Raw genomic sequence first — 115,343 nt, 5'->3', positions numbered from 1 at the left:
ATAGTGCCATGCACGTTAATATTGCGCGACAAGGTCGCCGTTGTTTCAAATTCACGTCCGGTATATTGGGTAATCCTAATCCCCATTGTTTCGGAAATCGGAATTTCACTATGCCAAGTGGTTTCAAGTTCTTGGCACCAATCCGGGCGATAAATAATACGGTTAAACTCGGTCAACGTCTTTCTCAGCTGATGTTCCGCCTGCGGATTTTTTACCGTATCGCCTTCTTCAACCACCTCATAACCACACTTAATATAGAACCCCAGTGTGTTATCACGCGAATTAATCACAATGTGTTTGGCACCCTCTGCACGGGCTACTTTCTCGAGCTCATAAACAATCGCAACGCCATGGCCCTCGCCACGATGCTCAGGCGCTGACGCCATAAAGCGAATCTGACCTTCATCTGGGCTATTAAAATGAAGACGCCCGACCGCAACTGCTTGTCCAGCGCTATTAACCACCATGCGGTGATAGCCGACTTGATCGTATTCATCCTGTTCAGAACCACGTGGTCGTTGAAACGGTTCGCGTAATACTCGCCATCGCAAGTCGTAATACGAAGCGAGCTGTTCCGGCGTTTCCGGCGCGATAACACGGTACATAGTTAACCCTTGTTGTTGGAATGCAGCATGAAGGTTACCGGTCCATCGTTCACCAACGCAACTTTCATATCGGCGCCAAACTCTCCAGTGGCTGTTTCGAGTCCAATTTTTTGGAGCGCATCGACAAATGCCAAATAGAGTGGCTCTGCGTGACTCGGCGGCGCTGCCGACGAAAAGCTTGGACGCCGTCCCGATTGGGTATCAGCGGCTAAAGTAAATTGAGAAACGACTAACACGCCGCCGTTAATATCGTGCACACTCAAATTCATCTTGTCGTCGGCATCGGCAAATATGCGATAGCCGGCAACTTTGCTCGCGAGTTTGGCAACATCATCATGGGTGTCGTCTTTATCAATGCCAAGCAACACTAACAGGCCTTGTCCAATTGCGCCAATACACTCACCAGCAACGGTGACCGAAGCCTCACTGACACGTTGAATTAATGCTTTCATTCACTTCCTTCGGGTTTATCTTCAGAATCTGTTTCGGGTGGTTGAAAGAACTCTTCAATACTGGCAGTGAGTTCAGCCCCCACCAGCACGATATTCCACGAGACAAATATCCAAAGTAGTAAGATAGGTATCGCGGCAAGCGCGCCATAAATCGCCTGATAACTCGGAAATGCCGTGATATAGGCAGCGAATCCGCTTTTACTGAGTTCGAATAGAATAGCGGCCAACAAAGCCCCCCAAAACGCATGACGGGCGCGCACTATACGGTTTGGCATCATAATGTACAACAGCATGAAGGCGACTAACGACGTGACAATGGGCACCAAGCTTAGCAAGGTGGTGCGCACACCAGACACGTAAACTTCCGCGGCGGCGGTCAACGAAATCACATACGATGTGACGGCCATACCCGAGCCCATTAAAATGGGGCCGAGGGTTAATATCATCCAGTACACGGCGAGTGCCACGACCATGCGTCGACGTTTATGATTGCGCCAAATACGGTTCATCGTGGCGTCAATGGTGCTGATCAAGTTCACCGCCACCACAATCACAAAGATGACGCCAACCGTGGTCATTTTCGACACGTTGCTGACAAACTGATTTAAATATTCGCTAATCACTTCGCCGGATGTCGGCAATAAATTGGCAAATAATAATTTTTCCAATTCTTCTTTAAGTTGTTCGAACATTGGGAATGCAGAGAACACCGAGAACATCACCACTAATAACGGCACCAGTGCCAGCATGCTGACAAAGGTTAAATGTCCCGCAACAATAGTCACGCGATCATCCAGACAGCGCTTACTAAAATATTTCAAGAACCGCCATGCCTTGCGGCCGCGTTCTTGCCACTGTTCTAATGCGGTTTGCTCAGGTGTTGTCTCGCTCATTCGACTCTCTTTTTCTGCAACTTTTGGCATCACTATAATCCCAAACCGTGCGGATCACGTAAATAACATACCTTGTTCTTGGCCAATCGCCAATCAGGCAGGTGATTGCATGGTTCGATGAGGAGTATGTTTATGCAGGTATTAATTATCGGTGCAGGTGGTGGTGTGGGTCGCGCACTGGTGCAGTATTACCATGATCAAGGCGCAACCGTGCAAGCGTTGAGCCGCCAGCAACCGCCGCAATTACCGGGGCATTGGCTACAAGTGACCGACTACACCGAAACCAGCTTGCAACGCATTTTGCCACAACTGAAGCAGCCCGATATTGTGATTAGCACGTTAGGCATTTTGCATACCGATGATTTTATGCCGGAAAAACGCCTGGCGGACGTGAACTGGCAACAACTGCAACAAACGTTTTATGTCAATGCCGCGCTACCGATCTTATTGTTACAACAACTGTTGCCGATTTTGCCGAAAAAACAGGCTTGCGTGTGGGCACAACTCAGTGCCAAAGTCGGTAGTATTACCGATAACTATTTAGGCGGTTGGTATAGCTACCGAAGCAGTAAAGCGGCGTTAAATATGTTACTGAAAACCGCGTCGGTTGAATTGAAGCGAACACACAAACAATTGTGCCTTGCAGCGATTCACCCAGGCACTACTGACACAGCACTGTCGGCGCCGTTTCAACAACGGTTGCCGGCCGATAAGTTGTATACCCCAGCACAATCAGCAGAGCGTATTGCGGCGGTTATAAACCAATTAACTGCTGAAGATTCAGGCGGTTTTTGGCATTGGGATGGTTCGCCGTTACCGTATTAAGCTATACTGACCGCACAACAGCCAGCTAAGGAGTGGTTATGCGTTACTTGATGAATTGGATAGGAATTGTCTTCGCCGTTGTGGTTTTGGCCGGTTGCCAAAGTGCTTACTACGGGGCTATGGAAAAAGTCGGGATTCACAAACGTGACATTTTAGTCGACCGAGTGGATGACGCACGTGATGCGCAAACCGATGCCCAAGAAGAATTCAAATCTGCGCTACAACGCCTCGATGAATTATTAAAGTTTGATGGTGGTGAACTCGAAGCGCGCTATAACGCCCTCAATGATGATTACGAAAGCAGTAAAGCTGCCGCAGAGCGGGTTTATGATCGTATTGAAGCGATTGATGATGTCGCGCAAGCACTCTTTGATGAGTGGCAAGAAGAGCTCGGTATGTACAGTAACGACGCAATGCGTCGTGAGAGTGAGCGGTCACTTCGTGAAACCGAGCGACGTTACACCAGTTTACTGCAAAGCATGGAGCGTGCGGCCGATACCATGGAGCCGGTGCTCGAGAAACTGCAAGATAACGTGCTGTACTTGAAGCATAACCTCAACGCCAAAGCGGTGGATGCGATTCGTGGGGAATATCGAAGCTTACGCACCGATGTTGACGTGCTAATTCGGGAAATGGAAACCGCGATACAAGAATCGAACGCATTTATTGAAGCCATGAAGGAGGGATCGTAATGAGCTTATTGATTTTAGCGGGTAGCAGTCGTCAGGCGTCACTGAACGGCAAATTACAAAAGCGGATTGCCGAAGTTGCCGAAAGTGATGGACGTGCCTGCTACGTGTATCCGGCGGCAGAGCTCGATGCGCCAATTTATAATGGCGACTACGAAGATGAAAACGGCGTGCCGTCGAATATTCAAAAGTTAGCCACAGCGATTTCTGAAGCGACCAAAATTGTTATCGTGACTCCAGAGTACAATAGCTCCGTTCCACCGTTATTAAAAAATGCGATTGATTGGACAACCCGATTGGAGCAAAACCCGTGGGTTGGTAAAAGCGTGTTATTGGCTGGCGCCTCACCGGGCCGTATCGGTGCGATGCGTGCGATGACGCATTTAATGGTGGTTATGGCGGCAATTAAAAGCTATGTCGCGCCCATGTTCTTAAGTTGCGCGCAAGCTAGTGACGACACCATTGCGAACTTCGATGCAGAGCAAATTAAAGGATTTTTGAAGCAGGGCGATTAACGGTCGGCGCACTGCCGGCGTATTAAGCACCGCGCGGTTTTAAACCAGCCAGATACGTATCAATGGCTTGATTGGCTGCTTGCATCAAATCGAAATAGGTTTGATCAAGTAGCCAGTTATACATAATCCCATCGACCAGACTAAACAAGCCAATAACAGTGGCTTTGGAATCATACTTCTCGTCAATCAAACCTTGCTCTTTGCCTTTATCTGCGAGTAATACGCACTCGGTGATGCAGGCATTGCGACCACCTAAATGGCGCAAGTGAATGGGCAGTGCATCGTCGACGTATTCGCACTTATGCAAAAGAATATTAACCAGCGCCTGCGTGTGCGGATCGTCATGGACTTGTCCGACAATATGCAAACAGCGTGCGCGCAGATGCGAGACTGGGTCGCCTTGGTAGGTTTGCGCCAGTTCATCACGCATTTCGTCAACTGGAAGACGCACGCGCTCCATCAGAGCATCAATCAAGTCGAGCTTATTTTGAAAGTGATGGTAGATAGCACCACGGGTTACCCCAGCCGCCTCTGCCACCTGATTCATGGAGGTATTTGAGACGCCGCGCTCGCTGAATAAACGCTCTGCAGCGTCTAATAGCGCTGACCGTGTCGTTAAAGCATCTTCTTTCGTACGTCGAACCACATTACACCTCTTTACTCAATCTCGGTGACATTATAATCGATATCAAACAAACATGCATGTATGTATGTAAAAAGTGTAATCAACTCCGTGTCAAACGGTGCTATGCTGTTCATGACACTTAAATTTGTTGGAGGTTGACCATGAAAAATGATATTGACCAACGCCTCGTACTCGACGCGTTTGAGACCATTATTGAATATGGCAAACCGGATGATGAAGGCCGTAAAACCCTCGAAGGCATTACCGCGTATACCGATTTTGATGGCTATACCGTGTTCCTTGAAGGCCAAGGCGTGAATATGCGTTTAGAGTTTCATAATAAATATCACTTGGATTATGAACACGAGCGCCAATTTGAAAATTTTATGAAGGCCATTGAAAACATCAGTAAAGGCCACTATACCCCAGAACGTGGTGAATAAATTTAGAGGCGCTGACAGTGAGTAAACATAAAGCCTATAGTGTGGCGGAAGAAATAGCGCATGCCCTAACGCATGGCGTGGGCGCAATTGCAGCCATCGTTGGGCTGGTGTTCATGCTCGTTTGGGCGGTGTCATACGGTGACACCTTCCACGTCGTCAGCGCCGGTATTTATGGCGCTAGCTTAATTCTACTTTATCTTGCCTCGACGCTTTATCATGCGTTTCCTTGGCCGCGCGTAAAAGCTTTCTTTCAGCAGATGGACCACGCGGCTATTTACGTATTAATTGCCGGCACCTACACGCCATTCGCATTGGTTAACTTGCGCGGTGCGTGGGGCTGGACATTGTTAGCCGTGGTATGGAGCATTGCTCTGATTGGCGTCATCATGGAAGTGGCCATGAAAGAGCGCAAGAAATGGCTGTCTTTAAGCCTATACCTAGGCCTAGGTTGGATGGCCTTAGTGGTGATCAAACCCATGTTGGAAACCGTTGAAGCTGGCGGCTTGTGGTTATTGCTAGCCGGCGGCCTTGCCTATACGTTCGGGGTGATCTTCTACGTGTGGAAATCGTTGCGTTTTCACCACGCCATTTGGCATGTATTTGTGCTCGCCGGCAGTGTTCTGCACTTCTTCTCAGTGTTTTATTTCGTACTGCCGCACCCTGAAATAATTTAACGAGATGAGCAAAATTAGTCTTCATTATTGGGATTTATGATTTCTCGTTAAATGTTTCTTCTATCGCCTCAAAAAGTTGGTTACGGCGAATAGGTTTAGACAAATGACGGTGAATACCACATTCCTTCGAGTAATTAATTTCAAGCATTGAGGCTGCAGCTGATAAAGCGATAATGGGTAGTTGGGGCTTAGTTGACTTAATCCGTTTACTCGCCTCAAAACCATCAAGAATAGGCATCTGAAGATCCATGATTATCAAGTCATAGTGATTTTGATTAGCGAGGTCGACCGCTTCTTGACCATTTTCTGCAAAATCGACTTTGCAATGTGTCGCTCGAAGTAGATGCTTCATCAGGTCACGATTTAGTTGAACATCTTCGGCCACAAGAATTGTGCGATTTGAAAAGTCATAATTCGCGATGAAGCTTGTCTTTCTTGTATCATTTTTTTTCTTATCTCTATGAGAGGCCTTTTTCAAGGTCAACGAGAAAAAGAATTTGGAGCCGTTTCCAGGGGCGGATTCAACACAAATTTTACTGCCGAAGGCATTAACAAGTCGTTGACTGATGGCCAACCCCAAACCTGTACCTGTCTGCTTATGTTGAGGCGTTTGTCCTCCTTGTTCAAACGGCTTGAATAAACGCTCGACAAGCTCGCTCTCCATTCCTATGCCTGTATCCTCAACTGAGATGTAAAGATCAGTAAAGCGACTATGCTGTTGAATTTCCTTGATTGTAACGGTGACATTACCGTGGTACGTAAATTTAATCGCGTTGCTTATTAAATTCATGAGCACTTGAGAGAATCGTAATGAGTCTGTGAGCAAAATCGTTTCAGAACTGAATTCACGATTAATCAGAAAGTTAACATTACGCTTTTTCGCTTGAGGGACGAATAATTTCGATAGGCTATTGCAAACTTCATTCAAGGAAAGAGGCTCTGCACTCAAACTGAGCTTACCAGCCTCAATTTTCGAGAAATCTAAAATATCATTAACGATACCGTGAAGTAATTCTGAGGAATATTTGATCGTATTCACGAAATCGAGTTGAGACTTAGAAAGCTTTGTATCGCCAAGTATTTCACAATAGCCAACTATCGCATTTAATGGCGTTCGAATTTCATGGCTCATATTGGCAAGAAAATCGGATTTTGCTCGGTTAGCAACCTCGGCTCTTTCGCGCTCTTTTATGAGGTTTTTAAAAGTCTCTTCGCGTTCGTACATATTGACGAGCATCTCGGCATATAACCACAATAGCTTACGTTCTTTTTCTGAATACACGTGGTGCTTCTTGACGCTATCAAAACCAATGAAACCAAGTAATTTTTTTGGGCTCAACATAGGAATGGTCATCAGGCTCTTGATACCTTGCGGTTCGAGAATTTTTCGCACGCCATCTTCTGGTGAGAGCGCATAGGTATCGGCTACATGCATTTCTTCGCCACTTCGATGAGCACTTACCCACTCTCTAAGCTCGCTTAAATCGACATCTTGCAAGTTGTCAATTTCGGCTGTGATTCCTGGCGCGCACCATTCATAAGTGTTTGAACAGTGCGTCGCTTGTTCGTTATAAGAAAATATATATGCGCGGTCTGCGTTTACAAACTTCGCCATCTCCTCTAGCGAGGACTGGATTGCTTCGTCAGATCTTTCGAGTGGTAGATTTAAATACTCACGAGCTATTTTAATTAATAGAGCTTCTGTGGGAGTGGTTGAGTTTGTCATTAATAGTATTCTTCGATGATAATATTTAGAATTTATTGCGCTTTATTATAAGGTTAGTTACGGGCTACAGATTGCATAGCTGTATCAAGAGATCGGTTAATCTTTGATAAGTCGCACACATTAACCGTGTCTGACACCACACTACCCGAAAAATATTCAGCACCGCAGGCTCGGAAAAAGTTAATCATCTCTAAGTCACTAACCCCATCAACATATACGCTTTTATTCAAATTACGGATGGTTGCAATCATTCCTTTTAAATATTGCGAAATCTGTTTATTGGATTTGTAATTTAGAACTAATTCTCGTGATAGTTCAATAAAGTTAACTTGAGCTTTAGTCATTAAATCAACACGAGGTGGATTATTTTCACTATGCGTTACTGATATTTTGACATTCAACCCTTTCAGTTCATTCAAATGATACAATTGTGCGAGGTAATCTTTGTTAGGATAATTTTCTTTCAAACACAAAGTTAAATTCGAAAGATCGAATTCAATATCATCGGCTAAATCGGTAATTAACCGCACAAGTGTGTCAGTTGTGAATGAAGTGATACATACAGAGACGTACAGCTGAATCGGGTGCTCAAATACTGATTTAAAGTTCTTAAGATATCTAAACAAAAGTCGAATTGATGGCTCGTCTACCGCTAGCGACATGCCAAATCGCTCAGCTTCTTTAAAAATTGAAGTGACTTGATTGCGAGATTCCAAAGGCCAATCAACAACACTACGTAGTCCGTGAAGTTTCAACTGATCTGCTTCAAGCTGAAAAACCGGGTCGAATTTTAATGAAACTTCATCTGCTTCAAAGGCGGCTAGTAGTTGATAGAGATAATCGACAGGTGTTGTCATGCATCAATTTCCATTAATAGTTTATTAGCTACTGTGTGAATTTCTTGAACCAATGTCGACAGGTCATCAACATTGCTATTAATGTGCGACACACTCATAAGTTCAGACTCAAATTGAGATTCAATTTTTTCAAGCTGATTACCAACTTCAAATAGACCTATAGTGTTGGCGGTTGATTTCATAAGGTGAGCGATGCGACGTAATTCATTTGCCGAAATTTTATCGCCATATGATCTGAGATGATTAATTCGTTCCAAATATTGTTTGGATTCATTTCGAACTGTAAATAGTAGTTCAGAAATGAAATCGAAATCACCATCAAACTCTTGTTCTAAAAATAGCAATGACATACCTAACCTTTTTAAACTTCACTGAGTCGAGCTTGTTGCTTCAGACGCATGATTAAATCTTTTAATGGTAGAGAGCGCCCGATAGCCGAGCCTTGAAAGAGTATGTTGGGTAAGCTTTTTAAGCCGCCAAGTTGCTTATTGGTTTCAATATCTTTAATGACAAGTTTAAATCCTTCGGAGTTAGCGGCTGATGCAATAGAGTTGATGAGACGTATACCTCTATGTTCAAAGTACTCTGGATTAAGAAATACGTTAGCCAGCTTAATTTTCGTTATCGGAAGTGACAATAGTAGATTGAAGTTGTTGCATCCAAAGCCAAAGTCATCCAAAACGATTGAGAAACCGAAGTTTTTCAATCTGAAAATATTTACTAACTTACGATTATCAATATTCATTACACTAGATTGTAGCAACTCTATCTCTACTCGGCTTTTCTCAATGTTATATGTTCGAGCTAATTGATTTAGATTAGAAATAAATTGATCAGAGCCCAATAATTGCTCCGGCAATTGCATTGCAACGTTAATTCGTTTTGGTATGTCTCTTAGGTCGCCGAACAAACGTTCGAATAGGTGTAGACCAATATCATCGGTATAACTTTTTGATGCATAAACTTGGGTCAACTCATCGAATGGTATCTGGCCGATAATAGGCGTTCGCAATCGGATCGATGCCGAAAGAACCATAGTCTGGCTATCTGAAGCGCGCACTTGTGGTTGATATACCAAACGAAGCATGCTTTTCAGATCGTCATAACTATGTTTGTGTTGAATACTTTCTAGTCTTTTGAGTTTGTGGCCAATCAGATGGCTAAAGTATTCAACCTCAAACTTATCTTTTTTTCGTGCGAGCAGCAGGGCAAACATGGCATTTGCGATGCTCTCATTGATTGTCCATTTCCCAAGGTTAGTTGCTACACCGCATGCTAACATCGCAACCGCTTTCGAAATCTTCCCGCTTATGTTTTTTTTATATGGCGCGTTAAGTCGAGAGAGCAGCGGAGCTAGGTCGTTAGCATTAACGACAGCGCTTATAACTGCTATTTGAGATAAGCTAATTCGGCTCATGAAAACGTGATTTGGTGCCAACAGCAGATTAAGGGTATGAGCGAGTTCATTCATCGATTGGTGTGCTACATTCATTCCTTGATGATGGGCAATTTCATCGAAATTTTTTTGTTCCACAATGATGACGCTGTAGGAATTCGGTAAATCAGATGGATTAATTTCCAATGGATTTATCGTTGGCAACCAGCCATGGTGCTTATAGCTTTGTAATTGCTTTTCAGCCGAAGTAAGAGCAACTCGTTCTACGAACTTCGAAGTTGTAAGCGGTTTTGTAATAAAATCGGCGACACCATGTGCAAGTGCTGTTCGTTCACTTTCGTTCGAGCGCTTTGCTGTTATGACTATCTTAGGAATTTCATTAAACCCCTGAATAGCATTAAGTTTCTCTATGAAGTCAATCGCTGAGCAATCTTGAAGCAAATAATCAATAATGATCACATCGGGCTTGCGCGGCGCCATTGATGAGATTGATTCAATATCTTGACTAACGCCTTTGAAGCTAGATACCTGGTAGCCTTGACGGTGCAACAACCATTGGGCAACTAAGCGCGATGTCGGATCGTCATCTATGACAAGTGCTGTTCGTGATTTAACTGAATCACCTGAATGGCTGATATGTGCTGATGTAGAGTGCATTCTTTATCCTCGATAATCTAGCGAGGATAGATTATAAGCCAAAACGAAATAAATCAACAAAAATGATAAAAATGTCAAAAATATTTTATTTCGCTCGGTGGGTATCAATAGCCCCCTGTAAATAGCCTCGGAAAAAGGCTTTGTTTATCGGCTTTTCAATTATTGTTAGACCTTCATTATCAATATTTGAAGGTTTGATTGATGTTCCAGTGACAATAAGGATGTTCAAAGAACTTTGGTGAGCATCTGCCGAAATTCTTCTCAGCATTTCATAGCCATCCACATATGGAATGTCGATGTCCAAAATTAATAAGTTAAACCGCTGTTGCCCCAGCTTCAAAAGCGCTTCAATACCATCACTGGCATACTCGACGCGAACATTTTCTGAATTTGCCTCTAGCAAATGTTCATAAAGTTTTACTGCGACAGGATCGTCTTCAACAATAAGAATAGCTAATTCATTTGTTCGATAGGATTTGACTTGTGGTGTTTTATTAACTTCTGTTACAACTGAATTATTTTGCTGCATGCCCTGCATTTCAACCACAGACTCTTTAAGAATTCGGCGATGACCCCCAGCGGTTTTCCATGCTTTGAGTTCGCCGCTCTCCACCATTTGCTGCACTGTCCCTACCGACACACCGAGCAACCTTGCTACTTCTGATGTACTCAAGTAAGTGGTTTTGGAGCTCTTGCTTTGCATTAGAATATCGCCTGTGAATAGAAGTGCTTGATGTTGAATTAGTTGTATTTTGCAATTTTCAGAAGTTTATACAGAAACTAGCAATAGTGTAAACCGTTATTATCAGCGCAAATTTTCGTTAATATCCTAGCGAAATACTGATTGTTAAAAATATCGAATTTATCATTTTTGTGGTGTATATTAACTTGAACGAATCACCAATGCTTTGTGAGCAATTCATGCCTAAATCAGCAAATATCAGAACATTCAACGAGTGCTGCTCCGTTCTCGTTGCAGAAGACAACAAAACCAGTCAACTGATCGTTGATTTTTATCTAAAGGAATTTGGCGCATCAACTAAAATTGTATTTGACGGCGATGCATTGCTTGCTGCATTAGAAGCAGACAGTTTTGATGTGGTTATCGTTGACGCAATGATGCTTATACTTGATGGGGTTAATGCTATAGAGATAATTCGTAAGAAAAAACTTCACGATAACAAACCAATCATTTTATTGACTGCCGATGCAGTGGGCGTTGCGCGTGGCAAATATCGCAAATTGCCGATTCAAGCTGTGCTGACGAAGCCATACACAAAAAATGAGTTGTTTGAAACAATCTCAAGTGTCGTATTATAAGTCGTCAGAACAAACGGTGAACTCAAAGGTTGTACCGACTCCAACTTCACTCTGGCAGTCTAATTTCGCTCCCATCAGTTTGGCCAACTGCATACATATTGCAAGGCCTAAACCAGTTCCTTCAAAGCGTTTGGATGCGCTTGATTCTAACTGCTGGAATGGTAAGTAAATCTGTTCGATATCATTTGGGCTAATTCCAATCCCCGTATCGATGACTTTTATGTGCAAGCAGGCTTGCTCATAAAAAACATCAACGTTCACAGACCCGGTGTTCGTGAACTTTATGGCGTTGCTGATTAAGTTGCTCAGTATCTGCTTGACGCGTATCGCATCTAAATTTAGATAGTCTGGTACAGACTTGTGTATCTCAAGTTTGAAGCGAAGGTTTTTCTTTTCAGCAATAGGTTTAAATGTGTTTGCTATGCCACTTAAACATTCTCTTACATCAACGCGAGTATTATGAATGCTAAGTGTACCTGATTCGATTTTTGAGAAATCTAAAATATCGTTGAGCAAATCAAGTAAATGTTTCCCATTTTCTTGAATGAGTAGCAGCTGCTGATGAACTTCTTCACTGTGTTCTTGATGCAACAATATTTCAGTGATTCCGATAACACCATGGAGTGGAGTACGTATCTCATGGCTCATATTTGCCATGAAGATGGATTTCATATCATTTGCGGCAGAGACTGAACTCAATGCAAGTTCGAGCTGTTCGGTTCGCTCATAAACATGCCGCTCTAGGTTTTCGTTAATTTCAATTAGATGTTGATTTAGAGTTTTATTTTCTTCAGTGCTTTGAGTTAAGTTCGCAAGTGTTTTCGCTAAATCCTTTGTGAATCGATGATAGCCAGTACGCAAGCTTTCTAGTTCGGCTACATAATAATGGCTACTCGATTCAAGAGGTACAACACCTTTAGAAGTGTTTGCCAACTCAATATTTTCAACTAATTTACTGATTGGCTTGGTTAAAGCGCCGGCGATAAAATATAGCGGGATGCCAAATAGAAAAGACATCGTCAGTAATAATAAAAACGAACGAAGCATATATCCGCTGAGTACAGATTCATACGTACCGATTGGTATAAAGCTAATTGTTGACCAGCCAGAACTTCTATTTAATGTTCTATAGCCAATGTACTCCTCTCCATTTGATGTTACGGTAACTCGCGTAGGTGATGAGATATCAGAGTCGCTCGATAGAAAGTCTGGGGCTTTGGTCAGTGGTGCAATTTTAAGTTCAGGCGAAGCAAATACAACGCTGTTCTGTTTGTCTGAAATGATATAAACATCATTTCGGTCAATTTTTGGAATCCAGTGACTATAGAGGCTTTTGAGATTTAGTGAGCCTTCTATTATCCCAGAGAAACTATTATTTAGGTAATATGGCACAGCTAATGCAAGAATAGGGTCAGTACCAAAGCCTTGGCCTTGAAAGCTATCAGAAATATAGGCTCTTGATGTTTCCTTGGATACGATAAAATAATCTCGTGCTGAGACATTGGTTGAATTGTTAATTTTTGCTATCTTGAGCATTTCGGCAGGCCACGTAGCTATAATGTTGCCTTCTGTATCAGTCGCGAGCATCGTTAAGTAAGACGGATATAAATCTCCTGTAATATCAAGAAGGTCGCTTATATTTTTGTTGCTATTTTGTTGCGTTACTATCTCACTAATAAATTGAATGGCTGAAAGGTGCGTAGAAAGATGATTATTAACCGAGTCATCCACGACTTCATTTAAAATGACGGTGTCTCTTTTTATTTCATCAGTCAGTTCTTTGTTCATTGCTTGTAACCAAAAGTAAACTGTGACTGAAGAAATAGAGAATGCAATGAAAAATCCGGTGTTCAAAATCACCTGAGCGGTTGAAGTTCGAAATTGTATATTTGGTTCAAATTTTAAATATCTCAGTGCATGGAAAATTAAATACCCTAGAAGGATATTAAATAGTCCATTAAGGCTATATTTCAGTGAGATGCTATAGGTTTCGATTGTGGAAAAATCACTGAAGTAAAAGTAATTCGCAAAGATAACAACTGGGCCTAGCGTTAGCCAAAAGAGGAGACCGGTTAATAGAACGCTTTTCCCATATCGAACTGCAAGAAAGACCAAAATAATTTCTATGGTAAAAGGGAGAATACCAAGGTAGTGTCCCCAAAAGTAGCTCGTTAATAGACCCGAAGCTATAGAAATAGGCAGGCCAACTCGCAATCCGTACAAAATTGTTAGAGCAATAGCAATCGAATTACCTAAAAATATTTGGTCGCTATAAATAAATGGTATCGGAAAGCAGTTGATGAGAAGAGCTAAAATAGCTCCCAGAATAAACAGAGAAGTTTTTAACCTTGGTAAACCGTTGATTATTCTTTTCATTCACTGAATCCAGCCAAGTATTAAAGCCAATTAATTAACTCAATAGACGCAGTCAAGCTATAGAACGCTGTTGAGTAACTGTTCTGCCCACCAATCCTTTAATTTACTACTTGGAAACGGTCGCGTCAGAAAATAGCCTTGCGCAGCATGCACACCCAGATTTTGTACGGTGGCTAATTCTTTTTGATTTTCGATACCTTCAACGACCGTGGAAATATTAAGCTTTTCTGCCAGCTCCACGACGTGTTTCACAATCATTTGATTGATCTCATTGGTGTCAATTGAAGTGACAAAAGAGCGATCGATCTTTACCTCGTTGATTGGTAGCATCAATAAGTGCGTTAACGAAGCGAAGCCTGTACCAAAGTCATCAAGTGATAGAGTAACACCAAACTGTTTTAGGTTTTCGAGATGGGATTTAAAAACATCTAAATTTTTAAAAGTATCACTTTCAAGAATCTCCAGTCGCAAATGTTCCATCAGAATGGGATACTTGGTGTAATAAAGCTCTACTTGCGCTGCAAACCAAGGGCTCATTAGCTGAGCTGGGCTGACATTGATGCTCAAGCTAAGGGTGCGGTTTAGTTTATGCAAACCCTTCAGTATTGTCAGCGCCTCTTCAAGTACAAATTCATCGATAAGTCGCTCGGCTTCGGTTCCAGCAATTGCGTCGAGCAAAATAGCAGGGCTAATTATTCCGCGTTCAGGGTCAATCCATCGAATGAGAGCTTCAAAACCAATGACAACCAAGTTCTTAAGGTCGTATTTAGGCTGTAAATAAAGCTCGAACTGATGGTTTTCGAGCCCAAAGATTACTTGATCGACTATTTCTCTCTTTTTTCGGCGAAGTAAGACTGCTTCGTCATCGTATATGTGTAAATTATTACCGCCTTCGTGCTTAACGTGAATGCAGGCTTCTATAGCATTTCGTAATACATGGTCCGGCGATTTATCCTGCTCTTTAAGGATGTGCACGCCAATTGATGCAGTTATGCTTATAAGATAATCCGATATTTTGATAGGAGCGCTAATAAATTCGCAAAGCTGCGCTAGGTTTGAGTCAAGATTCTCTAACGCAATGAAAACAAAAAACTGATCACTCGCACTTTGCGACAAAAAGTCATCTGGACTTAAGATACTGGCTACCCGTTCGTGTATTGAGCGCAAAGCTATTTCACTCACTTCGCAACCAAAGTCCTGCTGAATCTCGAAAAAGTGATCAAGATCGATGTAGCACACGGCAAATAATTTCTCTGCTGTCACTCCAGAAGTAATTTTCGCGTTTAGTTGGTTGTAGAAATGCCCAAACATCTTAATTTATACCTTTAAGTTCCAACGCTCGATTTTTCGATATAACGTTGATGGATCAATTTCTAAAAGCTTTGCTGCCTTCCTGACACGTCCATCACAGTGCTTTAGAGCCATCAAAATAACCTCTTGTTCGACTTTCCACATTGGTTGTAGTGGATTTACCGTCGCCTGATCTGAATCTTCGGCAGGGCTCTGAGTTATTTGTTGTCTCGGCTCAATGAGATTTGAAGGAATCATTCCAGGAGTAATAACATCGCCATCATTTAATACAATAATTTTGCGGATAGTGTTGGATAACTCGCGTATATTACCCGGCCATTTATAAACTCGAAAAACAGACTCTACGGCGTTGGAATACCGTTGGAAGCTTTTGTTCTCTTCCAATGAAATTGCCTTGAGAAGCTCTCGCGCAATAAGAACGACATCATCACCCCGCTCCCGTAGAGGTGGCAGATGGATTGGCAATACGTTAAGGCGATAGTAGAGATCTTCTCGCAATATACCTGCTGCAATTGCTTCATGAGGATCCCGATTCGTTGCACAAACGAATCTTACATCGACCGCTACAAGCTCATTACTTCCTAGCGGCTGAAATTTTCTAGTTTGAATGAAGCGAAGTAGCTTGCTTTGAAGATCGACTGGAAGCTCCCCAATTTCATCGAGAAACAATGTACCGCCGTCAGCGCGTTTGGCAGCTCCCACCCTCTCGGTATTCGCTCCGGTAAATGCACCGCGAACGTGACCAAAGAGCTCCGACTCGAGTAACTCGCGAGGAATAGCGGCGCAGTTCAGGGCAATAAACGGACGATTGCGCCGGTCACTTTCTAAATGAATGGCTTCTGCGCATAGCTCTTTACCTGTCCCACTCTCGCCGGTGATAAATATAGATGCGCTACTTTTCGCTGCACTTTTAATAATTTCAAATATCGTTGTTATCGCAGGCGACCGACCAACCATGCCATGAAAAATATATGGTTTCGAGGAGCTGTTTAGGTGACTAATCCGCTTGGTCAATCGAACATCGCGAAAGGCATTGGCGATCGTTACATTGAGACGACCTCGGTCAATCGGCTTAGTGAGATAGTCTGTGGCTTTTAAGTGAAGAGCTTTACTGACCTGCTCATAAGAGCTATCACCCGTTACGATAATTATTGGAATATGCTTATCGATTTCGCGAAAACTTTGTAGGAGTTGAATGCCGTCGATATCTGGTAGATTTAAATCGAGTAGGACTAAATCTGCCATATGTTGCTGAAAACTTTCCAAAGCTTCCGCCCCATTATCGACAACGGTAACTTCAAATTCTTTGCCTAAATAATTTCTGTAAATTAAAGACGTCGTTTGGTTATCTTCAATGATAAGAATTTTTCTTCTTGTTATATTTTCAGACATCTCTTTAATTAGCCTTTTCATAAAAAAACCGACCAGCTCGTAAAAAAGGGAAAACGAGCTGCTCGGCAAAGCGTTTAGATGGGAGATCTTTCACGCAATTTATTATCAAGCAAAACTCGTGCCAAAATTTTATTAACCTGAATTCGAGTAAAAGCAGGTTACGCTATTGTCTAGCTTTGAGTGTAGTTGCGCTTTGCGACATTAATATATTGCATAATGCGACATACATTGCAATATGCAATACTCCTCTGTGAGTAGATTCGTATGTATTTGGCTTTAAGCTTGCCTTTCTCAGCGGGAAGGGCTATGGTCTGTTCCGCTTAGAGAGGACACCATGTTTAAAGCCGATTTTTCAATTCAAAGTACCGCACTTACCTTTCCAATTTAAGCCGATTGCGCAACCGCAGTCGGCGTCCGTAGTTATTCCCAAAACCTAATTTTTTGTGTTTCAGTTCGGTAGGAGAAAATGCCGTGCTTGCGCGTGTTATGAGTTATTGCAACTCAACCTCGTGTATTAATCACCACCTGTTTCAGTGCCAGCAGCATCGTGTGCTCCAGCACCCGTTATTGCTCAATGATTTGTTGCATCGCCTTGAGCTGTTGCAACAACCACAATCGCGTATTCACCCGTGTGTCGAAATCGGATCAGAAGTGACGATTCGGCAGCTTTTCCAGCATGGGTGTGCTGGCGAGGTAGTCACTTTTCAACTTGTCGAGCCAAGTCGTGCCAACCCGAATCAGGGCCTTGTTTCATACCTGTCTCCGATTGGGTTGGCACTACTTGCATTGCCGTTAGGCGCAGAGTTTCCGGTTGTTTCAGGGGCTAGCGAGAGTCGCTGGCGATTAATGGCACTCAATCGCAAAGGAGCGAGCAATGAGTAAAGAAAAGGCGAAAAAGAAGCCACAGAAAACACTGAAAGAAAAACGTCGTGAGAAGAAGAATAAAAGCGACGACTAAGAAAAGGGCGCCTCCTGAGGCGCCCTTTTTGCTTGCAAACAGTGCTTAGTCGTCTTTGCTACGGCTAGCGCGTTTACGTTCGTTTTCAGTGAGCATACGCTTACGAATACGAATTGATTTTGGTGTGATTTCGACCAATTCGTCGTCATCGATAAACTCAAGCGCTTGCTCAAGCGACATACGAATTGGCGGGGTCAACAATAATGCGTCATCGGTACCAGCGGCACGGATGTTGGTGAGCTGCTTACCTTTCAAACAGTTTACAGTCAGGTCGTTTGAACGGCTGTGAATACCAATCACCATACCTTCGTATACTTCTTCAGCGTGGCCAATCATCAGGCGACCGCGCTCTTGCAAGTTAAACAATGCGTAGGCCAAAGCTTTACCTTGGGCATTTGAAATCAATACGCCGTTGATACGCTGACCAATGTTACCGCCTTTAAATGGGCCGTAGTGGTCAAAGCTGTGGTACATCAAACCGGTACCTGACGACAACGTCATGAATTCAGTTTGGAAGCCAATCAAACCACGGCTTGGTACGATAAAGTCGATACGGATACGGCCTTTACCATCTGGAGTCATGTTGGTCATCTCAGCTTTACGCAAGCCAAGTTTTTCCATGACTGAACCTTGATGCTGCTCTTCGATGTCCACGGTTAAGTTTTCAAACGGCTCTTCTTTCACGCCGTTCACTTCACGCATGATAACTTCAGGGCGTGATACCGCTAATTCGAAACCTTCACGACGCATGTTTTCAATCAATACGCCTAAGTGCAATTCACCACGACCAGACACACGGAAACGGTCAGGGTTGTCGGTTTCTTCAACGCGCAATGCAACGTTGTGTTTCAATTCTTGCTGCAAACGCTCAAGAATCTGACGAGAAGTTACGAACTTACCTTCTTTACCCGCGAACGGTGAGGTGTTGACCTGGAAGGTCATCGTTACCGTTGGCTCATCAACAGTCAGTGCTGGCAACGCTTCAACGGTACCTGCCGCGCACACGGTGTCAGAAATCTTCAATTCGCCCAAACCGGTTACCGCGACGATATCGCCAGCGCTTGCTTGGTCCGTTTCGATACGGTCAAGGCCCAAGTAACCAAAAATTTGACCCACTTTGCCGTTACGCTTGGTGCCGTCAGCACCAACAATGGTAACCTGCTGGTTCAGTTTCAAGGTACCACGCTTGATTCGGCCGATACCGATAATGCCCACGTAGCTTGAGTAATCAAGCTGTGAAATTTGCATTTGCAACGCACCGTCGCGGTCTGCATCAGGTGGTGATACTTTCTCGAGAATGGTTTCGAACAACGCCGTCATGTTGTCGGTTTGTTCGTTGTAATCCAAAGTTGCCCAACCGTTTAATGCAGAAGCATAAACCACTGGGAAATCTAATTGTTCGTCGGTTGCGCCTAAGTTATCGAACAAGTCGAATACTTGGTCCATAACCCAATCAGGACGTGCGCCTGGGCGGTCAATCTTGTTGATAACGACAATGGGCTTCAAGCCGTGCGCGAACGCTTTTTGGGTCACGAAACGGGTTTGTGGCATTGGGCCGTCAACGGCGTCAACAACCAACAATACTGAGTCTGCCATTGACAATACGCGCTCTACTTCACCACCGAAATCGGCGTGTCCTGGCGTGTCGAGAATGTTGATGCGGTAGTCTTTGTAATTTACCGCGGTGTTCTTCGCCAAAATGGTGATGCCACGTTCTTTCTCAAGATCGTTGGAGTCCATGATGCGTTCTTCTACGCCACCGCGGCTCTCTAAAGTGCCCGATTGCTGAAGAAGTTTATCAACCAAGGTTGTTTTGCCATGGTCAACGTGCGCAATAATTGCAATATTACGCAGCTTGGAAAGTTCAGTCGCTTGAATTGTCATTGATAAAGCCTGTAAAAACACGAGGAGACGGGATGAGCCGCCATTGGTTAAAATAGCGGCGTATTATACGCGCGCGCAGTTATACAAGCTAGTTTTTTTCGTTGGTGGCGTGATTCTCATCCGCCGCTGATTGCTTCAAACGTTTGTCCCAACGTTGCTGCGCATAGCGGCGTAGGCTCGGGATGGTATCGGTTTCATCCATGATCGGTTGGCCGAGAATCGTCTCAATAATATCCTCTAAAGTGACGACACCCATCCACGTACCATGTTCGTCAAATACCAAGGCCATATGCTGGCGTTGGTCCAGTAGCATGCGCATCACTTGCTCGACATTGACGGTTTCGGCCACAACTTCGACATCACGCGCTAGTTCATTAATGGTCTTGTCACTGTCAGACTCTAATGCTTCGTTACGCAAGATAATGCCGTGTGGTACTTCATCAGCATCAATCACTGGGAAGCGTGAATACGGCATCGATTTGGCGCGATATAAAAATTCGCTGATAGTTTCGTCAGGACGCACCGACTCACATACGGTGCGCGGCGTCATCACATCGCGGACGCGAATGGTATGTAAATCAAGCATGTTCCCAATGACTCGACGCTCATCAGCATCAATCAATTTTTGTTCATGACCTAAAGTCGCTAACGCCTTTATTTCTGAACGCACATCCACATGTTCTTCGCCGCCAATGCGTTTGGTGATTTGATCCGACATCCAAATAAACGGGCGTAGAATCATAATCAAGAAATTTAGGATACCAGGCAGCATCGGCGCGAGTTGACGCCAGAATTTCGCGCCGATAGTTTTCGGTAAGATTTCGGAAAGCACCAAAATCAACACCGTCATGACGGCTGAGGCAATCGCTAAATAACCATCACCGAAGACCACGCCAACTTGAGCACCAACACCTGCCGCACCGGCGGTATGCGCCACTGTATTGAGCGTTAAAATGGCTGCTAACGGGCGGTCAATATTGGTTTTTAAGTCTTGTAACTTCGCGTGCAGCTTGGGCCGTTGCTCTTTTAATTGCGCCACATAACTAGGGGTAATCGAGAGAAGTGCCGCCTCTAAAATAGAGCATAAAAATGAAATACCAACGGCAATAAAGGCAAAAACAATTAAAAGAAACATGTGCTCGCTTCGTTAACAAAGAAAGCGATATTCTGGCAGAGCCTTGGTTCTCACACAATAGATCTTGTTGGATCAGCCTCATGTAATTGGCTTTAAGCCTTATATAATATAGCTTTCAGGTTATTTTAGATAAACACGAAATAAATCATCCACACTTGCCGTTTTTTGCTCTATACTTAGGTTAATTTTAGCTATTTACGAAATTTGACTGAGCAAAATTCGGCAAGGAGATGAATATGTCATTGCGTGCGTGGGCAGCCGCCCTGTTTGTTGTCAGTACCGCCAGTGTGGCGACCTCAGCTAGTGCGGCTGAGTACCAAATTCAGCCAACCACTATTGCTGAGTACCTGCGTTTGCAAGGGCTTGTAGAGTCAACCAACAGTGCAACTGTATCGGCCCAAGTGTCTGGCCGAGTTGAAAAAGTTTTGGTTGATGTGGGCGACAACGTGCCGGCTGGCGCAACGATTCTGACCATCACCTCAGTTGAACAATATCAAATGCTCACCCAAGCTCAAGCTCAGGTGGCTGCGGCACAAGCGACATTGGTTGCGGAACAGCAAGAGTTTGACCGCATTACCAGCTTAGTTGAACGTGAATTGGTGCCAGTTGCCGAGCGCGACCGTGCCAAGGCGCGTTTAGATAATGCCAAAGCACAGCTTCGCTCAGCCCGTGCCGCAGTTGAGCGCGCGCAAGAGCAGTTAAGTTATACCGAAGTGAAAGCGCCATACGGCGGTATTGTCAGCGAACGTTTGGTCGAGCCGGGTGAACTCGTGCAACCGGGCACCCCGTTACTCTCTGGTTTTGACCCGAGCGAATTGCGCTTGCACGTGGATCTGCCAGCCCGTTATGCCCAAGCGGCAACCACCTATCAGTGGGCTCGTGTGAATGGCTTAGAGCCAACCTCGCAACAAGTATTCCCAACGGTGCATAGTCAATCAAGTACTGTGCGCATGCGCCTTGTATTACCACAAGACAGCGGCTTGATGCCGGGTCAATGGCAGCCGGTAATCGTAAAGGTTGGCGAGCACCAAGGGGTGCAAGTGCCAACTGCAGCGATTTATCACCAAGGCGAACTCACCATGGTGCGCATGCAAGACAAAAGCTGGCGCGCTGTGCGTTTAGGTTTAAGTCAAAACGGCCAAGTTGAGGTGGTCAGCGGCTTAAAAGCTGGCGAGGTGATTAGCTATGAGTAATAAACCCCTTGGTATCGCAGGTAAATTTGCGGCATGGGGTGAACGCTCGCAGCTCACACCACTGTTAGCAATTTTTGGCCTCGTATTAGGCATCATGGCGGCACTGATCACGCCGCGTGAAGAAGAACCACAAATTGACGTGACCATGGCTGATGTCATGGTCGCTTTTCCGGGTGCCGCAGTTAGTCAGGTCGAAGACCAACTAGCAACGCCACTGGAACAACATTTCGCACGCATGCAGGGTATTGAGCACATCTATTCAGTGTCACAACCCGGCCAAGCCTTGGTTACTGTGCAATTTGAAGTGGGCGTGGCGCGAGACAAAGCGTTAGTTGAGTTGTTTGATAGCTTGGCTAGCTGGCAAGTGCGTCATCCAAATTTCTCACAACCGTTAGTCAAAGCGCGTGGTATCGATGACGTACCGATTTTGGGTTTGACGATCACCGCTGATGGATTGGATTTAAAATCGGTCGCCGACACGTTAGTTGAACCTTTGCAGAACGTGAATGGCGTGCGCGAAGTGAGTGTTATTGGCGCGGAGCCTGAGCAAATCAACGTGACCCTCGATAACACCGCATTGAGCCGCATTGGTCTGGATTTCAATGCAGTGAGTCAAGCGCTGGCTGGTCAAAACCAAAGTGCTCAAGCCGGTTACCGTTTGGCACAAGGTCAGCAGATTCCAGTGCAAGCGAGTAGCTTCATTGATAGCGTGCATACGTTGCGGCATCTGATTGTTGCCAACGTTGACGGTAAGCCGGTGCGCCTTGAGCAAGTCGCCGAAATTAGTAGCGCTGCAGTGGTGCCATCACGCTATGTTTGGTCGCGCCCAACTGGCGGTGAAGCGCAGCCAGCGGTAACGCTGACAGTCACCAAAAAGGCTGGCGAGAATGCCGTGGTGGTGGCGCAAGAAGTTCTCGCGCGCCTCGACACCTTAAAGCAGCAATGGTTGCCGCCAGAGTTGACAATTGATGTGACGCGTAACTATGGCCAAACCGCAGATGACAAAGCCTCAAAGCTGATTCAAAAACTGATTTTCGCAACGATTTCAGTCGTCGCATTGGTATTGCTGACGCTGGGTAAACGCGAAGCTGTGGTCGTCGGCAGTGCGGTGGTATTAACCCTTGCGATGACCTTGTTCGCCTCCTGGGCGTGGGGCTTTACCCTAAACCGCGTGTCGCTGTTCGCGCTGATTTTCTCCATCGGTATTTTGGTGGACGATGCCATTGTGGTGGTGGAAAACATCCACCGTCATTTAGGCCTGGGTAAATCCCTCAAAACAGCAATTCCTTCGGCTGTTGATGAAGTTGGCGGCCCAACCATTTTAGCTACCTTCACCGTTATCGCGGCGTTGTTACCTATGGCTTTTGTCAGCGGCCTGATGGGCCCGTACATGAGCCCTATCCCGATTAATGCTTCATTGGGTATGTTGCTGTCGTTAATCATTGCTTTAACAGTAACGCCCTGGTTAGCACGTCATTTGCTCAAAGACGAACACCATGAAGGGGAAGCGCAAAACAGTAAGCTTCATAACTTCTTTAATCGCATCATGCAGCCGCTACTGACGCATCGGAAGCGTCGCTACTTCATGGGCTTTGGCTTAATTGCACTGATTGTGCTGATGATGGGCCTTACGGTGGTGCAAGCGGTGGTGATGAAAATGTTGCCGTTTGATAACAAGAGCGAAATCAAACTGGTGCTCGATATGCCAGAGGGCAGTAGCTTAGAAGACACCAACGCGGTACTGATGCAACTTGCACAAAAGCTCGATGACGTGGAAGAAGTTGTGGGCACGCAGATCTATGCCGGAACCGCATCGCCGATCGGCTTCAATGGTCTCGTGCGCCAATATTATCTGCGTCAAGCGGCCAACATGGGTGATATTCAAGTGACGCTGGCAGAATTGGGTGAGCGCGCTCGCGCCAGTCATGAAATCGCCTTAGCTATTCGCCCAATGCTGACTCCGATTGCGGAAGCCGTTGGCGCATCGCTAAAAATTGTTGAAGTGCCGCCTGGCCCACCGGTGTTGGCACCTATTGTGGCAGAAATTTACGGGCCATCGGCAGCGGCACGTGAACTCGGTGCCCGCGACGTATTGGCGCAAATGCGCACCACTGAAGGTGTGGTCGATATCGACAGTACCTTAGTAGCTGAAGCAACTGAAGAAGTCTGGGAAGTGAACCGTGAACGCGCAGCCCAACTTGGCGTGAGCGCTGGACAGGTGGTGCAGGTGTTACAAACTGCTCTTGGCGGCATGAATGTCACCTACTTAGCACTCGAAGGGCAAACCCAACCAGTACCGGTGAAGTTGCGTTTGCCAGCTGATTGGCAAGGTCAGCTCGCTCAACTCGAAAGCTTAACCGTAACCAGTCAAACCAGCGGCCAAGCCATTCCCATTGCGGAGTTAATCGAGCGTGAGCAACGCCCTTATGCACAGCCGGTGTACCACAAAGATTTGCGCCCTGTGGTTTACGTGACAGCAGATATGGCAGGCGACTTAGATAGTCCGCTTTATGGCCTATTCGACGCCGCAGGCGATATTGCGTTGCCGCAAACCTTTATTGCGCAGCCGGACATTTGGAACGAAACTGCCCTGAAATGGGACGGCGAATGGCAAATCACCTACGAAACATTCCGCGACATGGGCTTAGCCTACGCCGTTGGCTTGTTGCTGATTTACGTGCTCGTTGTCGGCCACTTTGGTAGCTACATGACGCCGTTGGTGATCATGGCGCCAATCCCGCTGACGCTGATTGGCATCATGCCAGGCCATGCTCTTTTGGGTGCGCAATTTACCGCCACCTCCATGATTGGCATGATTGCCTTGGCCGGTATCATTGTGCGGAACTCGATCTTGCTGGTTGATTTTATCCGCGAGGAAGTTGCCGCCGGCAAAGATCTCAACACCGCCGTGATTGAAGCCGCCGTCGTGCGCGCCAAACCAATCACCTTGACCGCCATTGCCGCCATGATGGGTGCGTTCTTCATCCTCGATGACCCGATTTTCAACGGCCTCGCCGTGAGTTTGATTTTCGGCATCGCGGTGTCAACGGCGTTAACACTCGTCGTTATCCCGCTGTTGTATGCGTCGCTCCTCCGGCGCCGACAGCTTAAAGAACGTTAATCGTTAGTCGTTATTGGTTATTCGGAAAAACGAAACCCTAAACAGCGTAGTTCGTGCTTCGTGCGCTACGCTGTTCGTCCGGGCTACGCCCTGTTCGCTAACCCCAAACCCCAAAGCCCAAAGCCAAAAGCCCAAACCAGAATCAGAAGCAGAACTTCAATTCTCCAGATCTCAATTCCAAACAATACGTTGTCGAGAGGCCATTTAATTTGGGTAGGTCATCGATGTAGTCTCTTATAAAAAATAGCGTTCAGTTGCAGCTTTACTGTTACAAATAAGAGGGGTGTTTTTGAAGCAGAAAAGCTGCAACTGAACACAAAAAATAAAAAGGGATACACCTCTATATCAAGAGTACTTTGAATACGAGGTCCGCTTTGTAACCGTGTCGACTCAAAAGTATCTGATAATATGTCGATTATAGACACTATCTCTTTCTCTTTGGTCTTTGGTCTTTCCGAATAACGAATAACCAATAACGAATAACCAATAACGAACAATGCTTTTAATCTTTTGCACTTCCGTGGTGCATCGATTTGCACTACAATGGTGCATAATTAGCCATTAGCCAGCACCACAACCGTATATAAACAACTGTAACCTATTGAAAAATGAGCCAAATCCAATCTTGGCATCGTTTTTGCTTTAATTTGGTGCAAAGGCGCAAGCAAGAACATCAAAGCTTGCTATACTCATTTTTGAAACAAGTACATGCACGATCGCGGAGGATCACATGACAACACCACAAGACGTTATGGCTTACATTGAAGAACACGATGTCAAATTCGTGGATTTACGCTTTACCGATACCAAAGGTAAAGAACAGCATGTGACCATCCCGGTTTCGCAAATTAACGAAGAGTTCTTTGAAGAAGGCAAAATGTTTGACGGTTCGTCAATTGGTGGCTGGAAAGGCATCAATGAGTCGGACATGGTGTTAATGCCTGACTGCAGCTCAATTGTACTGGACCCGTTCACTGACGAAGTAACCATGAACGTCGTGTGTGACATCTTAGAACCAGACACCATGCAAGGTTATGACCGTGACCCGCGTTCAATTGCGCGTCGTGCAGAAGAATATTTGCAAAGCATGGGAATTGGTGACACCGCATTGTTTGGTCCAGAGCCAGAATTCTTCTTGTTCAACGACGTGCGTTTCCACACCGATATGAGCGGTAGCTTCTACAAAATTGAAGCAGAAGAAGCGAAGTGGAACTCAGGTAAAGAATACAAAGACGGTAACTTGGCGCACCGTCCGGGTGTGAAAGGCGGTTACTTCCCAGTACCACCAGTTGATTCAGCGCACGACATTCGTAGCACTATGAGCACCGTGATGGAAGACATGGGCTTAGTGGTTGAAGCGCACCACCATGAAGTGGCAACTGCTGGTCAGAACGAAGTGGCAACTCGCTTCAACACCTTGGTGAAAAAAGCTGACGAAATTCAAATCTACAAGTATGTGGTGCACAACGTGGCACACTCATACGGTATGACAGCAACCTTTATGCCGAAGCCATTAGTTGGCGATAACGGTTCTGGTATGCACGTTCACATGTCAATCAGCAAAGATGGCAAGAACTTGTTCGCGGGCGACCAGTACGGCGGTTTGAGCGAAATGGCGTTGTATTACATTGGCGGTATTATCAAGCACGCACGTGCCTTGAACGCTTTCTGTAACCCAACCACCAACTCGTACAAGCGTTTGGTCCCAGGTTTCGAAGCACCAGTAATGTTGGCTTACTCAGCACGTAACCGTTCTGCGTCAATTCGTATTCCGGTTGTAGCGAGCGCAAAAGCACGTCGTATCGAAGTACGTTTCCCTGACCCAGCGGCTAACCCGTACTTGTGCTTTGCAGCATTGTTGATGGCTGGTCTTGACGGTATCAAAAACAAGATCCACCCTGGCGATGCGATGGATAAAGACTTATACGACTTGCCAGCAGAAGAAGCGAAAGAAATTCCAACCGTATGTCATTCATTAGAAATGGCGTTGGAAGCGTTGGATAAAGATCGCGAATTCTTAACTGCCGGCGGCGTATTCACTGACGACATGATTGATGCGTACATTAAGTTACGTCACCACGAAGTGATGAAACTGAAAATGACCACGCACCCAATTGAGTTTGACCTGTACTACAGCGTCTAACGAAATAGCGTTTAAGGAGCGCGTGAACAATGAAACCACTGGCACTTGCAGCCATTCTGTTAACTTTTTTAATTGGCTTGGCGCTGCACGTTGATCCAACAACGGCGCAGGTTTACAAAAAACGTAATGCAGATGGTACCGTGACCTATACCGATCAGCCCGTTCAAGGTGCTGAGAAAGTTGAGGTGGAAGCGGCGCCAGTGACAGAGTTCGCGAAACTAACTGTGGCTACTCCAACCGAGCAGCCACAAGCTTTACAAGCGCAATCAGGGCCGGCATCAGCCGATGCCGTGCCAACTGAATTCTCGGTGACTATCACCTCGCCTGAATATCAGGCGCCGATTCGTGCGAACAACGGGCAGTTCGATGTGCTTTGGCAATCGGAGCCAGAACGTCTGCCAGAAGGCTATCAGTATGAACTATTCGTTGATGGCGTGAAGTCGTGGACAGGTGCCGATAGTAATCAGGCAACGCTCATGGATGTGGCGCGCGGTGAACGTCGTATTCATCTGCAAATTGTTGACGCAAATGGTCAGGCTGTCGCTCGCTCAGACACCTTGGTGGTGTATGTGTTGCGCGTGGCGATATCCGGTGCAGGTCAAAGTGGCGGCGGAGCTTGAGCGTGACAGCACGCCTGTTAGCGATTGCACCACGGTGGTGCAACCGCAGTTAAATCAATTGCTCACAGCGGTTATCTTGCTGGATGAGCACCTCCATATTGAATACATGAATGCTGCCGCCGAAGCGATTTTGGATGGCAGTTTGCGGCGTTTTCAGCAACAACCCTTTTTCAGCTTATTTCATTTCAGCAGTCTTGAGCCTGCTGTGGTGCAACACGCGTTACAAGATGAACAGTCTGTTTCCGACAGCGACGTGTCGCTAGTGCTCCATGACGGTCAGCGCATCACCATTGAGTTTATCGCCCAGCCGTTACGGCAACCCGACGGTCGCCTGACGATTTTGCTTGAGTTGCGGCAAATTGATCAAATACGCCGCATCAATCAAGAAACGCGTCAGCAACAACAGCTGCAAGCTGCGCAAAGTATGGTGCGCGGGCTTGCGCATGAAATTAAAAACCCACTGGGCGGCTTGCGTGGTGCAGCGCAACTGCTTGCCGGCGAGCTTGATGACCCTGAATTGCGTGAGTACACCGATTTAATTATTCGTCAGGCCGATCGTTTAAGCACGTTGGTGGACCGCATGCTGGGCTCAAATCAAATTCAGTCGCACGAGCCGGCCAATATTCATGAACTGTTAGAGCACGTGGTTCAAATTTCGCGGCTTGACGTCGGCCAGCGCATTCGATGGGTGAAAGACTATGACCCTAGCTTGCCCGACTTAACCATGGCGGCGGAACAACTCGAGCAAGTGTTCCTTAATCTGGTTATGAATGCTTGTGATGCGTTGCAGGAAAGCCAGACTCCAGCGCCGACAATTAGTTTACGCACCCGCATTGTGCATCAACAAACCATTCACGGTACCCGTTATCGGCAATGCGCAGTGGTGGTGGTGCAAGACAATGGCCCCGGCATTTCACCCGCGCTGCGCGATACCCTGTTTTACCCGATGGTGAGTGGGCGCGCTGGCGGCACTGGCCTTGGCCTGTCGATTGCGCAAAACCTCGTGCACCAACACGTCGGTAAAATCGAAGTCAGCTCTGAACCCGGGCACACCGAATTTAGCGTGTATTTACCCTATATCGAAACCCGCGTTGAGACGCCGGTAGCCGATAAACACAACCCAACCAGCCAAAAAGGTAGCGGCCGTGAGTGAGATATGGATATTAGATGACGACAGCTCGATTCGCTGGGTACTAGAACGTGCTTTGGCGCGCGCTGGTTTAGCGACGGAAAGTTTCGCCGATGCTCAAAGCCTGTACGACGCGCTGCGGCAAGACGTGCCAAAAGTATTACTCACCGATATCCGCATGCCCGGTGCTGACGGCTTGCAAGTATTGCGCAAAGTATCCACCGAGTTTCCGCAAGTGGCGGTGATTGTGATGACGGCCCACTCAGACCTTGATTCAGCGGTTAGTGCCTTTCAAGGCGGTGCCTTTGAGTATTTGGCCAAGCCATTTGATTTAGACGAAGTGGTGCATACGGTTAGCCGCGCGTTAACTCGGGAATCGTCCGCACAAACGCCAGCAGATGACGCGAACAACAGCACAGAAGTACGCGAAATGATTGGCAACGCGCCAGCCATGCAAGACGTATTCCGGGCAATTGGTCGTTTGTCCCATTCCAGCGTCACGGTGCTGATTACCGGTGCTTCCGGTAGCGGAAAAGAGTTGGTTGCCCGCGCTTTGCATCAGCATAGCCCACGCGCCAACAAGCCGTTTATTGCCTTGAATATGGCGGCGATTCCCGCTGATCTGATTGAGTCGGAGTTATTCGGCCACGAAAAAGGTGCCTTCACCGGTGCCACGCAAAAACGCCAAGGGCGCTTTGAACAAGCGCACGGCGGCACCCTGTTTCTCGATGAAATTGGCGATATGCCGCTGGCCGTGCAAACGCGCTTACTGCGGGTATTGGCCGAAGGGCAGTTTTATCCGGTGGGTAGCTATCAACCGGTTAAAGTTGATGTGCGCATTATTGCCGCAACGCATCAACACTTAGAACAACGGGTGACTGAAGGCGCATTTCGTGAAGATCTGTTTCATCGCTTAAATGTGATTCGCCTGCAACTACCAAGCTTGGCTGAGCGCCGCGAAGATATTCCACAATTAGCCCAACACTTTTTGCAAAATGCCGCTAAAGAACTCGGCGGCGCCCCGAAGCGCTTAACTGCGGAGGCAGAGCAGGTGTTGCAACAAGCGCCGTGGCCGGGAAACGTCCGACAACTAGAAAATACCTGCCGCTGGCTGACGGTGATGGCACCGGGGCACACTATCGATGTGCCTGATTTACCTGAAGATTTATTTCCTGAAAGCGGCAAAATGCCGCAGGAAAATTCCGCCCAATGGTATACACTGTTGCGTAGCGAGTTAGAAACTCGGTGTGCAGCAGGTGAAACCCATATCTTAGATGACCTGCTACCTAGTATTGAACGGTTAGCGCTTGATGTTGCCTTAGAACACACGGAAGGGCACAAGCAACGAGCCGCCGAATTGTTGGGTTGGGGCCGCAATACAGTTGCGCGCAAACTCAACGAAATCAAATAACAGCACCGGTAAAAGTTCTGTAAACACGGTATCAAGCGACGCCGAATCTTTACATAATTAAGAACACCGATTATAAGCTGTAGACAAATACGCAGGACGACATCCCATGACTAAGTTATTACTTGTAGATGATGATGCAGAATTAAGCAGTATGTTGGAACAAATTCTCACCAAGGAGGGGTATCAATTGACGCTCGCGCCAGATGGTGAAATTGGCCTGCAACGCGCATTGAGCGGCTCTTATGACTTGATTCTACTGGATGTGATGTTGCCGGGTATCGATGGCTTTCAGTTATTACAACGCTTGCGTCAGCAGTTACGCAGCACGCCGGTACTCATGTTAACTGCGCGCGGCGATGATGACGATCGCGTACAAGGTCTCGAACTTGGCGCTGACGATTATTTGCCGAAGCCATTTAACCCGCGCGAGCTCGTCGCACGCGTGAAAGCATTGTTGCGTCGCACACCAAATACCTCAGTGCGCCCAGAGCCACTCGAGTACGCAGGTTTCCATGTGAATCCACTGCAAAACGAAGTGCGTTGCGATGAACAATTGCTGGAGTTGACGCCAACCGAGTTCGATATCCTTCGTGCCTTGGTACAAGGCAAAGGCCAAGTGGTCAGCAAGGATCAATTATCCGTTGCAGCGTTAGGTCGTCAGTTGGCACCGTTTGACCGCAGCCTCGACGTGCATATCAGTAATATCCGTAAGAAAATCGACCATAATCCAGAGCGCATTCAAACCGTTCGTGGCCGAGGCTACCGCCTACTTCAATTAGCGTGAGGCGCGCATGCAAATTCGCTGGTACCACTCGCTAACGCTTCGGCTGTTACTGCTATTCTGGGCGCTGCTATTTGCAGTGGCCAGTAGCGGTTTCTTATTAGCGATTTGGTATGCTCAACCAGAAACAGCGAAACCATTACCGCAAGAAGTTCAAGAGACACTCTCGCCACTCCTGAGCGATCAAACGACGTTTGCTTCGCTAACACCAGGCCGATTATTGGCCGGAAACTACCGCGTGGCCGCCGCAGTAACCCCTGAGGAAGGGCCCAATCGCTTGCAGCTCGAGCCCAACTTGGCGAATACCTATCGCCGTGAATTACTGCGTCAACTCGATGCGAACCGGGCCGAGCAATTGCGTTTGCCAAACGGTATGTTGGTTGGGCCATTTGTATTAGAAAATCAGCGCATTTTGTTAGTTCGGCCGCTCACCGAAGACGAACGTGTGGATCAACAGGTGAACTCAGAGCGTGCTGAACAAGCACAAACCATGGTACTGGTATTTGGCTCACTCTTGATTGCCGTGTTGCTTGGTTTTTGGTTGGTATTACCGTTAAAGCGACTAATCAGTGCAACCCGCGAAATAGCCGCCGGTGCCGACAAACTGCACCTCAAGCGTTTGCCGCGCCGTACCGATGAACTCGGCGAATTAGCTCGTGCGCTAGAAACTGCGGCCCACGATTTAAAAGTGTCGCGCGATGCCCAGCGTCGTCTTTTGAGTGACGTATCGCACGAACTACGTTCACCGCTGGCACGTATGCAAGTCGCACTCATGCTGAGCCAAGACGACGACAACCCGGATGCGAATCCACATCTCACCCAAATGAGTCGCGATGTGGATCGGCTCGGAACCATCATTGAACGAATACTGTCATTATCACGGCTGGAGAACGGCTTGGTGAAGCTTGATCCGCAACCTGTCGATACCCATGCGCTGGCAAAAACTCTCGCGGCCGATCTCGCCTATGTCGACACGAAATACGGCGAACGCGTGATTGTTCTTGATGCCGACTGGCCCGTTACGGCAACCGATGATGAATTATTGCGCTTGGTGATTGAGAACCTCGTTCGAAACGCATTGCAATATACCGCTGGCATCATCGAGCTTGATTGCGTGCGCCACAACGATGCAGCGTTTACGATTTTGGTGCGCGACCATGGCGACGGCGTGCCAGAAGCTCAGCTAGCGCAACTATTCGAACCATTTTTCCGCGGTGATCCATCGCGCCATCATAAAGCTGGCGTTGGCCTTGGAATGGCACTAAGCTTACGAGCTGCGAATGTGTTGGGCGGTTCGGTAACTGCTCGCAACCATCCAGAAGGTGGCCTCGAAGTCTCGGTAAACTTGCCAATTGTGCCGTTTGACACCGCAACCGAAGCCGAGCAAGAACAAGCTGATGCGCCAGAACAGGAGCCGCAGGAGTCGAATTAAATGTACACGGATGAAGACCCGCAATGGATACGCTTTTATTCCCAACAAATTCAGCCGTTTTGGCGCGACCACGTTGAAGTTCACCATTTAGCTCGCCCTGATGGCGTGGTGTTGCATTGGTTCTTGCATCGCCCAGTGCATCCGCAAGGGCTTGTCATTATCTGCCCTGGGCGCATTGAAGCGGCATTAAAATATCAAGAGCTGGTGTGGCAACTGGCGCAATCGAACTATGCGGTTGCTGTGGTCGATCATCGTGGGCAAGGTTTCTCGGATCGTCTCAGTAACAATCCGCATCACGGGCATATCGATCAATTTCAAGATTTTGTGGATGACTTAGATGCTGTGGTGCAAGAGGCGACGCGCTACTTTCCGCGTGTACCCCACTATTTATTAGCCCACTCGATGGGGGGTGCCATCAGCGCATTGTACTTAGCACAGCATAAGCATAGCATCCGCAAAGCCGTATTCTCTTCGCCGATGCTCGGCATACTGACGGGTGACACACCGCAGTGGTTGGCGAAAACCATTGCCGTTGGCGGTGCATTGTTGAATCGTTGGATAAGCCCCCGCAAGCCTTGGTACTTCATTGGTATGACCGATTATGTGCATGTACCATTTGATGAAAATGAGCTCACTCACAGCGAAACACGCTATCAAATGTTTCGCGATGCCTACGAGGAAAACCCTGAAGTGAAACTCGGTGGGCCAACGTTTAATTGGTTAGCGCAAGCTTTTGGCGCCATTCGGGCTGCGCATCAGCAAGCCGAGCGTATTGAAGTGCCGGTATTAATGCTGCAATCCGGCGCCGACAGCGTGGTCGATAATCGCCAGCAACTTGAATTCTTCGAAAAGCTTGGCAACAAACAAAGCCAAATGAAATGCATTGATGGTGCCAAGCATGAATTATTTATGGAGTCGGATCGTTTCCGTCAGCAGGCGCTTGATGCGGTATTGGGCTGGTTTCAGCCAAACTAACCTCGGTATCCAGTTCAACCGGAACTACCGATAACGGGTCCATATGGATAATCACGTCGGTATAGTCGAACAAGTTGGCAACAGCGAGTTCGGCTTTGTCGGCGATGTCATGCGCTTGCCGCAGATTTAAGTTGTCGTCCAGCTCAATATGGCATTGCACAAACCGGGTCGGCCCCGCTGAACGGGTCTTTAAACCATGCAAACCACGCACACCTTGAATGCCTTTAATGGTATCGATAATGAGCTGCTTCTCGACTTCTGGTAACTCACGATCCATGAGCGATTGGAAGGCATCCCAACCAATACGAACCGCACCTTGTGCCAAGAATATCGCAATAATGATAGCGAAAACGCTATCGGCCCATAGCCAGCCATAAGCACTTAAAATCAAAGCGACGATAACCGCACTATTGAGCAATAAATCTGAGGAAAAATGCAGGGCATCCGCAGCAATCGCTTGCGAGCCGGTTTTCTTAATCGCAATACGTTGTAAAATCACTAATCCAAGCGTCAACGCGATCGCAAACACTGACACATATACGCCAATTTCAGCTTGGTGTACCGGCGTACCTTGAATCCACTGCTGCGCGCTGTGTATCAGTAGCAACATAGCCGAACCGGTGATGAGTGCGGATTGCACCAACGCTGCGAGTGACTCGGCTTTGCCGTGGCCAAAGCGATGTTCGTTATCAGCTGGCTGAACTGCATAACGCACCGCAAAGAAGGTGAATAAACTAGCCAGACTATCCAATAATGAGTCGGTTAACGACGCCAACATACTGCTGGAGTCGGTCATTAACCAAGCTGCCACTTTGACCGCAATTAAAATAAAAGCGACAGATACTGACGCGCGGGTCGCAATTTTTACCCAATATGCATAGTTGTCGTGTGCTTGATTAGCAGCCATCTGTAAATCCTTGTTGTCGCCACGCTTCATAACTCACAATCGCAACCGAGTTCGATAAATTCAGCGAGCGGTTATTGGGCATCATGGGAATCCGTATCCGCTGCTCTGGAGCAATCTGCGCCATCACATCAGGTGCTAAGCCGCTGGTTTCAGAACCAAACAGCAACACATCGCCCGGCTGATACTGCACCTCAGCGTAGCCGCGGGAGCCCTTGGTGGTAATCGCATAAATGGTGCGCTCACCCATGGCTTGTTTAAATGCATTGAAATCAGGATAGCGCTCAACGCGGCTTAAGTCATGATAATCAAGCCCAGCGCGGCGTAGTTTCTTCTCTTCAAAATCAAAACCTAGCGGCTCAATTAAGTGCAACGTACAGCCGTTGTTGGCCGCAAGGCGGATAACATTGCCGGTGTTTGCAGGCATAACGGGATTAAATAAAGCAATATGAAACATTCCGAGACTCGACACTTTAGCCATTCACTATGGCGTTGAAGTTTTAGGTAAACTCGCCGCTAAACGAGCATGTTGCAGTTGGGCAGGCGTCATGATGTCCGCGATTTCGCCGCTTTTTACCAACTCACGCAAGCGTTTATCAAACCAATCACGTAGCTCACGACCGCGTGGCGTATCGTGGAACATCACGTGAATGGGCAAAGCCTCACGTAGTGGCAGCTTCACATAATCGGCCGCCGCCCAATCGGGGGCATTATCGTCAAAAGCCACGACGGCGCCAACCCGTTGCATATCCAGCATCGCGAAACAATCAAGAATGCTATTAGCCAGGTAGTACGTTAACCCCTCTTTGAAAAAGCTATGATAATCGTAGCCGGCGACAAAACAGATGGGCCGCTTTAAGCTACCAGCCTGCATCGCCTCTAAATCGGCTTGCTGCAGCGCAAATGCCGCAACAGGACTACCGTAATCAAAATGCGTGTACGACGGTACACCTTCAATGGATACCTGCGTTTGCGTACCACCAACTAAAATATCAAAGCGATTCTCATTAAAGCCCAACACCGCGCGCTGATAGCTATTGGTGTGCAGCTCAAGCGACGGCGTAATGGGCTCAAAAATCGCCTGTATCAGTCGCCAATACCTGCCCGTACCATCTACTTGGGCACGTTCCTCCATCAAACCGGCAGTCACTGATAATGCCGGGAAAGTCGGTGGTTCTGGGAATTCATTGCGCCGTTCGAACGTGACGCCGTGCTCACGATAAATTGTAGTGATACGCCCAGCAGCGTGCATTTCTTCTAGCACGGTGTTCAAGGCCGGAATCAAGTGCGCATGTTTCTCATGTAAAAAGTGATAGCCAATCAACGCGCGCATGGGCGTGATAATAAAATGAGGGTTATCGTAATAACCGAGTTGGCGCGCTTCGAAATCATTGAGCATCACGGATTTCACGCGCTTGTTGGTAAACATTAAATTGAGCTGCTGAATATCTAATGCTTGTACCGATGGGCGCTTGAATTGAAATTCTTCGAGTATGCCCATGACCGTTTGCATGCCACTAATAAAAGCGAGATTCTCAACATCATCCAATGTACATAAACCGCAGTCGCGGCGGTCAGCGACTAAAACAATTTCAAAACTGAATAACGGGAACGGCACTTGTTCGAGATTTTCAAACTGCGTATCAAGTTCCGAGAGACGCCCTAATTCGCCGGCAATACGACCGGCATTCGATTCCACCAAGCTACGGTTGCGCGGCATATCGACATAACGCAAGTGAATACCCAGTTCGGCATAAGCTTCTTCTAGAATAGTTTGCACGGCGGCAGGCACGGGGCCGTCATCGGGGGCGCGGAAGGTCAGAGTAGTTTGTTCAGCACGCGCAACGGTGCTTGCCAGCAAGGCAATCACAAGTAGCGCGATGGGCTTTACAAACCTAGCCAAAGACTCTGTCAAACAAACCTTCCTTACGGTTTCTAACGAAACGATTAAACCTTCGACAGTATATCAGGTCGAAGCTTTTATGAAACTAGACTAAAATTGACCTTTGCGTTGATTGCCGTTAGGTTGAGCGCCTGACGTTGTAGGAGTACATCATGAAAACCTTCAATTTTGCTGCTTGGTTCGTGTTTGGGGTATTAAGTAGTCTAATTTTTCCTCAACAAGCGTCAGCACAAGACGCTGAACGCGCCACGGGCCCAAATTATCAACTATTTTTGATGGGCGATGAAATGGCGCTGTGTTCCAGCATGGCCTGGACCCACTGTAACGATACCGACTGGCTCGATGGCGAGACCATGCGTACTGATCGCTACATTAACCTAAGCGAAGCCTACACCACGCCATTGCTGCGCGATGAGTTGTGGCCAGTGCATCGTCGCAAAACGCGTGATGATGTGAAAATGGCGCTGGAAATTTTGTACGAGCGCATGCGCTCTGAGGTGGTGCCTGAGCGAAGCTTCCAAGAAGAATTTACCCGCCGCGCGACACGTCATTTGTACGACAGTTTGTCGGAGCGCGAGTGGAACCTGATTATTGATTACCTCGAAATGCCGGCGCCGAAAGGCAAGCATGATACGGCGCGGATTGATTTGACGAAGATTTTAGCGAAGCGCCAAATTTTAACGGCAATGCTGGAGCAAGCGCAGAAAGTTCGTGGCGGTGATGCTGCGCCGCGTATTGCCATTGCTGCCGCTGGCGCACGTGACCCAATTACGGCGGTAGAGCCATTTATTAGTGCATTTGATAGCCTCGGCGCGGAAGTGCGTTGGCTACCCATTGATGCCGCGGTGAACGCCGCACAGCGCACCGGTAAATGTGATGATCTTGATGCGGTACGTGAACAAGAGCTCGGTACTTGGAAGCGCGCACGGGTATTCCCAGAGCAGCACAAGCAGCAAGTTGCGTTCTGCAAAGACGCATTGCAAGGGCCAAAAATTGTGGATTGGGCTGATGCGGTACTGATTGTCGGTAACGATCCGGGTTTGGTGCGTAAAGCGTTTTTAGATCCGTTAAGTCAGCCAACTGATTTGATGACCAGCATTTATTTAAAAATGCGCGCCAACAAATTAGTGGTTGGCGCAACCAGCGACGCGATGAATGCGATGACCGCACGCTCAATGGTCGCGAGCGGTACCAGTGCTGAAGCTTTACGTGCTGGCGCGATTGCCGGCGAAGCACCACCATTTGCCTGTGGCAAAGACGACTCGTGCCCACGTAACATGAACTCGGAAAGCGCAACCTACCATCCGTTGGGCGGTGTTGGATTGTTTAATTCTGCGACATTGGATGGCCAGTTCTCTGACATGGGCCGTCATGGCCGTTTACTGCGCGTTGCCGCGACCACCAACACGCCATTGGCGGTGGGTATTGATACTCGTACCGCATTAGCTGTAAACGTATTAACCGGTGCGTTTGAAGTGCTGGGTGAGCGAGGGGTGTTCTTCGGTGTGGGCGCTCAGCAAACCGACAATGCCGTGGCCGCAACCTTCCATTACTTAGTGGCTGGTGCACGTGGCCGCTTTGCCGATGATGGCATTGTCGATGTACGTTTTGCGCAGTCAGAAGAAGTGGTGCAAGAACCACCCACCACCCGCTTCTTGAGCGACCGCGGCATGGTAGATTCATTGCGCTTGCTGTGCCAAGAGCGCAATAGCTTCAACTTAATTGAGAAGGAATTCCGCTTGATGGTGGCCGGTGATGATGCCACCAAACGCGTCAAAGCCGGCGGCGAATGCCAAGTCACCGATGCCCGCATCGGCCTCTCCTGGCAACCCGACACCTGGTAGCCCGGCGTTCTACGCCGGGACATGGTAGCCCGGCGTTCTACGCCGGGACATGACGAAGTCATGGTTATTGTTCGGGGATTCAGAAATTCATAATAGTTTCAAACATTCACGGCGCTTCGCGCCACCCGGCGTGAAACGCCGGGCTACACCCCATACTGCGCCCGATACGCAGTCACCTTATCAAGGTACTGCGCTAAATCGGGCGAGTCTTTCAAATACTCAATCACGTCATTCAGTTGCACAATGCTGATCACCGTGGCGTTGTAATCACGCTCAACTTCCTGAATCGCACTCAGCTCGCCTTTGCCTTTCTCTTGGCGGTCTAATGCAATTAGAACGCCCGCTAATTCAGCGCCATTGGCTTGCACAATTTCCATTGATTCACGAATGGCAGTGCCTGCGGTAATCACATCGTCAACTAACATGACGCGACCTTGTAATGGCGAGCCCACCAAGTTGCCGCCTTCGCCGTGGTCTTTCTTTTCTTTGCGGTTAAAGCAATACGGCACGTCTTTCTGATACGAATCAAACAACGCAATCGCCGCCGCCGTGGCAATCGGAATACCCTTGTACGCCGGTCCAAACAGCACATCAAATGCCACACCACTGTCTTGCAACGCCGCCGCATAAAACCGGCCGAGACGCGCCAAATCAGAACCCTGATTAAACAACCCAGCATTAAAGAAATACGGGCTGGTGCGGCCTGATTTCAAAGTAAACTCACCAAACTTCAACACGCCACGTTCAATGGCAAATTCAATAAATTCTTTTTGATATTGTTTCATGTCGATTAACCTGTAGCCCGGCGTTCTACGCCGGGTGGCGCGAAGCGCCGTTAATGTTTACGCCAACGCCTGTTTCTGTAAATCCATCAATTCACGAATCGCGTGCTTGGCTAAATCCAGCATCGCATTCATGTCTTCGCTTGAGAACGGTTCACCCTCAGCCGTGCCCTGAATTTCAATGAACTTACCTGCTTCGGTCATTACCACATTCATGTCGGTTTCCGCTTTCGAGTCTTCTGGGTAATCCAAATCAGCCACCGGATTGCCTTCATACATGCCCACTGAAATCGCCGCCACCAAACCTTTCAACGGATTGGTTTTCACAATACCTTCTTTGCGCATCCAGTTCAGTGCGTCCACCAACGCCACACAAGCACCGGTAATCGAAGCTGTACGCGTACCACCATCAGCCTGCAATACGTCACAATCGATCGTGATGGTGTTCTCGCCCAGTGCCGCCATATCAACACACGCACGCAACGAACGACCAATTAAGCGCTGAATTTCAACGGTACGGCCACCTTGCTTGCCACGCGCCGCTTCACGGTCCATGCGCGAATGGGTTGAACGTGGCAACATGCCATATTCCGCCGTGACCCAACCTTGGCCCTTGCCCTTCAAAAAGCGCGGCACGCTCTTGTCGACACTCGCGGTGCACAACACCTTGGTATCGCCAAACTCAATCAGCACCGAACCTTCGGCATGACGCGTAAAATTCCGGGTAATCGTCACCGGACGAATCTGTTGGGCAGTACGACCACTTGGACGCATGGGTGGCTCCTATTTTGTGCAAAATAATGGTTGGCGATTATATCAGAGATGGATGTGAAATTCCGTTACTACCAACACAGGTTTTACTGCCGTGCTGTACGAGATTGCGATCGGTGATAAACTAACGGCAGATAAAGCTTACAAGGAATAGCAATGATTCAATCAATGACCGGCTACGCGCGCCATGAACTGAAAGCCGAGTGGGGCACAGCTACATGGGAAATGCGCTCGGTAAACCAACGCTTTTTAGAAACCTACTTTCGCTTGCCGGAACAAATTCGCTCGTTAGAAAACGGGCTACGCGACCGCCTACGCAAGCAATTGCAACGCGGCAAAGTAGAGTGCAACCTGCGTTTGCACATTGAGCAAAAAGCCGAGGGCGGTTTGAGCTTGAACGAAGATTTAGCGCGTAGCGTTATTTCATCAGCGAATTGGGTGGCGAACCAAAGCTCAAGCGCACAGTTGAATCCGTTGGATGTATTGCGTTGGCCGGGCGTTGTCGCACAACAAGAAGACGACATGGACACCATTCAAGCTGACGTACTGGGTGCCTTTGAAGCCTGTATTGCCGAGTTCATTGAGAACCGTGGCAGTGAAGGCAAAGCACTCGAGCGCATGATTGAAGAGCGCCTCGAAGGCATTTCAGAGCAAGTCACGTTTGTGCGCGGCCGCATGCCTGAAGTGCTGCAATGGCAACGCGAGAAGTTGCTGGGGCGCTTTGAAGAAGCGAAGGTAGAGCTCGACCCAACCCGCTTAGAAGCGGAAATGGTGATGTTGGCGCAAAAAGTGGATGTAGCCGAAGAGCTCGACCGCCTCAACGCACACGTGGTTGAAACCCGCAAAATTCTACGCAAAGGTGGCGCTTGTGGCCGCCGCTTAGACTTCATGATGCAAGAATTTAACCGCGAAGCGAATACCTTAGGCTCGAAATCGATTAATGCGGATATTACTGCTGCTGCGGTAGAGTTGAAGGTGTTGATTGAGCAGATGCGTGAGCAGATCCAAAACATCGAGTAGCCCATACCGTAGCCCGGCGTTCTTTCCGTAAGGTACGCCGGGTGGCGCAACGCGCCGTTAATTAAATCAACGGCCCCAGCGCCGCGAAGCCCAAGCAATGCCCGCGGTACCAATAACGCTCGGAAGTATCCAGGCGGCCAGCTGCCATTCGCCTAAAAAACTCAGCCAATGGCGCGCGCCGAAGGCCAGAAATGCGGTGTAAGCAGCTATACCAGAGCCAATAATCGCGCCAATGTGTTCGGTTAACCAGATCTTACGTGGTGGGTTTTTCCGAAATGCAAAATGGCCCATGCTAGTGCCAATAAACACACCCAAACCGCCGAATACGTAATGCAAAATAAGCGTTGAGCTAGAATTAACGGCTATAACAAGCAGCGTAGTGCCACCACCAACTAATATGGCTGGCATCCATAAAAAGCCAACGCGGCGAAATACCGAAGTATCGGTTTTGTGTTTAAGCACTAGCATGGCGTGGCGCACGCTAATAAAGGTTAGCGCTGACAAAAACAGCAGCAAAGTATAAAACTGATTAATCACGACAAGCGAGGCGTTTGGCTTAAAGTAGCCGGGGCTAACCAGCACCATTACCGACATGACAATACCTGAAACGGCGACAATATACATCAGCCATACGTACATTTTGCCGTAGCGAACGTGTGTGGGGCCGCCTTTTCGCGCAAGTATAGGCACCCAGAAAAGCACCAACGCCAATGCGCCAAGTACCACGTGTAAATTCAATAGTGTTTCGTGAATAAAAAGCATAGCCGCCTCCGAAAAATATCAATTCATCCTAGTCAATCTTTGGCTGCTAGCCAATATATCTTCGGTTATTTGCTTCACTTCGTTTAGATTGTTGAAGATGTAACAATCGAGTACATCATCACGATAAGTTCGGTTGAACCGCTCAATATATGCGTTTTGGTATGGGCAGCCGGGCTTGATGTAATCAATCATAATGTCATGCGCTTTTGCCCAGTTGACGAATACTTCGGAGGTGAATTTGCTGCCGTTATCAACCCGAATTTTCTCAGGGTAGTTACACAACCTAACCCGCGCATACTTCGAGTGTAGTCAATCTCGTATTTTAAGATTCAAGCCTAAAAATACCATCTCGGACATGGATAAGCATGTTAGCTTATGAAGACCTATCAGTTGAATGCTATGTCGTCATAGCGGAGGAAGGGAAGCATGCTTGCATTTAACAGAAACCAGAGTAAAATTCTCACCCCGGAGACTTTGACACTATATATGGTGTCATAATGTCTGGAAACTTATTTAAAGACACACTAAGCTTGTTTGAGAGTGGTAAAGCGTTGCGATGCAAAGATGTCATCACAGCGCTCGAAGCGCTTGGTTTCGAGGTGCGAGATGGCAAACGCGGTGGGCATAAAGTATATGTTCATGATGGCCTGGATGATTTTTACTCAAGCTCATTTAACTGCGATCACGGTAAGAATCCGCAAATAAAGCCAGGCTACATTAAGAAAATAATGAAAGTATTGAAGCAGTATGAACAAGAGCTCTTAGAGCTACTTGGTGAGAAATAACGGGAGACTTGTATGGACGCAACAAAGTACAACATAACAGTACGCAAAGGTGTATTTTCAGGTGAGGAATGCTACGAAGCGCGCGTGCTTGAACTGCCTGACGTTGCTGAATACGGCGATTCATTCGAAGAGGCTTATGCGTTGGCGATTGATACGGTCGAGACAACCGCTGAGATTTTTGCCGAAAAAGGTAAAGTGATGCCTGCTCCTTTTGAGCCAGCAGACGACTTCAGTGGTCGTGTGACGCTAAGAATGCCTAAAACGATGCACCGAGCATACTCTCGTATGGCTGATATTGAAGACGTAAGCCTTAATCAACTGTTGGTGAACTGCCTTTCGTTTGCCCTCGGTGCGTTTAACGCGAAGTATCAGGAATATACTGATACTCAGGAGAAAGTTACTCCACTCCGCAAGCAACCACCGAAAGTAATAAGTGTTAAGGCCTTTCCTATCGACAGCCCACAACCTACTGATGAACTTCTGTAACTACCCCGTAAAATAATACAGCTCACTCGTAGAATTTCTTTTAAACTAAAACAAAGGAGTTTTACGATGAGTAAACGCATGACTGAAAGCCAAATCGTAGTGATTTTGAAAGAAGCGAAAGCCGTTAGGTCGTCCAAATTCCTACATAAAAAAGTACCGACTTCTCCATTTGGCTTTCATTGATTGCGAGGAAAGGCTTTAAAACCTTGCGCGCTATGTGGCATTTGCTTCCCTTCTATCATTATTTAATGCTTCATTATTCTCAGGCGCAATCGCTGACCAATTATTTTCATAGATACCGAGTTCTTTAAGTGTGAGGATTGCTTGCTTTGAGGCTCCACCGTTGGGACGTCGATGGTTATGCTTTTGAATGAAGGCTCGAAAACGCTCAATCACCAGTTTCTGAATGTCAGACTCACGGCAGATGAAGTATCTTGCATTTTCAATCTGGCCCTTCGGAAGGTTCACCATAATCCACAACATATCAGGATGGTCGATAGAAACGGGGTTGCCGAACGAGTATTTACCGGTTGAGTCAATATGAGTCTCAATCCAACGGTCTATTTGAGAGTGAACCAAAGTGTTGCCGGTACTGCATTTAACTTGTACCGGAAATGAAGATAGGGTTTTGCTGTCAACAGCTGTGAGATCGAAGCCCGGAACGTTGCCAGCATAAGGGGATGCGTAATACCCTAATGTGCCAAGTTTGGCTGCAACCAGGTTCTCACCGATTTGCCCGATTAATTTATTGTGCACTCCGCTGCTCATAACTGTCCTTTAGGTAATGAGATGATCTACCTTGTCTGATTGCTGACAATTAATCAATAAAATACCCCTTTTCTGTATTTCCCTACAAGCCAGTGGTGGCGCTAATAGATTGATGTGGAAAAGGTAAAGTAAGTTGAGCTCAGGTTAAACTTTATAGAATTTACTGAGTATTGTGATGCCTCAGATTTAGATACTCGAGATAAGAGAGAAAGATAGTAAGCAAACTCTAGGTAGTGGTTGTTCGGCTATGAGGTTCGAGTCCCTCCCTCCACAAAGTTGTCACAAGGGATGCATCTACGTCTTGTTAACCCCCCCAAAACCTGGCAACTTAACCCAATAAGTTTTCTGCTAGGGACGTTCGGCAATGAAGAAGGGATTTTACGAGCTTTTAAAGAACGATGAGCTTGAGCAAGCTATCAAGGAATCAGGTCTTGTTGAAATAACCGAAAAACTTGATTTAGTCGCAAGTAGTCGCCACCTGGCCGAAGTCATCACCGAAGAAGTCTCTAATGCTCTCGCAGAACTACAAAATAATGGCGGCCATCAAGATCAGCGTTTGTTGCGGCAAATCGAAATTTTAAACAACCTAATAGTTTATACACGGCAGCTTGCAAACCTAGAGCCAGTTTCAAGTTATCAAAGTCCGCCAGAAGTTCTTCGTGCATTGCATGCGCCAAACGAATCAGTAAATTTACCTCAGGTCGGTATGGCACAGCCTTGGCTTTTTACGTCGGGCAAAGATTCGCCAGCGCTATTCCATGAGTTAAAAGCAGAGCTATCCAGTTGTCAGCACGTCGACATATTAATGAGCTTCATTACCATGTCGGGCGTACGAAAAATTATAAATTTACTGCGTGATATTACTGCCGTGGATGCCCTTAAGCAGTCGCGGACCAGCCTGCGGATTATTACCACAACTTATACCGGTGCCACCGACTTAAAAGCCGTTAAAATGCTCGCTGAATTGCCGAACTGTGAAGTAAAGGTGTCGCTGGATGGACGCCGCAATCGGCTTCATGCAAAAGCTTGGATTTTCGAACGTTATACGGGCTTCGGTTCTGCTTACGTGGGAAGTGCAAACTTGTCAGGTGCTGCGCTAATGGGTGGTCTTGAGTGGACAGTCAAGTTCACTGAAAAAGGACAAAATTTCTTATATCAGCGTGCTCGAGCGCATTTTGAAACACTTTGGCAAGATGAAGAGTTTCAGTCTTTTGATCCGCACAATGAAACGCATGAGCAAGAGCTTCGCAAAGCACTGTCACGCGAGCGTGGCGCAAAAGACTATGGCGATAACGTCATCACGACTTTCTTTGATATTCAGGCAAAACCGTTTCAACAAATTATCCTCGATCAATTAGCGAATGAACGCGCGCATGGGCGGTTCCGAAATTTATTAGTTGCCGCAACCGGTACCGGTAAAACAGTCATGGCGGCGCTTGATTACAAACGCATTTGTCAGCAAGAAGGTGGTCAACCGCGATTACTATTCGTTGCGCATCGACAACAAATATTGCAGCAATCACTGCAAACGTTTCGACATGTGATGCGAAGCGGGAATTTTGGTGACTACTTAAGCGGAGGTTATGAACCCGCATCGTATACCCACCTTTTTGCCACCATACAAAGTCTAAACTCACGCAATCTAGTAGAAGAGCTCGGTAGCGATTATTGGAATATGGTGATTGTTGATGAATGTCATCATATCGAGGCGGCATCGTTTCGCCGGCTGATAGAGCAAGTGAAACCCAAATATCTATTGGGACTGACGGCGACGCCAGAGCGCGGCGATGGCCTCAATATTCTGCAGCATTTTGATCTAAGACCTGACGGCACGCCATCCGCGCAGATGAGGCTTTGGCACGCGCTCGAGCAGCAGTTGCTGGCGCCGTTTGAATATTATGCGTGTGCGGATGGCATGGATTACAGCAACGTAAATTGGCGCAGTGCCAATGAAGCTGCTCAGTTAAGTAATATGTTGACGGGAGAAAATGCACGTGCGCTGGCGGTTCTTAGAGCTTGGGAAGAGCATGTAAGCTCAATCTCTGACTGTCGCGCCTTGGCGTTTTGTGTGTCTGTAGCTCATGCCGAATTTATGACGCAGTTTTTTCAAGATAAAGGCATCCAAGCAGCACTCGTAACCGGAGCGACGCCTGCGAACGAACGCCAACGATTGCCGGGCATGTTAGAGCGTCGCGAAATCAACGTGATTGTGACAGTTGATTTGTACAACGAGGGTGTCGATTTACCCTTTGTAGATACCCTTTTACTTCTGCGCCCCACCCAAAGTGCCACGCTGTTCCAGCAACAAATCGGTCGTGGGTTGCGTTTATTCGATGATAAAGATAGCTGCTTGATTCTAGATTTCGTTGGTCAGTATGCTCAGAACTTCCGCTTTGACGTGCTGTATAGCTCTATAACTGGTTTGTCGCGCCGAGAAGTGGTTGACGGTGTTAAAAACGGTTTCGGCAATCTACCACCGGGCTGTTATTTACAGATGCAACACCAAGCTCGTGAGCAAATCCTTAATAGCTTACAACAGACTGTGAATCTTAATTGGCAACGATTACAAACTGAACTTGTAGGATATCGCGCGAGGCATGGAGTCGACGAAATCCAGTTAGCCGAATTTGTTCGTGAACAGGCCCTCGAGTTTGAAGATATTTATCGTAAAAATGGCGCCTCTGGCTGGACTCGTCTAAAACGTGATGCTGAGTTATTGGATGGTATTCCATCCGAGCTTGAGACTCGCTTGAATCGGCGTTTTAAAGACGTTTTGCATATCGATGATCCTGATTATCTTGCGGTGATGCGAGATATTGGACTTGGCTCTCTTGGCTCTGATGAACTCTCGCGCAAACGTGCATTGATGCTGACCTATCAAATGACAGGTGGCCGAGGTGTTCATACGGTTGATGAGTTCATTGGTGATTTGTCAGAAACGCCAGCGTTGATGAACGAATTGGTTGAATTAGCCGACGCGTTAGATGCTGCTACCAACGAACAATTTTCTGAGTTACCCGAGTTAGAATCTACGGGGTTAAAGCTTCATAGTGCTTATAAGATACGCGAAATACTCACTGCATTGGGCCAATATACCGAAGTGAGCTATTCGCCCTTCAAGGCTGGTGTTTGGCGAAGTCACGAAGCGAAAATTGAAGTGTTATTCGTTACTTTAGATAAGAAAAATGCACTGCATGAAGGCGTCGCATATGACGACTATGCTATTAATAAAGAGCTGTTTCATTGGCAATCACAAAATACTGCAGCTTCGCATACAGAAGTAGGTAGGCGGTATTTGGAAAGTAAAACCAATGGTTGGCAATTTCAGCTCTTTGTTCGTGAAAATAGAGATAAACCGTATCGAGCTTGTGGTCCGCTGGAATTTGTAAAAAGTGAGGGTTCACAACCCATGAACATTACGTGGAAGCTGAAATATCCGTTAACAGCACAACTCTTTCATGAATATTCGGTAGCGCGCTAATATAGGTGTGCAAAAGCGAAATAAGGCATCACCATGTGCGGAAGACTCAACGTTGTTAACGACCCACTCTGTCAACTCGTCACCGAGCAACTCGGTTTCAAGTTCGATACGCCGAGCAACACGGATTTACGGCCCACACAACAAGTCGCAACGGTCACCACCACCGCCAATCACAATGGGCTACACCAGTTGAACACGTTGTGGGGCATACAGCCGAATTGGGCGAACCGCATTATCATTAATGCGCAAGCTGAAACCGTGGCCACCAAGCCGACCTTTAAAATGGCATTTAAACAGCACCGGTGCGTGGTGCCTTGCAGTGGTTGGTATGAATGGCAACATCAGGAAGGGCAGCCACGCAAAACCAAATACCTGTTTGCCGAGGCGAATCAACAACCGCTCTACATGGCGGCTATTTATTTCCCGCATCGTGAACAGCAAGCTCATCTCGTCACGCTCACCACCGCGCCGACGGAACAATGCGCGCCATATCACAGTCGTATGCCGCTGCTCATTCGTCCGAGTGAAGTTGGCTTTTGGCTCAACAGCGATGCCGACGTACTCACGCCGTTACTTGAAGCCCCGCAAGATATCCCGCTGGTGATTACATCGTAGAATGGCCTAAATTTGCACAATGAGCCGAATAGAACTGTTATTCGGCTCATTATGTGAGCCGATTATGGTGGTATTGAGAATGAAATATCGCTCTACCAATCCTGCAACTGCTGAATTTGCTTGATCCGATCACGTTGCACCATAACGGCCTCAAATACATCATCAAAATTCGTATTGCCCAATGTCATGTCGGGTAATGCGAAATTTGCCTGGGTAAAAAATTCTCGTTCATGTTCCTGCCAAGCTTGTCGCCACCACTCAAGAATGTATTCCCGTGAATGCATAAAGCGTTGGCGAGTTGGCAATTTATCTGACTTCGCCGAGTTAATCGTGGTTTTCGTTGGTAATAAATTCCATAAATCGTTGTTGGGCCACCGCGCAAATGGAAATGCGTGATCAACGGCATAGGCGGTTTTATTTAGTTTGCGGCCACTCCAACAACAATCCACGTGCGCTAATGCTGAAACTCGATTGCGCACACGGGTGGTTGTACGTTCAGGGTTTTCCCAGCGTAAAGCTTGCAAATAATCAGCTTGGCTGTAGGCATTCGGGTGCTCACGGTTGTAATTCGCCATGAGATTAACCCACTCGTTCACTAGTGCGGGTTCAATCCACACGCTGAAATCTGTCAGCACATTCCAAATATTCATTGGTACATAAAATGTGCCCATTGATTTCAAAAACTCATGATCAATGATCAAGCTGTTCTTTGGTGGGCTGGTTCGAGCTAAATCGACATCAAATACTTCATCTTTCGTGCCGGGTAACGTGATGTATTTTGCCGGCATATTTTTAATGGTGGTAGCGATGTCTTTTAGCGTGCGATACAAACTACGCGCTTCTTGGTGGTCAAAAACGCACCGGCCAATATAAAAATCGTTGGCGTTGTAATTTGTCAGCGTTTCCCAACCCGTGGCCTTCACAAATCCGAGGTTGCCATTGCTACCTTGCTTCATCGCAAACGTATCAAGTAGCGGCTTGTAGAGCTTTAACCAATACAGAGCAATCAGCCCCATCGGCAATGCCACATGTGTTTTTGAGCGCTCAATAACCGCTCCTGGGTGGCCGTCGGCAATGCGTAATAGCGAACGTAACAGGGCGACTTTGTAGGTGGAAGACTTACTATCGTTTATGACGATATTTCGAATGAGTGGGAATGCGCCAGTACCGTCATCGGGCAATGTGAGTAAAACCGTTTCCCACTGCACCTCTTGGCGGCCGAGCTGATCATTTCGGTTATTCAGTAGCTTGAAACTTAAGCCTTGTTGCTGTGCGTATTGCTTCAGTTCATCTGCTGATACGCTATGCATGGTGCGACTATCAGGGCTCTCGCCATGGCGTAACGAGATGACCATTTTGCCGTTCGGTTTGAGTAATGAACTGAGTTTTCGAAAGGCTCGCTGGCGCGAAGACGGTGCAATATGCATCCATACCGCGCTAAGTAAAATGAGGTCAAATTTCGTCGCTTGCCGCTGAACGTGGGTCAGTTCGGGTAAGCTATCGCTAATCCAATGAATCGACGGGTTCGGATGATACTGTTGTGCGCGTTCGCGTATGCCATCGGCGGGTTCCACGGCATACACGGTGAGCCCGCGTTCGGCAAAATAGCGGGCATCACGGCCTGAGCCTGCGCCGACATCTAGCACAAAGCCCTCGGTCGGAATTAAATCGAGCCAATCGCCATGCACTTGCTCAAAAGCAAGGCTGTCATATTGCTTAGCTAGCTGCTCCGCGTTGCGGGTGTAGTAGTAAATCGTATCATCCATTCGTACGCGATTGCTCATCCTGTTGTGCGCATAGACTCACTATAAAGGCTTTTGCGGGAGAATGAAAAGCACGGTGTACTCACACCAATTTTTGTAAGTAATTATCGATCTTGCATGTGCGTTGTATGTCCATAACAACAAACATGTACTCTAAGTCACTTACACTTGGCATCGTCAAATTAGCTTAAGTACAAAAAGTATAGTAATATTTACCACAGTTTTGGAATGGAAACCAAAATGAAAATCTATGTAACGGATGACTTTCAGATGTTTATGAAGAAGGCCAATATTACCGACGAAATTGTTGTTAAATCGGCTGAAGAGGTTGTTCAAGGGTTGCATGACGGAAACCTTGATATGGGGAAATTGTTTAAAAAACGGATTGCCTCCCCCAAACAAAGCAAACGAGATTCGAATCGGAGCGTTGTCGCAGTTCAAGGTGAAGAGAGTATGTTTTTTATTCAAGGCTGGCGTAAGTCGGATATCCCGAAATCAGGAAAAGAAATTCCGAATAAGTTACTCGAAGTCTATAAATTATTTGGCGCGAGTTTAAGAAATGCAACTCCAAAAGAGCTTCAGAGCTCAATTGACGCTGGTGTATTAAGAGAGGTTAAACATGATTGATAAACGTTTAACAAATTTAGCTGAAATGGCAAACCGATTTCACGAATGCGGAGCGGTTGATAAATTAACGATGCGTAAAATTGATGCGTTGGCTATTAGTGCAAAACAAGACGAAATGACGCCCGATAAAATTAAACTGATACGAGAGAAAGAGCATATTAGTCAAGCTGTGCTAGCGGTAGTATTGAACATGAGTAGCGAGAGCGTGCAAAAATGGGAGCAAGGTAAAACGAAACCTCAAGGCGCTGCATTAAGACTTCTGCATGTAATTGATAAAAAAGGTATTCAAGCAATTATTTAAGGAGGTGAGCCATGCAACACACCAATGAATTACAAGTAAAACTTTACGAAGGCTTGGTGCTCTTGTCGTTGCACGACGAGAAAGGCACGTCTGAGGGCTGGTACATTGAATATACGGTGGCTGCGGCAGTGTTGGCTGAGTTGTTATTGGCGAAGCGTATTCAGGTAAACGCCGACAATAAAGATAAAATTGAGGTGCTTGATGCCTCGCCAACGGGCGACCAAGTCATGGACGAAGTGCTGCAAAAAATTGCCACGAAGAAGCGTCCGGATACTCTCAAAAATTGGGTGATGTCCATCGCCAATATTCCCAAACTGAAGCACAAAGTTGCGGAACAGCTGGTCGCCGATGGCATTATCAAAAGCGACGAAAAGAAGGTTCTGTGGATTTTCACCCAGAAAATCTACCCTGAGGTCAACCCAGAGCCAGAGCGCCATTTGCGTCACGAAATGCGCCGGTTGGTGCTGGATAAACCATTAGAAATTGACCCGCGTGTCGCGCTGATGGTGGCGTTGGCGAAAAGCGCCTATCTGATAGAAGATGTCTTCAGCAAAGAAGAGCTAAAAACCCACAAAAAGCGCATTGAGCAAATCGCTAAGGGTGAAGAGCTCGGCGCATTAACGCAAGATGTGATTGATGCGGTACAAGCGGCAGTAATGGTCGCCGTCATGCTTCCAGCAATGCTCGCTGCAACATCCGCATCAACATCAAGCTCCGGTGGTTGTTAACACCTTGCCGCAGAGTTGTAGCGGTTCACCCCAAGCGCTAGCGCGTCAATAGACCGCCCGCCAAGTATGGTGCTAAGCTAAGGTCAATATAACAATAAGGAGACAACCGATGTCTGATTTGAAAATGAAGCACTTAGCTTTAGCGGTGGCGCTGGCGCTGAGTACAGCGGCATGTTCTGATGCGTCAAAATCTGATGCGGCAAACGAAGCGACAGCTCCTGTCGCTGAAACACAAGCGGCAACGACAGCCGTAGCTGCTACTGAAGCTGAAATCAAAGCTGAGTCTGAAAAAGCGAACAAATTGTTTGAAGACATTTTCATGGAAAATGTCATGCGTAGCCCAATGTATCAATCGTACTTGGGTATTAAGCAAGACCAAGATAAATGGGACGACATTTCTGAGCAGGCCTCTGAAGAAGAGCTGGCGCTGCAAAAAGAACACCTCGCAAAAGTAAACGCAATTGACGAGAGCAAGCTTGACGAGCAAACCAAAATCAGTTGGATGCTCATGAAGCAGGGCTTAGAAGAAGATATCGCTGACTACAAATGGCGTCATTACAACTACCCTGTGAATCAAATGTTCGGCATGCACTCGAGTGTCGTGTCGATGCTGATCAACCAGCACCGCATTCAAGAAGTGGATGACGCTGAAGACTATATTGCCCGCTTAAATGGCTTGCCAGCGTTGTTTGAACAGCTTGAAGAGAACCTTCGTTTACGCGCTGAAAAAGGCATTATTGCACCGAAGTTCGTCTATCCGTACGTGATCAGCGACAGCAAAAATATTATTGCTGGCGCGCCATTTGAAGACGGCGAACCAAGCGTATTGCTTGAAGACTTCACTAAGAAAATAGACAACCTCGACATCGAGCAAGGTCAATACGACGGTTTGAAATCAGCGGCAGAAAAAGCTTTGGTGGAATCGGTGAAGCCGGCTTATGAAAGCTTGATTGCCACGGTTGAAGACATTGCCGCACAAGCCGACACCAAAGACGGCGCATGGAAATTCCCAGACGGCGAAGCGTTCTACAACAATGCATTAAAACGCACTACTACGACGGACTTAACCGCTGAAGAAATTCACGAAATTGGTTTAAGCGAAGTTGAGCGTATTCATAACGAAATGCGTGTGATTATGGAAAAAGTTGGGTTTGAAGGCACGTTGCAGGAATTCTTCGTGCACATGCGTAACAACCAAGACTTCATTTATCCAGACACTGAAGAAGGCCGTCAACGTTACTTGGAAGAAGCAACTGCATTGATTGACACCATGCGTGAGTTTTTGGATGAGTTGTTTATCACCAAGCCAAAAGCCGACATGATTGTGAAAGCGGTTGAACCGTTCCGTGAGAAATCGGCCGGTAAGGCGTTCTATCAGCAGCCGTCAATGGATGGTACGCGTCCGGGCGTTTACTACGCGAACTTGTACGACATGGCCTCTATGCCAACCTATCAAATGGAAGCTCTGGCATACCATGAAGGTATTCCTGGCCACCACATGCAAATTGCCATTCAGCAAGAGCTTGAGGGTATTCCGTCGTTCCGTAAATTTGGCCGTTACACCGCTTACAGTGAAGGCTGGGGCTTGTACACTGAGCTGCTGCCAAAAGAATATGGTTTCTACAAAGACCCGTACTCTGACTTTGGTCGTTTAGCGATGGAACTCTGGCGCGCCGTGCGCTTAGTAGTTGATACCGGTATTCATGCGAAGAAATGGACGCGTGAAGAAAGTATCGATTTCTACGTCAACAATACGCCGAACGCTGAAGCTGATGCGCGCAAAATGGTTGAACGCCACATAGTGATGCCAAGCCAAGCAACAGCCTACAAAATCGGTATGTTGAAGATTCTTGAGCTACGTGAGAAAGCTAAAAATGAGCTTGGCGAGCAATTCGATATTCGTGAATTCCACGATGTGATTCTTGCCAACGGTCCATTACCGCTCAACATTCTTGAGCAGTTTGTGGATGACTACATTCGCGAGACTAAAAACGCCAGCTAATACTTTTAAAACGGTATTAGTTCCTAGTCTCGCAACCTAAAATAGCCGCTCAGCTGCATCAAGTTTGGTGCAACTGAGCGGCTTTTTATTTTGTTTTAATGCTAATCTATGGGTTATGAAACTCATGAAAATAACGAAAGCTTGATGAAAATATATGTTGATGCTGACGCCTGTCCGTCGGTCATAAAAGACATTCTCTACCGTGCCGCCGAGCGCAAGCAGCTGGAACTCATTCTGGTGGCGAATCAGCCGTTACGTGTGCCGCCATCGAAATGGATAAAAACCAAGCAGGTGGCGTCAGGTTTTGACGTTGCAGACAATTATATTGCCGAAGTTTGTGAAGCGGGTGATTTGGTGATCACCGCGGATATTCCGTTGGCCGCCGATGTAATCAAAAAGCATGGGCAGGCGCTGAGTCCGCGCGGCGAGTTGTTCACCAAAGAAAATATTGGCAGCCGTTTGAACATGCGTGATTTTATGGATACGTTGCGTAGTAGCGGTGAGCATACTGGCGGGCCACCGCCGTTGCATCAACGCGACCGTATGGCGTTTGCTAATGAGCTCGACAAAATTCTGGCGAGGAGTGCACGATGAAAATCACACCAGGTAAATATCAGCACTATAAAGGCCCGATGTACGAGGTCGTCGATACCGTGCGCCATTCTGAAACTGAAGAATGGATGGTGTTGTACCGACCGCTGTATGGCGACGAACAGGGTTTGTGGGTACGCCCCTACGACATGTTCTTGCAGTCGGTCAGCGTCGATGGCCTCGAAGTACCGCGCTTTAAATACCTTGGCGAAGAATGGGGCGACGAGCAGGAGATATCGGAATAATGTGCCGCCGGTTAATCCGTAACCGGCGTCATTTCCTGCCATAACTGAATCGGGTTGCCTTCAGGACCTGCAAGGCGTGCGAAGCGGCCATTGGGGTAGGTTTCTGGGTCAACTTCAACTTCTATACCGGCCTCGCGCAACTGTGAAACCATGGCATCTAAATCCGCCACGCGAAAATTAAACATAAACTGCTGGTCATCGGCACCGAAATACTTTGTTTTTGCATTAAATACGCCGAATACAGTGCTACCGCCAGCTTGCACCCAAGGCTGCTCTTCGTAGGTGGTTGGTGTTTGTTTTACGCCGAGGTGTTCTTCATACCAAAGCGCCAGAGCTTTTGGATTCTCAGCTTTGAAAAACACACCGCCGAAGCCAAGTACTTTTTCACGTTCAGCTGCGACTGCACCAAAAACCATAAGGCAAACGAAGAAAACCGCTAATTTATCTTTCATTTTCATTCTCTTTATTTAGTTGAATAGATGTCTCTGTATAGCATCGATTATCTTTGAGCTCTAGCTGAAGCAAACGTGAAAGTTTTAAAACGTAGTTAATTGTGGTTTCATGAAGTAACTACAAACGAAACAAGGACGACAGTTCGTGACGATGACAGTTGGTGAATTAATACAAGATCTTGAGCGTTATGGTATTGCATTTCAGGTGCCGCCAGATACCGACGACCGCGTGCTCGTTGGTGTTGCTACGCAAAACTATTTTGATGATGAAGGTAATTTCGGGATTGCAGTTCAAGTGTGTTTAGCCGAAGAGGGGCGAATTGCTTATTTTGTGCAAGCGCCGTTTTTTCTCGAGCAGTTATATTTTAATAAAGCGGGTGATTATCGACCGATTTTTCAAACGCAGTTGCTTGAAATTGCCAACCTCGTCAACAACAAAGTGAAGTTCAGCAGTTTCTCAGTTGACGATGAAGGCGAAGTGTTGTTTGTGTATGCTTTGCCACTTGAAGAAGATAACCAAAAGCTCGGTGCGAAAACGGTCGCGCGCGTTTGTGAAGCGATTGCGGACGCCGCCGATGAATTCTATCGTTTAGTGAAAGAATATGTTGAAGATGATCTCGATGATATTGAGGAACTTTTGGCGAAATTCGACTGATTTTCGCCAAAAATAGCTTAATTTCGCGACAAAGTTTTTATTAAGTGCCAGCCGAATTTGGTTTTTACCGGCCCGTGAACTTCGAGCGTCGGCTTGCCGAATACCACTTTATCGAAAGCCGGCACCATTTGACCGCGGCCAAACTCACCAAGATCGCCGCCTTTTTTGCCCGATGGGCAAAGTGAGTGCTGACGCGCTAGGTCACCAAACTTCTTGCCAGCCGCCAGCTGTTTCTTTAATTCTTCCGCTTCTTCGCGGGTTTTTACCAATATGTGCAAAGCGTGTGCGCGCGCCATGATTCCCTACCTTAATTCATTTGCCAATAGAACATACGTGATTCTTTATTCAACGCGTATACGGTGGTGGCCCGATCACATGCGCGACCTGCTGCGCCATAACAGACGTGCAACGGTAGTAAGTGCTCTTCACGCGGATGGCAAAACCGTGCATGCGGTGCTTCTTGCCAATTTTCGAGCATGTGTTGCCGCTGCTTCTCGTCCATTTCTGGGTCACTACAAACAAGTTCAAGCCATGCTTGAAACGCGGCATTTTGGCTATCTGCTTCAGCATGATTCGGTGCGAAAAATGCGCGCATATTATGAAACGAGAAGCCAGAGCCAAGAATCAATAGATTGTCGTAGTCGAGTGCCTGTAACGCTTGCCCAAGTTTAATATGGGCGTCGGCGTTTAAATGATTCATTAATGACAACTGCACGCATGGAATGTCGGCGTCTGGATACATGAGTTTCAACGGCACAAACAAACCATGATCAAAGCCACGCTGCGCATCACCTTGTGCCTCAATTCCGGCCGCAGTAATTGCTCCCAATACTTGCTCGGCTAACGCTGGTTCACCGGGAGCGGGGTATTCTATCGTGTAGGATTCTGGAGGAAAACCGTAGTAATCGTAAATGAGTTCCGGCTTCGTAGCGGTTGTCACGTGCGGTATGTCCGTTTCCCAATGGGCACTGATGACTAAAATGGCCTTCGGTTTTGGCATTTGTCCGGCAGCTTCACGTAGCTTCGTCACCATATCTTCGTGGCTTTTGTCACCCAGCAACGGCATTGGTCCGCCGCCGTGCGCAATGTATAGTATGTGTTTCATTCACCGCTTCCCATGAAAGTTAAAAGTGATTGGTAATCGGCTCTATCTGCTAGTCGAAGTGCTTTAATATATTCTGAACGACGTTCGTTCATTTTAGTCAACGAGTGTCCACCACTCCAGTCAATTGGTGCATGCTTTAATTTGTATTTTAATAATGCATCTGTGAGGATTCGAGCATGTCTACCATTGCCATTAGCGAATAAATGTATTGCCACTAACCGATGGTGAAATCGTGCTGCAATTTCAAGTGGATCAAAGGTTTCATGCTCAATCCAATATTCCGTGTCATCTATTAATAATCTTAGATTTACAGAAATAGTGATTGGGTCTACTCCTATATTTTTTTCGGAAGTACGAAATACCCCCGCCCATCTCCAAATTTGACCAAATAACGCTTTATGAAGTTGGAGAATAAACTCGATAGCGAGAACATCAGGAGACTTTTGTTTACTCAGCCAATTTAAACCTTCTATGATATTTGCTTGCTCAAGCTGATCGAGTTCTCCCCTTGTCGTGACGTGTTTAAACTTAAGTCCATTTAGCTCATCTGGATCAAGTGGAGTTGCTCCATCAGGATAATCCATTCGTTCTATTCCTTAATCGCGCCAAAAGGTTGGTGGCATTTTTTGAACAAGATCGTTCGCAATTCGTTCAATCTCGAATTCAGTTTGTTCATTATTCAGCGATTGAGCCTCTAGCGCCATATGAATAGCAGCAGCCTCGACTTGTTGTTTGGCTTTTTTTAAAGCTTGCTGTCGAATAATGCTATCTACAGAATCATTAGGAATAACGGCGTATACAAATTTACAATTCATTGCCTCAGCTATATTCTGAATTGTTTTGAGAGTTAAACTTCCACTTAATTCATCTTTTTCAGCTTTTGGAATCCGAGCTTTCGTAACACCAAGCCGGTTGGCTAAAGCTGCCCCCGACATCCGCAAAGCTTTGCGTACAGTCTTTAACCATCCTTCCGGAGGAATTTCTGGAAAGTCGGCAAGCGTCTTAGCTGATTGATTGATTTTGTCTCTGTACTGTTGAGAAACGATAGTTTTGATACTCATTGAATACCTATATGTAGTTATTTATCTTATTAAAGTATATCCAAATGTATTCATAAATCAACAAAGAGGTTACTTATATGTGTTCATGAATAATCTTGGTTGTGATTTCTTGTTGAATGTTAATTGTGAACTAAACTTCTAGGGCTTTGAGAGTAGTCTTCTACAACGAACGATAGGATAGAGTTATGCGATTGACGTCCATGCTTTCGATTATAGCCGCGAGTGTGTTGCTGGTTGCTTGCAGTAAGCCGGAGCCTGAGCCGGCTGCGCCTGCTTCCGACGCCGAAGCCACACAACAAGTAGCGGCAACGCCGGCGGTGCCAACCTATAGCGCTGAGACATTTTTTAACACCGAGACCATCTTTGGTTCGTCGATTAACCACGATGGCACGGCGGTGCTGGTGACAAGCGATAAAAGCGGCATCTTTAATGTATACAGTTACCCGTTAGATGGTAGCGAACCAACGCAACTGACCAACTCCACCACCGATGCCATGATGGGCGTGAGCTGGTTTCCGCAAGACGGGCGTATGCTGTATACCGCGGACCAAGGCGGTAATGAGCTCAACCATGTGTATGTGCGTTTAGAAGATGGCAGCACACAAGATTTAACGCCGGGCGAGAATTTAAAAGCCATGTTCGGTGGCTGGCACGAAGACGACATGCATTTTTATGTGATGACCAACGAGCGAGATAATCGTTACTTCGATGTGTATCAATACAGCGCCGAAGATTACAGCCGTGAAATGGTATTTGAAAATAATACGGGCTTTAATGTCGATGCGATTAGCCCCAACGGGCGTTATTTGGCGTTAAGCCGAACCAATTCGAACGCCGATTCGGATTTATTCTTGGTGGATTTAGAGGCGGAAAATGTTGAGCCTAAGCTGATTACCCCAACAGATGGCAATATTCAGCATAATGCCTACACGTTCACGCACGATAGCAACCTACTTATTTATGGTACCGACGGTCACGGCGAGTTTTATCAAGCTTGGGCGTACGATATCGCCTCAGAGGAGCACAGCGAGCACTTCGCCGCCGATTGGGATGTATCGTTCCTGTATTTCTCTGACTCTGGCAAGTACCAAGTGGTTGGTGTGAATGCGGATGCGCGCACCGAACTCAGTATTATCGATACGACGACGGGTCAAGAAGTGATGTTGCCTGAGCATCCGCCGGGTGATTTGCGCGGCGTGAATTTTTCTGACGACGAACAAACATTAGTATTCTATGTCAATTCTGATGTGTCTCCGTCCAATCTGATGTTCTGGCAGGTTGGTAGCGAGAATGTGGTTCAGTTGACCAATACGCTGGCTGAAGGGATGCAGCCGGAACATCTTGTCCAAAGCACGGTGGAACGTTTTGAAAGCTTTGACGAGCTGACGGTTCCGGGGTTGCTGTATAAACCACATCAAGCCAGTGCCGAGAATCGAGTACCAGCGGTTATCTTTATTCACGGTGGGCCTGGTGGGCAAACGCGCCAAGGCTATAGCGCGATGGTGCAACACCTTGTGAATCATGGTTATGCCATGTTCGGTGTGAATAATCGTGGTTCTTCTGGTTATGGTAAAACCTTCTTCCATCTCGATGACCAGCGCCATGGTGAAGACGATTTGCAAGATATTGTTTACGCCAAGAAATACTTGCAGACTCTTGATTGGGTGGACCCGCAACGTATCGCCGTTATGGGCGGCAGTTACGGTGGTTATTTAACGATGGCGGCACTGGCGTTCACCAATGAATTTGATGCGGGTATTAACATTTTCGGTGTCACCAACTGGGTGCGTACACTTGAAAGTATCCCACCATGGTGGGAAAGCTTCCGTCAGTCGTTATATGACGAGCTGGGTGACCCAGCCACTGATGGTGAGCGCCTGCGCCGCATTTCGCCGTTGTTCCATGCGGATAACATTAAAGTGCCGGTATTAGTGGTGCAGGGTGCAAACGACCCGCGCGTACTGCAGGTGGAAAGCGATGAAATGGTGGCAGCGATTCGCGCTAACAAAGTGCCCGTTGAGTATGTTTTATTCGATGACGAAGGCCACGGATTTAGCGTGAAAGCAAACCGTATAGAGGCGCAGGAAGCTTATTTGAACTTCCTAAATACCTATTTAGTTGAGTAGTAAGGTGTTCATGATGCCGCGCTAGCTATGCGTTTAGCGGGCGCGGCATTTTTTTAATTTAAGAGCGTATTGATCAAGGTCGATTCAAATTCACGTTTGGCGGTGATGGCATAGAATTTCTCGACCACTCCTTCCAGCGTGCAGTATTTTTTCAAAACTCCGGCTCGAAGCTCGTCCTGCACGACAACCTCGGGAACCACGGTCACGCCTTGAATACTTCGCGACATAACCCGCAACATAGCCATATCGTCAACTTCGGCATAGGGTGTAATTTGTAGATTGTTCTCTTCACAATACATGTCGAATTGGGTGCGAATATCACTACTCACGCCCGGTACCAACACCGGCACTTTGTCTAAATCTCGCGGGAATTCTTTACCCTTTAATGCGTCCGTGTTGGGTCCAATCAGGCTGACGCTCTGTTGGGCGACGCACTGACAGCGAATCGGCAAATGGAAATCAGAGGCAACCGCTCGGTTAGAGAGAATTAAATCGAGTTTGTGCATACTAAGTTGTTCAAGCAACTGCTCAAGGCTCGCTGAAAGTAACGTCAGCTGGATGTTTGGATTACCCAGAATAGGCCTTAGGAAGTTTTCTTGGAAGTTACGAGAAAGCGTGGCGACTGCGCCCACCCGAAAGGTTTGGACAACGTGAGTATCACCACGCTCGACCATCGACATCATTTCTTGGCTTAAATTAAAAATCCGCTCGGCATAGTTGAGCACCACATGTCCGAATTCAGTAAGTTTAAGGCTGCGGCCTTCACGCACAAATAGATCTTGGCCAAGGCGCTCTTCCAATTGCTTAATTTGCGAGGAGAGGGCCGATTGCGATACATGCAACTGCTGTGCGGCGCGAGTTAAGTGGCCTTCTTTGGCGACCGTCCAAAAATAAAAAAGGTGATGAAAGTTCAATTCACGCATGGTCGGAGCACCTCAGTGGCCGTTGATTGGTACATTGAATAGTACTACGTTCTATAAAACAGAACGATTATATATTTTATATCTATTTTACTGAAGGTATGCTTTTTGGCAACATGCGCACTACCCTAACACTAGTTAGTTCATATGGATGCTCCACATGCTTGAAACTTGGCCTTTTGCAGCAGTTTGGTTGATTGGGTGGCTGACCAGTTTGGTCGCGCCGCCAAAAATGCTATGGCAAGTTGCCAAGCTCACCTCGCTGAGCGCATTGTTGTGCGCGTTGATGTTGGTCTTGTTTTCAACGTTTAGTGCGGCGCCGGCTGATCGGGTCGGGCTGGTCGTGATTGTTCTTGTTGCCGTTTTAGGTTGGGTAGTCACACGCTTTGCCAAGCACTATTTGCAGGGTGAACCCAACCAAATCATGTTCATACAGTTCACTTTATTTACCCTCGCCAATGTTGGTTTGATTGTGGTAAGTGACCACTTACTACTGATGTTGCTCGGTTGGTCTTTGACTAGCGTAGGGCTACATAAGCTGTTGTTGTTCTATCATCAGCGCCGCGCCGCGCAAATTGTTTCGCACAAGAAATTCATAATCAGCCGCCTTGCTGATGTGCTGCTATTGATGGCGGTAGCGTTAACTTATATCGATGTGGGCTCGCTGAATCTTGCGGATATTAACGCCCATGCGGCGGGACAATCTGAACTTTCTGTGTGGCTTGAGCTTACCATGGTGCTGGTTGCCTTGGCGGCGATTTTAAAAACCGCGCAGCTACCACTACATGGCTGGCTGATTCAAGTGATGGAGGCACCCACGCCTATTTCTGCGTTATTGCATGCTGGCGTTGTGAATCTTTCCGGTTTTGTTTTATTGCGTATGGCACCCTTGTTGGCGTTAAGTGATATTGCGCAGACGTTATTAGTGGTGGTGGGTAGTTTGTCAGCGGCGTTAGCGGCCATGGTGATGCTCACGCGCATCAGTATCAAAGTACGTTTGGCTTGGTCGACCTGCGCACAAATGGGCTTCATGCTGATGGAAATCGGCCTTGGTTTGTACGAGCTGGCGCTACTGCATTTAGTTGCCCATTCGCTTTATAAGGCTTATGCGTTTTTAAGTGCAGGCGAGGCTGTCGAGCAAGCGCGCCTGCAACGGTTACTGGAGCCGACTTATAGTGTCACACGTAAACACCTTTATTTATTGAGTCCGTTTGTCAGCGCCGCGGTCATCGGCCTGTCATTGGTGGTTTGGCAATGGGTGCTGCCAGAATTTCATGTCAGTTGGGTCGCTCTGATCATTTTAACCATCGGTTTTGCACCGCTGTTATGGCCGCAACGTGATATGAGCGGCGCGTTGTTTCGCCTCGGATTGCTTCGCGTGTTGTTGCTCACCCAACTCTATTTTATCTGGCATTTACTGTTTGCCGCCGCCGTGCCGAGCCATGGCGATCCGCATCTTGCGCTAGTGATTTGGGTGGCGTTGGTGTTTGTTGCGCTGTTTGGTCTTCAGTTGCTAGTACAACTCTATCCACAGCACAAATGGTCGCGACGCTTGTATCCGTGGGCCTACAATGGCTTTTACCTCGACGAACGTTTCACCTTAATCACGTTTAAAATTTGGCCGCTACCGCCGGCGCAGACAGATGCTTCGAAGGAGGTTATTTCATGAGTCAGGCGCAGCAAGATTTACGCACTCAAGTTGAAGCTGCTGTCGCGGCTGCGTGCGCGCACATTGCGCCGGCTTGGCCATTAGATCAGATGATTGCGGTGAACCCATATTGGGGGCGCTCGCATCAGTCGTTTTCGAAAGCGGCGAAATTACTCGAGCTGACAGCGGCATCACCTTTGTCGATGCGCAATGACTATTATGCGCAATTATGGCAAGACGGCGTGATTCAAGAATCGCATTTGCAGCAGGCGATGGACGAACTGGCTTCTGAGCATTCAATGACGCACCTAGTGAGTTTTGTTGGCGGCAAGAATTACAAGCCATTGGCGTTACCGTTATTGAGTGATTGTTACGACAAGACGCGTGATTTGAATCACGAGCCGGGTTGGCACGAAACGGTCACGTTTCAGGTATCGCAGTTTTGTGCGGCCTATTTTGATGAATACCAGGCGGCGTGGCATCCGCATAAAGATGCACCGCTGTACGCGAGTTGGCTCAACGAAGTACGTCATGATCGAAGCGTGCGCGTGTTGATGCATAGCGATGATTTGATTGCCCGCGCCGATGCCATGCATAGCGACCCTATTGAGCAATTGACGCAGGTACTACAGCCATTGGATATTCCGCCCGAGCAATGGGATTTGTGGCTGGAAACGGTGCTGATGCGGGTGAGTGGCTGGGCCTCGGCGTGTGCTTATCGCGCTTGGCAAGCAAATCTGCGTGGCGAGTCGGATACAACATTGATGGAGCTATTAGCGATTCGAGCGAGCTGGGAATGGCTGGTGGATAGCGGCGGTCGCGAAGATGACAGTGTGTGGAAGCGCTGGCGCGCGCTGTGGGATAAAATTGGCGATTATGATTCGTTGTCGCGCAGCAAACTTTTAGTCTGGCAACGGGCACATGAATTCGCCTATCAAGAACAGCTGGCGCAGGTGTTGATGCAGAAGCCTGCGGCGGTTTCAGAAGCACCAGAAGTGCAAGCGTATTTTTGTATTGATGTGCGCTCAGAAGTCTTGCGTCGCCATTTTGAGGCGCAGTCCGATGGTGTGCGCACCGGTGGTTTTGCTGGATTTTTCGGCTTACCAATTGATTATACGCCGCTTGGTACACACAGCACCCGCGCCCAGTTACCCGGTTTGTTGGCGCCCAGTTTAAATGTCACCGATAGCAGCGGTGATGCGACACAAGATAAAACGTTAGCGCAAATTCGCCGCGTGAAACTGCAAGAAAAAGCAAGTTTATGGCCATTTAGTAACGTCCCGGCATCATCGTTCAGCTTAGTTGAAACGCTGGGCATGAGTTATTTAGGTAAATTGCTGAAAGCCAGCTTTTTCAAAGCAGATAGCAGCGGTTTAGATAAGCTAGGTTTGTCGGAGCAAGCGTGTTGCTCGGTGCGGCCGACATTGAGTGTGGATGCCGAAGTACTGTCGGAGCGCGTTGCACTTGCTGCCAGCGTGTTAACCGGTATGGGGTTGACGAAGGATTTTGCACCCTTGGTGCTGTTGGTTGGGCACGGTAGTACAAGCCAAAATAATCCGCAGCGGGCGGGGCTTGATTGCGGTGCATGTTGCGGCCAAAGCGGTGAAGTCAACGCGCGTGCGCTGGCGCAATTGCTGAATCATAAAGATATTCGTCGCGGCTTAGCAGAGCGCGGCATTGAGATTCCGAAAACCACGTACTTCATTGCCGCATTGCACAACACAACCACCGAAGATGTCACGTTGTATGATGCTGATTCGGTTCCTGCCAGCTGGCAATCGCAGCTTGCGAAAATCGAGTTGTATTTGGCGCGCGCGAGCGATGCGGCGCGTTTAGAGCGCGCGCCGAGTTTAGGGTTGGAGCTGGTTGAGGCGAGCCTTGAGAAACGCCGTGCAGCATTTGTGCGCCGCGCTTATGACTGGTCGCAAACTCGCCCAGAGTGGGGCTTAACCAACAATGCTGCTTTTGTGATAGCGCCGCGTGAACGTACCCGTGGGCTGTGTTTAGAAGGGCGTAGCTTTTTGCACGACTATCACCCTGAGCGCGACACTGATGGTGCTGTTTTGACGCAAATTATGACGGCGCCAATGATTGTGACGAATTGGATTAACCTTCAGTATTTCGGCTCAACCGTTGATAACCTGCGCTTCGGTAGCGGCAATAAAACCTTGCACAACGTAGTAGGCGGCCGTTTGGGTGTATTCGAAGGTAACGGTGGTGATCTTCGTATTGGCTTGGCTTGGCAGTCGATTCACGATGGCCAGCAATATCGTCATGACCCTTTGCGCCTCAACGTTTATATCGATGCGCCAATGGAGCGTATCGCCGCGATTGTCGCGGAACACGAGATACTTCAGCAACTTATCGGGAATGACTGGATCTATATTTTCCAACTCCTCGAGCCCGGTGCTCCGCCGCAGCGTTTTAAGCTTTAAGAGAGGTGCAGTCCAAGGACTGCACCTCACCTCCTACACACCAATGTCATAAAGCTGTGGTAAACTCGCGGCATGATTACTTAGGCAAGAATTAGGCGAGAAACATAGATGAAACAGCTAGTTGGGGTGTTGTTGGCATTGGCTTGTCTGCAGGTGCAGGCGGCAGAAGAGCAGACGGTGGTGTTGATTTCAATTGACGGTTTTCGTCACGATTATATTGAGCTTCATGGCGCGCCAAACATTGCCAAAATTGCCGAGCAAGGGGTTCGTAGTGAGGGTTTGGTGCCGGTTTATCCATCCAAAACATTCCCGAATCACCTTTCAATTGTGACCGGCCAGTATCCATCGAATCATGGCATTGTCGACAACAACTTTTACGACACCGAACGCCAACAACGCTATAAAATGGGCGATGGCGTTAAAGACAGCACTTGGCTTACCACATTGCCAATTTGGAACCTCGCCGAATTTCAGGGCGTCAAAGCCGCGACGTTTTTCTGGCCGGAATCAGAAGCGCGCATCAATGGTCGTACGCCAAGCTATTACTTCAATTACAGCACGCCAACACCGAATCGCCAGCGCGTGGATCAGATGGTGCAATGGCTGAAGCTTCCTGAAGCTGCGCGTCCGCGCCTGATTACCGGCTACTTCTCCATCGTTGACACGATGGGGCACCGCTTCGGGCCCGAATCACATCAGGTGGCAAAAGCTGTGAAACACGTGGATGAGCTTATTGGCGAGTTGTGGCAGCGCATTCATGACGAAACAGACGTGTCGGTGAATCTGATTTTGGTCTCGGACCACGGTATGTCGCAGATTACTGCGAAAGATATGATTGATGTGAATGAGCTTAATATCAATGAAGAGCTATTTGAAGTGGTCAATGCGCAGACGCGTTTAATGATTTATCCAAAAGAAGAGACGACTGAGCAACAGACACAAGAGCTCAAACAACGATTGATGCAACAAACCGCTCAGTTTGTTGTTGAATCAGAGCAACAACTGACGCAACTTGGCGTCACCGATGGTCCGCGAAAACCTGCGATTGTGCTCGGCACCCAAGCGCCCGCAACGTTTACGACACGGCCACAAGATCAGCGCAAAGATGGCGGCACCCACGGCTTTCACTCCAGCCGTGACATGGATGGTTTATTTATCGCAACCGGCCCAGCGATTAAACAGGGCGGAGAATTAAAGCGCTTCAGCAATATTCATATTTATCCGTTTATGGCGAAGCTACTTGGCCTTGAAATCATGACAGAAATTGATGGTGATGCTGCTGTGTTAGCACCGATTATTCAGTAGCTTTCGGCTCCAACGATTTCATCATAATGATATCCCGCTGGGGGTCATTCCCCAGCGGGAACACATGCGAGCCAACCTCAACAAATCCATTTTTCTTATAAAAAGCGATGGCCCGTGGGTTATGCTCCCAAACCCCAAGCCATATCACGTCGTTACCTTTACGCTGCATGGCAGTCATAGCGGCTTGCATCAAATCTTGTGCCACGCCCTTGCCGTGCCAATCCTTATCCACATACAAGCGTTGTAGCTCGCCCGCTGAATTTGCCTCAACACAATCGGGTGTATTGCCCCAACGCAGTTGAACAAAACCAATCAGGTGCCATTCATGTGTCGCGAGTAAGGTTAACCGGTTGGGGTCTTTAATTTCAGCCAGCTGTAGCGCTTCACTGTAGGTCGCCTCGCAGTGCAAGCGCATATTTTCTTCACTGTTATCGTCAGCAAACGTATCGATAAAGGTCTGTCGCGCTAGGTCCGATAGGCGCGCGGCATCTTCTTCAGTTGCTGTACGAATATGTGCTACCGACACGCCTCGACTCGCTTGACCATCTGCTGAACGGGTAAAATTAGGGTTGGTTTTTTCTTCGTGCTCCATCAGTAACAACGTAAGGTAAATTTTTGTTGGTAATGACAGCACTACGCCAAAAGCACTGAGCGCAGCACCTAAGATAAATCCTTGATGGCCGATGTCGTCACTGGCAAACGTTACGGCAAGCACAATGTGTCCACAAACGAGAAGAGTGAGGCCCAATATGATGGCACTTCTGAGCAACTTAACTTGGGTTGTTTGGTTCATGATGCATCCGCAGTTTATTCAATACAATTGCTATAAAATCATGAATTAACATTTTGAGCTAGTTGTTCACAAAGTTAATTCCATTTCGGTAAAAACACCGCTAGGATATTTCAAACAGTCAAACGAAGTAGCGCTATGAAATTTTGGCATAAATACCATCCTGATATTGATGCGGCAGACCCTCGATTTAAACAAGTTTCTTTGATTTACAGCATTTTGCTGATCATGATTGCCTATTTTGCCATTATTGGCACGCTCAATATCACCTTGTTTTATGCCCCTGAAATTGCCTTTTTTGATTATCTCGGATTAGTTCTTGCGCTGATTATTTTTCGTTTTGTGAGCCGTGGTGGAAACTTTAAAGTTGCGAGTTGGGCGGTTATTGTTTCCATCGCCGCCGTCTTGTTAGCTTTCGTCCACTTGGCAGAAGGGCGAAACTACTCCCTCATGTGGGTTACTATTTTACCGCCATTTGCATTTTTCCTTTTAGGTAGGCGCAATGGCTCTTGGGTCAGTGCAATCATTCTTGTGTACTGTAGTTGGTATCTATATCAGCTGATTCAACAGCAAGTCACCGCTAATCTTGGCCTCGGTGCACTCTTTAACTTTATTGAAGTAGCGACTGCGCAGGTATTTTTGTTTCGCTTTTATGAAAACTCGCGGCAAGAAGCTTATGATCAATTACAAAAAACCGCGATTACTGACCCGTTAACGAAAGTTTATAACCGTCTGCACCTCGATAACACGCTCAAATCGCTTGTTGCGCAAGCGAATCGCTCGCATCAAGCCGTGTCAATTCTGCTGTTGGATGTCGATCATTTTAAAGCGGTGAATGACAAGTACGGGCACCTTGTTGGCGATAAAGTTTTAATCAGACTCTGCGACGTTGTACGTGAAACTGTGCGTGAAACGGATGCCGTTGGTCGCTGGGGTGGCGAAGAGTTTCTAGTTATTTGTCCAAATACCGATCAACAGCATGTTGGTCAGCTTGGTCAGCGTATTATTGAGAATATACGTGCCGAGGCTGTCGAAAAAGATGTTCATATTACGGTAAGCATTGGCGCTGCGACCTATAGCCCCGGCGCGACCGATTCGATTGATCGATTATTGTCATCGGCGGATGAAAATCTTTACCGCGCTAAGCGCGGCGGACGTAATCAAATTGTTGGCGGTTCTTGAATCACTCGATATTGACCCGAATCACAAACTTTAATAACGAGAATGCCGCAACTAAGAATAGCCATAAAAACAATAAACTTTCGTCGTGTGCGAGTTTCGTCCAAATACTGTTTTTCAGAATAATATCTTCCGATTTATAACGTTGAATAACACCTGCATCTCCTTTGCCATTGAAGGTCACCTGCATGCCCAGTGAATCATCTACGAATATAAATCCAGAGCTTTGAATCGATGGGTTTTGAATAAAGAACTTGTCACCTAACTCAAGCGCATATGGCTCAGTTTGATAATACTGCCCTGACCAAGCGCCTTTATCAGAAATAGCGACAGAACCATCATGTAGAATTGGTTCGCGTGCTGACGCTTCTTTGACTTCGCCACCTATTGTCATCACGCCATCAATGGGTAGCGTATAACTATTATTGGCAGAAGCCTGTAGCTCAAATGCTTCGCAATCACTTAATTCAATGCGCTGATTATCCGTTTGAATATATCCCACTGGGGCGAGCGTCGCGGAACTTAAAGTTATCCACACTGACTGAGTGCCGATACGCTCAATATATACCGAAGTATCTTGTGCAACTTGAAGTTGTCCAGAAATGAAAGATGTTTCGCTACCGCATTGTGCATAACGCGTCACATTTTCTAATTGCCAGGGCACAAACGCACTGTTTTGAAATGAATCGATGGTGATGATTTCGGAGCGCGCTGTTACGTTATATAGCGTATCGGGCGTGGTGATAAAGCGAAGTGAAATAACGACAATGTAGGCCAACAGCAACCAAAATAAGCCAACCAAAATATGTAGTAACCAACGCCACGGGCTTAAGCTGATGCGGTCACGAAACTCTGTTGCGGTATACGGTAAATCTTCGTTCGTTAAAAAAATACCAAACAAAAACTTAGCCGTTTTTCGAAAAATATTTTTTAGAGTGAGACGCTTCATCGAAATAACTCGACTACTTCATCAGGTATTGCGCGCAAATTTCGACGCTTAATGACAATGCGCATTGCCGAATCCGTGTTTATATTTTGCAATAAGCATTCTTTGTCATACGAAACGCGATAATTACTACGTAAATCTTGGCACTTTACGGACTTATTTGGTGCTTCATTACCAGTATTAATCAGCGTAGCAACATCCCGGCGAGCATTACTGCGAAGAAATACCGCGATGTTGTTCATCGATTTTGGAATACCCCAAGCGCCCACCACGTAATTGCCGTTGGTGGCATTGCAATCGGCTTGAGCAGCAACCAATAAACCGAGTTCACCGGGTGCGAATTCTTCCAATTCATCAATGTACTGTGTTGGAAATTCGATACGAACTAAACCGTCGACGGATTCGGTGAAGTTATATTGATATTGCGATTTGTAACGGCCATCGGCACTACTCACAAACACACAAACAGCCCCCTCATAGGGGCTTGGGAAATAAATGTGCGGTGCAACTTGGTAATCGACGTCGGTAAATTGGAGGCCTTTTAAGAACTGCCCAGAAACCTTTACCGTTTCGCTGTATGATTCGGTAAAACCGCTGACCTGATTGGCTTGCGCAATGCCCACATTCGCAGTGAACATCGCCAGTGTAAGTAGATGTTTAATCATAATCGAACAACTTGATGGTGTAATTACCATGGCTACTAATACCAGTTAACCGAATGATATGAACGTCTGACGATAGCGGTGTAAAAACAATGCGATATTCGTCGTCGGAATAAAATTCGCCGGAATATCTTCGTTCATTGGTTTCATCAAATATTTCCAATCGGAATCTCATTCTCTTCGAGTGTCGCTCGAACTTGAAGTCGATAGGCGCATTGGCCGTCATCATCATGCGGTATTCTGCGACAGCATTTGTTGCAAGCTTGCCTTCGATAACGTCACCAGCAGTCACGACATTTTGTGGACTTTTCAGTACAGCGTCGGTCACCCATTGATCGATTTGAATATTTGCTGTGCCGTAACTACTTAACCCAACGATTTTAATTGTATACGTGTCGTTATTAGGCGGAGTGAAGGCATAAGAATAATTATCGTCAGAATAAAAATCATAATCTTGCTGCACTTCACCTTCACTATTCACGACAATAATCTTGAATCTAAACCGTTGTCCTGGAACTTTTTTCAAGTTGAATTCGATGGGACTATTTGATTCGCCCTTAAATCGATATTCAGCAACAGAATCCTTTGCAACCTTCGGTTCTATGGTTGTTGGAATCGTGATTGTATTACCTTGCCCTCTCAGCTCTGAATCAAAGGCAAAATCATTCATTTTAATGTCGAATTCACCAAATGAGCTCAGTCCGACGAGGCGAACGATATAAACGTCAGACTTGGGCGGCGTAAATGCAAAGTTATATGGGTCATCATTATAAAAGTCGTAATCAAGTAGCATATTTTCGCGGCGATCCATAATTCGAATCGAATACCGCATGCGATTACCCTCGTTAGCCTTCAACACAAACTCAATCGGACTATTCTCGAGCATTTTAACTTCATGATCTTTGATTTGGTTTTGCGCTAAACGACCGGTTAAATGCGAATTCGTTGTCACCTCAGCATCATCCGCTACTTTAGCATCATCCGTCACTACTGATACGTCAGCTGTGTCTTCGACACCGAAATGCTCATCCAGCATTTGAGTCAATGCGTCGGCTCGGTACACCACACCACCCTCGTCATCAACCTCAAGTAAAACACCAGCAGCTTGGTCAGCTACAAATAAAATACTGCCACTGTAACCTTGTTTAAATGGCTCATCTGCGCGCTCAGGTTTTATCGCTAAATACTCTGTTTCATCAATTGTATTAATCACGATCTTGGACTGTAAAACGCTGCCGTCAGCTAACCGCGTTTTAAGCACACCGGTTTGATAAACGTCGAGTAACTTCTTCAAGTCAGTGACTTGTAGAAATGTATTTCGATTACATTGCGCTTCAGGAATGTTGGATTCTAAAACGGCCATATCGACGTCGAACACGTGCTCTAAGTCAGCTGTGAAGTACTGTCGTGTTGGCAGCATAATATTGGCTGTTTGGGCATCACCGAGAACATGCTTCGGCGTTACAACATAGCAGGTGCCATTTACTAAATAATTGAATCCTTGGCCGACATTAAAATCTGCGGAAACCAGTACATCGGAGCTGTAACTGTTGGGGGAGAATAAAGATAAAAGGCTAATAAAGCTTAATGAAGCGATTGTTTTTGTTGTTTTCATAGCGATGCTTTTGTTTGACGTTTGCACCTTTATAGTATTTTTTTTCGGCAAACGTCAACAAAACGTAAACAATTTAGCGGGTGCCGAAGATCTTATCGCCAGCGTCACCTAAGCCAGGAACAATATAGCCGTGTTCATTAAGATGTGAGTCAAGCGCCGCGGTGTATATGTGGATATCTGGGTATGATTCAAGCACCTTATCCACACCCTCGGGCGCAGCGACTAAAACCAAAACACGCACATCTTTGCAGCCATGTTGTTTGAGCATATCAAGCGTTGCCACCATGGTGCCGCCAGTTGCCAGCATCGGGTCGATCACGAGAGCGGTACGTTGGTCGATGTCTTTCACTAATTTCTGGAAATAAGGGACGGGTTTTAAAGTTTCTTCATTGCGATATAAGCCAACGACACTGACCTTTGCGCTCGGAATTAAATCGAGAACGCCATCGAGCATGCCAATTCCCGCCCGTAAGATTGGAACCACCGTCACCTTCTTGCCTTTGAGTTTCTCAACGTTGATGGCTTCGCCACTCCAACCGTCAATGGTATGCGGCTCGAGTTCAAAATCCTTGGTCGCCTCATACGTTAATAAGCTACCAAGTTCGTTGGCAAGCTCGCGAAAGCTTTTAGTAGAAATATCAGCTTCGCGCATCAGCCCAAGTTTGTGCTGCACAAGCGGATGTTTAATGACGTGTAATGGCATTGGTATTCTCTTTTAGTTAGAAACGTAGTTAACTAATTTTAACGCATGGTCGATGAATTTCCTTTGAATTATTCAAAGTAGTACTGTGATATATGTAAACAAAAGAGTCATAAATGGACAATATCCGTGGCTGAGGGTATTAAATAGTTATTACAGAGCTAAGGAGTAGCCATGAAAATTCAAAAAATCTCACCTCTTAAAGATAGGCCTCTTAGAAACCCGGGTGAATCGCTTGAGCGGCGCTTGATTGATCTTATGTTTGACAAAGTCGGCTTCTATTTGGGGCTCGCTTTTACTTTTACCTTTTTCTTAGGAAATATATGGTGGATTTGGTACAAAGAAGAAATTCCAAATCCGATTACTTTATCCATTATTCTCGTTCCAATCATTCTGTTTTGTATCTTTAAGATTTACCAAGCACTAAAAGAAGCACAGAAGCTCAAACTAGGTCGTGATGGCGAAAAAGCAGTTGGTCAGTTTCTTGAACGCTTGCGCCTCGATGGTGCCCAAGTATTCCATGATATTGAAGGTGAAAACTTTAATCTCGATCATGTCGTTATTCACCGCTCCGGTGTGTATGTGATTGAAACGAAAACCATGTCGAAATTATCAAATTCGAAATCGGTACTGTTTTACAACGGTAAACAGATTTTAATGGGTGGCAAACCACTACAGTCAGATGCGGTTAGCCAAGCGAAAGCAGCCAGCACTTGGCTTCATAATCTATTACATGAAAGTACTGGTAAGCGATTACCAGTTAAAGGTATCGTAGTATTTCCGGGTTGGTATGTGAAAACGACTGAATTAGGGCGATCTGCTGATATTTCGGTCCTTAACCCTCGAGTTTTGCCAAATTACATTGGTAAGGCGCGTCAGCAAATGTGTGATGAAGATATTCATCTTAGCGCGTATCATCTAAGCCGTTATATCCGTACGAAGTAGAGGTGGGTTGTGAAGAAGTTTATCGGGATATTGCCGTTGTTTCTATTGCTTGGCTGCGAATCAACTGACTCGAAGCTACCGTCGTTTGCTCAAACTTCGGCGCAATCCTCGACGATTCCTAACGACCCAGCTTTAATCGCCAAAGGCGCAAAAGTATTCAAATATCGCTGTTCTGCCTGTCACAGTATGGATGCTAACAAAAGCCAATTTTTCGGCCCACATCTTGCGGATTTAATTGACCGAGAAATTGCCACAATCGATGGCTATACTTTTCCTGAAACCACAAAACAGCATGACATTGTTTGGACGGAATCAACCCTTTACGAGTGGTTGGAAAATCCACAGCAAATGGTTAAAGATATGTGCATGCCATTTACCGGCTTACCCAAAAAAGAAGACCGCGATGCGCTTATGGCGTACCTCAAATATGGCGGCTGAGCCCGCGAATTTACTGAGAAAACAGCAGTTTCGATTAATCTAATCGAATTTTCCTGTTTGTAGTTCCCTCGCAGAATCGATTATTTCTACTATAGTCAATTTGACTCAGAAACGGTCCCTTTTGGAGGAATCATCTCATGTTCAAGAAATCAATCCCGATGCTATCGGCTGCAGCGATTGCTGTTACCATGGCATTTTCATCAGGCGCGATGGCAGCTCCTGATAGCAAATCACAAATGTTCTGGTGGCCAGACAAACTCGATTTAAGCCCACTTCGTGATCACGACGTTAGCTCTAACCCAATGGCCAATTTCGACTACTCAGAAGCTGTCAAGAAAGTTGATTTTGATGCAGTTAAGAAAGACATCGAAGCCTTAATGACTAGCTCTCAAGACTGGTGGCCAGCGGACTACGGTCACTATGGTCCGTTCTTTATTCGTATGGCTTGGCACGGTGCGGGTACCTATCGTATTCATGATGGTCGTGGTGGTGCAGGTGGCGGTCAACAGCGTTTTGAGCCATTGAACAGCTGGCCAGATAACGTGAGCTTGGACAAAGCGCGTCGTTTGTTGTGGCCAATCAAGCAAAAGTACGGCAACAACTTGTCGTGGGCTGACTTAATGGTCCTTACCGGTAACGTCGCGCTGGAATCAATGGGCTTTAAAACCTACGGTTTCGCAGCGGGTCGTGAAGACGATTGGGAACCAGATGAAGTTTATTGGGGCCCAGAGAAGAAATGGTTAGCGGACGAGCGTTATAGCGGCGATCGTGAACTTGAGCGTCCTTTGGCTGCAGTTCAAATGGGTCTAATTTATGTCAACCCAGAAGGTCCAAACGGTAATCCTGATCCATTGCTTGCTGCAAAAGACATTCGCGAAACATTCGGCCGCATGGCAATGAACGATGAAGAAACTGTTGCTCTTATTGCTGGTGGTCACACCTTCGGTAAAGCACACGGTGCACACAAGCCAGACGAATGTTTGGGTGAAGCTCCTGCTGGCGCACCAATCGAAGAGCAAGGCTTAGGTTGGAAAAACAAGTGTGGTAAAGGCCACTCTGAAGATACTATCACTTCAGGCTTAGAAGGTGCATGGTCAGTAAATCCAACTGCCTGGACTACGCAGTATCTTGATAACTTGTTTGGCTTTGAGTGGGAACAAACACGCAGCCCAGCTGGCGCCATTCAGTGGATTCCAAAAGACGGTCAAGCGTCAAACTTGGTTCCAGATGCGCATATTCCTGGCAAGCGTCATGCACCAATCATGTTCACGACTGACTTGTCACTGAAGTTTGACCCTGAATATCGCAAAATTGCGAAGCGTTTCCATGAGAACCCAGAAGAGTTCGAATTGGCGTTTGCAAAAGCTTGGTTCAAATTGACTCACCGCGACATGGGCCCGCGTGCACGTTACATCGTGGACACTTCGCCAAAAGAACCTTTGATTTGGCAAGACCCAATTCCAGCGGTGGATTATGAGCTGATCAATGACCGTGATGTTGCGAATCTGAAGAAGAAAATTTTGGATTCAGGTTTGTCAGTGTCTGAGTTAGTGCGCACTGCATGGGCTTCTGCGGCAAGCTTCCGCGGTACCGATATGCGTGGTGGTGCAAACGGTGCTCGTATTGCGTTAGCGCCGCAAAAAGATTGGGCGGTGAACAATCCAAAAGAGCTGAAGAAGACCTTGGCAACGTTGGAAAAAGTCCAAAAAGACTTCAACCGTTCATTACCAAAAGGCACGCGTGTATCGTTGGCTGACGTGATTGTGTTGGGTGGTGCTGCAGCGATTGAAAAAGCAGCGAAAGATGCGGGTTACACTGTGTCTGTACCATTTGCACCAGGTCGTAACGACACCACACAAGAGTGGACCGACGATTCATTTGATGTGTTAGAACCGAAAGCTGATGGTTTCCGCAACTACTACACCAAAGATGTGATGATGTCACCAGCCGAAGCATTGGTTGAACGCGCTGACTTGTTGACCTTAACGGTACCAGAAGTGACTGTATTGGTAGGTGGTATGCGTGCGTTGAATGCGAACTACGGTGGCTCGAAGCACGGCGTATTCACTGACCGCCCAGGCCAGTTAACGAACGATTTCTTCGTGAACTTGTTAGACATGGGCACTGAGTGGGCACCGGCCAAAGGCCAAGAAGGTGTTTACGAAGGTCGTGACCGCAGTTCAGGTGAATTGAAGTACACTGCGACGCCGGTTGATTTAATCTTCGGTTCGAACTCAGAGCTTCGCGCAATTGCTGAATTCTATGCACAGAGCGACACAGATGAGAGATTTGTGAATGACTTTGTGGATGCATGGGTGAAAGTCATGCGCCTTGATCGCTTTGACATGAAGTAATTAAAAAAAAGTTAAAAAGGGAGCTGATTGCTCCCTTTTTTTGTGCCAATAATTATCTAAACTAAGAAAAAAGATAGAGAGATTTAGAATGGAACGTCGTCGCAATGATAGAAGATTGCATGCAACCGAGCGTTTAACGACACGGCTTCTTCTCCGTGTTAGTGCTTGGGCGATTGGCCTGGTCATTTTCGGTTCAATCGTGACGTTCTACGTTGTTTACCAAAACGCACAGCATCAGTTTATGCGTGATTTGAACCGAGACGTTGCGCAAAAAATAGAACGTAATCAACGGTTCTTTGAGCGTATTGAAGCATTTGGTGATGTGCTGGCCGAACGATTTGTGCAGCGCTATGAGTTTTATAACGACACCAACTCGCTGCGTTATGAGCAGGCGGTCGATGCGTTTGATGCATGGTATGAAGAAACATCACCCGGTGTGCTGCGCTTGCCCGTCACATTTCACAGCGGTACAACCATCGATAACACGCGTTTTGAGTATTTGTCAGCGTTCGTTGGGCCGCGTCCGCAACCGATGACATCCGAGTTGAAGTTACGCTCAACGGTTGCGCTGAGTATTCTGAACGAATTAGGCCCTGCCTGGCAGCATGTGGTGACCAATACGCATTTTTCCATGCCGGAAAATATCTTAATGCTGTACTCACCCGATCAACCTTGGGGACTGCTCGCAGACAAAGATCTCGTTATTACCAATTACTCGGTCGTAAAATCCACCCTGCAAAGTGAAAACCCTGAACGCAAACCCAATTGGACCGGCTTGTACTACGATATTACAGCAGGATATTGGACCATTACGTATCAGCGGCCAATCGATTATGCTGGGAAGCATCTTGCAAATGCGAGTTTCGATGTGGGCATCAGCCAATTGCTCGCTGATCTGACCCAACGGCAGCGTCCAGATGCCGAGCACTTTGTTCTGAACAGCCGAGGGCAATTAATTTCTGCAACAAATATCGCGTTTGATCTTGTTCAAGAGCAAGCGTTGCTGACGCCTGAGACGTATCCAGATCCGGCATTTTTAAGTATTAACGCGAAAATTTTAAGTGGAGAACTCAGCGCAGACACGTCGACGTTGGATGATTTTTTCGAGGACCATGTTGTTACGTTCCAACGCATCGATAACCCGAACTGGTGGTATGTCACCATTTATCCAAAATTGAATATACAGCGTGAGGCGGCTGTTTTACCTGTACGGCTAATTATTGGCGGTGTTGCGCTGGTGTTACTCGTGCTGATGGTCGTTTATTTACTGGTTCGCCGCGACGTGAGTAAACCGCTCACGGAAATGGCTCACGTGGCCTCCATGATGGACGCCCGTAACTACAAAGACGTTCTTTCAGGCGAAACTTTAAAAGGTAAATTAAAGGGTGAAGTGCGCTATGCTTTGAATGCCTTTGTGACCATGGCGAAACGCTTTATCAAAGCACAAGAGCAACTTGAGGAAAAAGTAGAACAGCGTACTCGCGAGCTTGCGCGAGCAAATAAAATGCTTGAAGCTCTCGCCAATATGGATGGCTTAACCGGCCTAATGAATCGCCGCGCATTTGATCGTGATTTAGCACAGGCATTGCAGCCAGACAGCGAGCCGTCGTTATTGGTTTTGGGTGATCTCGATAGCTTCAAAGCATATAACGATAATTATGGACACGAAGCCGGTGACCAGGCGCTGCAAAAAATCGCGCAATATTTAATGAATGCTTGCGAGCAAACCAATGTGTACAGATATGGCGGCGAAGAGCTGGCGATAATCTTGCCGCAGCGACTTATTACTAAACAACCGGAGTATATTGATAACCTGCGTAGCGGTATCACGCAGCTTGGTATTGAACACAATCATAGCGCTTCAGGAATTGGCGCACTCTCAATTAGCTTTGGTGTTGCACCGATTAAACCGGGGCAATCCGCAAGTGACGTCATTCGACTGGCTGACACCCAGTTATATTTAGCGAAGCGTCGCGGCGGGAATAGAACCGTCATGGCAGAAGAGTTGTTAAAAGAATAAGATACGAATACTCAACCGACGTTTGGAGATTCATGCATGGCGCGTTCAACCATTGAACAATGGCGTATGTTTAAAGCAGTGGCTGATTTTGGTGGCTTTCAGCAAGCCGCCGATCACGTCCACAAAAGCCAATCGACGGTGCACCATGCGGTGAATAAATTAGAAGAGCAGCTGGGCGTGCAGTTAATTGAGGTGCATGGTCGCAAGACCGCAGTGACTCATGCCGGCCAGCAGCTTCTTCGCCGTATTAATTACTTGCTCGCTGAAACTGAACGACTTGAAAACGTTGCTCAGAATCTTAAGCAAGGTGTTGAGTCAAAGCTTGCAATAGCGGTGGACGAGGCATTTCCGAAAGACGTGCTCTATCAAGCGTTAGCTGAAGTTTCGAATGAATACCCGATTGTCCACCTTGAAGTCATCGAAACAATATTGACCGGTGCCAACGAGCTTTTGAACAAGGGCATGGCAGAAATCGCATTGTCGCCATTTACCCTCGCGAACGAACTCAGTGAAGACTTATGTCAGCTGGAATTTATTGCGGTTTGCGGTGCGCAGCATCCATTGGCGCAGAAGAAAAACGTGACGCCAGAAGATCTCAAACAGTATCGTCAAATTGTCCTTCGTGATTCAGGCGTTGAGAAAAAGACGGATATTGGTTGGCTCGGTTCTGAGCAGCGCTGGACGGTGAGCCATTTAGCAACCTCTATCGAGCTCATTCAGAAGAACCTCGGTTTTGCATTTTTACCCCGCCGCGCGATTGCAGAAGCGTTGCAATATGGTCTTCTTGTGCCCATTCAACTCAACCGTGGTGGCACTCGCACCACTAACTTTTACCTTAATTTCCGCGACGCCGAAACACTTGGGCCCGTCGCCCGTAGCTTTATTGGACATGTTCGATACCTGACAAATTAATCCATAAAAACGCTATTGCGAATCATTCTTATTTGCATTAGGATCGCTCCCCTATCTATTATTCATTCATTTATAGGGGTATGGACGTGATCAAGTTCTCTGCAATAACTTCAGCTTTTATTTTGGCGGGTATACCGTCAGCTTTTGCAAGCTCGCTCGAGCCGCAAACTACCGAAGCCATCGAACGCCTAGAAATTCGTGGTGAACAACAAAGCGGTTACCTTGCAAGCGAGCAACAATCTGCGTCAAAGCTGGATATTAACGTGAAGGAAACACCGCAAACAGTGACCGTGATCACGCAAGAGAAAATCCGCGATTTTGCCCTCAATGACATCAACAAAATTCTCGAAACTTCCGCCACCATTAATGTTGAACAAGTTGAAACTGATCGAATTTATTACACGTCGCGTGGTTTTGAAGTGAATAACTTCCAGGTGGACGGTTTAGGTTTGCCGCTGATTAACAGTAATACTCATGGCCGCATCGATTCAGCGATCTATGAGCGAGTCGAGGTTGTGCATGGCGCAAACGGTATCATGACTGGCGTTGGTAGCCCTTCCGCAACCGTTAATCTGGTGCGCAAGCGACCGACTTCCGAATCTCAAAATAGTATTTCAGTAACGCTAAGTTCTTGGTCAGGGAAACGTATTGAAGGCGACTTTTCTGGTGCATTAACGGACTCGTTAAGAGGTCGTTTGGTTGTCGTGAATGATAATAGTGAATCGTATCTTGATCGCTACGAAAATAGCTCACAGGTTGTCTATGGTGTGATTGATTATGCGCCTACCAGCGACACGCTGATCACCGTTGGTCATAGCGAGCATCGCAGTGATACCGATGGCAATATGTGGGGTGCAGTGACGTTACATTATGGTGATGGAACACCAACGGATTTTGATCGCTCGGTAAATATTGCTGCCGATTGGTCGAACTGGACCGTGCAAGAAAGCCGCAGTTTTATTGATATCGAGTCCGCATTGAATGATTCATGGACGTTGCGTGTCGCTTACAACCGAGTGCGAACCGATGAAGATAGTTTCTTGTTTTATACCTATCTGCCAGACCCTTCAGTGGGGTTAGACCCGGAGACTGGATTGGGTCTATTAGGCTATGGTAGCGAGTATGATTTGGATGACCAACAAGACACCGTCGATGCCTATGTGTCAGGCCATTTTGAACTCGGTGGTTTAGAGCACGAAGTTGTTTTGGGCGCAAACTATGCTCGTTTAGATTATATCGATACGTCGTTGTATGACTTTCACACTGGAAACGGTTTCCCAGCAATGCCTGCGTTGGAAGATTGGGACGGTAACACGCCATTTCCTGAATTCACTGATGGCTTAGCAGGTAGTGAAATTGATAACACCCAAAAAGCTATTTATGCGCAAGCGCGCTTCAGTTTAAGTATCGACACAAAATTACTGCTAGGCGGTCGCTATAACGAATTCAAAACCGACGGCATTGGTTATGGTGTTGATCAATCACGCGATGATGCTGAATTTATTCCGTACTTTGGTTTAACTCATAACGTCAACGACGCGACAACAGTTTATGCGTCGTATACCGAAACGTTCCAAGCACAAAACTTGCGCGACCGTGAATTTAATCGACTACCACCATTGACAGGTGAAACTGCCGAAATTGGTATTAAAACCGAATTATTTAATGGTGGCGCCTTGTTGTCAGCCGCTTATTTTGACGTGACGCAGAAGAATCTAGCCGTTGGCGACGGCACCGTGACAAATCCAAACACTAATGCACCGGAAACTGTTTATCGCGCAGCCGATGGCGTTACCAGCAACGGCTTTGAAGTAGAACTTTCGGGTGAACTCGCGCCGGGTCTGCAAGGCAGTATTGCGGCAAGCGTGTTTGAACTTGATGGTGATACAACCGTTGAAGATTACACCCCTGAAAATTTATTCCGTGGGGCGCTCACTTATCGTCCAATGTTCGCTGAAAATTGGAAGTTTGGCGTGAGCTATCAGTGGCAGGACACAATCTCGCGTGTACAAGGTACCGTTGGTGAAAGCTATGCCAACGCAGGCGAAACGATTGTGACCACTCAGGACGCTTACGGACGCTTGAATTTGATGGCCAGCTACCAAGTTAACGAGAAGCTGTTGGTGTCATTGAATGCGAATAATGTGACCGATGAAAAATATATCAACAGCCTACTGTGGGCCACACAAGGCTACTATGGCGCACCTCGCAACTATTCAGCGACATTAAGCTACTCGTTTTAAAGGTTTAACCAACAATGCGAAAGACTCTCCATAAATGGCATGGTTGGGCGGGGATCATTTGTATGATCCCCTTTCTTCTTATTTGTTTAACCGGCAGCATTTTAGTTTTCAAAAAAGAAATTGATGCACTCCTGCTACCGTCTGTTGCAACGTTGCCTGCCACCGAACAACCGCGGTTGCCGTTGACTGAATTAACGGCCAAGGTAAACGCACAGTTACCGGGCTATGAATTTGGAAGTTGGGAAGTTTTCCCGGCTGGCCATGATGAAGCCGACCGTATCTTTGTGATTAAGCGCGGCACCGATGAATGGCACAAAGCTCATTTAAATCCATACACGGGTGAACTGTTGAGTCAGCCGAAAGCAACCGGCCACTACTTGACCGATTGGCTGGTTGAGTTTCACTACACGCTGATGCTCAACGACCTGAAGCACTTGCCCGAACACCTAGGTTTAATTATTGGGCTTATTCTGTCGGTATTTTTATTGTTCATGGGTGTGTCAGGGCTCATTATGTATCGGCGCTTTTGGGCGCGTTTGTTCACGTTACGTTGGAATCAGCGTCTACTTGCGGTGTTCAGCGATGTGCACAAAATGGTTGGAACGCTCGCCTCGCCAGTACTGTTGGTGTTAGCGATTACGGGAGGCTACTACAATATTCTGATTTTCTATGAAGAGTGGACGGAGCATGCCGATGGGGCCGAGCATCATGTGATGACCGAACGCCTTTATCATACAAATTTGAATATTGACGCGTTAGTAGCGGATAGTCAGCTACGTATCGACGGCTTTAAGCCAACGTACTTACTCTTCCCGTATGAGCCGGAATTACCGTTTACGGTATTTGGACGCGCGCCAACCGCGAACCCGCTTTTGAGTAATTATGGCAGCGTGAGCAATTATGATCCGCAAACGGGTGAGTACCTGAGCACGTACAACCTGAATGAGCAAGGTGTTGGCGCGAAAACGCTTGATAGCTTTCGCCGATTGCATTTTGGTACTTTCGGCGGCTTAACGGTAAAAATTATCTGGAGTATCGTCGGCGTTACACCGTTACTGTTGGCAATAACAGGTACCTACGTGTGGTGGCAACGCCGGAAAAAACGCGCACGCAGAAAGACATAAAACCACAAAAACAAGCGCTTGCGTTGTTACTCAAGTTGTTTCATTGTGTGTTCTATTCAGGCGTTAGAACACACAGGAACCCACCATGAAAATTTACGAAACCGCAACCGCACCAAATCCGCGTCGCGTGCGCATGTTTTTGGCCGAAAAAGGTTTACTCGAACACGTTGAATTCATTCAAGTTGATATCGCCAAAGGTGAGAATTTAACACCTGAATTTGTCGCCATGAATCCGATGAAAAAGGTACCGGTTGCGGTACTCGATGATGGCACCAGTTTGGCCGAGACCATGGCAATTTGCCGCTATGTCGAAGAAGCACATCCAGAAACGCCGAAGTTACTTGGCGACACACCAAAACAAAAGGCGTTAATTGAGCAGTGGGCTCGCTGGGTTGATTTTTATTTAATGACGCCAGTTGGCATGTGCTTTCAACACACCTCAGGTTACTTCAAAGACCGCATGAATTGCTTCCCAGATTATGGACAAGATTGTTACGGAGCGGCTGAGAAGTTTTTAGAATTCCTCAACGAACATCTCAAAACCAATACCTATTTGCTCGGTGATGAATTCACTGCGGCGGATATCAACGCGTTTGCAACGGTTGCTTTTGCGCGAGTTGTAAAATTGCGTATTAAAGAGGAACAGACCTATTTACAAGCTTGGTTCGACCGAATTAACTCACGCGCGTCGGCAAAGGTGTAATTTGCTGCAACAAGCTCCGAAAAGCTCGCCGCAACAACCCATTAGCGTTGCGATTGTCGGCACTGGATTTGGCGGACAAAGTGCGGCGATTCATTTATTGAAAGAAGGCCAGAATAACTTTGTGATGCTTGAGCGTCGCCCATTTATGGGCGGTACATGGTGTCAAAATAGTTACCCTGGCGCACAAGTTGATGTGCAGTCGCCGCTTTACTCGTTGGCATCTGAACCGCAAGCTTGGTCACAAATGTTTGCTGAGCAAGCAGAGCTTGAAGCATACACTAATCGCATCATTGATAAATATCGGTTACGCGAGAAGACGGTTCTCAATTTTAATGTTGCGCGCGTTGCTTGGTTAAACGAGATGCAGTGTTGGCGGGTTGAAGCTGAAGCCGGTGACGTTATTTATGCGCGCTATGTCATCAGTGCACAAGGGCCACTCAGTAACCCAGTCATTCCTAACTTTCCGGGGCGTGAGCGCTTTCAGGGTAAGAGCTTTCATACCAATCATTGGGACCACAGTTACGATTACAGAGGTAAGCGGGTCGCCGTTATCGGTAGCGGCGCAAGCGCCGCTCAGGTAATCCCGGCGATAGCTGATAAGGTCGCGCAGTTGCATGTATTTCAGCGCACGCCACATTGGGTCTTACCCCGCCCCGATCGAACATTTTCACCTTGGGTACGTAAGCTGCTTGGTAATAAGGTAATTTATCATGCGTTACGTAAAACCATTTATTGGGCACTGGAATGGCGAGTATTTGCGTTCAAATATGCCCATGGGCTTATGAAATTTTTTGCGCAACGGCCGGCACTAAAGCATTTGCGTTCACAGGTATCCGATGAACAGCTACGACGTAAATTGACACCTGACTACACCATCGGTTGTAAGCGCATCATTGTGTCCAACACGCTGTATCCTGCGCTCAGCAGAAGCAATGTCACGTTACATGATAAAGATGATGGCATTGCCGAAATTACCGAAACTGGCATCGTCACGGCACAAGGGAATCAGGTTGAGCTTGATTTAATTGTTTATTCAACAGGGTTTGATGCGACAGACGGCGCTGTTGGCTACGAGATAATCGGCCGAGATGACACGACTCTGCGCGAATTTTGGCATGAATATCCGCGCGCTTATTTAGGCACAACCTTACCAAAATTTCCGAATTTGTTTTTAGTGACTGGCCCGAATACCGGCATTGGCCATACATCTGCAATTTTCGTGATTGAGTCGCAGATGCAATACATAATGCGGGCGTTAAAGTTCGCCGATAAACAGGGTGGCGTGATTGAAGTTTCCGAGCAAGCGGAAGCTGACTATACCGCCATGATTCATCGTGAAATGCGTAAAACTGTTTGGCATAGTGGTGGCTGCAATAGCTGGTACAAAAGCAAAAGTGGTCATGTGATTGCGATGTATCCTGGGTTTAGTTTTGTGTATCGTCTTATGGCGCGACGTTTTAAACCACAACATCACTGTTTACCACCAAGTAGCATGCAGGAGTCATCGTGAAAAAGTTTCTGGTTACGCTTCTCGTATTGGGTTTCGCCGCATGGCTGGCTTCATTACACCCGCGCGTTGGGCTGGCGTTTTATGATGCAGTTGGTGCCGCAGAGGCCAAGTTATATGGTTTTGAGAAGTCTTTTGTGCGCATTGATGACATGGAAATGGCGATATATGAACGCAATGCGCACAATGCTGATGAAACGCTGATTTTATTACACGGCTACACGGCATCGAAAGAGTTGTGGCTGCGATTTGCAAACCAACTAAACAAGCGCTATCACGTAATTATTCCTGACTTAGCAGGGCATGGCGAAACCGGATATTTCAGTGGCTGGTCGTATCGAGCGTCTGCGCAGGCGGATCGAATTGCGCAGTTGATGAATACGCTGAATGTTGAACAAGCAACCATTATTGGTAATTCGATGGGAGGGCTGATTGCGGCTAATTTTGCCATTATGTATCCGCTCAAAACGCACAAAATTGTCGTGTTTAATCCGGCTGGTGTTACGCCACCTGAACCGACTGAAACTGAACAGATGTTTAGTCGTGGTGAGTCATTGTTCGAAATCGACTCCACGGCTGAGTTCTTTGAGTTTTATGACCGTACCATGGCGCAGCCACCGTTTGTGCCGCAATTTGTATTACGGGGCATGGCAGAGCGTTATCGCGAGCGCAAAGCAAACTATGCACATATTGCACAAGACTTTCGTTTCCATGATCAGTTGGATAATCGATTAGGACTCATTCGCGTCCCGACGCTGATTATTTGGGGGGACCAAGATCGGATACTGAGTCCATCAGCTGCACCTTTATGGCATCAAGGTATTCGTCAAAGTGAGTTAACGATTTTCAATGGTATCGGCCATATGCCGATGGTTGAAGTGCCGCAACAAGCGGCACAACGTGTCACCGAATTTTTAGAGCATTAGTTGCTGGCGCGTGTGGCGTTCCAGTTCACTGCTTGCCAGCGCCCGTCACGTTGAATGAAGACGCCGCTGTTGAGAAAGGTCTCGCGGGAATAACCAGCGTGATTATCGGTATTACTGACTAAAGTGAAATTAATCACCGCTGTCTCACCATAAAATGCGATTTGAATATCTTCCGCAGTATAGTAGTTCGTCAATGGCTCCTCGGTGATCTCGCCACCACTGCGAACGCCATCCATCAATTCACTTTTACCAAAACGTTTACCGCTTGAACTCGTATAAACGAGTTCATCTGCCCAGAATGCGTCATGAACAGATGCGCTGTTGATGCTCGCTCCCTCCATGAACCAATGTAAAGTTTTGGTAATTTCTTGTTGCTTGGATTCCTGCGCAATCACAGGAAAACAAAGGGCTAGCATAATTACGGTCAAAAGTTGTCGCATGGCATTCTCCAGCATCTGTACTACATTAGGGTGATGTATTAAATTCAATAAAAATATGTATAAAAATTGTTTAGTCAACGAGAGAGCGCGGCAGTGAAGCAGGTTCCATTTCATCCAGAAGAACTGGATTTATTTTTCAAACAGTTATGGAAAAAGTCGTTAAATCCGTTTTGGATCTGCAAACCTATTGCCAACGACTTTGAGATGATTCTTGCAAATCCTGCTGCGCTCGCACTGGACCCTCGCCAAAAGCCAGGAACTAAATTCTCTGAGCTTGTTGCGTCGGGCAAGTATCCCGATGGCATTCTTGATGGTTACCATAAATGCTTGGCTGACAAGATGCCATTGGAATTTGAACAGACACCGGTCATCAATGGCAAAGAGTATTTATTTCGCACGTTTTTAGTGCCTATTGTTGATGCCGAAGACGAGGTGACACATATTTGGGGTACCTCACATAATCTAACCGATTTTATTGACCCCCAGCGCGAACTATTGATGATTAATCAATACCTCGACGCCAAAGTTCAAGAACGCACTGCACAGTTAAACGACGCCATGCGGCGATTGGAAAAGTTAACGATTACCGATGAACTCACGCAACTGGCAAATCGACGTTATTTCGATGATGCACTGAAACGAGAAATTGAACGTGCGAAACGAAATAATCAGCCGTTGGCTTTAATCTATTTTGATATCGATTATTTCAAGACGTTCAATGATACCTACGGGCACACCGCCGGAGATAAGTGCTTGAAGCGCGTTGCGCAAGTCTTGTCGCGGCATGCACAGCGCGCGGCTGATGTCGTTGCTCGTTACGGTGGCGAAGAATTCGTGATGTTATTACCGAATTTAACCTGTAAACAAGCCCTACAGGTTGCTGAACGGGTTCGAACCGCAGTCACCGATTTAGCGATACCGAATGCCGATACGGTTGCAGGCATTGTCACCATTAGTGCCGGTGTAGCCGTTATCAAAGAATCCAGCGCCAGCGCCGATACGCTATTAAAACTGGCAGACAATGCCTTGTATCAGAGCAAATCGAAAGGTCGTAACTGTAGTCTTATTGCTGATTAGTGAGCTGCAGCACAGCATCGCGTTCCGCTTTACTGAACGGCACTACGCTTAAACGACTCCCTTTTTTTACCAGTGAATTTTCGGCTAACTCGGGTAATGTTTTCAGCTTATCGAGTGAGATGATTTGCGAGAATTTCCGCACAAATTGTAAATCCACCGCATCCCAACGGGGCTTTTCTTTCGTTGCTTTGCTATCGAAGTAGGGTGATTCAGTATCAAATTGGCTAGGGTCAGCGTATGCCGAGCGAGTGACTCGCACAATGCCCGCAATGCCAATGTGGGCGCAGCTTGAATGATAGATAAAAACCTCATCACCAATGTGCATGTTTCGCATAAAATTACGTGCTTGGTAATTACGTACACCATCCCAACGAATCACCTCGCTTGGCTGGTTGGCAAAATCGTCGATACTGCACTCATTCGGTTCGGTTTTCATCAGCCAATACTGCATATTTATTTGCCTTTATAAGAAATGACACCATTGTCTGTTAGCATACTAAAATGTTTCACCAAGAAGTAGATACAGGAGCTGTTGTGGCTGTACTTTCTGTCTTAGATTTAGCACCGATTACCGAAGGCAGTAACGCGCGAGAATCGTTACTCAACTCTGCCGATCTGGCCCAGCATTGCGAGGCTTGGGGGTATCATCGATATTGGATGGCTGAACATCACAATATGACCGGTATTGCCAGCGCGGCAACAGCTGTAGCGCTTGCCTATATTGGTGCGCAGACGAAATCCATTCGGATTGGGGCTGGCGGTATCATGTTGCCAAACCATGCGCCGCTGATTGCCGCTGAGCAATTTGGTACTTTAGCGGCTTTATATCCAGAGCGCGTTGATCTTGGGCTTGGGCGAGCACCTGGCACCGATGGTGCGACGCTACGTGCTTTGCGCCGTAGCTATGATAGCGCCGATAACTTTCCGGCAGACGTCCAAGAATTACTCGGATACTTGGCCGACCCACAACCTGGACAAAAAATTAAAGCGGTGCCAGGTTCAGGTTCTAAGGTACCAGTTTGGTTATTAGGCTCAAGCTTGTTTGGTGCCCAGTTAGCTGCGCAACTGGGTTTGCCCTATGCGTTTGCATCTCATTTTGCGCCTGATTACTTGCACGTGGCAATCGAGGCCTACATCAACAACTTTAAGCCATCAGCTTATCTCGCTGTGCCTTATGTTGCGGCGGCGGTAAATGTATTTGCGGCCGATTCCGAAGTAGAAGCAAAACGCCTTAAGAGTTCCATGCAATTGCAATTTATGGCATTACGGCAAGGGAATCCGGGCCCATTACCCGCACCTATCGATAATATTGAAGATAAAGTTGACCCTATGGCATTAGCCGCTGCTAATCATGCGCTGAAGTATTCTGCGACGGGCACAGCTGAGCAGGTTCACCAATATTTACGCGATTTCAAAAAAGCGACCGGTGTGAATGAACTAATTTTGACCTGTCATGCGTATGATCATAGTGCGCGGTTACGAAGTTTTGAAATTGCTAAAGATTGCCGCTTCGATTAATCGCCAAAAAGGGTAAACCATGAATCAACCACAGCAACAATTGATGCGTAGTACATCACTTGGGGGGGCCATTTTACTCGGGCTCGGTTCAATTATTGGTACTGGTGCGTTTGTAAGTATTGGTTTCGGCGTTGAATTGGCCGGCTCATGGATAATCTGGGCATTGCTGATTGCCGCCGTCGTTGCAACGTTTAATGGTTTATCTAGCGCGCAACTGGCTGCAATTCACCCCGTTAGTGGCGGAACTTATGAGTATGGTTATCAGTTTTTAAATCGGCAACTTGGTTTTACCGCGGGCTGGCTGTTTGTGCTCGCGAAAAGTGCCAGTGCTGCAACGGCGGCATTAGCGGTTGGTGTTGCGCTACAAAACTGGCTTGCCGGCCCTAGTTGGTTGGTGCAAGTGATTGCTGGTATAACCTTACTGATATTCACACTGTTGGTATTAGGCGGGCTGCGCCGTTCGAATCGTGCCAATGCTATATTAGTTGCGCTAGCAATTGGTGCGTTGCTGGTATTCGTGGCGGTAAGCGCCAACAGGCCGATGCCTGAGGTGGGGATTGCAGACGAGCCAACTTGGCGAAGCCTTCTGGCGAGCGCTGGTTTATTATTTGTGGCGTACACCGGCTACGGACGCATTGCGACCATGGGTGAGGAAGTTCAAAACCCGCGCCATGTGATACCTCGCGCTATTCTCGCCACCGTAGTTGTTGTCACGCTGTTGTATGCGTTGATTGGTTGGGGAATTTTACATTACTTGCCGCTTACCAGCAGTGGCGATTTCGTATTATCAAATTTACTGCCATCTGGTGTATGGCGACAACTGGTAGCCGTTGGTGCCGTGATAGCCATGTGTGGCGTCATTTTGAATCTTATTTTAGGAGTTTCGCGGGTGGTGTTAGCGATGGCGCGCCGCGGTGACTTACCGAAACAATGGTCGCAGTTGAATCAGCAACGCACGTCTGCACCAACAGCGGTATGGGTCACGTTTATTGTGATGTTACTGGTTGTGATCAGCGGCGATTTGAAGATAGCTTGGTCGTTTAGTGCGTTTACCGTTTTAGTGTATTACAGCATTACCAACTTGGCTGCATTAAGAGTCAAAGCTGAGGAGCGCTTCGTGCCACGTTGGATTTCTGTTTTAGGATTAATAAGTTGTTTGTCGTTAGCGGCATTTATTGAGTTGCAAATATTGTATGTTGGGCTCATATTGATAGGTGTCGGTCTTATTTGGCATGCCTTTCGCGCAAGTCACCGCTCGGATTAGCATCACAGCATTAAGGAAATAATTGGGTGGAGCATTATTCAGGCGGAATTATTATAGGGCTGGCGCTAGTGCTTTTCGTTGCGCTATTTTTTGCCTTATTTTTTTGGCGCCGCGCCCGCAACCAAACAAAACATCTGCAAGCCTTTATCGACGCTGAATACGACACGTTAAGCTCGCTCGCACAAGACCATCCATTAGCCGACAAGCTCGCCGATATTTGCGAGCTGGTAGAAACTCAAATTCCAGACTGTTTTGCATCCGTGATGATGGTGAACACGCAAAGAACAGCACTTGATGCCGTTGCGGTAAAATCACTTCCACCTGAATTCACCAAAGCCCTTCAGAATTTGCCAATAGCTGAAGGCGTTGGTGCCTGCGGTACGGCTGCTGCGTTAAAACAACCTGTTGTGGTTGAAGATATGTTAATTGATCCGCGCTTTGAAGTTTTCTTGGCGCTGATTGACCAATACAAATTACGCGCAGCTTGGTCATTTCCGGTATTTTCACCAACAGATAGACGCTTATTGGGTACGTTTGCGTTGTATTCGACTCAGGCGCGAATCCCAGATGCAGAAGAAGCGCGTTTAATTGAACGTAGTCGCGATCTTATTTCACTGGTGATTGCGCAGCATCAAGATCGGATTGATCGGCTGCGCAGCGAACAGCAAACAGCATCATTGTTTGAGCACAACCCAGAAGCCGTATTTACACTTAATCTCGATGGCTTTTTTACCAGCCTCAATAAAGCTGGTGAGAAACTCCTTGAACTCCCAGTGGAACAAGTTATTGGACGGCATTACGAAACAAACCTAGTCGAAGAAGACCATGCCCTTATGCGTCGGCATTTCGAAGCTGCCAAAGAAGGTGAGCCACAGCACTACCAAGTGAGAATTTTAAACAGTCGGGGCGTTTTAAAGAAACTGGAATTAACGAATATCCCGATGATTGTTGATGGCAAAATCACGGGTGTTCACGGTATCGCGAAAGACATTACGCAACAAAGTGAATACGAAGAGCGTCTACAAATATTCAATCGCAGTGTGGAAGCGAGTACGAATGGTGTTGTGATCAGTGATGCTCGTCGTCCAGGCTTTCCAATTATTTATATTAATCCGGCATTTAGTGATATCAGCGGTTATCAACCCGAAGAAATAATCGGACGCAATTGCCGTATTTTACAGGGCGCAGATACTGACCCGAACACCGTGCGAGAAATTTCGGCAGCGCTGCGAGAACAACGTGAAATTCGCTGCGTGATTCGCAATTATCGTAAAGACGGTAAACCGTTTTGGAACGAGTTAATCATTTCGCCGGTGCGGGATGTTAATCATGAAGTGAGTCACTTTGTTGGCTTACAAAACGATATTTCTGAGCGCGTTGAACGCGAAGCTGAGTTGGCATATAACGCCGAGCATGATGTGTTAACGGGCTTACCGAATCGCACTGCGTTAGAGCGATTTTTACAACGTTCGGTGGCAAATAATAGCGCGCGAGTATATGTCCTATTTATCGACTTAGATGGCTTCAAGCCAGTGAACGATAGCCTTGGTCATGAGTGCGGTGACCATATACTCGTGCAAACGGCAAAACGTTTGAGCAGTGTGATGCCGAAGCATGACTTACTCGCACGTTTTGGTGGCGATGAATTCGTCGCTGTTATTCAAAGTGCGCAAACGGATGAGAGTGTGATTCCAATTGCCCGTAAAATATTGGAAACCTTTGACGCACCATTTGCTTATGATGATGCTGAAGTCAGTTTATCCGCGGCTATCGGTATCGCAAGTAGCGAAATAGCGGTGAAGAATCCAAATGAGCTCATTCAACATGCTGATGTTGCCATGTACGAAGCCAAGCGCCGTGGTAGTGGCACTTATCAGTGGTTTTCACCTGACTTGGATCTTGATACGCAGCAGCAAATTACCTTGCGAGCACAACTCCAAGAAGCCATTCAAAAAGCTCAATTTGAAGTGTTCTATCAACCCATAGTCTCGCGTAGCGGCGGAATTGTTGGCGTTGAAGCCTTGGTTCGTTGGGCGCACCCTGAGCGCGGTTATATTTCGCCTGCTGATTTTATTCCACTGGCCGAGCGTACTGGACAAATCGTTGCGATTGGTAATTGGGTACTTGAACAAGCCTGCAAAGACTTGGCGACATTGCGTGAATCCGGTGTTGCTCAAGTCAGTGTGAATTTTTCGCCGATGCAGTTTTACCGTGATGATTTCATTGAGACCGTTGCCGGTTTGATAAAGAAATACGCGATTAAGCCAAATCAATTGGTCGCGGAAATTACTGAGAACGTGTTGCTACGAGACTCGGCAGGGGCGCTGCGCATGATGGCTGAATTACGCGAACTGGGTCTTGAGATAGCTCTTGATGACTTTGGCACCGGGTTCGCCAGCTTAAGCTACTTGAATGTGATTCCCGCTCAAAAATTGAAAATCGACCGTTGCTTCGTGCAGGACATCGATAGCAACTCGCGTAATGCAGCAATTACCCGCGGTATGTTAACCATGGCCGCTGAGCTTGGTATTGAAGTAGTTGGCGAGGGTGTCGAAACCGAAGCAGAGCGCGATTATCTCACGCGCTATGCCTGCGACTTCATGCAAGGTTATCTATTCTGTAAACCGTTGCCGCTGAGCGATTTATTAACGTGGCTAGACCACAAATAAATTGCGGTACATACGTTCAGCATAATCATCAGTCATACCGGCAACGTAATCACACAGTATGCGATCGGCTGCTTGCTGCCCTTGTTCCGCCGATGCCTTTTGCCACCGTTCACGCGTATTGCGCGGTAATAAGCGCAGCGGCTCGGTGTGCAGCGCAGTGAACAAATCAAGCAACATATTCTGACTACGATACCGTAACTGTTGAATCGATGGCTCGTTAATGACGTGTTCAAACACCACATCTTTTAGACTTTTCAGCAAGTAAGCTTCGGCATCAGGTAGCGTCGCATTATATCGAATCAATGGTTCATTAGCTTCGGGCAGAACCTCTTCTAGCCGAACCTTGGTGACAAAAATATTCACCAATGAGCCAATGGCATTCTTGCGTTGGTGATGTTCGCGGGCGAACAGCTGCTCGCCGAGCTCTTGCATCAGCTGTGCTAGCTCAGTTGGCAATTGGTCAATCACTTTATCGACATGCGCATGCCATTGGCTCTCGCTAAGCGTACCGGTTACCACGGCATCTTCTAAATCGTGAACGCCATAAGCAATATCGTCGGCCAACTCCATGAGAGACGCATCCAGAGCCTTATGTTTGGATTTTTGCCACGGTGCTTCAGCGAGTTTATCGACCGCTTGAAACAATTCACGGTCAGCAGTAGACAGTGGCTCAAGCACCCAATCGAGTAGATCAGAATCACAGGCGAAGAGCGCTTTTGCCGGCTTCCATTTTGCTAAGCTGCCTGGGTGTGAAATATTTTTCGGCGCCTCAAGTGCTGGCATCAACACCGGATACTTTAATAAACCCAACAGTGAACGGCGAGTTAAGTCCATTCCGTGTTCAGGATGATAGGCCTCTAGTTTACCGACAATTCGAAACGTTTGGCCGTTGCCTTCAAAGCCACCAGAGCCCAGCATTTTAAAGTGCAATGCGGCTTCGCCACCGTGGCCAAATGGCGGATGGCCAATGTCGTGCGCTAGGCACAACGTTTCCATCAGATTTAAGTCAGGCAGATACTGTGCTTCGTGCTCGGCACAAACTTGCTGGAGCTGATTGATCAGCGAAGCACCAATTTGCGCTGCCTCTAGGCTATGAGTGAGTCGGGTTCGATAAAAGTCGTTTTCACCGACGTTCATGATTTGAGTTTTCGATTGTAATCGTCGGAATGCTGCAGAGTGCAACACGCGCGCACGATCCCGTTGCCATGGTGTGCGTAAATCGCCCGGTCTATTTGATGGGCCGCCCGAGCGGCGTTGCTGCCAATGCGAGGTCATGCGTTGCTATCCTTAGTTGCTACTTGAGGTTTCTTAAAAATTACCACATCACGTGGGTAAATAGTCAGCTCTAAGCCAAACTTTGTGGCTAAATATGCAAAAGTTTGTTCATGAAAAAAGCTGATGTGCGTTGGGTCATTACGATAACCCCAGCCGGGGAATCGGTCGGTTGACGTCCAGCGCTGTGTCATGACGCCTAGTAATCCGCCAGTCTTAAGGCAATTAAGCAACTGTTGGAACACCTCGAGAGGTTTCGCGACATGCTCGATGACTTCACTGCACACGACAAAATCGTAAGTGACGGCTAACCGCTCCGGCACGTTATCGTAATAGATATCATATGTTTGGCAGGTTAAGCCGGCTTCGTTAAACATACAGCTTAAAGCGGGGCCGGGGCCGCTCCCAAAATCGAGGCCTGTTGCAGAGGCCGGCAAACGTTCACGCATCGGTTCAAACAGACGCCGCAAAAACTCGCGATAACGGGAATCGTTAGGGTCATTCTGGTGCAGATCGTAAATATATTTTTCTGCCGCGTTATCAAGATGAAATGCGGCCGGAACATGAATCAACTGGCATTGATGACAGCGATGATATTCACGTTGCGCAAGGGGACCTCGCTGCTGTGTATACAACAACGAGGTTGTAGAAGCGTGGCATAACGGACAGGCCGGCATGCTAATTAATCGCGGAAATTCTCGAACTGCAGTGGTAATTCGATATCCGAGCTGCGCAACATCGCGATAGTTTGTTGCAAGTCATCGCGTTTTTTGCCGGTTACGCGCACTTTGTCACCTTGAATCGATGATTGAACTTTCAGTTTGCTCTCTTTGATTTTTTTGGTGATATCTTTGGCAAGCGGCTGATCAATACCTTGCTTGAAAGTGAGCGCCAAGCTGTAAGTTTTGCCGCTGTGGGACGGCTCATCTGGAATGTCGATACCCGCTAAGCTGATATTACGCTTAGCGCAGTGATTGTTGAAAATGTCTTGTAACTGACGCACTTGGAAGTCAGATTCTGACGTTAACGTTACAGTTAAATCATTGAGTTCGATGGTTGCTTCAACACCACGAAAATCAAATCGCGTGGTCAATTCGCGGGTAGCATTGTCGACAGCATTTTTTAATTCAACTTTATCGATTTCAGAAACAATATCAAAACTTGGCATGTTCGCATCACCTTATGTAGCGTGTCTTGTCAGTAGGTATAGCGCGATTATCGCAAGAACCCAACGCTTATACAAAAAAAACATTTAGACATCTAAACGTCTATATTGATATTCAATACAAAAGCCGCTACATTAGGCGGCATCTTAATTCATCGTTTGTTGCAAAAGGTAATGCTGATGACAGCCAGCTCTTCGTTTCTTATTGAAACGCATCAATGCCCAGTGCCGGGTGGGGCTATTTATATCAACGAGTTAGGTCGCGGCCCATTGGTGTTAGTACTAGGTGGTATTTCGGGTGATCGACAAGCAATAACCAATGCTGCAGATGGCTGGTGGCAAGGCTTAGCGCACGCCGTTGATCCGAATGAATTTACCATCATCACGGTAGATTATGCCGGTGGTAACGGTGAATCTGAAGTTGCAGCGGTGCCACAAACGATTGCTGAACAAGCGAGCTATATCAGTACCGCATTACTGGAGCTCGGCTGGGTCGATTTCCATGCGGTTGTTGGCGGGTCATACGGTGGTCTGGTGGCATTAGAGTTAGCTCAAGATAAGCAACTGAATTTTGACCGTGTTGCGGTGATTGGCGCGGCGCATCGTCCGACCGCACAGGCGGTCATGTTACGGGCGTTACAACGAGAATTTGTGCGTCTTGGCGATGCCGCTGGACAACCTGAACGCGGTACACAGCTGGCACGTGCGTTGGCGATGTTGAGCTACCGTAGTGCCGAGGGCATGGATCAATATTATCCCGACCCCCAAGATGCGGTGAATTATATCGAAAGCCGCGGTTTGCGCACGGTGCAACGCTCATTGCCGCGCGCTCGGCAATTGTTTGAAGTGTTCGGCCCCGCGCTCGATAGTTATCGTATTGAGCCCTATCATATTGAGCAACCAACGCTTCTGATTGGATTCGACAGCGATCAACTCGTTCCACCAAGTTTACTTGAAACATTTCATGGGCAACTGCCCGACGGGCGTGGCTGTCATATTTTTCCGTCGACTTATGGTCATGACGGTTTCATCAAAAATACCGCTGATTATGCACCGGTATTGAAGCAGTTTTTGGAGTCATCATGGCGTTAGCAGTGATTGTTGTTGGCTTAGGTACCATCGGCAAAACTTGGTTAAATGATTATGCAGCGCGTTTGCCCAAGAATGTCTTTGTGCACGCGGCGGCAAATTCGAAACGATTGTGGCGCTGGCCGTTACCCAGTGATTGGCAACAACAGACCGTACCGATGCAGGTGCAACCGGCGGTGGTCGCAGAAATTAGTAAGCTATATGACTCAGGGCATAGCGTTGCGGTGTTGGATCTCACTGCCTCGAAAGAGGTCAGTCGTAATTACCTCTCTTGGATACAAGCGGGTGCTCACATCATCAGTGCCAATAAATATGCTGGCTCGAGTCATCCGGAATATTATCAACAGCTTCGCGATGCGCTACAGCACCATCAGCGATATTGGTTATATAACACCACCGTTGGTGCCGGCTTACCGATTCAAAAAGCGATTCGGGAGCGACTAGATTGCTATGACGCGATAACCGCAATGGAAGGGAACTTTTCTGGTTCATTATCGTGGATATTCCAGCAATATCGGCCCGGCGACAAACTATCCGAATGGTTATGCAAAGCCGCCGACATCGGCTACACCGAACCCGATCCACGTATTGATTTAAGTGGTATGGACGTCGCTCGTAAGCTACTTATTTTGGCTCGAGATGCCGGTTGGTCGCTGCAGTTAGCCGATGTCACCTTGCACAACCTAGTACCGACGGCACTACAACAGATTCCGGTAGCGTCGTTTTGGCAACAACTCGATGAGTTTGATCAGGCATTTGAACATTGGCGCTTACAGCATTATCCAACCGCCCAGCAGTTCTGCTATATCGGCCACGTGCAAGCGATGCCTGACGGAAGTGTGAAAGCAACAGCACAGTTGCAGCCGATCGGTAGCGACTCCCCCTATGCGCATTTACCGCCAGGTAATGCCAATTTTATTATTCGAAGCCGCCAGTACCAACAGAATCCCTTAGTTATACAAGGCCCTGGGGCTGGGCCCGAAGTAACGGCCGCCGGTGTTCAGAGCGATATCTTGGAATTGCTGAAACTTCTGTAAAAAATAACTTGCAGGTTGGCGTCATTTAATTATTATGGACGTCTAAACGTATAAACATCTATTTAATTGAGGCTGATATGACTGCGAATTACCATCCAGCAACGCTAGCAATTCATCATGGCTATGACACGGATCCAACCACAAAGTCAGTTGCTGTACCGATTTATCAAACTGCTGCATATGCATTTGATAGCGCCCAGCACGGCGCTGATTTATTCGATTTAGCCGTGCCTGGTAATATTTATTCACGTATCATGAATCCAACCAATGATGTGCTCGAGCAACGTATAGCAGCCCTTGAAGGGGGTATAGCCGGGTTGGCAGTAGCCTCTGGTATGGCAGCCATTCATTACACGCTGCTGACTTTAGCGAAGCACGGTGACAACATCGTCACCACCCCACAAATCTATGGTGGCACCTATACATTATTTGCGCACCAGTTGCCCGCGCTTGGCATTGATGTACGCTTTGCTGAAGATGACAGCCCCGAAGCGCTTGAGCGACTCATTGATGCCAATACCAAAGCGCTTTATTGCGAAAGTATCGGTAATCCTGCTGGTAATATTGCGGATATTCCGCGCTTGGCAGCAATTGCTAACAAACATGGTGTACCGTTGGTGGTTGATAACACGGTAGCCACACCTATTTTGTGTCAACCCATCGCGCTTGGCGCTCATATTGTTGTGCATTCACTCACCAAATATATCGGCGGGCATGGCACCACTATCGGCGGCATTATTATTGATGGCGGTAATTTTGATTGGGTGAAGCACAGCGACAAATTTGCACAGTTTTCGCAACCCGAGCCGGCCTATCATGGCGTGGTGTATAACGAAGCATTTGAAGCAGCGGCGTTTATTGCACGAGCTCGCACCGTCGCGTTACGTAACACTGGTGCGGCTTTATCGCCGTTTAATGCCTTTTTAATCTTACAGGGGCTCGAAACACTTGAGTTACGTATTGAACGCCACTGTGAGAATGCGAAGAAAGTGGTCGAGTATCTTCAACAACACCCGCAAGTTGCATGGGTAAATTATGCGGGAACCCCAGAACACCCGAACTACGCGCTTGCGCAGCAGATTATTAAAGGTGGCCTACCGGCCTCGTTGCTCACTTTTGGTGTGAAAGGTGGCTATGAAGCTGGCGTTCGATTCTATGACAAGCTGAAGCTATTCAAGCGGCTAGTGAACATCGGTGATGCAAAATCACTTGCATGTCATCCGGCATCGACCACCCATCGGCAGTTATCCGCAGATGAACAGGTTAAAGTGGGCGTGAAGCCGGAAGCTCTTCGTTTATGTGTAGGTATCGAGCACGTTGACGACATCATCGCGGATCTTGCGCAAGCTTTGGCGTAAATAACGAAACGTAAAGACTGTTGGCGTTACGTTAAGAAGTGATATTATCGGGGACTTATGTCAAATGTCAGATAAACATGTTGAGGATCCCCGATGTATCGCAAGCTGTGTTTTGGACTAGTTGCTGTAGCTCTGCTGCAAGGGTGCGCTACCTATGTAGAGCACAAATTGTCGAATCGTGTTGAGCCGATCGGGATCCCGGCTAACATGCCTGAGCTTATTGTCGAGCTTGGTGGTGAACAACGTCAGTTTTGCATGCCATATCTTGGCGGCTGTACGGAATACTTGTATGCGGCACCGATAACCGACTCTGATTCACGTGTTTTTGAGTTCACTGCAGTGGGCGAAACACAGACGCAAGAATACAAATTAACCCTCAACCGTCAGCAAATTCCAGAAGCACGTCGTGGCACCATGATCATGCTGCATGGTTACGGTGGCTCAAAAGAAACCATGTTTTTCTTAGCCGATTACTATCGCTTCCTCGGGTTTCATGTTGTGATTCCCGACTTGAAAGGTCATGGTGGTTCAACACATGAACAACCAGGGTTTGCGGTTGATGATGTCGAAATGATTACTACGCTAATTAATTCGTTACCGGCACGCGAGCGCCCGCACCCTTTATTCATCACAGGTTTTTCCATGGGCGCATTAGCGGCTGTACATGTGGCTCGTCAGCGCAACGATATCAGTGGTTTGGTGTTACTGGCACCAATGCGTCAGTTTGAGGACGCAGTGTACGAGGTGAGTAAAATCACTCATGAGCAAACCAGCAAAATCGTATCTGAAGAGTCAATTCGTGAGGGTGTGAAAAATACCTTGATGAAACGAAATATCGACCCAGCGTCGCTTGATTTGCATCAAGTGCTACCACCGGTAAAGGTACCTACATTGATTCTTGCCAGTAACGTCGATTCGGTTGCGCCATTTGAATACTTTAAGCCGCTGGAATCACGCTATGTCACGGTACGAGAAATTCCGGAACGCCACCATTTCTTGATGGCAATTATGGATCCTAAAATGCACGAGCATTTGTATCCGTGGTTGCAACGCCGCCGTTAACTTATGGGCCAATCAGCGGCATCAATATGATCAAGTTGGCCGTCAAAAGAATCGCCGTGCCAACGTTGAATAAATTCGCCGTGTGGATCATACATCGCGGTTTGCTTAGTTAAGTCAAACCAGCGATGCCCGCGCGGGTCGGCACCCACACCAGCTAAGTATTGCCAATTGCCCCAGTTGGCTGCAACGTCATAATCAATCAATTGTTGTTCGAAATAAGCTGCACCATAGCGCCAATCCAAACCGAGTTCGTGGACAAAGCAACTGGCAACAAGCTGGCGTCCCCGATTAGACATATACCCCGTTGCATTGAGTTGATTCATGCATGCGTTAACGATCGGATACGGTGTGTTGCCTTGGCACCACTTTTGAAAGCGTGAAGCGTAAAAGCTTGTTGGTGGGCGGCGTTGTTGAATGCCGTCGGCCGCGAACAACTTTTTGTCGTGATAAGCGGCATACCAATGAAAGTACTCACGCCAGAGCAACTCAAAGAAAATCCAATAGGTACTCTCATTAGCCCCTTTTTCTTGTTCATGTGTGGTTAGCGCTGTAAGAATTTGGCGTGGTGAAACAGCACCAAAAGCCAACCACGGCGAGAACTTGGTTGAATCAGACCAATTATCTAAAGCGTTTCGAGTTTGCTTATAGGTTTGGGCATGTGGTCCAGCGAAGTAATCTCGAACGTGATTCATGCCGGCCTGGGTACCGCCGACAAAAATACTGTCAGTTGTCGGCAACACTAACGTTGGCCAACTCAGTGATGCAGGCGGTGGCGGTAACTGTAAGGGTGCTGCCAATGGTTCTTTGATAGTGGCACGGCGCTGCGAACTCTCAATATACTTTCGAAATTTCGAGAAGCTATCAGGTATCTGCTCAATCACCTCGGGAATTTGTTCACGTTCAAACAAGGTATTGCTGTCAGTTTGCACATAATCCAAAAATGGATAGCGCTCGCGCACAATATCGAAGTATTGGCGCTCATAGCTGCCGCAATGATGGCTACGGTAAATCACATCGATACCGAACTGACCGATAAGTTTGGCAACGGCAGCCAGAGGCGCTTCGTAGCTCACATATAAGCGCTGGCCAAGTTGCGCAAGTTGTTGGTCGAGATCAACGAGTGTTTGTTGCAGAAATCGCCAACGGTTTTCACCCATACTGCGCAAGCCATAGCGGTTGGGGCGAAACCATTTCGGATTCACACAGTACAAGCAAATGAGTTGTTGGCATTCTTGTTGCGCAAGGTGCAGCAACGGGTGGTCGGCAACCCGCAGGTCATTCTCAAACCAAATGAGTCCCACCCGATGCTTCATCAGAACTTACACCAACTCTTTCAGCGAGGCCTTGCTGAACGCTTTAATTTCGTCTTCTTTGCCATCACGCATTTTTTGTAGCCAGTACGGATCTTGCAATAACGCACGGCCGACGGCGATAAGCTCAAACTCATGGTTGCCCATGCGTTTGACTAACTCGTCAATGCCGGATTTTTCTACTGCTGGTTTATCTGAGGCAAAGGTGCCGCTTATAAAGTCTTCGGTTAAACCAACACTGCCGACTGAAATGGTCGGTTTTCCGGTTAGTTTCTGCGTCCAGCCGGCAAGGTTTAAATCGGAACCTTCGAACTCAGGCTCCCAAAAGCGTCGCGTTGAAGCGTGGAAAACATCAACACCAGCAGCAACGAGTAAATCGAGAAGCTGCTTGAGCTGTTCAGGAGTTTCCGCAAGTTTGGCCTCGTAAGCTTGCTGTTTCCACTGCGAAAAACGAAAGACAATTGCGAAATCCTCACCAACTGCGGCGCGAACGGCTTTGACAATTTCGCAGGCAAAGCGAGCACGATTTTCCAGCGAACCACCGTATTCGTCTTCTCGAATATTCGTGCCTTCCCATAAGAATTGATCAATCAAATAGCCGTGGGCACCATGAATTTCTACCCCATCGAAACCGGCTTCTTTTGATTGCTTGGCTGACTCAGCGAATGCTTGAATCACATCGTTGATGTCATCCTTGGTCATGGCGACACCACTTGGTTTGCCGGGTCCAAACAAACCTGACGGGCTGTAAGCTGGCGCTGCATCGTCAGTTTCTGGTTTACGTACGGCACCCACATGCCACAACTGTGGAATAATTTGGCCACCAGCGGCATGCACCGCATCAACGACGCGGCGCCATTCGGTCATCGCTTCACCATAAATTTTCGGTACATTGGGGAAGCCACTTGCACCCGGGTGATTGATTTCTACACCTTCGGTAATGATTAAGCCAACTTCACCTTCAGCACGACGTTGGTAGTATTTGACCACCGCATCGTTCGGTACGTTACCGGGCGAAAAGCTACGGGTCATTGGCGCCATCGCAACGCGATTACGAAGCTGAAGAGATTTACATGAAAAAGGTTGCAATAAAGGGGATAAATCCGTCGACATGATAACTCCTTAAATCAGTCTGGTACGGGGAATACGCAAATGCCGGAGAAATTGATCGCGTGACTTTTACAAATTATGCAAAATTTGACGATGCAGAATTCGTCAGCATCTCATCCGGTAGTGGCTCTTCGATACAAGCACACAGCGTGGCGACTAATTTGCGTTCGGTATCTGAGATATGCTGGTCAGAAGTGACCGTTTCAACCCACTTTTGTACTAAAGGTTGTTTGGCTTTTGGCGACCAGCTCTTGCAGGTGTTTAAAGCCTGCTCAAGTTGTGCCAAATTCAACGGTTGTTGTGCTTCGGCACGTTTAAGCGCAACCACTGTTGCCGCAAATGCTTCAGCATTATCTAATTTCACCTTGAAGCGTTTCGATTCGATTAATTGCCGCGCTAACAATTGATACAAGCACCAGTGAAATAAATCATTGCTGTGTTCAAGCTGCTCAAGATCGCGCAACAGCCCGAGTCGGTCTGAATCTTTGGCAACCCGCAACGCTGGAATCGCAAGCTCAACCAGCGCCAGTTGTTGCGCAGCATTGAGTGTTTCTAATTGGGGTTGCTCTTCGCCAAGCAATTGACCCACTAACATATCGCGAATAAATTGCGGTGCTTGTTGTGGTGAACGCACCCGCTCTAGCAGTAACGCCGGTAGCGCCAGCATCGCTAAGCGATTCAAAGCCGTTGGTTGTGGCTGACTGGCTTGCTGCTCCGCCACCGATTGCACCATGGCCTTTTTCGGTTTTGGGTAGCGCCCATTCCAATTCGGCTGAATTCGCTTAATACGTTTATCTAACGGCGGATGTGTTGCCATGAGGGTAAACCACGAGCTTAATGCTTGGCCGAAAAATAAGTGTGCGGTTTCATCGGCATTGGCGTGACCAATCTTACTTCCGTACTCGCGGGCACCGATTTGTTGTAGGGCGCCGGATAAGGCCTCCGGATTACGGGTAAACTGCACAGCGGCAGCATCAGCGAGATATTCGCGTTGACGACTCACGGCTGCTTTGATGATGTTGCCGAAGAACACGCCAATATAGCCAATAATGAACAAGGCCAAGCCGATAAGTGGTAGTGCATTGCCGTTGCCACGGCGTCGCGATGTACTAAAGCGCGCTGAGTGCAAAAACATTCGTCCGACATGTGCAATCAGTAAAATCCCTGCAAGCGCGGCGATTAAACGAATATTCAAGCGCATGTCGCCGTTGAGAATGTGGCTAAACTCATGTGCAACAACGGCCTGAAGTTGCTCGCGCGAAAAGGTTTCAACCGCACCGCGGGTTAAGCCAATCACGGCGTCTTTACTTTCATATCCTGCCGCGAATGCGTTGATATTCGATTCGTTGGGCAACAAATAAACCGCCGGCACAGGCATATTGGCAGCGATAGCCATTTCTTCAACAACGTTAAGAATTCTGCGCTCCAGTGGGTCAGTACTATTCGGTTCAATGCGAACGCCGCCTAAACTTTCAGCAACCACGTGACCACCGGGCTTCAGGCTCAACCACTTCACTAACATTGCCGTGAGAATACCGCCACCAACAATCAGCACCACCCAAGCAATGGGTTGCCAACTAAATTGATAATCCCCGTTTTGTTGCACTGCAATACCGCCAAAGACAGCGGCGGTTACGACGGCAACAAAGCCAATGATTAGGGTGAACGCGAGAAAAAACAGCACCACCAGCAGGCCTGTATTGCGTTTAGCCTGCTGCTGATGTTCGAAGAAATTAACCATCGTAATCTTCCAGCGAGTGACACAAATTAAAAGTTAACTTTTGGCGCAGCTTGTATTTCCGCGCTGTCAGCAAACTCCAATAAGTTGGCATCTTTGCTATGACCAAAGAAGCTCGCAAACATCACCGGTGGGAATGATTGACGATAGGTATTGTAAGTCATCACCGCATCATTAAATGCTTGGCGAGAAAACGCGACGCGATTTTCTGTGCTGGTGAGTTCTTCACTTACCTGCATCATGTTTTGGTTCGCTTTTAAATCCGGATAGGCTTCCATCACCACATTTAAACGGCCTAGCGCACTGCCTAAGGCTGATTCGGCGCCACCAAGTTGCTGCATCGCACCGGCATTGGTTGGGTCTTTGGCGGCTTGTGGTAACGCTGCGGCAGCCTGATTACGCGCCGAAATCACGGCTTCGAGTGTTTCGCGCTCGTGGCTGAGATAAGCTTTTGCGGTTTCAACAAGATTAGGTATCAAGTCGTAACGCCGCTTGAGTTGCACTTCCATTTGCGCAAAGGCATTTTCAAATTGATTCTTTAAACGTACGAGTTTGTTGTAAATACCAATCAGGTACACCAACAGTAATACTGCAACAATGATAATAATCCATCCGGTTGTCATCTCAGCTCTCCGCTCTAGTTATTTTACTATGCAACATGCTATGCTTTGCCGTTATTAGCAAGCCGATCAATGTAAGTATTCATGACAACACCAATCGCTACCGGCAATTTATTTATTTTGGCTGCACCAAGTGGTGCAGGTAAATCCAGTTTAATCCGTGCTTTGCTTGCGCGCCACACTGAAGAGAGTATGCAGGTGTCGGTATCGTGCACAACTCGGGCGCCACGGCCGGGTGAAATTGATGGTGTGCACTATCATTTCCTGACTGAAACCCAGTTCAAAGAAAAAATCGACAAAAATGATTTTTATGAATGGGCACATGTTTTCGGTAATTATTACGGCACGTCGCGAAGTTACATTGAACAAACCTTGGCGCAAGGCATTGACGTGTTTTTGGATATTGATTGGCAGGGAGCACGACAAGTGCGTGAGGCCCACGCACAGGCGCAATCTATTTTCATTGTACCGCCAAGCCTTGAAATACTCGAAGAACGCTTGCGTAGTCGTGGCCAAGATAGTGACGAAGTGATTCGTTCACGCATGGAAAAAGCGCATGCAGAAATGTCGCATTATCATGAGTTTGATTACTTGCTGGTCAATGATAAATTTGACCAAACGTTGGCACAATTAGAGCATATTGTGTTTGCACAACGCCTTAAGGTAGCATTACAACAAGTGCGGCATGCCGCTAAACTCAAAGATCTCTTGGCGAATGGCGGGTAAATCCGTATAATTCCTGACCCGTTTTGCACATAGTTGGAGTAAACATGGCTCGCGTAACCGTAGAAGATGCTGTTGACCGTATTGGCAACCGATTCGATTTAGTGCTTGTAGCAGCACGTCGTGCCCGTCAATTGGCAACCCAAGGCAAAGATGCATTGGTTCCTTGGAAAAACAATGAAAAATCAACCGTCGTCGCTTTACGCGAAATTGAAGGCGGCCATATCGACGCGAAGCGCTTAGACGCTGAAGAGCGTACTGAAATGGCGCAAAAAGATGCCGAAGAAATGGCAGCGGTTGATGCAATCCGTGGGCTTGAGTAAATCGGGTGTATTTGTTTGAAGGCCTCAGGCAGCAGTTAGCTGAGTATTTACCACCAGAGCAGGTGGAGCAAGCTTCTGCGGCCTTCAAATTAGCTGCTGATGGGCATAAACATCAGAAACGTCATAGTGGCGAACCCTACATTACCCATCCTGTTGCAGTTGCTGGCCTGTTGGCCGATATGCGCCTTGACCATGAAACCATCATGGCGGCGTTACTGCATGATGTTATTGAAGACACGCAATATACCCAAGAAGATCTCGCTGAACAGTTTGGCGCAACCGTCGCTGAGCTCGTAGAAGGCGTCTCCAAGCTCGACAAGCTTAAGTTTGATTCCAAAGAAGAATTACAAACTGAAAACTATCGCAAAATGATTATGGCGATGGTGCAGGATATTCGTGTCATTCTGATCAAATTAGCTGACCGTACGCACAATATGCGCACGATTGGACATTTGCGCCCCGACAAAAAACGCCGTATTGCGCGTGAAACCCTAGAAATTTATGCGCCACTGGCACACCGTTTGGGTATTCACGACATTAAAAACGAGTTGGAATTGCTGGGCTTTCACGCCTTGCATCCTTGGCGTGCGAAATTACTCGAATCTGAAGTCAAGAAAGCTCGCGGTAATCGTCGGGAGTTGGTTGAGCGGGTGCAGACGGAAATTGAAAAGCGCTTAAAAGACGTCGGTATTAAGGCGCGTGTGCTTGGCCGTGAAAAGCACTTGTATAGCATCTATCAAAAGATGAGAGACAAGGAGCTGAAGTTCGAACAAGTCATGGACATTTATGCGTTCCGAGTGATTGTCGACGAGCTCGATACTTGCTATCGCGTATTGGGCGCACTGCATAATCTCTATAAACCGATTGAAACGCGCTTCAAAGATTACATCGCCATTCCCAAGTCGAATGGCTATCAGTCGTTGCACACTAGTTTAAAAGGTCCACACGGGATTCCGGTTGAAGTACAGATTCGTACTGAAGAGATGAACCTGATGGCTGACCGCGGTGTTGCCGCGCACTGGTTATATAAAACCGATGAAAGTACTGGCACCACTGCGCAAGTGCGCGCCCGCCGCTGGATGCAAAGCCTATTAGAATTACAGCAAAGTACGGGTAACGCTTTCGAGTTTATCGAAAACGTGAAGTCGGAATTATTCCCTGAAGAGATTTATGTCTTCACGCCAGAAGGCCGCATTATTGAATTGCCGCAGGGGGCGACGCCGGTTGATTTTGCTTACGCGGTGCATACAGATATTGGCAATACCTGCATTGGTGCACGCGTGAATCATAAGGTGTCATCACTGTCGAAGCCGCTCGAAACCGGACAAACGGTAGAGATTAAAACCGCACCGGGCTCGCGTCCGAACATCGCATGGTTGAATTTTGCCGTTACTGCTAAAGCGCGTGCGAAGATTCGTCAATATTTGAAGGGGCAGGAGACTCGTGAAGCCGAGCAGTTGGGAGAACGTTTGCTGCGCGCTGCGCTTGGACCAATCAATTATGATGACATTCCAAAAGCCGATTTCACCCGTGTGCTAAAAGAAGTCAAACTTACCGACTTACCGTCGTTATTACGCGAAATTGGTTTGGGCAACATGATGTCAATAGCCATCGCTAAACGTCTATTGGGTGAACTTTCGCAGTTAAAAGACGAACAAGACACCGCCGTTCAACCGAAAACGACATTAGCAATTCGTGGTGCTGAAGGGTTATTGGTGAGTTTTGCGAAATGTTGCCGACCGATACCAGGCGATGACATTATTGCCCACGTGAGTCCAGGCAAGGGTCTTGTGGTACACCGCAAAGAATGTAAGAACGTGCGCGGCTATGAAGAAGAGCCGGGGCGCTATTTCCCAGTGCAATGGGAAGGCAATACCGAAGCCGAGTTTACCACTGAAGTGCGGGTTGAGATTGAGAATCACCAAGGTGCACTCGCCAAACTGACCGCATCGATTTCAGCCACTGGATGTAATATCCACGGTCTGAAGACGGAAGAACTCGACGCCAATATTTATTATATTGATATCGCACTTAGTGTGCGTGATAGGAAACAACTCGCCGATGTGATTCGCCACATCCGGAAGATGCCGAATGTGCAGCGAGTTTGGCGCTTAAGGAAGTAAACATGTCAAAAGTCATCATTAGTACAGAAAAAGCACCCGCTGCCATTGGTACCTACTCACAAGCGGTGAAGATTGGTACGACGGTTTATTTGTCAGGTCAAATCCCACTGGTGCCAGAAACCATGGAATTTGTCAGTGAAGAGTTTCGTGCGCAAGCCGTGCAAGTATTCAAAAACTTGAGTGCGGTATGTGAAGCCGCTGGAGGCGAGTTGCAGGACATGGTCAAGGTTCAGATTTATTTGACCGACTTGGGTAACTTCCCAATCGTGAACGAGGTAATGGCTGAATTTTTCGAAACGCCATACCCTGCGCGCGCCGCTATCGGCGTGAAAGCCTTACCGAAGGGCGCGCAAATTGAGATTGATGGCGTGATGGAGTTGCCAAGCACCAATTAAGCAGTCACCCTACTGGCGCGAGCTTCCAATGGCTTGCGCCAGATGATCATGCCGATTGATACCGCCCCAAGAATAAAGCAGTAACCTGTGTGAATACTCACATCCAATGGCGATAAGCCGAAACTTGCACCCATCAACAATGCTTGGGCGCCGTAGGGTAGAGCTCCTTGCACCACGCAAGCAAAGATATCCAGCAAACTTGCGCTTTGGCGTGGGGCTAAATTACCTTCTTCTGCGAGGCGTTTACTGACTTCACCAGAGAGCAAAATCGTCACGGTATTGTTGGCAACGGCGAAGTTCGTTAGTCCAGTTAATGCAGCGACACCAAACGCGGCGCGCTGTTGTTTATGTTTAAACAATCGGCTCGTGATACTACTGACGGTGTTCGCAAGAAACTGTAAGCCACCTTGTTGCCGAATCAGCGCCGACAAGCCACCAATCAATAGCGACAGCAAGAAGATTTCTTGCATGCTGGTGAAGCCTTCGTAGATATCTTTGCTAAAGGCGACCCATTCATAACCAACGGTGACCATACCAAAGGCGGCGGCAAGAATAATCCCCAGGGTAAGCACGGCGAAAACGTTTAAACCCAGCACAGCTAACACAATAATGAAGAAGTACGGCAGGCTCAGCCATAAATTCGCATCGGGAATCTTAGGTGGTGCAGCACCGGTGTCATAGGTGAATAACCAAATCAGTGTGATTGCGGCGGCCGGTAGTGCGATTTTTAAATTCGCTTTGAATTTATCGCTCATTTCACAGCCTTGCGTGCGCGTTGCCGCAATCGTGGTATCGGAGATAAATGACAAGTTATCACCAAACATAGCACCACTAACTAATACCCCTGCCAGCAACGCTAAATCTATTTCTGCGGCCTGACCTAAACCCAGCGCAACCGGCGCCAGCGCAGCGAGGGTACCCATTGAGGTGCCCATAGCAGTTGAAACAACCGCGGCAATAATAAATAAACCAGGCAGCAAGAATTGTGGTGGGATGACATTTAAGCCAAGCGCAACCATAGCGTCCACACCGCCAGTAGCTGCAGCGACGGTTGAGAAGGCGCCGGCTAATAAATAAATCATACACATGGTGACGATGTTGCGTTCGCCAACACCGGCCACAAAGGTATCAATACGCGCGTCAAAGGCCTGTTTGCTTAGCAGCACACCAAGAACAATGGCGGGGAGTATGGCGACTGGGCTGGCGAGTTGATAAAACGCGTAATCGACTCCTGACAGTTGGAAGTAGATCCCGGTGCCAAGGAACAGCGTAAGAAATAAACCAAGCGGCAAAAGCGCCTTGGCACTGGCTGGCTGTGTCATAAAAATCCTTGCTTCAGTTATGTTGTTATTTAGACGTCCAGAAGTTTATATGTCTTATCTTGACGTTGCAAGCATCGCGTAGAACGCTTACCTTTAATTCAAGTTGTACACAGAACCACAAAGGATGTCTATGAGCCCGGATGAACTTCACTTACAGTTACGTAATTTGCGCAAAGACGATTACCCGCAATTAAAAGTCTTGATGGATAAGGTCTATCCCGATATTGGTGGCGCTTGGGGTGAACATACGATTTTAAAGCTGGTGCAAGAATTTCCAGAGGGTCAGATTTGCCTTGAGGACAATGGGCAGTTGGTTGGCGTAGCGTTAACCGTCAAAGTAAAGTACGCCCGTTTTAGTAACCCGCACACCTATGATGATTTGATGGATGCGCGTGAAAATATTCTGAACGACCGCAAAGGCGATGCGATTTATGGTCTTGATGTGCTAATCCACCCAGACTATCGCGGTTATCGCTTGGGACGCCGCTTATATGATGCGCGTAAAGAGCTTTGTCGGCAATCGAACCTGAAAGCGATTCTGGCTGGCGGGCGTATTGTTAATTTCCACAAGTACGCTGATGAAATGACGCCAGGCCAATACATTGAGGCCGTGCACCGCCGCGAAATCTACGACCCAATTCTAACGTTCCAATTAGCGAATGATTTCACTGTTAAACGGCTATTAGGTAAATATTTGCCGGAAGATAAACGTTCGGTTGGTTTTGCGACGTTACTTGAGTGGAATAACTTTTTATACGAGCCGTCAGATAATATTCTCGGGTCGCGCATCCGTAACGTACGAATTGGCGCCGTACAATGGCAAATGCGTGAAATTGACTCCGTGGAGGAAATGCTTCGCCAAGTGGAGTACTTCGTTGATGCGATTTCGAGTTACCAAAGTGACTTCGCAGTATTTCCAGAGTTCTTTAATGCGCCGTTAATGGGGCTTACGGATCAAAGCCAACAAAAAGATGCGATTCGATTCCTCGCTGGATTCACTGAGCGTTTCAAGCGTGAAATGTCGCAAATGGCAGTCAGTTACAACGTTAATATCATTACCGGTTCCATGCCAATTAATGAAGACGATGTGATCTATAACGTTTCTTACCTCTGTCGTCGCGATGGCACCGTTGAAGAACAACGCAAGATTCATGTTACGCCGCACGAAAAACGTGACTGGGTCATCGAGGGAGGTGATCAAGTTCGCGTGTTTGATACCGATGCCGGTAAAGTTGGCATTCTCATTTGCTACGATGTCGAATTTCCAGAACTTGGCCGCTTAATGGCCGACGAAGGGTTAGAAATTCTCTTCGTGCCGTTTTGGACCGATACACGCAATGCGTACTTGCGTGTCCGCCACTGTGCCCAAGCCCGGGCGGTCGAAAACGAATGCTATGTGGTGACCTGCGGTAGTGTCGGGAACTTGCCGCAAGTTGAAAGCTTAGACGTACAGTATGCGCAGTCGGCGGTTTTCTCGCCCTCTGACTTTGCTTTCCCATACGATGCCATCTTGGCGGAAACCACGCCAAATACCGAACAGCTCATTTTTTCTGATCTGAATTTAGATGAATTGCGATATTTACATCACGAAGGTTCGGTGACTAATTTAAAAGATCGCCGTACCGATATTTATGAAGTCACCCGTAAGTGGTAACAATTAAAAAATACAGAACAACAAGGAATCTTTATGCCGGTAAAATTACTAAAACCAACCGAAGAGGCATATCAATATCCTCTGCTGATTAAGCAGTTGCTGCTCTCGAGTCAACGCTATGGCGGCGACAACGAAATTGTGGGTGGCAACAATGGCAAGCGTTACAGCTATCAGGAATTTAATGAGCGCGTTTGTCGACTTGCGAATGTGCTCACCGAAGCTGGTGTTAAGGCTGGTGATGTAGTGGCTGTACTGGATTGGGATACGCCACGTTATCTTGAATGCTTCTTTGCGATTCCAATGATTGGTGCCGTATTGCACACGGTCAACGTGCGCTTAGCGCCGGAACAGATTGTCTACACCATGAACCATGCTGAAGACAAAGTAGTGCTGGCACATGATGATTTTCTGCCGCTTTTAGCAAAAGTGAAACACGAGCTAATGACGGTTGAAAAGTACATTCAGTTGAGTGACTCCGATACACCGCCAGATGCCCCTCTTAGCACGGCCGGTGAGTATGAAGAGCTGATGCGCGGTGCGTTACCAGACTACGACTTTCCTGATTTTGACGAGAACGCCATCGCCACCACTTTTTACACCACAGGCACGACCGGCAATCCGAAAGGGGTTTACTTTTCGCATCGTCAACTCGTGCTACACACCATGGCACTTGCGGCAACCACGTCAATGAATGACAACATGCAACTGATGCAGGCATCCAGCGTGTATATGCCAATTACACCCATGTTCCACGTGCATGCATGGGGCGTACCCTATGTCGCCACCATGATGGGCTTAAAGCAGGTTTATCCGGGACGTTATGAACCAGCGACCCTGTTGAAGCTATTTGTCACCGAAAAAGTCACGTTCTCACACTGTGTACCGACCATATTACAAATGGTGCTGAGCAGTGAAAAAGCGAAAGCGATTGATTTTAGCGGTTGGCAAGTGCTGATTGGCGGCAGTGCTCTAACAGCTGGCCTTGCCAGTGCAGCGCTCGAGCGTGGCATTCAGATTTACACTGGCTACGGCATGTCCGAAACCTGCCCGCTGTTGAGCACGACTTGGATGCCGCTGAATGCGGACGAATTTAGCCATGAGCAACAAGTGGCGGAGCGTATCAAAACCGGTCGTCCGGTGCCGTTTGTGAATATGCGGATTATTGATAGTAACGGTCGCTTCTTGCCGCATGATGGTGAAGCCATGGGCGAGGTGGTCGTGCGCACACCGTGGTTAACGCAAGGCTATTTAAACGAGCCGGAAAAGAGCCAAGAACTTTGGGCAAACGGCTGGATGCATACCGGCGATGTTGGCACCATTGATAGTACCTATACCTTGCAGATTCGTGATCGCATCAAAGATGTGATTAAAACCGGCGGGGAGTGGGTTTCCTCGCTAGATATTGAGAACCTAATTAGTAAGCATCCAGATATCGAGCTCGCTGCGGTAATTGGCTTACCGGATGAGGAATGGGGTGAGCGCCCGCACGCGATTGTGACTGCGCGCGCTGGCGCCAACGTCGATCGAGAAGCGGTGGTTGCACACATGCAGCAATATATCGATGAAGGCTTAATCGAGAAATGGTACGTGCCAGACACCGTCAAAGTGGTGGAAGAAATTCCGCGCACGAGTGTTGGCAAAATCGATAAAAAAGTGATTCGCGAAATGCTCAAAGTGCAGTAACTGAAACCTCAAATCGAAAAAGGCCCAATCTTGGGCCTTTTTTATGCTTCTAATTTCTAGCGTTATTAGTTCAGCTTAGCGTAATCGAACACCCAGTTTACATACAGCTCGGTGCCTGTTTTCAGAGCATCTTCGTCGGCATAGAAATACGGTGAGTGGTTACTTGGCGCTTCTGCCGGATTCTGGCCCTCTGGGGTAATACCCAAAAACACAAACAAACCAGGTACTTCAAGTGCATAAAACGAAAAGTCTTCAGCACCGGTTACCAACGCATTGACTTTGACATTATCTGCACCGGCCACGCGTTGCATGGTTGGCAACATTTTACGCGTTAACTCTGGGTTGTTAATCGTCACCGGATAGCCTTCGTCGATATGCACGTGCGCTTCAGCGCCACTGGCTTTGGCCGTGTGTTCTGCAGTCGCTTTCAAATTTTCAAAAATCTGTGCACGGTTATCCATATCAAAGTTACGAATGGTGCCTTCCAAGTACACTTCATCTGGAATGATGTTGTTACGCACACCACCTTCCACAATACCGAAGCTTACGACAGCTGGCGCTTTGGTGATATCAACCTGGCGCGACACAATGCTTTGCGTATTGCTGATGATTTGACCCGCGGCAACAATTGGGTCAACGCCGCCCCATGGACGTGAACCATGAGTTTGACGACCCTTCACGTTAATTTCGAAGCGATCTGACGATGCCATTAATGGGCCTTCGCGGTAGCCAATTTCGCCTGTGTTACCGGCCGACCACACGTGAATACCAAATACCGCTTCTGGCTGATATTGCTTAAACAGACCTTCTTTGAGCATTAACTCAGCGCCGCCTTCTTCACCAGCTGGCGCGCCTTCTTCCGCTGGTTGGAAGATAAATACAACGTTACCAGCTAGTTGGTCGCGCATTGCTGTGAGCTTTTCGGCCGCGCCCATTAACATTGCCACGTGCAAGTCATGGCCGCATGCGTGCATCACACCAACCTCTTTGCCACGATATTCAGACACTGCCTTTGAAGCAAACGGTACATCCGTTAATTCGGTCACCGGTAGCGCATCCATATCAGCGCGCAGGGCAATCGTTGGACCCGGCTTGACGCCTTTAAGTAAACCGACAACGCCAGTGTGAGCAACACCAGTTTGAACTTCTAAACCAAGTTCTTTCAAGTGTTCTGTGATGACTTTTGCGGTGCGAAACTCGCGGTTACTTAATTCCGGATGTTGGTGTAGGTCACGGCGCCATTCAATGACCTTCTGTTCAAGATCGGCACCAATTTTAACGGGCTGCTGAGCCTGCGCTGCACCAGTAAAGGAACCAAGCGCTGTGACTAACGCTAAACTTAATAGACTGTGTTTCATGGCAACTACCTTTGGGTTAAAAAACAAACATGAAATGAGTATGCCGTTTTTAATTAGCCTTTGCCAACCACAACTATGGTCGTACAGCTTAGGAAATGGTCAAAACGTCTCGATCATTTCCGGCAAGTCAGCAAAGTGTTCGTAATCCGGCCACGATACGGTGATATCAAAGTGTTCGCCGTTGTATTCAAATTGTAATTTCCAAGCGTGCAAATGCAGATGTTCGGCAACCTCACCGCCATAACGGTCATCGCCACAAATCGGCACGCCGATACTTTTCAAAGCGACCCGCAGTTGATGAGTGCGGCCAGTGATGGGTTTGAGCAGGTAATATCGATAGCCTGGCTTAAGGGAGTAACTCATAAAGCGCGTCTGTGCGGGGTTGTCTTGACTGTGCAATAAGCGCCAATTACCACGACGAACTTTATCCATATCACCACTAATCAAGCCCTGCTTTTTCTTCGGCTTCCCGGCGCTAATCGCAATATAAAACTTTTTCATTTTACGCGCAGCAAAAAGGCCGCTAAGTGCTGCGGCAGCGCTGTGATTTCTTGCAATGAGCAAGGCGCCAGAAGTTGGTGTATCTAAACGGTGCACGGGCCATAACGTTTCGCCAAGCTGCTCACTGAGTTGATGTACCACGCTAGGTTCATTATCGTTGGCATGCATTGGCGCGCCGGAAGGCTTGTCCAGCACATAAAAATCAGGATGGCGAAATACTATGGATAACTCTCGCATGCCGTTATACTTGCCTCAGTTTTAAATAAAAAATAGTTGGAAATCATCATGTCGCCGGAGCGCTTCGCACGTATTTCGCAACTGTTAGACCAGCGTCAACCTGATCTTACGTTGTGTTTGGAGAGTGTCCATAAAAATCACAATTTAGCTGCTTTAGTGCGCACCGCCGATGCGGTTGGGGTGCACGAAGTTCATGCTATTTGGTACGAGCGTCATTTTCGCATGACCCGCGGCGCAGCCGTTGGCAGCGAAAAATGGGTGAAGGTTAATCATCACGATGGCCTGCAACCGGCTATTGACCAATTGCGAGCTGAAGGCAAACAAATCCTCGTAACCAATCTATCCGACCAAGCCGTTGATTTCCGTACCATTGATTACACCAAGCCAACCGCAATTATTCTAGGCCAAGAGCGTCGCGGCGTCACACCAGAAGCAATTACCGCCGCCGATCATCAAATTATTATTCCAATGGTGGGTATGGCTGAGTCATTGAATGTCTCGGTCGCTGCAGCAGTGATTATGTATGAGGCACAACGACAACGCGAAGCGGCTGGGTGTTACCAGCGGCCGACCTTGCCCGAAGCAGAGCGCCAACGTGTGCTGTTTGAAGGCGGGCATCCAATATTTGCACGTTTATGTCGCCTGAATGGTATTCCTTACCCACAACTGGATGAATACGGACAAATTGCTGCTGATGAATTATGGTGGCAACAAATTCGGAGCGCCAAGCGATGACTTCAGATGGCCTGCACCGTATCCCATTAAGCGCGCTAAAAGGCGTGGGGCCAAAGCTGCAAGCGAAGCTGGAAAAGCTTGGCTTGGTAAACGTGCAGGACGTTCTATTACATTTACCGCTACGCTATGAAGATCGCTCACGCATTTATCCTATTGCCGCATTACAAGCTGGTACGAGCGCAACGGTGATCGCGGAAGTGGTTAAAGCTGAGGTGGCTTATGGCCGTCGGCGCATGCTCAAAGTGAAAGTTCGTGATGCGAGCGGTGTGCTGAATCTTGTATTTTTTCAGTTTTCAGCGGCGCAACTCAAACAATTCGCGCAAGGTACGCGGCTACAACTCTTTGGTGAAGCGCGTCGCGGTATTAACGGCCCCGATATGATTCACCCAGAATATAAGATCATCGAAGGCGCTGCGCCGGAATTAGGTGAAGAAGCCTTGACGCCAGTTTACCCTGCCACTGAAGGGGTTCAGCAAGCCACGCTGAGAAAGCTAAGCGAGCAAGCGCTTACTTATCTTAATGAACAGGCGCTACCAGAACTATTACCTGAGCAGTTGCGTCCGGGAGGCATCAGTTTGGCGCAAGCATTACGCACGTTGCATCGGCCGCCACTTGATGTCAGTTTGCAACAGTTAACCGAAGGTACACACCCCGCGCAGACCCGTTTAGCAGCAGAAGAACTCCTCGCTCATCAGCTGAGCTTGTTGAAGTTGCGAGCAGTAAAACAAGCGCACCAAGCGCGAGCGTTGCAAGTAAATCAAGCTTTACAGCAGGAGTTTTTAGCGCAATTGCCGTTTCAACCTACTGCTGCGCAACAACGTGTGGTGCAAGAAATTCAGCACGATCTGGCCTTGGATTTCCCCATGATGCGCT

General features: G+C 47.3%; 106 protein-coding genes (2 of these 106 cut by a window edge). 60 read left to right on the top strand and 46 right to left on the bottom strand.

The window, feature by feature from the left end; all coding sequences use genetic code 11:
* The 3 genes in view from CWI82_RS09645 to CWI82_RS09635 are tightly spaced (at most 2 nt apart) and all read right to left on the bottom strand, a layout consistent with a single transcriptional unit that may run on beyond the window.
* Positions 1-605 carry the 5' portion of a bifunctional GNAT family N-acetyltransferase/hotdog fold thioesterase gene (locus tag CWI82_RS09645; protein ID WP_130203382.1) on the bottom strand. 301 nt of this gene lie to the left of the window's left edge, so only the first 605 of its 906 coding nucleotides appear in the window; the start codon lies at positions 603-605; its stop codon lies off the left edge, out of view.
* Between the two features lie 2 nt (positions 606-607).
* Positions 608-1,057 carry a D-aminoacyl-tRNA deacylase gene (gene dtd / locus CWI82_RS09640; RefSeq protein WP_130203381.1) on the bottom strand — a complete coding sequence of 150 codons (450 nt, stop codon included), beginning with the start codon at positions 1,055-1,057 and terminating at the stop codon, positions 608-610.
* Positions 1,054-1,950 carry a virulence factor BrkB family protein gene (locus CWI82_RS09635; protein WP_130203380.1) on the bottom strand — a complete coding sequence of 299 codons (897 nt, stop codon included), beginning with the start codon at positions 1,948-1,950 and terminating at the stop codon, positions 1,054-1,056. The genes dtd and CWI82_RS09635 overlap by 4 nt, the downstream gene beginning before the upstream one ends.
* 132 nt (positions 1,951-2,082) lie before the next feature.
* On the opposite strand from CWI82_RS09635, the gene CWI82_RS09630 reads away from it, so the two are divergent.
* From CWI82_RS09630 to CWI82_RS09620, 3 genes are read left to right on the top strand one after another with little or no spacing between them, the layout of a single operon-like run.
* Complete coding sequence (locus tag CWI82_RS09630; RefSeq protein ID WP_130203379.1) at positions 2,083-2,775, top strand: SDR family NAD(P)-dependent oxidoreductase; 693 nt, start codon at positions 2,083-2,085, stop codon at positions 2,773-2,775.
* Positions 2,776-2,813: 38 nt separating this feature from the next.
* Positions 2,814-3,467, top strand: coding sequence for a DUF2959 domain-containing protein (locus CWI82_RS09625; RefSeq protein WP_130203378.1), 654 nt, complete (start codon positions 2,814-2,816; stop codon positions 3,465-3,467).
* The gene (locus tag CWI82_RS09620; protein ID WP_130203377.1) at positions 3,467-3,979 is read left to right on the top strand and encodes an NADPH-dependent FMN reductase; all 513 of its coding nucleotides are present in this window, start codon (positions 3,467-3,469) and stop codon (positions 3,977-3,979) included. Before CWI82_RS09625 ends, CWI82_RS09620 begins: the two co-directional genes overlap by 1 nt.
* Before the next feature lie 22 nt (positions 3,980-4,001).
* Here the strand turns inward: CWI82_RS09620 and CWI82_RS09615 are convergent, their stop codons facing one another.
* Positions 4,002-4,625, bottom strand: coding sequence for a TetR family transcriptional regulator (locus CWI82_RS09615; protein WP_130203376.1), 624 nt, complete (start codon positions 4,623-4,625; stop codon positions 4,002-4,004).
* Between the two features lie 140 nt (positions 4,626-4,765).
* On the opposite strand from CWI82_RS09615, the gene CWI82_RS09610 reads away from it, so the two are divergent.
* Entirely contained in the window at positions 4,766-5,047 is a 282-nt protein-coding gene (locus tag CWI82_RS09610; RefSeq protein WP_092857384.1) for a DUF3081 family protein, read from the top strand.
* Positions 5,048-5,064: 17 nt separating this feature from the next.
* Entirely contained in the window at positions 5,065-5,721 is a 657-nt protein-coding gene (trhA, locus tag CWI82_RS09605) for a PAQR family membrane homeostasis protein TrhA (protein ID WP_130203375.1), read from the top strand.
* 34 nt (positions 5,722-5,755) lie between these two features.
* On the opposite strand, the gene CWI82_RS09600 is transcribed toward trhA, so the two are convergent.
* The 5 genes from CWI82_RS09600 to CWI82_RS09580 all read right to left on the bottom strand — a co-directional run bounded on the left by CWI82_RS09600 (position 5,756) and on the right by CWI82_RS09580 (position 11,060).
* Positions 5,756-7,447: a GAF domain-containing hybrid sensor histidine kinase/response regulator gene (locus CWI82_RS09600; RefSeq protein WP_130203374.1), complete on the bottom strand. Its 1,692-nt coding sequence runs from the start codon at positions 7,445-7,447 to the stop codon at positions 5,756-5,758.
* Between the two features lie 53 nt (positions 7,448-7,500).
* Entirely contained in the window at positions 7,501-8,304 is an 804-nt protein-coding gene (locus tag CWI82_RS09595; RefSeq protein WP_130203373.1) for an EAL domain-containing protein, read from the bottom strand.
* Complete coding sequence (locus CWI82_RS09590) at positions 8,301-8,654, bottom strand: Hpt domain-containing protein (protein ID WP_130203372.1); 354 nt, start codon at positions 8,652-8,654, stop codon at positions 8,301-8,303. Before CWI82_RS09590 ends, CWI82_RS09595 begins: the two co-directional genes overlap by 4 nt.
* Before the next feature lie 11 nt (positions 8,655-8,665).
* Complete coding sequence (locus CWI82_RS09585) at positions 8,666-10,357, bottom strand: EAL domain-containing protein (protein ID WP_130203371.1); 1,692 nt, start codon at positions 10,355-10,357, stop codon at positions 8,666-8,668.
* An 85-nt stretch (positions 10,358-10,442) separates the two neighbouring features.
* Positions 10,443-11,060, bottom strand: coding sequence for a response regulator (locus CWI82_RS09580; protein ID WP_130203370.1), 618 nt, complete (start codon positions 11,058-11,060; stop codon positions 10,443-10,445).
* Between the two features lie 218 nt (positions 11,061-11,278).
* On the opposite strand from CWI82_RS09580, the gene CWI82_RS09575 reads away from it, so the two are divergent.
* Entirely contained in the window at positions 11,279-11,677 is a 399-nt protein-coding gene (locus CWI82_RS09575) for a response regulator (RefSeq protein ID WP_165383917.1), read from the top strand.
* On the opposite strand, the gene CWI82_RS09570 is transcribed toward CWI82_RS09575, so the two are convergent.
* Genes CWI82_RS09570 through CWI82_RS09560 form a run of 3 tightly spaced genes read right to left on the bottom strand, consistent with a single transcriptional unit; the run spans position 11,672 to position 16,756 of the window.
* A complete protein-coding gene (locus CWI82_RS09570) occupies positions 11,672-14,053 on the bottom strand; it encodes a sensor histidine kinase (protein ID WP_130203368.1) in 2,382 nt (793 codons plus the stop codon). The genes CWI82_RS09575 and CWI82_RS09570 overlap by 6 nt on opposite strands.
* Positions 14,054-14,110: 57 nt before the next feature.
* Complete coding sequence (locus CWI82_RS09565; RefSeq protein WP_130203367.1) at positions 14,111-15,364, bottom strand: bifunctional diguanylate cyclase/phosphodiesterase; 1,254 nt, start codon at positions 15,362-15,364, stop codon at positions 14,111-14,113.
* A 6-nt stretch (positions 15,365-15,370) separates the two neighbouring features.
* Complete coding sequence (locus CWI82_RS09560) at positions 15,371-16,756, bottom strand: sigma-54-dependent transcriptional regulator (protein ID WP_130203451.1); 1,386 nt, start codon at positions 16,754-16,756, stop codon at positions 15,371-15,373.
* Between the two features lie 471 nt (positions 16,757-17,227).
* Between CWI82_RS09560 and CWI82_RS09555 the strand changes: the two genes are divergently transcribed.
* Positions 17,228-17,638 carry a GreA/GreB family elongation factor gene (locus tag CWI82_RS09555; protein WP_130203366.1) on the top strand — a complete coding sequence of 137 codons (411 nt, stop codon included), beginning with the start codon at positions 17,228-17,230 and terminating at the stop codon, positions 17,636-17,638.
* 121 nt (positions 17,639-17,759) lie between these two features.
* Here the strand turns inward: CWI82_RS09555 and typA are convergent, their stop codons facing one another.
* Both typA and CWI82_RS09545 read right to left on the bottom strand, forming a co-directional pair.
* Complete coding sequence (gene typA, locus CWI82_RS09550; protein ID WP_130203365.1) at positions 17,760-19,598, bottom strand: translational GTPase TypA; 1,839 nt, start codon at positions 19,596-19,598, stop codon at positions 17,760-17,762.
* An 88-nt stretch (positions 19,599-19,686) separates the two neighbouring features.
* Positions 19,687-20,733, bottom strand: coding sequence for a CNNM domain-containing protein (locus CWI82_RS09545; protein ID WP_130203364.1), 1,047 nt, complete (start codon positions 20,731-20,733; stop codon positions 19,687-19,689).
* A 236-nt stretch (positions 20,734-20,969) separates the two neighbouring features.
* Between CWI82_RS09545 and CWI82_RS09540 the strand changes: the two genes are divergently transcribed.
* The 9 genes from CWI82_RS09540 (at position 20,970) to CWI82_RS09500 (ending at position 33,538) form a co-directional block, all read left to right on the top strand.
* Positions 20,970-21,926, top strand: coding sequence for an efflux RND transporter periplasmic adaptor subunit (locus CWI82_RS09540; RefSeq protein WP_165383916.1), 957 nt, complete (start codon positions 20,970-20,972; stop codon positions 21,924-21,926).
* On the top strand, positions 21,919-25,047 hold the full coding sequence (locus CWI82_RS09535) for an efflux RND transporter permease subunit (protein ID WP_130203362.1): 3,129 nt from the start codon (positions 21,919-21,921) through the stop codon (positions 25,045-25,047). Before CWI82_RS09540 ends, CWI82_RS09535 begins: the two co-directional genes overlap by 8 nt.
* Positions 25,048-25,777: 730 nt before the next feature.
* Complete coding sequence (glnA, locus tag CWI82_RS09530) at positions 25,778-27,190, top strand: glutamate--ammonia ligase (RefSeq protein WP_199286262.1); 1,413 nt, start codon at positions 25,778-25,780, stop codon at positions 27,188-27,190.
* A gap of 29 nt (positions 27,191-27,219) precedes the next feature.
* Positions 27,220-27,810 carry a DUF4124 domain-containing protein gene (locus CWI82_RS09525; RefSeq protein WP_130203361.1) on the top strand — a complete coding sequence of 197 codons (591 nt, stop codon included), beginning with the start codon at positions 27,220-27,222 and terminating at the stop codon, positions 27,808-27,810.
* Positions 27,782-28,963, top strand: coding sequence for a nitrogen regulation protein NR(II) (gene glnL, locus CWI82_RS09520; RefSeq protein ID WP_233340242.1), 1,182 nt, complete (start codon positions 27,782-27,784; stop codon positions 28,961-28,963). Before CWI82_RS09525 ends, glnL begins: the two co-directional genes overlap by 29 nt.
* Complete coding sequence (gene ntrC, locus CWI82_RS09515) at positions 28,956-30,350, top strand: nitrogen regulation protein NR(I) (protein ID WP_130203359.1); 1,395 nt, start codon at positions 28,956-28,958, stop codon at positions 30,348-30,350. The genes glnL and ntrC overlap by 8 nt, the downstream gene beginning before the upstream one ends.
* A 106-nt stretch (positions 30,351-30,456) precedes the next feature.
* A complete protein-coding gene (locus tag CWI82_RS09510) occupies positions 30,457-31,134 on the top strand; it encodes a response regulator transcription factor (RefSeq protein WP_126760043.1) in 678 nt (225 codons plus the stop codon).
* Between the two features lie 7 nt (positions 31,135-31,141).
* Positions 31,142-32,563, top strand: a complete 1,422-nt coding sequence (locus CWI82_RS09505; protein ID WP_130203358.1) for a sensor histidine kinase — start codon at positions 31,142-31,144, stop codon at positions 32,561-32,563.
* Positions 32,564-33,538, top strand: a complete 975-nt coding sequence (locus CWI82_RS09500) for an alpha/beta hydrolase (protein WP_130203357.1) — start codon at positions 32,564-32,566, stop codon at positions 33,536-33,538.
* On the opposite strand, the gene fieF is transcribed toward CWI82_RS09500, so the two are convergent.
* Genes fieF through CWI82_RS09485 form a run of 3 tightly spaced genes read right to left on the bottom strand, consistent with a single transcriptional unit; the run spans position 33,471 to position 36,357 of the window.
* A complete protein-coding gene (gene fieF, locus CWI82_RS09495) occupies positions 33,471-34,445 on the bottom strand; it encodes a cation efflux pump FieF (protein WP_130203356.1) in 975 nt (324 codons plus the stop codon). The genes CWI82_RS09500 and fieF overlap by 68 nt on opposite strands.
* A complete protein-coding gene (locus CWI82_RS09490; RefSeq protein ID WP_130203355.1) occupies positions 34,435-34,899 on the bottom strand; it encodes a tRNA (cytidine(34)-2'-O)-methyltransferase in 465 nt (154 codons plus the stop codon). Before CWI82_RS09490 ends, fieF begins: the two co-directional genes overlap by 11 nt.
* Positions 34,900-34,926: 27 nt before the next feature.
* Positions 34,927-36,357: a type 2 periplasmic-binding domain-containing protein gene (locus CWI82_RS09485; protein ID WP_130203354.1), complete on the bottom strand. Its 1,431-nt coding sequence runs from the start codon at positions 36,355-36,357 to the stop codon at positions 34,927-34,929.
* Between the two features lie 140 nt (positions 36,358-36,497).
* Between CWI82_RS09485 and CWI82_RS09480 the strand changes: the two genes are divergently transcribed.
* Positions 36,498-38,189, top strand: a complete 1,692-nt coding sequence (locus tag CWI82_RS09480) for a type 1 glutamine amidotransferase family protein (protein ID WP_130203353.1) — start codon at positions 36,498-36,500, stop codon at positions 38,187-38,189.
* Positions 38,190-38,332: 143 nt separating this feature from the next.
* Here CWI82_RS09480 and pyrE read toward each other — a convergent pair whose 3' ends face one another.
* Positions 38,333-38,974, bottom strand: coding sequence for an orotate phosphoribosyltransferase (gene pyrE, locus CWI82_RS09475; RefSeq protein ID WP_130203352.1), 642 nt, complete (start codon positions 38,972-38,974; stop codon positions 38,333-38,335).
* A 57-nt stretch (positions 38,975-39,031) separates the two neighbouring features.
* Positions 39,032-39,745, bottom strand: coding sequence for a ribonuclease PH (gene rph / locus CWI82_RS09470; RefSeq protein WP_092857297.1), 714 nt, complete (start codon positions 39,743-39,745; stop codon positions 39,032-39,034).
* Between the two features lie 153 nt (positions 39,746-39,898).
* Here rph and CWI82_RS09465 point away from each other — a divergent pair, with 153 nt between their 5' ends.
* Positions 39,899-40,762, top strand: coding sequence for a YicC/YloC family endoribonuclease (locus tag CWI82_RS09465; protein ID WP_130203351.1), 864 nt, complete (start codon positions 39,899-39,901; stop codon positions 40,760-40,762).
* Positions 40,763-40,828: 66 nt separating this feature from the next.
* Here CWI82_RS09465 and CWI82_RS09460 read toward each other — a convergent pair whose 3' ends face one another.
* On the bottom strand, positions 40,829-41,524 hold the full coding sequence (locus CWI82_RS09460) for a DUF2306 domain-containing protein (RefSeq protein WP_130203350.1): 696 nt from the start codon (positions 41,522-41,524) through the stop codon (positions 40,829-40,831).
* 18 nt (positions 41,525-41,542) lie between these two features.
* The gene (locus CWI82_RS11580; protein WP_407681427.1) at positions 41,543-41,716 is read right to left on the bottom strand and encodes an integrase core domain-containing protein; all 174 of its coding nucleotides are present in this window, start codon (positions 41,714-41,716) and stop codon (positions 41,543-41,545) included.
* A 305-nt stretch (positions 41,717-42,021) separates the two neighbouring features.
* On the opposite strand from CWI82_RS11580, the gene CWI82_RS09450 reads away from it, so the two are divergent.
* On the top strand, positions 42,022-42,309 hold the full coding sequence (locus CWI82_RS09450; RefSeq protein WP_130203348.1) for a type II toxin-antitoxin system HicA family toxin: 288 nt from the start codon (positions 42,022-42,024) through the stop codon (positions 42,307-42,309).
* Between the two features lie 12 nt (positions 42,310-42,321).
* On the top strand, positions 42,322-42,795 hold the full coding sequence (locus CWI82_RS09445; protein ID WP_092857271.1) for a toxin-antitoxin system HicB family antitoxin: 474 nt from the start codon (positions 42,322-42,324) through the stop codon (positions 42,793-42,795).
* Positions 42,796-43,008: 213 nt separating this feature from the next.
* Here the strand turns inward: CWI82_RS09445 and CWI82_RS09440 are convergent, their stop codons facing one another.
* Positions 43,009-43,563 carry a hypothetical protein gene (locus CWI82_RS09440; RefSeq protein ID WP_130203347.1) on the bottom strand — a complete coding sequence of 185 codons (555 nt, stop codon included), beginning with the start codon at positions 43,561-43,563 and terminating at the stop codon, positions 43,009-43,011.
* A gap of 364 nt (positions 43,564-43,927) precedes the next feature.
* Here CWI82_RS09440 and CWI82_RS09435 point away from each other — a divergent pair, with 364 nt between their 5' ends.
* Together CWI82_RS09435 and CWI82_RS09430 are read left to right on the top strand one after the other, a co-directional pair.
* Positions 43,928-47,044, top strand: coding sequence for a DUF3427 domain-containing protein (locus CWI82_RS09435; protein ID WP_130203346.1), 3,117 nt, complete (start codon positions 43,928-43,930; stop codon positions 47,042-47,044).
* Between the two features lie 33 nt (positions 47,045-47,077).
* Positions 47,078-47,659 carry an SOS response-associated peptidase gene (locus CWI82_RS09430; protein ID WP_130203345.1) on the top strand — a complete coding sequence of 194 codons (582 nt, stop codon included), beginning with the start codon at positions 47,078-47,080 and terminating at the stop codon, positions 47,657-47,659.
* A 92-nt stretch (positions 47,660-47,751) separates the two neighbouring features.
* Here the strand turns inward: CWI82_RS09430 and CWI82_RS09425 are convergent, their stop codons facing one another.
* Complete coding sequence (locus CWI82_RS09425) at positions 47,752-49,425, bottom strand: class I SAM-dependent methyltransferase (protein WP_130203449.1); 1,674 nt, start codon at positions 49,423-49,425, stop codon at positions 47,752-47,754.
* 237 nt (positions 49,426-49,662) lie between these two features.
* Between CWI82_RS09425 and CWI82_RS09420 the strand changes: the two genes are divergently transcribed.
* The 6 genes from CWI82_RS09420 (at position 49,663) to CWI82_RS09395 (ending at position 53,916) form a co-directional block, all read left to right on the top strand.
* Entirely contained in the window at positions 49,663-50,049 is a 387-nt protein-coding gene (locus CWI82_RS09420) for a type II toxin-antitoxin system RelE/ParE family toxin (protein WP_165383915.1), read from the top strand.
* Positions 50,042-50,350 carry a helix-turn-helix domain-containing protein gene (locus tag CWI82_RS09415; protein ID WP_130203343.1) on the top strand — a complete coding sequence of 103 codons (309 nt, stop codon included), beginning with the start codon at positions 50,042-50,044 and terminating at the stop codon, positions 50,348-50,350. Before CWI82_RS09420 ends, CWI82_RS09415 begins: the two co-directional genes overlap by 8 nt.
* An 11-nt stretch (positions 50,351-50,361) precedes the next feature.
* A complete protein-coding gene (locus tag CWI82_RS09410; protein ID WP_130203342.1) occupies positions 50,362-51,078 on the top strand; it encodes a GOLPH3/VPS74 family protein in 717 nt (238 codons plus the stop codon).
* A gap of 109 nt (positions 51,079-51,187) precedes the next feature.
* Positions 51,188-53,080 (top strand): DUF885 domain-containing protein, encoded by a 1,893-nt coding sequence (locus CWI82_RS09405; RefSeq protein WP_130203341.1) that lies wholly within the window; start codon positions 51,188-51,190, stop codon positions 53,078-53,080.
* A 144-nt stretch (positions 53,081-53,224) separates the two neighbouring features.
* On the top strand, positions 53,225-53,674 hold the full coding sequence (locus tag CWI82_RS09400) for a YaiI/YqxD family protein (protein ID WP_130203340.1): 450 nt from the start codon (positions 53,225-53,227) through the stop codon (positions 53,672-53,674).
* Positions 53,671-53,916 carry a DUF1653 domain-containing protein gene (locus tag CWI82_RS09395; RefSeq protein ID WP_092857261.1) on the top strand — a complete coding sequence of 82 codons (246 nt, stop codon included), beginning with the start codon at positions 53,671-53,673 and terminating at the stop codon, positions 53,914-53,916. Before CWI82_RS09400 ends, CWI82_RS09395 begins: the two co-directional genes overlap by 4 nt.
* Positions 53,917-53,927: 11 nt before the next feature.
* Here the strand turns inward: CWI82_RS09395 and CWI82_RS09390 are convergent, their stop codons facing one another.
* On the bottom strand, positions 53,928-54,368 hold the full coding sequence (locus CWI82_RS09390; protein ID WP_233340241.1) for a VOC family protein: 441 nt from the start codon (positions 54,366-54,368) through the stop codon (positions 53,928-53,930).
* Positions 54,369-54,519: 151 nt separating this feature from the next.
* Here CWI82_RS09390 and CWI82_RS09385 point away from each other — a divergent pair, with 151 nt between their 5' ends.
* On the top strand, positions 54,520-55,023 hold the full coding sequence (locus CWI82_RS09385; RefSeq protein WP_233340249.1) for a YbjN domain-containing protein: 504 nt from the start codon (positions 54,520-54,522) through the stop codon (positions 55,021-55,023).
* Between the two features lie 17 nt (positions 55,024-55,040).
* Here the strand turns inward: CWI82_RS09385 and CWI82_RS09380 are convergent, their stop codons facing one another.
* From CWI82_RS09380 to CWI82_RS09365, 4 genes are read right to left on the bottom strand one after another with little or no spacing between them, the layout of a single operon-like run.
* Positions 55,041-55,319: a peptidylprolyl isomerase gene (locus CWI82_RS09380; protein WP_092857255.1), complete on the bottom strand. Its 279-nt coding sequence runs from the start codon at positions 55,317-55,319 to the stop codon at positions 55,041-55,043.
* A gap of 11 nt (positions 55,320-55,330) precedes the next feature.
* Positions 55,331-56,128, bottom strand: coding sequence for a DODA-type extradiol aromatic ring-opening family dioxygenase (locus tag CWI82_RS09375; protein WP_130203338.1), 798 nt, complete (start codon positions 56,126-56,128; stop codon positions 55,331-55,333).
* Entirely contained in the window at positions 56,125-56,712 is a 588-nt protein-coding gene (locus CWI82_RS09370) for a mobile mystery protein B (RefSeq protein ID WP_130203337.1), read from the bottom strand. Before CWI82_RS09370 ends, CWI82_RS09375 begins: the two co-directional genes overlap by 4 nt.
* A gap of 12 nt (positions 56,713-56,724) precedes the next feature.
* A complete protein-coding gene (locus CWI82_RS09365; RefSeq protein WP_130203336.1) occupies positions 56,725-57,189 on the bottom strand; it encodes a mobile mystery protein A in 465 nt (154 codons plus the stop codon).
* 185 nt (positions 57,190-57,374) lie between these two features.
* Between CWI82_RS09365 and CWI82_RS09360 the strand changes: the two genes are divergently transcribed.
* Entirely contained in the window at positions 57,375-59,315 is a 1,941-nt protein-coding gene (locus CWI82_RS09360) for an alpha/beta fold hydrolase (RefSeq protein ID WP_130203335.1), read from the top strand.
* Between the two features lie 53 nt (positions 59,316-59,368).
* Here CWI82_RS09360 and CWI82_RS09355 read toward each other — a convergent pair whose 3' ends face one another.
* Positions 59,369-60,238 (bottom strand): LysR family transcriptional regulator, encoded by an 870-nt coding sequence (locus CWI82_RS09355; RefSeq protein ID WP_092857245.1) that lies wholly within the window; start codon positions 60,236-60,238, stop codon positions 59,369-59,371.
* Positions 60,239-60,395: 157 nt separating this feature from the next.
* Between CWI82_RS09355 and CWI82_RS09350 the strand changes: the two genes are divergently transcribed.
* The 3 genes from CWI82_RS09350 (at position 60,396) to CWI82_RS09340 (ending at position 65,623) form a co-directional block, all read left to right on the top strand.
* Positions 60,396-61,904: an NADH-quinone oxidoreductase subunit L gene (locus CWI82_RS09350; protein ID WP_165383914.1), complete on the top strand. Its 1,509-nt coding sequence runs from the start codon at positions 60,396-60,398 to the stop codon at positions 61,902-61,904.
* Entirely contained in the window at positions 61,901-64,318 is a 2,418-nt protein-coding gene (locus CWI82_RS09345; RefSeq protein WP_130203333.1) for a YbcC family protein, read from the top strand. Before CWI82_RS09350 ends, CWI82_RS09345 begins: the two co-directional genes overlap by 4 nt.
* Before the next feature lie 108 nt (positions 64,319-64,426).
* Entirely contained in the window at positions 64,427-65,623 is a 1,197-nt protein-coding gene (locus CWI82_RS09340; protein ID WP_130203332.1) for an alkaline phosphatase family protein, read from the top strand.
* Here CWI82_RS09340 and CWI82_RS09335 read toward each other — a convergent pair.
* Positions 65,613-66,416, bottom strand: a complete 804-nt coding sequence (locus tag CWI82_RS09335; protein WP_199286261.1) for a GNAT family N-acetyltransferase — start codon at positions 66,414-66,416, stop codon at positions 65,613-65,615. The two genes, CWI82_RS09340 and CWI82_RS09335, sit on opposite strands and share 11 nt — an antisense overlap.
* Positions 66,417-66,551: 135 nt before the next feature.
* Here CWI82_RS09335 and CWI82_RS09330 point away from each other — a divergent pair, with 135 nt between their 5' ends.
* A complete protein-coding gene (locus CWI82_RS09330) occupies positions 66,552-67,595 on the top strand; it encodes a GGDEF domain-containing protein (protein WP_130203331.1) in 1,044 nt (347 codons plus the stop codon).
* A 1-nt stretch (position 67,596) separates the two neighbouring features.
* On the opposite strand, the gene CWI82_RS09325 is transcribed toward CWI82_RS09330, so the two are convergent.
* The 4 genes from CWI82_RS09325 to upp form a co-directional block, all read right to left on the bottom strand.
* Positions 67,597-68,541: a hypothetical protein gene (locus CWI82_RS09325; protein ID WP_130203330.1), complete on the bottom strand. Its 945-nt coding sequence runs from the start codon at positions 68,539-68,541 to the stop codon at positions 67,597-67,599.
* A complete protein-coding gene (locus tag CWI82_RS09320) occupies positions 68,538-69,203 on the bottom strand; it encodes a hypothetical protein (RefSeq protein WP_130203329.1) in 666 nt (221 codons plus the stop codon). The genes CWI82_RS09325 and CWI82_RS09320 overlap by 4 nt, the downstream gene beginning before the upstream one ends.
* Entirely contained in the window at positions 69,196-70,815 is a 1,620-nt protein-coding gene (locus CWI82_RS09315) for a serine protease (RefSeq protein ID WP_130203328.1), read from the bottom strand. Before CWI82_RS09315 ends, CWI82_RS09320 begins: the two co-directional genes overlap by 8 nt.
* Before the next feature lie 73 nt (positions 70,816-70,888).
* Positions 70,889-71,518 carry a uracil phosphoribosyltransferase gene (gene upp / locus CWI82_RS09310; RefSeq protein ID WP_130203327.1) on the bottom strand — a complete coding sequence of 210 codons (630 nt, stop codon included), beginning with the start codon at positions 71,516-71,518 and terminating at the stop codon, positions 70,889-70,891.
* Positions 71,519-71,689: 171 nt separating this feature from the next.
* Here upp and CWI82_RS09305 point away from each other — a divergent pair, with 171 nt between their 5' ends.
* The 10 genes from CWI82_RS09305 to CWI82_RS09260 all read left to right on the top strand — a co-directional run bounded on the left by CWI82_RS09305 (position 71,690) and on the right by CWI82_RS09260 (position 84,687).
* Complete coding sequence (locus CWI82_RS09305; RefSeq protein ID WP_130203326.1) at positions 71,690-72,460, top strand: nuclease-related domain-containing protein; 771 nt, start codon at positions 71,690-71,692, stop codon at positions 72,458-72,460.
* 9 nt (positions 72,461-72,469) lie between these two features.
* Positions 72,470-72,898 (top strand): c-type cytochrome, encoded by a 429-nt coding sequence (locus tag CWI82_RS09300; RefSeq protein WP_130203325.1) that lies wholly within the window; start codon positions 72,470-72,472, stop codon positions 72,896-72,898.
* 158 nt (positions 72,899-73,056) lie between these two features.
* Positions 73,057-75,252 (top strand): catalase/peroxidase HPI, encoded by a 2,196-nt coding sequence (gene katG / locus CWI82_RS09295; RefSeq protein WP_407681429.1) that lies wholly within the window; start codon positions 73,057-73,059, stop codon positions 75,250-75,252.
* Between the two features lie 88 nt (positions 75,253-75,340).
* Positions 75,341-77,272 (top strand): diguanylate cyclase domain-containing protein, encoded by a 1,932-nt coding sequence (locus CWI82_RS09290; protein ID WP_130203323.1) that lies wholly within the window; start codon positions 75,341-75,343, stop codon positions 77,270-77,272.
* Positions 77,273-77,308: 36 nt separating this feature from the next.
* Positions 77,309-78,184 (top strand): LysR family transcriptional regulator, encoded by an 876-nt coding sequence (locus tag CWI82_RS09285; RefSeq protein WP_130203322.1) that lies wholly within the window; start codon positions 77,309-77,311, stop codon positions 78,182-78,184.
* An 86-nt stretch (positions 78,185-78,270) separates the two neighbouring features.
* Positions 78,271-80,427, top strand: coding sequence for a TonB-dependent siderophore receptor (locus CWI82_RS09280; protein WP_233340240.1), 2,157 nt, complete (start codon positions 78,271-78,273; stop codon positions 80,425-80,427).
* 14 nt (positions 80,428-80,441) lie between these two features.
* A complete protein-coding gene (locus CWI82_RS09275; RefSeq protein WP_130203320.1) occupies positions 80,442-81,551 on the top strand; it encodes a PepSY-associated TM helix domain-containing protein in 1,110 nt (369 codons plus the stop codon).
* An 85-nt stretch (positions 81,552-81,636) separates the two neighbouring features.
* Complete coding sequence (locus tag CWI82_RS09270; protein ID WP_130203319.1) at positions 81,637-82,254, top strand: glutathione S-transferase family protein; 618 nt, start codon at positions 81,637-81,639, stop codon at positions 82,252-82,254.
* Between the two features lies 1 nt (position 82,255).
* On the top strand, positions 82,256-83,764 hold the full coding sequence (locus tag CWI82_RS09265; protein WP_233340238.1) for a flavin-containing monooxygenase: 1,509 nt from the start codon (positions 82,256-82,258) through the stop codon (positions 83,762-83,764).
* Complete coding sequence (locus CWI82_RS09260) at positions 83,761-84,687, top strand: alpha/beta fold hydrolase (protein ID WP_130203318.1); 927 nt, start codon at positions 83,761-83,763, stop codon at positions 84,685-84,687. The genes CWI82_RS09265 and CWI82_RS09260 overlap by 4 nt, the downstream gene beginning before the upstream one ends.
* Here the strand turns inward: CWI82_RS09260 and CWI82_RS09255 are convergent.
* A complete protein-coding gene (locus CWI82_RS09255; RefSeq protein ID WP_130203317.1) occupies positions 84,684-85,127 on the bottom strand; it encodes a nuclear transport factor 2 family protein in 444 nt (147 codons plus the stop codon). The genes CWI82_RS09260 and CWI82_RS09255 overlap by 4 nt on opposite strands.
* A 93-nt stretch (positions 85,128-85,220) precedes the next feature.
* On the opposite strand from CWI82_RS09255, the gene CWI82_RS09250 reads away from it, so the two are divergent.
* Positions 85,221-86,204, top strand: coding sequence for a sensor domain-containing diguanylate cyclase (locus tag CWI82_RS09250; RefSeq protein WP_130203316.1), 984 nt, complete (start codon positions 85,221-85,223; stop codon positions 86,202-86,204).
* On the opposite strand, the gene CWI82_RS09245 is transcribed toward CWI82_RS09250, so the two are convergent.
* Positions 86,191-86,655, bottom strand: coding sequence for an EVE domain-containing protein (locus CWI82_RS09245; protein WP_130203315.1), 465 nt, complete (start codon positions 86,653-86,655; stop codon positions 86,191-86,193). The genes CWI82_RS09250 and CWI82_RS09245 overlap by 14 nt on opposite strands.
* A gap of 83 nt (positions 86,656-86,738) precedes the next feature.
* On the opposite strand from CWI82_RS09245, the gene CWI82_RS09240 reads away from it, so the two are divergent.
* Genes CWI82_RS09240 through CWI82_RS09230 form a run of 3 tightly spaced genes read left to right on the top strand, consistent with a single transcriptional unit; the run spans position 86,739 to position 91,655 of the window.
* Positions 86,739-87,722, top strand: a complete 984-nt coding sequence (locus tag CWI82_RS09240; protein ID WP_165383913.1) for an LLM class flavin-dependent oxidoreductase — start codon at positions 86,739-86,741, stop codon at positions 87,720-87,722.
* A 19-nt stretch (positions 87,723-87,741) separates the two neighbouring features.
* A complete protein-coding gene (locus CWI82_RS09235; protein ID WP_130203313.1) occupies positions 87,742-88,986 on the top strand; it encodes an APC family permease in 1,245 nt (414 codons plus the stop codon).
* Positions 88,987-89,012: 26 nt separating this feature from the next.
* On the top strand, positions 89,013-91,655 hold the full coding sequence (locus tag CWI82_RS09230; protein WP_199286260.1) for an EAL domain-containing protein: 2,643 nt from the start codon (positions 89,013-89,015) through the stop codon (positions 91,653-91,655).
* Here CWI82_RS09230 and CWI82_RS09225 read toward each other — a convergent pair.
* From CWI82_RS09225 to CWI82_RS09215, 3 genes are read right to left on the bottom strand one after another with little or no spacing between them, the layout of a single operon-like run.
* A complete protein-coding gene (locus tag CWI82_RS09225) occupies positions 91,641-92,930 on the bottom strand; it encodes an anti-phage deoxyguanosine triphosphatase (RefSeq protein WP_130203312.1) in 1,290 nt (429 codons plus the stop codon). The genes CWI82_RS09230 and CWI82_RS09225 overlap by 15 nt on opposite strands.
* Positions 92,927-93,604: a class I SAM-dependent methyltransferase gene (locus tag CWI82_RS09220; protein WP_130203311.1), complete on the bottom strand. Its 678-nt coding sequence runs from the start codon at positions 93,602-93,604 to the stop codon at positions 92,927-92,929. Before CWI82_RS09220 ends, CWI82_RS09225 begins: the two co-directional genes overlap by 4 nt.
* A 5-nt stretch (positions 93,605-93,609) precedes the next feature.
* Entirely contained in the window at positions 93,610-94,095 is a 486-nt protein-coding gene (locus CWI82_RS09215; protein ID WP_130203310.1) for a YajQ family cyclic di-GMP-binding protein, read from the bottom strand.
* Between the two features lie 177 nt (positions 94,096-94,272).
* On the opposite strand from CWI82_RS09215, the gene CWI82_RS09210 reads away from it, so the two are divergent.
* The 4 genes from CWI82_RS09210 to CWI82_RS09195 all read left to right on the top strand — a co-directional run bounded on the left by CWI82_RS09210 (position 94,273) and on the right by CWI82_RS09195 (position 98,638).
* Positions 94,273-95,184: an alpha/beta fold hydrolase gene (locus CWI82_RS09210; protein WP_165383912.1), complete on the top strand. Its 912-nt coding sequence runs from the start codon at positions 94,273-94,275 to the stop codon at positions 95,182-95,184.
* Positions 95,175-96,218, top strand: a complete 1,044-nt coding sequence (locus tag CWI82_RS09205; RefSeq protein ID WP_130203308.1) for an aspartate kinase — start codon at positions 95,175-95,177, stop codon at positions 96,216-96,218. Before CWI82_RS09210 ends, CWI82_RS09205 begins: the two co-directional genes overlap by 10 nt.
* Positions 96,219-96,295: 77 nt before the next feature.
* Positions 96,296-97,576, top strand: a complete 1,281-nt coding sequence (locus CWI82_RS09200; protein WP_130203307.1) for an O-acetylhomoserine aminocarboxypropyltransferase/cysteine synthase family protein — start codon at positions 96,296-96,298, stop codon at positions 97,574-97,576.
* 207 nt (positions 97,577-97,783) lie between these two features.
* Positions 97,784-98,638: an alpha/beta hydrolase gene (locus CWI82_RS09195; RefSeq protein ID WP_165383911.1), complete on the top strand. Its 855-nt coding sequence runs from the start codon at positions 97,784-97,786 to the stop codon at positions 98,636-98,638.
* Here the strand turns inward: CWI82_RS09195 and CWI82_RS09190 are convergent.
* The 4 genes from CWI82_RS09190 to CWI82_RS09175 form a co-directional block, all read right to left on the bottom strand.
* Positions 98,635-99,951, bottom strand: coding sequence for a DASH family cryptochrome (locus CWI82_RS09190; protein WP_130203305.1), 1,317 nt, complete (start codon positions 99,949-99,951; stop codon positions 98,635-98,637). The genes CWI82_RS09195 and CWI82_RS09190 overlap by 4 nt on opposite strands.
* Positions 99,952-99,957: 6 nt before the next feature.
* Positions 99,958-101,061, bottom strand: a complete 1,104-nt coding sequence (locus tag CWI82_RS09185; RefSeq protein WP_130203304.1) for an NADH:flavin oxidoreductase — start codon at positions 101,059-101,061, stop codon at positions 99,958-99,960.
* Positions 101,062-101,134: 73 nt separating this feature from the next.
* Positions 101,135-102,799 carry a M48 family metallopeptidase gene (locus tag CWI82_RS09180; protein WP_130203303.1) on the bottom strand — a complete coding sequence of 555 codons (1,665 nt, stop codon included), beginning with the start codon at positions 102,797-102,799 and terminating at the stop codon, positions 101,135-101,137.
* 26 nt (positions 102,800-102,825) lie between these two features.
* The gene (locus CWI82_RS09175) at positions 102,826-103,419 is read right to left on the bottom strand and encodes a LemA family protein (protein ID WP_130203302.1); all 594 of its coding nucleotides are present in this window, start codon (positions 103,417-103,419) and stop codon (positions 102,826-102,828) included.
* An 81-nt stretch (positions 103,420-103,500) separates the two neighbouring features.
* On the opposite strand from CWI82_RS09175, the gene gmk reads away from it, so the two are divergent.
* Genes gmk through CWI82_RS09155 form a run of 4 tightly spaced genes read left to right on the top strand, consistent with a single transcriptional unit; the run spans position 103,501 to position 106,980 of the window.
* A complete protein-coding gene (gene gmk / locus CWI82_RS09170) occupies positions 103,501-104,142 on the top strand; it encodes a guanylate kinase (RefSeq protein WP_130203301.1) in 642 nt (213 codons plus the stop codon).
* 44 nt (positions 104,143-104,186) lie between these two features.
* Positions 104,187-104,462 carry a DNA-directed RNA polymerase subunit omega gene (gene rpoZ / locus CWI82_RS09165; protein ID WP_092857181.1) on the top strand — a complete coding sequence of 92 codons (276 nt, stop codon included), beginning with the start codon at positions 104,187-104,189 and terminating at the stop codon, positions 104,460-104,462.
* Between the two features lie 5 nt (positions 104,463-104,467).
* The gene (gene spoT / locus CWI82_RS09160; protein WP_130203300.1) at positions 104,468-106,585 is read left to right on the top strand and encodes a bifunctional GTP diphosphokinase/guanosine-3',5'-bis pyrophosphate 3'-pyrophosphohydrolase; all 2,118 of its coding nucleotides are present in this window, start codon (positions 104,468-104,470) and stop codon (positions 106,583-106,585) included.
* A gap of 2 nt (positions 106,586-106,587) precedes the next feature.
* Positions 106,588-106,980, top strand: a complete 393-nt coding sequence (locus tag CWI82_RS09155) for a RidA family protein (protein WP_092857177.1) — start codon at positions 106,588-106,590, stop codon at positions 106,978-106,980.
* Here CWI82_RS09155 and CWI82_RS09150 read toward each other — a convergent pair.
* Positions 106,977-108,302: a Na+/H+ antiporter NhaC family protein gene (locus CWI82_RS09150; protein WP_130203299.1), complete on the bottom strand. Its 1,326-nt coding sequence runs from the start codon at positions 108,300-108,302 to the stop codon at positions 106,977-106,979. The genes CWI82_RS09155 and CWI82_RS09150 overlap by 4 nt on opposite strands.
* A gap of 130 nt (positions 108,303-108,432) precedes the next feature.
* On the opposite strand from CWI82_RS09150, the gene CWI82_RS09145 reads away from it, so the two are divergent.
* Both CWI82_RS09145 and CWI82_RS09140 read left to right on the top strand, forming a co-directional pair.
* A complete protein-coding gene (locus CWI82_RS09145) occupies positions 108,433-109,956 on the top strand; it encodes a carbon-nitrogen hydrolase family protein (protein WP_092857173.1) in 1,524 nt (507 codons plus the stop codon).
* 33 nt (positions 109,957-109,989) lie between these two features.
* Entirely contained in the window at positions 109,990-111,639 is a 1,650-nt protein-coding gene (locus tag CWI82_RS09140; protein WP_130203298.1) for a fatty acid--CoA ligase, read from the top strand.
* Between the two features lie 65 nt (positions 111,640-111,704).
* Here the strand turns inward: CWI82_RS09140 and CWI82_RS09135 are convergent, their stop codons facing one another.
* Together CWI82_RS09135 and CWI82_RS09130 are read right to left on the bottom strand one after the other, a co-directional pair.
* Entirely contained in the window at positions 111,705-112,997 is a 1,293-nt protein-coding gene (locus tag CWI82_RS09135; RefSeq protein WP_130203297.1) for a M20 family metallopeptidase, read from the bottom strand.
* A 99-nt stretch (positions 112,998-113,096) separates the two neighbouring features.
* Positions 113,097-113,735, bottom strand: coding sequence for a TIGR01621 family pseudouridine synthase (locus tag CWI82_RS09130; RefSeq protein ID WP_130203296.1), 639 nt, complete (start codon positions 113,733-113,735; stop codon positions 113,097-113,099).
* Between the two features lie 48 nt (positions 113,736-113,783).
* Between CWI82_RS09130 and trmH the strand changes: the two genes are divergently transcribed.
* Together trmH and recG are read left to right on the top strand one after the other, a co-directional pair.
* Complete coding sequence (gene trmH / locus CWI82_RS09125; RefSeq protein WP_130203295.1) at positions 113,784-114,470, top strand: tRNA (guanosine(18)-2'-O)-methyltransferase TrmH; 687 nt, start codon at positions 113,784-113,786, stop codon at positions 114,468-114,470.
* On the top strand, positions 114,467-115,343 hold the beginning of the coding sequence (gene recG / locus CWI82_RS09120; protein WP_130203294.1) for an ATP-dependent DNA helicase RecG. The gene runs 1,205 nt beyond the window's last position; the window shows 877 of its 2,082 coding nt (coding positions 1-877); the start codon lies at positions 114,467-114,469; its stop codon lies off the right edge, out of view. The genes trmH and recG overlap by 4 nt, the downstream gene beginning before the upstream one ends.

Source organism: Pseudidiomarina tainanensis (assembly GCF_004214835.1).
Classification (GTDB): Bacteria; Pseudomonadota; Gammaproteobacteria; order Enterobacterales; family Alteromonadaceae; genus Pseudidiomarina; species Pseudidiomarina tainanensis.
This window is presented reverse-complemented; position numbering and strand designations above follow the sequence as displayed.

Bases quoted from the DNA above. Each gene is read 5' to 3' on its own strand.
- dtd (WP_130203381.1), bottom strand. From the start codon at position 1,057: ATGAAAGCATTAATTCAACGTGTCAGTGAGGCTTCGGTCACCGTTGCT.
- CWI82_RS09635 (WP_130203380.1), bottom strand. From the start codon at position 1,950: ATGAGCGAGACAACACCTGAGCAAACCGCATTAGAACAGTGGCAAGAA.
- CWI82_RS09630 (WP_130203379.1), top strand. From the start codon at position 2,083: ATGCAGGTATTAATTATCGGTGCAGGTGGTGGTGTGGGTCGCGCACTG.
- CWI82_RS09625 (WP_130203378.1), top strand. From the start codon at position 2,814: ATGCGTTACTTGATGAATTGGATAGGAATTGTCTTCGCCGTTGTGGTT.
- CWI82_RS09620 (WP_130203377.1), top strand. From the start codon at position 3,467: ATGAGCTTATTGATTTTAGCGGGTAGCAGTCGTCAGGCGTCACTGAAC.
- CWI82_RS09610 (WP_092857384.1), top strand. From the start codon at position 4,766: ATGAAAAATGATATTGACCAACGCCTCGTACTCGACGCGTTTGAGACC.
- CWI82_RS09600 (WP_130203374.1), bottom strand. From the start codon at position 7,447: ATGACAAACTCAACCACTCCCACAGAAGCTCTATTAATTAAAATAGCT.
- CWI82_RS09595 (WP_130203373.1), bottom strand. From the start codon at position 8,304: ATGACAACACCTGTCGATTATCTCTATCAACTACTAGCCGCCTTTGAA.
- CWI82_RS09590 (WP_130203372.1), bottom strand. From the start codon at position 8,654: ATGTCATTGCTATTTTTAGAACAAGAGTTTGATGGTGATTTCGATTTC.
- CWI82_RS09585 (WP_130203371.1), bottom strand. From the start codon at position 10,357: ATGCACTCTACATCAGCACATATCAGCCATTCAGGTGATTCAGTTAAA.
- CWI82_RS09580 (WP_130203370.1), bottom strand. From the start codon at position 11,060: ATGCAAAGCAAGAGCTCCAAAACCACTTACTTGAGTACATCAGAAGTA.
- CWI82_RS09575 (WP_165383917.1), top strand. From the start codon at position 11,279: ATGCCTAAATCAGCAAATATCAGAACATTCAACGAGTGCTGCTCCGTT.
- CWI82_RS09570 (WP_130203368.1), bottom strand. From the start codon at position 14,053: ATGAAAAGAATAATCAACGGTTTACCAAGGTTAAAAACTTCTCTGTTT.
- CWI82_RS09565 (WP_130203367.1), bottom strand. From the start codon at position 15,364: ATGTTTGGGCATTTCTACAACCAACTAAACGCGAAAATTACTTCTGGA.
- CWI82_RS09560 (WP_130203451.1), bottom strand. From the start codon at position 16,756: ATGTCTGAAAATATAACAAGAAGAAAAATTCTTATCATTGAAGATAAC.
- typA (WP_130203365.1), bottom strand. From the start codon at position 19,598: ATGACAATTCAAGCGACTGAACTTTCCAAGCTGCGTAATATTGCAATT.
- CWI82_RS09545 (WP_130203364.1), bottom strand. From the start codon at position 20,733: ATGTTTCTTTTAATTGTTTTTGCCTTTATTGCCGTTGGTATTTCATTT.
- CWI82_RS09540 (WP_165383916.1), top strand. From the start codon at position 20,970: ATGTCATTGCGTGCGTGGGCAGCCGCCCTGTTTGTTGTCAGTACCGCC.
- CWI82_RS09535 (WP_130203362.1), top strand. From the start codon at position 21,919: ATGAGTAATAAACCCCTTGGTATCGCAGGTAAATTTGCGGCATGGGGT.
- glnA (WP_199286262.1), top strand. From the start codon at position 25,778: ATGACAACACCACAAGACGTTATGGCTTACATTGAAGAACACGATGTC.
- CWI82_RS09525 (WP_130203361.1), top strand. From the start codon at position 27,220: ATGAAACCACTGGCACTTGCAGCCATTCTGTTAACTTTTTTAATTGGC.
- CWI82_RS09510 (WP_126760043.1), top strand. From the start codon at position 30,457: ATGACTAAGTTATTACTTGTAGATGATGATGCAGAATTAAGCAGTATG.
- CWI82_RS09505 (WP_130203358.1), top strand. From the start codon at position 31,142: ATGCAAATTCGCTGGTACCACTCGCTAACGCTTCGGCTGTTACTGCTA.
- CWI82_RS09500 (WP_130203357.1), top strand. From the start codon at position 32,564: ATGTACACGGATGAAGACCCGCAATGGATACGCTTTTATTCCCAACAA.
- fieF (WP_130203356.1), bottom strand. From the start codon at position 34,445: ATGGCTGCTAATCAAGCACACGACAACTATGCATATTGGGTAAAAATT.
- CWI82_RS09490 (WP_130203355.1), bottom strand. From the start codon at position 34,899: ATGTTTCATATTGCTTTATTTAATCCCGTTATGCCTGCAAACACCGGC.
- CWI82_RS09480 (WP_130203353.1), top strand. From the start codon at position 36,498: ATGAAAACCTTCAATTTTGCTGCTTGGTTCGTGTTTGGGGTATTAAGT.
- pyrE (WP_130203352.1), bottom strand. From the start codon at position 38,974: ATGAAACAATATCAAAAAGAATTTATTGAATTTGCCATTGAACGTGGC.
- rph (WP_092857297.1), bottom strand. From the start codon at position 39,745: ATGCGTCCAAGTGGTCGTACTGCCCAACAGATTCGTCCGGTGACGATT.
- CWI82_RS09465 (WP_130203351.1), top strand. From the start codon at position 39,899: ATGATTCAATCAATGACCGGCTACGCGCGCCATGAACTGAAAGCCGAG.
- CWI82_RS09460 (WP_130203350.1), bottom strand. From the start codon at position 41,524: ATGCTTTTTATTCACGAAACACTATTGAATTTACACGTGGTACTTGGC.
- CWI82_RS11580 (WP_407681427.1), bottom strand. From the start codon at position 41,716: ATGATTGATTACATCAAGCCCGGCTGCCCATACCAAAACGCATATATT.
- CWI82_RS09450 (WP_130203348.1), top strand. From the start codon at position 42,022: ATGTCTGGAAACTTATTTAAAGACACACTAAGCTTGTTTGAGAGTGGT.
- CWI82_RS09445 (WP_092857271.1), top strand. From the start codon at position 42,322: ATGGACGCAACAAAGTACAACATAACAGTACGCAAAGGTGTATTTTCA.
- CWI82_RS09440 (WP_130203347.1), bottom strand. From the start codon at position 43,563: ATGAGCAGCGGAGTGCACAATAAATTAATCGGGCAAATCGGTGAGAAC.
- CWI82_RS09435 (WP_130203346.1), top strand. From the start codon at position 43,928: ATGAAGAAGGGATTTTACGAGCTTTTAAAGAACGATGAGCTTGAGCAA.
- CWI82_RS09430 (WP_130203345.1), top strand. From the start codon at position 47,078: ATGTGCGGAAGACTCAACGTTGTTAACGACCCACTCTGTCAACTCGTC.
- CWI82_RS09425 (WP_130203449.1), bottom strand. From the start codon at position 49,425: ATGGATGATACGATTTACTACTACACCCGCAACGCGGAGCAGCTAGCT.
- CWI82_RS09420 (WP_165383915.1), top strand. From the start codon at position 49,663: ATGAAAATCTATGTAACGGATGACTTTCAGATGTTTATGAAGAAGGCC.
- CWI82_RS09415 (WP_130203343.1), top strand. From the start codon at position 50,042: ATGATTGATAAACGTTTAACAAATTTAGCTGAAATGGCAAACCGATTT.
- CWI82_RS09410 (WP_130203342.1), top strand. From the start codon at position 50,362: ATGCAACACACCAATGAATTACAAGTAAAACTTTACGAAGGCTTGGTG.
- CWI82_RS09405 (WP_130203341.1), top strand. From the start codon at position 51,188: ATGTCTGATTTGAAAATGAAGCACTTAGCTTTAGCGGTGGCGCTGGCG.
- CWI82_RS09400 (WP_130203340.1), top strand. From the start codon at position 53,225: ATGAAAATATATGTTGATGCTGACGCCTGTCCGTCGGTCATAAAAGAC.
- CWI82_RS09395 (WP_092857261.1), top strand. From the start codon at position 53,671: ATGAAAATCACACCAGGTAAATATCAGCACTATAAAGGCCCGATGTAC.
- CWI82_RS09390 (WP_233340241.1), bottom strand. From the start codon at position 54,368: ATGAAAGATAAATTAGCGGTTTTCTTCGTTTGCCTTATGGTTTTTGGT.
- CWI82_RS09385 (WP_233340249.1), top strand. From the start codon at position 54,520: ATGACAGTTGGTGAATTAATACAAGATCTTGAGCGTTATGGTATTGCA.
- CWI82_RS09380 (WP_092857255.1), bottom strand. From the start codon at position 55,319: ATGGCGCGCGCACACGCTTTGCACATATTGGTAAAAACCCGCGAAGAA.
- CWI82_RS09375 (WP_130203338.1), bottom strand. From the start codon at position 56,128: ATGAAACACATACTATACATTGCGCACGGCGGCGGACCAATGCCGTTG.
- CWI82_RS09370 (WP_130203337.1), bottom strand. From the start codon at position 56,712: ATGGATTATCCTGATGGAGCAACTCCACTTGATCCAGATGAGCTAAAT.
- CWI82_RS09365 (WP_130203336.1), bottom strand. From the start codon at position 57,189: ATGAGTATCAAAACTATCGTTTCTCAACAGTACAGAGACAAAATCAAT.
- CWI82_RS09360 (WP_130203335.1), top strand. From the start codon at position 57,375: ATGCGATTGACGTCCATGCTTTCGATTATAGCCGCGAGTGTGTTGCTG.
- CWI82_RS09355 (WP_092857245.1), bottom strand. From the start codon at position 60,238: ATGCGTGAATTGAACTTTCATCACCTTTTTTATTTTTGGACGGTCGCC.
- CWI82_RS09350 (WP_165383914.1), top strand. From the start codon at position 60,396: ATGCTTGAAACTTGGCCTTTTGCAGCAGTTTGGTTGATTGGGTGGCTG.
- CWI82_RS09345 (WP_130203333.1), top strand. From the start codon at position 61,901: ATGAGTCAGGCGCAGCAAGATTTACGCACTCAAGTTGAAGCTGCTGTC.
- CWI82_RS09340 (WP_130203332.1), top strand. From the start codon at position 64,427: ATGAAACAGCTAGTTGGGGTGTTGTTGGCATTGGCTTGTCTGCAGGTG.
- CWI82_RS09335 (WP_199286261.1), bottom strand. From the start codon at position 66,416: ATGAACCAAACAACCCAAGTTAAGTTGCTCAGAAGTGCCATCATATTG.
- CWI82_RS09330 (WP_130203331.1), top strand. From the start codon at position 66,552: ATGAAATTTTGGCATAAATACCATCCTGATATTGATGCGGCAGACCCT.
- CWI82_RS09325 (WP_130203330.1), bottom strand. From the start codon at position 68,541: ATGAAGCGTCTCACTCTAAAAAATATTTTTCGAAAAACGGCTAAGTTT.
- CWI82_RS09320 (WP_130203329.1), bottom strand. From the start codon at position 69,203: ATGATTAAACATCTACTTACACTGGCGATGTTCACTGCGAATGTGGGC.
- CWI82_RS09315 (WP_130203328.1), bottom strand. From the start codon at position 70,815: ATGAAAACAACAAAAACAATCGCTTCATTAAGCTTTATTAGCCTTTTA.
- upp (WP_130203327.1), bottom strand. From the start codon at position 71,518: ATGCCATTACACGTCATTAAACATCCGCTTGTGCAGCACAAACTTGGG.
- CWI82_RS09305 (WP_130203326.1), top strand. From the start codon at position 71,690: ATGAAAATTCAAAAAATCTCACCTCTTAAAGATAGGCCTCTTAGAAAC.
- katG (WP_407681429.1), top strand. From the start codon at position 73,057: ATGCTATCGGCTGCAGCGATTGCTGTTACCATGGCATTTTCATCAGGC.
- CWI82_RS09290 (WP_130203323.1), top strand. From the start codon at position 75,341: ATGGAACGTCGTCGCAATGATAGAAGATTGCATGCAACCGAGCGTTTA.
- CWI82_RS09285 (WP_130203322.1), top strand. From the start codon at position 77,309: ATGGCGCGTTCAACCATTGAACAATGGCGTATGTTTAAAGCAGTGGCT.
- CWI82_RS09275 (WP_130203320.1), top strand. From the start codon at position 80,442: ATGCGAAAGACTCTCCATAAATGGCATGGTTGGGCGGGGATCATTTGT.
- CWI82_RS09270 (WP_130203319.1), top strand. From the start codon at position 81,637: ATGAAAATTTACGAAACCGCAACCGCACCAAATCCGCGTCGCGTGCGC.
- CWI82_RS09255 (WP_130203317.1), bottom strand. From the start codon at position 85,127: ATGCGACAACTTTTGACCGTAATTATGCTAGCCCTTTGTTTTCCTGTG.
- CWI82_RS09245 (WP_130203315.1), bottom strand. From the start codon at position 86,655: ATGCAGTATTGGCTGATGAAAACCGAACCGAATGAGTGCAGTATCGAC.
- CWI82_RS09235 (WP_130203313.1), top strand. From the start codon at position 87,742: ATGAATCAACCACAGCAACAATTGATGCGTAGTACATCACTTGGGGGG.
- CWI82_RS09225 (WP_130203312.1), bottom strand. From the start codon at position 92,930: ATGACCTCGCATTGGCAGCAACGCCGCTCGGGCGGCCCATCAAATAGA.
- CWI82_RS09220 (WP_130203311.1), bottom strand. From the start codon at position 93,604: ATGCCGGCCTGTCCGTTATGCCACGCTTCTACAACCTCGTTGTTGTAT.
- CWI82_RS09215 (WP_130203310.1), bottom strand. From the start codon at position 94,095: ATGCCAAGTTTTGATATTGTTTCTGAAATCGATAAAGTTGAATTAAAA.
- CWI82_RS09210 (WP_165383912.1), top strand. From the start codon at position 94,273: ATGACAGCCAGCTCTTCGTTTCTTATTGAAACGCATCAATGCCCAGTG.
- CWI82_RS09205 (WP_130203308.1), top strand. From the start codon at position 95,175: ATGGCGTTAGCAGTGATTGTTGTTGGCTTAGGTACCATCGGCAAAACT.
- CWI82_RS09200 (WP_130203307.1), top strand. From the start codon at position 96,296: ATGACTGCGAATTACCATCCAGCAACGCTAGCAATTCATCATGGCTAT.
- CWI82_RS09195 (WP_165383911.1), top strand. From the start codon at position 97,784: ATGCCTGAGCTTATTGTCGAGCTTGGTGGTGAACAACGTCAGTTTTGC.
- CWI82_RS09190 (WP_130203305.1), bottom strand. From the start codon at position 99,951: ATGAAGCATCGGGTGGGACTCATTTGGTTTGAGAATGACCTGCGGGTT.
- CWI82_RS09185 (WP_130203304.1), bottom strand. From the start codon at position 101,061: ATGTCGACGGATTTATCCCCTTTATTGCAACCTTTTTCATGTAAATCT.
- CWI82_RS09180 (WP_130203303.1), bottom strand. From the start codon at position 102,799: ATGGTTAATTTCTTCGAACATCAGCAGCAGGCTAAACGCAATACAGGC.
- CWI82_RS09175 (WP_130203302.1), bottom strand. From the start codon at position 103,419: ATGACAACCGGATGGATTATTATCATTGTTGCAGTATTACTGTTGGTG.
- gmk (WP_130203301.1), top strand. From the start codon at position 103,501: ATGACAACACCAATCGCTACCGGCAATTTATTTATTTTGGCTGCACCA.
- rpoZ (WP_092857181.1), top strand. From the start codon at position 104,187: ATGGCTCGCGTAACCGTAGAAGATGCTGTTGACCGTATTGGCAACCGA.
- CWI82_RS09155 (WP_092857177.1), top strand. From the start codon at position 106,588: ATGTCAAAAGTCATCATTAGTACAGAAAAAGCACCCGCTGCCATTGGT.
- CWI82_RS09150 (WP_130203299.1), bottom strand. From the start codon at position 108,302: ATGACACAGCCAGCCAGTGCCAAGGCGCTTTTGCCGCTTGGTTTATTT.
- CWI82_RS09145 (WP_092857173.1), top strand. From the start codon at position 108,433: ATGAGCCCGGATGAACTTCACTTACAGTTACGTAATTTGCGCAAAGAC.
- CWI82_RS09140 (WP_130203298.1), top strand. From the start codon at position 109,990: ATGCCGGTAAAATTACTAAAACCAACCGAAGAGGCATATCAATATCCT.
- CWI82_RS09135 (WP_130203297.1), bottom strand. From the start codon at position 112,997: ATGAAACACAGTCTATTAAGTTTAGCGTTAGTCACAGCGCTTGGTTCC.
- CWI82_RS09130 (WP_130203296.1), bottom strand. From the start codon at position 113,735: ATGCGAGAGTTATCCATAGTATTTCGCCATCCTGATTTTTATGTGCTG.
- trmH (WP_130203295.1), top strand. From the start codon at position 113,784: ATGTCGCCGGAGCGCTTCGCACGTATTTCGCAACTGTTAGACCAGCGT.